This is a genomic window from Cognatilysobacter terrigena (genome assembly GCF_004361065.1).
GTDB lineage: Bacteria > Pseudomonadota > Gammaproteobacteria > Xanthomonadales > Xanthomonadaceae > Cognatilysobacter > Cognatilysobacter terrigena.
In genome coordinates, this window is the sequence record NZ_SELT01000001.1 from 54694 (window position 1) to 166947 (window position 112254).

Below are 112254 nucleotides of genomic sequence, written 5' to 3' on the forward strand. Positions count from 1 at the left end.
CAGCCTGCGCGACGAACCGACTGTGCTTGACCTCGAGCGTGGCGGACGCGGGGCCGGCCAGCGTCAGCATCGATGCGTCACGGCGACCACGGGTCGTCGTCGCGCAGCAGCGGGCGCAGGTCGGCGGGCACCGCCACGCGCGGGTGCGCGATGACGAAACGCGCGAGGCTGGCGCGCGCCCCGGCGACATCACCGGCATCGCGGCGTGCGCGGATGCGGACGAGCCAGTCGCGCGTGGGCAGGCGGGCATCGGCGGAGACGTCCGGCAGGGGCGCGCTGGCCGCGGCGACCGCCTCGCGACGCTGCACGCGGCTGGCGGCGGCATCCGCGACGGGCGCGGCATTACCCGCAGCCGCATCGGCAGCAACCTTGGCGGACTGCGCCGCGAACGCGCGCGGTTCGGGGGCCGCAGCGGGGGCTGGCGGCGGAGGCGGGGGAACGGCCTCATCGACGAAGTCGTGCGACGACGGGTGTGCCGCGGTCGCCACGGGCGCGCGGTGCTCGACGCGGGGCGCACCGCCGCCAACCGCCGGCGTCGCCTTGCGTGCGGCCGCAGGCGGAACCGGCTGGGCCACGACCTCGCTCGGCGCAGGCGCCATCGCGGGTGCCGATCGACGCGGCACCGTCTCGACCTGCACCACGGTGTCGGCCTCGGCGCCCGCACCCTTGCCCTGACCGGCGTGCTCGCTGGGAATCGGAGGCGGCGGCAGCTGGAACATCGGCCGCAATTGCCACGCGAGACCGACCGCCGCGACGAGCACCGCCGCCGCGCCCACGGCGCTCGGCCAGCGGCGCGTGCGACGCATCGTCGAGGTCGAGGTGGATGCCGGCGCCGCAGCCGAACGGGCGGCCGCGAGGATGCGCGCGTCCAGCGCCGACGACGGACCCGCCGACGCATCCAGCCGCGCCAGGCGCGCAGCCAGCTCCCGCTCTTCAGCGGACAGGGCGTCGTGCGACGGTTCGGTGGGTCGGGCGGTCATGTCGAAAGTCTCGCGCGCAGCTTGTCCATCGCGTATCGAAGGCGCGACTTCACGGTCTCGCGGCCGGCACCGGTGATGTCCCCGATCTGTTCGAGGGTGAGCTCCTGCTCGAGGCGCAGCAGGACCACTTCCCGCTGCTCGGGCGGCAACTCGTCCAGCGCCATGCGCAGGCGACGGCGCTGCTCGAAGTCACTTAACGTCCGTTCCGGGGATTCGGGGTCGGCCAGGGCCTCCAGGCGGGCCTCGGCGTCCGCCGGCGCGGCCGGGCGATGCTTGGCGGCGCGCCAGTGATCGCCGAGCCGATTGTGGGCGATGCGGTAGAGCCACGTGCTGAATGCGGCGTCCGGGCGCCACGTCTCGCGCGCCGCGATCACCCGCTGCCAGACGTCCTGGAAGATCTCGTCGGTCGTCGCCGGATCGCGCAGCTGTCGCAGCACGAAGCGGTACAGCGGGCCCTTGTGCCGGGCGTAGAGCTGCTCGAACGCGCGCACGTCACCGGCGCACCAGTCGCGCATCAGCTCGTCGTCGGTGGCAGCGGCCGGCCCGTTCACCGGCGGCAGGGTACGGGCCGGGGCGGTCGCGGTACAGCCCGCCCGGCCGGTTCGCTTGCCCGTCGGGGCTCTTTTATCCGCGGACCGATCACGTATTCTCGTCCGAACCCGCCCAGGCGGCGGGTCCAGAGTCGGACGCAGACCATCGCGCCGGCACGGACGCGGGCTCTCGCCTGCGGAAGCGACAGGGGGAGTCGGCGTTGCGGAAGCCCGAGCCAGTGGACAGTGCGATGCGGCGCGCCCGTCGGCGCGAGCTCGTCGCCGCCCTGGAAGCGGGATTGCCGGTCGAAGCCAATGTCGCGGCCGGTTGGCGCGAACGCGAAGGCGTCACCGTCTGCGCGACGGAAGATGCCGACGACACGCTCACGAACGCCGTCCGCAACGCGCTGCTCGGCGCGACGCCGATCGACGCCCACGACTGCCTGATCGAAACGTGGCCACGACCGGGCGGCCGCCACGGCGCCGTTGCCGCACGCCTGCAGGCCGCGCTCGATCCCGACGTGCGCCTGACCTGGTCGGAGATGGCGCGCGCGTTGCTGGCCACGCATCTCGACGCCGACCGCGTGCAGCGTCGCGCCGACTCGCTGGAGAAGTCCGAACGCCTGCAGCAGGCGTTGTACGAGATCGCCGACCTCGCGGGCTCCGGCCTCGAGCTGTCCGCGATGCTGCGGATGATCCATCACGTCATCGGCGGCCTGATGTACGCCGCCAACTTCTACATAGTGCTGTACGACGATGTGCGCGACACGCTGCGCTTCGTCTACTTCGCCGACGAGCGCGACGACTACGTCGCCGAGCCCGACCGAGACATCCCCACGGCCGAGTTGCCGAACAGCCTGACCGTCGCCCTGTTGCGCCACGGCGAACCGGTGCGCGGTCCGTCCGACGCGGTGCGCGGCCAGCTGAACGTCGTGCGCGATGCGGCGCACGGCCCGGACAGCGAGGACTGGCTCGGCGTGCCGATGCGCCGCGACGACCGCGTCTGCGGCGCGATCGTCGTGCAGAGCTACGACCGCGCCGGCGTCTACGGCGAGGAAGAACGCGCGCTGCTCGCGTTCGTCGCGCAGCACATCCTCACGGCACTGGAACGCCACCTCGCGCGCGAGGAGCTCGAGCATCGCGTGCGCGAACGCACGCATGCGCTCGAACGCCTCAACGCGGAGATGCAGACGGAGATCGAAGAGCGCCAGCGCGCCGAACAGCTGCAGAGCGCGCTGTTCCGCATCGCCGAGCTTTCTATGAGCGCGCCGTCGCTGGACGACTTCTATCGCGAAGTGCACGCGATCGTCGGCGAGCTGCTGTACGCGCGGAATTTCTACATCGCGATGATTTCCGAGGACGGCGAGCGCCTCGAATTCCCGTACTCCATCGACGAACGCGACGGCCGACGCAAGTCGCGTCCGCTCGGCTTCGGCCTGACCGAATACGTGCTCACGCGGCGCAAGCCGCTGCTCGTCGAACGGGCCGATATCGAGAAGCTCACGCAGGACGGCGAACTGATCAGCCGCGGCGCGCTCGCGTGTTGCTGGCTCGGCGTGCCGTTGTGGCGCGACGACCAGGTGGTCGGCGTGATCGCGGTGCAGAGCTATTCGCAGCAGATCACCTTCAGCCGGCGCGACCAGGAACTGCTGATGTTCGTCGCGCACCACATCGGCATCGGCCTGGAGCGCAAGCGCTCGCAGGAGGCGCTGATGCTGGCGCATGCGGAGCTGGAGGAACGCGTCGACGCACGCACCCGCGAACTCGCGCGTGCGAACCGCGAACTCGTGGCGCAGATCGGCGAACGCCTGCGCGCCGAGCAGCGGCTCACTCACCAGGCGCGCCACGATTCACTGACGGGCCTGCCCAATCGCACGCATCTCGTCGACTGCCTGACCGAGTCGATCGAGATGACGCAGACGCACCCGCACAAGCTGTTCGCGGTGCTCTATCTCGACCTCGACCGCTTCAAGCTGGTCAACGACAGCGCGGGCCATTCCGCGGGCGACGAGCTGTTGATGGAAGCTGCGCGTCGAATCGCAGCCTGTGTACGACCCGGCGACGTCGTCGCGCGACTCGGCGGCGACGAATTTGCCGTGCTCGTGCACGAACTCGACGGCGTCGCGAGCGTGGAACGTCTCGCGGGCCGAATTCTCGAAACGCTGGGCCAGCCGTGGTGGGTCGCGGGCCGCGAAGTGTTCCCGTCGGCCAGCGTCGGGATCGCGCTCTGGCATCCGCGCTATCGCAGCGGCAGCGAACTGCTGCGCGATGCGGACGCCGCCATGTATCGGGCCAAGGCCGCGGGTCGCGGCCGGTGGGCGACGTTCGACGAGGCCATGCGCGAGGAGGCGATGCGCATCCTCGACCTCGAAGCCGACCTGCGTCGTGCGATCAACGGCGATGGCTTCGTCGCGTTCTACCAGCCGATCGTGCGACTTGCCGATCGCAGCATCGTCGGCCACGAGGCACTGCTGCGCTGGAGCCATGCGAGCAGCGGCCTGCTGACGCCGGCGTCGTTCGTCAACGTCGGTGAGAACAGCTCGCTGATCGAGGAAGTCGACTGGCTGGTATACGCGCAGGTCGCCGATCGCATCGCGCACACCGAGGGCGGCTACATCTCCGTCAACGTGTCGCCGCGGCATTTCCGCGACAGCGCGTTCGCCGATCGCCTGCTGCGCATGCTCGACAAGGCGAAGGCCGATCCACGCCGCCTGCGCATCGAGATCACCGAGGTTGCGCTGCTCGAAGAAGCGCCGCGCGTGATGAACATGCTCAACCACCTGCGCGGCCACGGCGTCCTGGCGCAGCTGGACGACTTCGGCACGGGCTTCTCCGCGCTGTCGTACCTGCATCGCTTCCCGATCGAATGCCTGAAGATCGACCAGAGCTTCATCGCCGGCTTGGGCAGCGAAACGCGTGTGGAGAGCGAAGCCGTGGTGCGCGCGATCCAGGCGCTCGCCGGCTCGCTCGGCATCCACACCGTGGCGGAAGGCATCGAGAACCTGCACCAGCAGCGACTCGTGCGCGAGCTCGGCTGCACGTTGGGGCAGGGCTATCTCTACGGTCGACCGATGCCGGAGCTGGTCAGCGGCATCGATGCGGTGGCGAGCCTCGTCGGCTGAGCGCGCCTAGCGCTGCATCCGTCGACCTGCCGGGTTCTGTGATCGCTGCTCGCCCGATCGCGCATCAGCCCGCCGGCGGATCCTTGATCACTAGCAGCCGCACGTCGGTCATGTCCTCGATCGCCGCGCGCACGCCTTCGCGTCCGACGCCGGAATCCTTGACGCCGCCGTACGGCATGTTGTCGACGCGCACGCTGGGCACGTCGCCGACCACGACACCGCCGACTTCGAGCCGGTCCCACGCGCGCATCGCGTGATCGAGCCGCGCAGTGAACACACCGCACTGCAGGCCGAAGTGCGAGTCGTTCGCGCGCTCGATTGCGTCGTCGAAGGAATCGACACTCTCGATCAGGGCGACCGGCCCGAACGCTTCCTCGCGGTAAAGCTTGGCGTCGCGCGCCACGTCGGCGAGCAGCCACGGCGCGATCATCGTCCCGTCGCGACGACCTTCAACGAGAACGCGCGCGCCGGACTGGCGCGCGGCGTCGATCCACTCGGTGAGGCGATCCGCCGAAGCGGCGTCGATCACCGGGCCGATGTCGGTGGATTCGTCGTGCGGATCGCCGCACTTCAGCGCACGCACCGCATCGGCAAGCGCGCCTGAAAGCCGATCGGCAATCGCGCGATGCGCGATGATGCGCTGCACGCTGATGCAGCTCTGACCGCTCTGGTAGTACGCACCGAAAACAAGTCGTTTGACGAGGTGTTCGAGCGGAACGCCCGGATCTTCGTCGACGATGCACGCGGCATTGCCGCCCAGCTCCAGCGTCACCTTCTTGTGCCCGGCGCGTGCACGCAGATCCCAGCCGACCAGGCCGCCGGTGAAGCTCAGGAACGCGATGCGTGGATCTTCGACCAGCGGTGCGGAGGTCTTCGTGTCGCAGACCACCACCGACCACGCGCCGCGCGGCAGATCGGTCTCCACAAGGATCTGGCCGATCACCTGTGCGCCGAGCGGCGTGCGTTCCGACGGCTTCAGCACGAACGGGCAACCTGCCGCGATCGCCGGTGCCACCTTGTGCGCGACGAGGTTGAGCGGGAAGTTGAAGGGCGTGATGAAGCTGCACGCGCCGATCGGCACGCGTCGCGTCATCCCACGGAAGCCGTGCGCGCGTGGCGAGACCTGCAATTCCAGCACGTCGCCACCGATGCGCGTGGCTTCGCCGGCGGCGATGCGGAACGTGTCGATCAGTCGATCGACTTCGCCGCGGGAATCGCGGATCGGCTTGCCGGCCTCGGTGCACAGCAAGTCGGCGAGTTCATCGCGGCGCTCGCCGAAGCGGCGCACGCAATGCTCAAGCACGTCGCGACGCGCATCCGGTGGAAACGCCGCCGTCTCGGCCCGCGACGCATGCGCGGCGGCGATCGCCTCCTCGATGTGCGAGGCGTTCGCATGCGCCACCTGCGCGGCGACCTTGCCGCTGTACTTGTCGGTGACGTCGAGCCAGTCGCCGGTCGTAACGGGCTGGCCGGCAACGTAGATCGGAAGCTGCGGAGCGGACATGGCGACGGGCTCGGGGCGGAGAACGCGATGATGCCCGCCTCGCCGTCACGCGACGTCAAACCGCGGTTACCGGCGCGGGATGCGCCGTTCCACGCGCAGGCCGAGCTCGCCGTCGCGGACTCGGGCGGTCACGGCATCGCCGTCCGCCACGTCGTTGATCTGCCGGACGATCGCGCCGTCCGCGCGTCGCAGGATGCTGTAGCCGCGCGCCACGGTCGCCAGCGGGCTGACGGCTTCGAGCGAACGCGCCAACCCGCGCAGACGCAGCGCCTCGTGCGCGACGCGACGCACGATCGCCGCCTGCGGTCGGTTGGCGACCGCCGCAACGCGCTCCCGCAATCGCGCGAGCCGACGCTCGGGATGGCGCGCCCGCAGGATCGCGTCCGCATGCCGCAGCCGCGCACGTTCGCGTTCGAGCTTTCGCTGCCAGGCGGCATCGAGGCGGCGAAACGCATCGGCCTGTCGTCGACAGAGCATCTGCACGTACGCCTGCGGGCGCAGCGCGTTGAGCTTCAACGCCGCGCGGTCGGTGCGCTGCATGGCGTCGCGCAGGATGTGCATCTGCCGACTGTGGAGGCGACGACGCATCGCTTCGAGATGACGTGCGAGGTCGTCACGATTCGGAAGGAGCAGCTCCGCGGCCACCGACGGCGTCGGCGCGCGACGGTCGGACGCGAATTCGGCGAGGCAGAAGTCGGTTTCGTGGCCGACCGCGCAGATGACCGGCACCGGGCTCGCCGCGACGGCGCGTGCGACGATCTCCTCGTTGAACGACCACAGGTCTTCGAGAGAGCCGCCGCCGCGCGTGAGCATCAGCACGTCGTAGCGACCGCTCGCGCCGGCGCGCTGCAGCATGTCGACGATCTGCGGCGCCGAGCCCGTGCCCTGGACCTGCACAGGCAGCACGTCGACCTCGACCAGCGGAAAGCGCCGCCCGAGCACGCTCAGCACGTCGCGGATCGCCGCGCCGCTCGGCGACGTGATGACGCCGATGCGTGCCGGAAACGCGGGCAGGGGACGCTTGCGCTCGGCATCGAACAGGCCTTCCGCGGCGAGGCGCGCCTTGAGTTCGTCGAACGCGCGGCGCAGTGCGCCTTCGCCGGCTTCCTCCATGTGGTCGAGCACGAGCTGGTACTCGCCGCGCGCCTCGTACAGCGTCAACCGGCCACGGCCGAGCACGCGAAGGCCCTCGCGCGGCTGGAAGCGCAGCCAGCTGCTCTTGGGCTTGAACATGGCGCAGCGGATCTGCGCGCGCGCGTCCTTGATCGTGAAATACAGATGCCCGGACGCCGGCTTCGACACGCTGCCCAGCTCGCCCTCGATCCAGACCGACCCGAACGTCGTCTCCAGCATGTCGCGCGCCAGCGTGTTGAGCTGGCTGGGCGTGAAGACGTCGCGCGGGGACTCGGTCGACATGGGCGGCGGGGCGGGGCGGGCGCGTACGGTAGCGCAGTCGGTGCGAGGGTGGCGGCAGCGGGCCTCACGCCCTGCGACGACGCCGTCGATTCAGGGGCCGGGCGCCGGCGCTGGCCTACAATTCGCCTCATGAATGCCGCTCTCCAGCCGCCGTCGCCCGCCGACGAGGACCGCTTCGGACCCTTGCCCCGCCGCATGACCCGCGAGGTGGTGATCGGAGGCGTGCATGTCGGCGGCGGTGCGCCGGTCGTCGTGCAGTCGATGACGAATACCGACACGGCGGACGTCGCGTCGACCACCAAGCAGGTGGCCGAGCTGTGGCGCGCCGGCTCGGAGCTCGTACGCGTCACGGTCAACACGCCGGAAGCGGCCGCCGCGGTGCCGCGCATCCGCGAACGCCTCGACATGATGGGCGTCGGCGTTCCGCTGATCGGCGACTTCCACTACAACGGGCACCAGCTGCTCGCCGGCGAGCCGGCCTGCGCCGAGGCGCTGGCGAAGTACCGGATCAACCCGGGCAACGTCGGCTTCGGCAAGAAGAAGGACACGCAGTTCGCGCAGCTCATCGAGTTCGCGATCCGCTACGGCAAGCCGGTGCGCATCGGTGCGAACTGGGGCTCGCTGGACCAGTCCCTCGCGGCGACGCTGATGGACGAGAACGCGCAGCGTGCGAATCCGTGGGACGCCGGCCACGTACTGCGCGAGGCGCTAATCCGCAGCGCACTCGATTCGGCGGTACGCGCCGAAGAACTCGGCCTGCCGCGCGAGCGCATCGTGCTCAGCGCGAAGGTCAGCGGCGTGCAGGAACTCATCGCCGTGTATCGCGAACTCGCGACGCGTGGCGACTACGCGCTGCACCTCGGCCTCACCGAAGCCGGCATCGGCAGCAAGGGCATCGTCGCCTCGAGCGCGGCGCTCGGCGTGCTGCTGCAGGAAGGCATCGGCGACACCATCCGCATCTCGCTGACGCCCGAGCCCGGCCAGTCGCGCACGAACGAAGTGATCGTCGCGCAGGAGCTTCTGCAGACGATGGGTTTACGCGCGTTTACGCCGATGGTCACTGCGTGTCCCGGCTGCGGGCGCACGACGAGTACGTTCTTCCAAGAACTCGCGCAGAAGGTGCAGGCGCACGTGCGCGACAAGATGCCCGAGTGGAAGATCACGCATCCGGGCGCGGAGAACCTGACCCTTGCGGTGATGGGCTGCGTCGTCAATGGGCCGGGCGAATCGCGCCACGCCAACATCGGCATTTCGCTGCCGGGTACGGGCGAGGCGCCTTCCGCTCCGGTGTTCGAGGACGGCGAAAAGACCGTCACGCTTCGCGGAGATCGCATCGCCGACGATTTCGTCGAGTTGATCGATCGATACGTGGAGCGTCGTTATGGAGCCAACAGCACGGCCTGACGCGGGCACGCCGGCGGCCGTCGTCGCCGAGCAGGCGCAGGTCGGCAAGAGCGTCGTCCATCGCTACGGCGTGGCGCTCGCGCTGGTGTTCGTGTGCGTGGCGCTACCGCTGTGGGGCTTCGGCGAGCTGGCCGAGGACGTCGCCGCGGGCCAACCGTTCTTCTTCGACGCGCCGCTCCTCGAGAGCCTGCACGCGCACGCCAGCCCACTGCTCAACTCGGTATTCCTCGCGTTCTCCGCTGTGGGCTATTCCGGCGGCGTGATCCCGGTCGACATCGTGCTCGTGCTAGCGCTCGCCCTGCGCCGCCATTCGCGCAGCGCGACGTTCGCCGCGATCGCGCTCGGCGGGTCCGCGCTGCTCAACCTCGCAGCGAAGCATGTGTTCGCCCGTGCACGGCCTGCGGTGTGGATCTCGATCGCACCCGAGTCGACGTACAGCTTTCCCAGCGGTCACGCGATGGGATCGGCGACGCTCGCCTGCGTCGTCGCATGCCTCGCGTGGAATACGCGTTGGCGCTGGCCGGCGGTGATCGCAGGTGCGATGTTCGCGTTGGGCGTCGGCCTGTCGCGCGTCTATCTCGGCGTGCATTACCCGTCCGACGTGCTCGCGGGCTGGGCGGCGGCGCTCGCATGGACCTTGGGCGTGCGGCTGATCGCGTTCCGGCGCGGGTTGATGACGGGAAGCGCGCAGATCTGACTGAACGCCGCGCTGTTCAGGCCCGCCGCGCCTTGCTGTGTCTCGGTTGTTGCGACGCAGCAAGCAATTCCTTGGATGACGTCATATTTTCGGCGTGACCGGATCGCCACGCGAAATGCGTTGCCCGTTCGGTCTGGTCGGGGGACCGACGCCGCGAGGCGTACTCATCTTTCAGGGGAAAACCAATGTCTTTGAAGCAAAGGCGCATTGCCGTCTGGGTGGCGGCTGCGCTCGGCACAGCCGCGGCGGGTGCCACCGTCATGCACATGGCCGGCATCCAGCCGTCCCGGATCGTTTCCAGCGCGCAGCGTGCGATCGCGGTGTCGCAGCCCGTTACGCAAGCCGCAGGGTCGGTGAACGACTCGATGGAAACGCGGCGCGATCCCTACATCATCGTCTTCGGAGAGGCGCCGCTTGCGACCTATCGCGGCCAGACGCAGGGCTACGCCGCGCCGTCGACGCTCACGACCGGCCCCGCGCGTGGCCGTCTCGACGTCCACAGTGCCGCAGCAACGCGCTACGTGCGCTATCTGCAGGGTGTGCAGGGCGGGCATGAAGCCGACATCGCGCGCGCGATCGGTCGCCCCCTGCGCGTGCGCGACCGCATGCAGCACGCGCTGAACGCGATCATCGTCGAGCTCACGCCTGCGGAAGCCGAGAAGGTCAAGGCGCAGCGAGTTGCGCAGATCGTCGAGAAATACCAAGAGATGCAGATCGACACCGACGTCGGTCCGCGGTTGATCGGCGCCGAGACGCTGTGGCTGGGACAGGCGCCGGGCTTCCCGACGCAGTACCAGGGCGAAGGCACGGTGATCGCCGACATCGATACGGGCATCAACTTCGGCAGTCCGTCGTTCGCAGCGGTCGGCCCCGTCGACGGCTACCAGCACATCAATCCGCTCGGCGCAGGCCACTACCTCGGCACGTGCGCGCCCGGTGGTGTCGATGCAGGTCGATGCAACGACAAGCTGATCGGCGGCTACGACTTCGTCTGCGATGAGATGGCCAACGCCACGCAGACGTTCTGCCAGGCAACGGCCAGCTACCGCGAGGAACCGGGCTTCGGCGACACCAATAGCCATGGCAGCCACACCGCGTCGACTGCGGTCGGCAATCGCCGCGACGTCAATTACAAGGGCGCGACGCTGCGCATCTCCGGCGTGGCGCCGCATGCGAACATCATCGCGTACGACGTCTGCTACACGAACCTCTCGACCGGTGGTGGCTCCTGCCCGAACACCTCGTCGGTGAAGGCGGTGAACCAGGCGGTCGCGGATGGCGTCGTGAACGTCATCAACTTCTCGATCGGCGGCGGCATCGATCCGTGGACGGACGCGGTGTCGCAAGCGTTCCTCAATGCGAGCGACGCCGGCATCTACGTCGCGACGTCGGCCGGCAACAGTGGTCCCGGGCCGAACACGATGGGTCACCACGAGCCTTGGACGGCGTCGACTGCTGCCGCGCAGCACGGTCGCGGGGATTTCGCCTACCAGCTTTCGGCAACGAGCCCGACGCCGGTTCCCGCCAGCATGCAGGGCATCAACCTCACGGAAGGGTCGGGTGGCGTCTCAATGACGCAAACCTTCCCCGCGACGACGCCGTTGAAGATCAGCGCCGGCATCGACACCACGAGCGACGCGTGCAGCGCGCTGCCGGCGGGTTCGCTCAACGGTGCGATCGCCGTCGTCCGCCGCGGCACGTGCAGCTTCTCGATCAAGGTGAACAACGCCGCGGCCGCGGGCGCAGTTGCCGTCATCATCGCCAACAACCAGGCGGGCACGCTCGCGCCGTCTGTACCGGGCACCACCGTTCCGGCGTTCTCGGTAACGCAGGTGGTCGGCGACTCGATTCGTAATTTCGGCGTTGCCAATCCATCCGCGACGGCCACCATCCCGGTCGCGCCGGTTGCCTTGTCGAACACGCCGGATCAGCTTGCGGACTTCAGCTCGCGCGGCCCGGCCGGAACGTATGACCTCCTCAAGCCGGACCTCACGGCCCCGGGCGTCAACATCCTCGCGACCATCGCGGGTACGACGGTGACTGGATCCGAGAATGCGGTCGGCCTGCTGAGTGGCACGTCGATGGCGTCCCCGCACAACGCGGGCGCCGCGTTGCTGATCCACCAGGCGCAGCCGACTTGGAAACCCGCCGAGATCAGGTCGGCGTTGGCGATGACGGCCAAGCAGACCGTGCTCATGGAAGATGGCGTGACGCAGGCGAATCCATTCGCACGCGGTGCGGGCCGCATCCAGGTCGATCAGGCCATCCGCGCTGGCCTCGTGCTCAATGAGACCAAGGCCAACTACGTCGCGGCCAATCCGGCGACCGGTGGCAATCCGATGGCACTCAATCAGCCGAGCCTGATCAACGGTTCGTGCTTTGAGCGTTGCGTGTTCACCCGTACGTTCCGTAACACGCTCTCGTTCCGTCAGGCGTGGTCGGTGAAGGTCGAAGGCCTCAGCGCCACCGTGTCGCCGGCGTTGTTCACCGTCAATCCGGGTGAGAGCAAGGCGGTCACGTTCACCATCAACTCCTACCAGTTGCCGGCGAACTCGCAGTTCAACTTCGGTACGGTCGTTCTGACGCCACAGTCGGCGGGCAACCCGAACCAGCCGGTGCTGCGCATGCCGGTCGCCATCGCGGTAAAGCCGGCGATCGCTTCAGCACCGGCGTCGGTCAATGCGACTGTAGCGGCGGGTGCGACCGGAACGGCGACATTCTCCTTGGGTAACCTGGGCGGCTCTCGCATGACGTTCGCGGTCGACAACACCGGCACGGGCGTTGCGAACATCGTCAAGGCGTTGTCCACTGGCGTCACCAGCGGGTTCCGCAGCACACGCTTCACGGATCCGGCGACGGCGGGCAACAACGGTCAGTACTCGGCGGACGACTTCACGCTCGACTCGACCACGCGGATTACGTCGCTCACGGCGGACGGCTTCGTCGTCAGCGGTTCGGCGCTCACCAGCGTCGCGTCGCAGATCACGTGGACGATCTACTCCGATGCGTCGAACCTGCCGGCAGGCTATCCGAACACGAATCCGACCGGCGCCGTGTGGACGTATTCATCGTCGCCGTTGGGCGCCGGTGTCACGACCGCGAACGGAACGATCGGGTTGAACCTGTCGGCTGCAGGGCAGACCGTCAACCTGCCGCCGGGCAAGTACTGGTTCGTGGTCAACACCCAGTCGACCTTCGCCAACCGTTGGGCCTGGTACGGCTCGAACACCGGCAGCGGCTCGTTCGCGAGCATCACCGTTTCCGGCACGCCCGCATGGGCCGCGAACAGCGCGTTCGCGGGTCTGTCGTGGCAGGCCGATGGCGCTGTTGCCTGTGGTGCTCCGTGGATCGGTGCGGCAACGCCGCCGAACGGCACGCTGTCGCAAGGCACGTCGACCAACGTGCAGCTGCAGCTCAACGCTGCCGGCATGTCCGCAGGCAACTACATCGGCTACGCGTGCGTGAGCACGAGCGATCCGGCGCGACCGAAGTTGGCTGTGCGCGTTGCGCTGACCATCACGCCGTAAGCGGCAACCGGGGCGACCACGTCGTGGTCGCCCCGGCGTCTATTCAACTGCATCGACGGGCGGACTTGGGTCCGCCCCGCATCAATTCGGGGAATTTTCGTGAACACCATCCATCGCAATACCCTCGCCGCTGCGCTCCTTCTGTCGCTCGCGGCCATCTCTCCGGTCTACGCCGGCAACGCCTGCCTCTTCAGTGATGGCTTGGGCGGGACGACCACGGACGGCGGGACGGCGACCGGCGGCGACGCCACGGCTTGTGGTCGCAACGCTACAGCGTCCGGCAATGTCAGCGTCGCCGTGGGCGCGAACGCGCGCGCCACCACCGACGGCGCCACCGCCGTGGGTGAAAGCGCATCGGCCACCGGAGCACAAAGCACGGTCGTCGGGCAAGGTGCCACCGCGTCTAACGATTACACCGCTGCGTTCGGCAGCTCGGCGCTGGCATCCGGTCTATTTTCGTCATCGTTCGGCACGTCCAGCGAGGCGAGCGGCGATTCCTCCGCCGCGTTCGGAGCGTCGTCATACGCAGCCGGCGCAAACGCGAGTGCCTTCGGAACGTTCAGCGCGGCGACCGCGAACGAGGCGACCGCGATTGGTTTCAGCGCACAGGCTTTTGGCATCGGCTCACTCGCGACGGGCTCGCGGAGCGTCGCCAGTGCCGACGCAAGCACCGCCGTGGGCGGTTGGACGGACCTCAATGGCAACGGCATCACCGATACAAATGAGGCGACCACGGCGAGCGGCGTCGGCGCTTCCGCGTTCGGCAACGCCGCGCAGGCATCCGGCCTCAACGGTTTGGCGGTTGGATTCCAGAGCAATGCTGCGGCAAACAATGCCATTGCACTTGGTTTCCAGAGTGCCGCGTTGGCCAACGGCAGCGTTGCGCTCGGCGCGAATTCGCTCGCGAACCGTGCAAATACGGTCTCGATCGGCTCGACGGGCAACGAGCGGCAGCTCGTCAACGTCGCCAACGGCACGCAGGCAACCGACGCGGTGAACTTGCAGCAGCTGCAGGTCGTGGACACCAAAGCGGACACCGCGCTGACGAATGCGGCGACCGCTCAGACAACGGCTAACACGGCGTTGACCAACGCGGCAACTGCCCAGAGCACGGCCAACACGGCTTTGACTAACGCAGCGACTGCACAGACGACCGCAGACACGGCGCTTACCAACGCCGCCACGGCGCAAGCAACGGCGAACACGGCGCTTACCAACGCCGCGACGGCGCAAACGACGGCTGACAATGCCCTCAGCGCAGCGGGTGCGGCGCAGACGACCGCCAACTCGGCGCTGACTGCGGCCAACAATGCGCAGACGACCGCCGACACCGCGCTGACGACTGCCAATACCGCGCAAACTGCCGCGACCACGGCCCAGACGACCGCCAATAACGCATTGACCACGGCGAACACGGCGCAGACCACAGCAAACACCGCACTTTCTACCGCATCCAACGCTGTGGCTGCGGCCAACGCACATGCGGACAGCGGCGACGCCGCGACCTTGCAGTCGGCGAAGACGTACTCCGACACCAAGGCGACGGCGACGCTGGGTTCGGCCAACACGTACACCGATCAGAAGAGCACGCAGACTCTCGCGTCGGCGAACGCCTACACCGATGCGAAGCTCAACGGTCTCGTGCTCGACTTCGGCGGCCTGCGGACCGAGATGAATGACCGTTTCGAACAGCAGGATCGCCGCATCGACCGCAACGGCGCGATGTCCGCAGCGATGATGCAGATGGCTGCCAACGCCGCCTACGCAAAACCGGACCGCGGTCGTCTGTCGATGGGCGTCGGTACCCAGCACGGCGAAAGCGCGGTCTCCATCGGCTATGGACGTCGTTTCGGCAACAACATCTCCATGAGCATCGGCGCCGCGTTCTCGAGCGACGACAGCTCCGCAGGTGTAGGTTTCGGCGTCGATCTCTGAGTTCGACCGTCTGCAGTAGCGAGCGGCCCGGGCAACCGGGCCGTTTGTTATTCCGCCGGTTGCGCGGCCTCGATCGGCGCCGTCGTGGCCGCGCGCCTCGCCAGCTGCGCTTCGCGATGCGCGATGTAAGCGTTCGCCGCGAAGATGATCAGCGCGCCGGCGATGGTGTAGGCGTCGATCTTCTCGCCGAACAGGAAGTACGCCGCGACGCTCACCACCGGTAGCTGCATGAAGCTGATCGGCGTCAGCGCGGAGACGTCGCCGATCCGCAGGGCCCTCGCCCAAAGCAACTGGCCGCCGGTGCCGAACAGGCCGGTCAGCACGAGCCAGATCCACGTCGTCGGATCCGGCCACACCCAGACGAACAGTGCGGGCACCAGCGACAGCGGCACCCAGAACACGTACGTGTAGAACACAATCGTGTCCGGCGAATCCACGCGCGAAAGCTGCTTGATCTGGATCGCGACGACCGCACTGAGCACCGCCGCCGCGAGCGCGACGAGCGATCCATGCGTGAAACCGCTGGTGCCCGGCCGCACGATCACGAGCACGCCGATGAAGCCGAGCAGCACTGCCGTCCAGCGACGCCGGCGCACGATCTCGCCGAGCCAGATCACCGCCGCGATCGTCACGAACAGCGGCGTCGAGTAGGACAGCGAGATCGCCTGCGACAGCGGCAGATGCCCGATGGCCCAGAACGAACAGAGCATCGAGCCGATGCCGATCGCGCTGCGGACCAGGTATTTCGGCAACTGCTGCGTCCGCATCGACGCGCCGCTGCGTAGCAGCAGCGGCATCAGGAAGATCAGGCCGAAGGCGTTGCGCCAGAACGCGATCTCGAACGACGGCAGCGTGTGCGACGCATAGCGGATGGTGATGGCCATCAGGCCGAAGAACAGCGTGCTCACGAGCATGAGCAACGCGGCGCGCATCACCGTCGCGTGGGGAGCGGGGGAGGTCATCGCGGACAAGGATCGCCGATCGACGCGCTGTGATCGTGACGGTGCGTCACGCTGCGGACGATAGGGCTGCGTTGATGGGTGCGACGTGCGCAGCCCGCGGCGCACTGGCGACGCGGCGGGATGCGTGCGGGCATCACTGCGCCCAGGTCGCACCGATCAGGCGGGGCTCGGGTTCGAGCGCGACACCGAAGCGATTGAGCACCGTCGCCGCGACATGCCGCGCGACGCGCAGCAGGTCCGCGCCGCTTGCGCCGCCATGATTCACCAGCACCAGGGCGTGGCCCGGCGAAACGCCCGCATCGCCGTCGCGATAGCCGCGCAGGCTCGCGTTGTCGATTAGCCACGCCGCCGACAGCTTGCGCAGCCCGTCACCGGCCGCGAAGACCGGCAGGCGCGGGTTCGCCGCGAGCAGCGTGTCCGCGACGTCGGCGGGGACGATCGGATTCTTGAAGAAGCTGCCCGCGTTGCCGATCACCGCCGGGTCCGGCAGCTTGCGGCGGCGGATGGCGATGACAGCGTCGGCGACGTCGCGAACCGTTGGCGATTCGATTCCGCGCGCGGCGAGTTCATCCGCGATACCCGCGTAACCGAGATTGGGTGCGCCGCCACGGCGCAGACGGAATTCGACGGCGGTGACGATGTAGCGCGAGGGCGCGTGCTTGAACACGCTGTCGCGGTAGGCGAAGGCGCAGTCGGTGTTGGACATCCGCACGTGCCGGCCGGTGGCGGGCTCAAACGCGTGCACCGCGTCGATCAGCTCGCGCACCTCGACGCCGTACGCGCCGATGTTCTGGATCGGCGCGGCGCCCACGGTACCCGGGATCAGCGCGAGGTTCTCCAGGCCCGACAGCCCCTCCTCGATCGCGCGCATCACCAAGGTATGCCATTCGACGCCGGCGTCGACGCGCAGTTGCACGGTGTCGCCGTCGTCGGCGAGGACGTCGATCGCGGTGCCGGTCAGACGCAACACGGGGTCGCCCGGCGCGCCGACGAACAGCACGTTGCTGCCGCCGCCGAGAACAAGCGGAGTGCTGCCTGCGACGGGTTCGATGGCGAAGACGTCGGCCAGACGCGATGCGTCATCGACCTCCACCAGCCACGCGGCGCGTACATCGACGCCGAAGGTATTGAGGCCGCGCAGGTCGGCGTCGCGCGTGATGCGTACGCCGGGAATCGGATCGGTCATGTCGGGAAGATGTGCCCGCGGCTGGGCGCTTCCTTGCGTCGGCGGATGGCCGCGACGCATTCGCGCACGAGGATCGGGCCGCGATAGATGAAGCCGGTGTAGCACTGCACGAGGCTCGCGCCCGCCGCCATCTTGGCCACCGCGTCCGCGCCCGAAAGAATGCCGCCGACGCCCACCAGCGGAATCGATTCCGGCAGGCGCGTGCGCAGGCGACGGAGCACGTAGGTGGATTGCTGCATCACCGGTGCGCCGGACAGACCGCCCGGCTCGTCCGCGTAACGCGAGTCCTCGACGCCTTCGCGCGAGATCGTGGTGTTCGTGGCGACCACGCCGTCGACCTGCAGGTCGGCGAGCACGCGCGCGGCGGCTTCGATGTCGTCGTCCGACAGGTCCGGCGCCACCTTCACCAGCATCGGCACGCGCTTACCGTGCTTTGCGCCGAGCTGTTCCTGCGCGTCGCGCAGCGTGCCGATCAGGCGTCGCAACGCCTGTTCTTCCTGCAACTCGCGCAGGCCGGCGGTGTTAGGCGACGAGATGTTGACGGTGATGTAGTCGGCGAGCGGGTACACGCGCTCGAGGCAGTGCAGGTAGTCGTCCTGCGCCGACTCGTTGGGCGTGTCCTTGTTCTTGCCGATGTTGATGCCGAGGATGCCGCGACGATTGCGCACGGCTTCGACATTGCGCACCAGCGCATCGACACCGAGGTTGTTGAAGCCGAGTCGATTGATGATCGCGCGATGCTGCGGCAACCGGAACATGCGCGGCTTCGGATTGCCCGCCTGCGGACGCGGCGTCACCGTGCCGACTTCGACGAACCCGAAGCCAAGACCGAACAGCGCGTCGATGTGCTCGCCGTTCTTGTCGAGGCCCGCGGCCAGGCCGACCGGAGTGGGAAAGTCGAGCCCGAACACATTGATCGGGTGCGGCGACTGCGCAGGGTGACGCGCGACCAGGCCGAGCAGGCCCGCCTGTTCGAGCGTGTCGAGACCGCGCAGGCCGATGCCGTGCGCGGTCTCCGCGTCGAAGCGGAACAGCAGCGAGCGGAGCAGGCCGTACATCAGTGCGCGGCGTGCATCAGCACGGCCAGCAGGCCGCCGAAGAACAGCATCACGACGACGAGCGCGATCAACATCACCGCGAGGTGCGCGTAGCCGAGCAGCAGGCCGGCGAACGCCATGCCGTCGCCCCCGAGCGCGCCGTGCGACGCGCGGATCTCGCGTCGCGCCATGTGCCCGCAGATCACCGCGCCGATCGCGCCGATCACCGGCAGCATCACCCAGGAGAGGATGCCGAGCACGAGGCTCCCGACCGCGAGCGAACTGGAGGGCAGGTTGATCGGCTGGGAGCTCATGCCATCGCCTCAGAGGTCGAACTTGATGCCCTGCGCCAGCGGCAGCGCGTCGGAGTAGTTGATCGTATTGGTCTGGCGACGCATGTACGCCTTCCACGCATCCGAACCCGACTCGCGACCGCCGCCCGTTTCCTTCTCGCCGCCGAACGCGCCGCCGATTTCCGCACCGGACGTACCGATGTTGACGTTGGCGATGCCGCAGTCCGAACCCGCGGCCGACAGGAACTTCTCCGCGGCTTGCAGGTTGGTGGTGAAGATCGACGACGACAGGCCCTGCGGCACCGCGTTCTGCAGTTCGATCGCTTCGTCGAGCGTCGAGTACTTCATGACGTACAGGATCGGCGCGAACGTTTCGTGCTGCACGATCGCGGCGTCGTTCGTGAGGCCGGTGACGATCGCCGGCAGCACGAAGGTCCCGGGGCGATCGATTGCCGTGCCGCCCGTGGCGATCGTGCCGCCCGCCGCCTTCGCCGCCTCGATCGCGTCGAGATACGCCTGCACGCCGTCGCGGCTGTTGAGCGGGCCCATCAGGTTCGCCGGATCGGTCGGATCGCCGATCTTGCCTTCGACCTGCTTGTACGCCTTGACCAGGCGCGCGAGCACGTCGTCGTAGATCGATTCGTGCACGAACAGACGACGCGTCGTGGTGCAGCGCTGGCCCGCGGTGCCGACCGCGCCGAACACGATGGCCGGAATCGCGAGCTTCAGGTCCGCCGACGGGTCGACGATGATCGCGTTGTTGCCGCCGAGCTCGAGCAGCGAGCGGCCCATGCGGCGCGCGACGCGCTCGCCGACCATGCGGCCGACCTTGGTCGAACCCGTGAACGAGATCAGCGGGATGCGCGCGTCGTCGACGAACGACTGCGCGAGGTCCGAGCCGGCGTCGTTGAACAGGAAGAAGATGTCGGGGAAGCCGCCGGCGCGCAGCGCTTCGTTGCAGATCTTCATCGACGCGATCGCCGACAGCGGCGTCTTCGGCGACGGCTTCCAGATCGCGATGTCACCGCAGACCGCGGCGACGAACGAGTTCCACGCCCACACGGCGACCGGGAAGTTGAACGCCGAAATGATTCCGACCAGGCCGATCGGATGCCACTGCTCGTACATGCGGTGACCCGGACGCTCGGAATGCATCGTGAGGCCGTAAAGCTGGCGCGAGAGACCGACGGCGAAGTCGCCGATGTCGATCATCTCCTGCACCTCGCCGTCGCCTTCCGGCTTCGACTTGCCCATCTCCAGCGCGACCAGCGAACCGAGCGCGTCCTTGTGCTGGCGCAGTGCTTCGGCGCAGAGACGGATCGCTTCACCACGACGCGGCGCCGGCGTCGTGCGCCACACCTTGAACGCGGCCTGCGCGCGCTCGACGATGGTGTTGTAGTCCTCCTGCGATGACGCATGCACGCGCGCGAGCACCGTGCCGTCGGTGGGGCTGACGGACTCGAGCACGCCGGCGTCGCGCGTCTGCGACCACTGGCCGCTGCCGAGGTACGTGCCGGATTCCAGCTCGGTCAGGCCGAGGGCGGTGAGGACGGGGTGGGTCATCGTGGTGCTCCATGATCGACCGCGCCCGCGACGACGTCGCATGGCGGACACGGCAAGGCGGCGAGGGTTCCAATGGCGGCCCCGACACGATTCGAACGTGCGACCTTCCCCTGAGGAGGGGGACGCTCTATCCAGCTGAGCTACGGGGCCCCAAGCGGCGGATTTTCGCACGGACCCGGACTGTGCCGGTAATCACAACGCGACACGACGGCGACGGACGCTCGACCGCTTGGCAGGACCGCCGCTGCGCCGGTACACTGCGCGTCCTCGTGGGGCGGTAGCTCAGCTGGGAGAGCGTCGCGTTCGCATCGCGAAGGTCAGGGGTTCGATCCCCCTCCGCTCCACCACGAACAAGGAAACGGCGCCCTCGGGCGCCGTTTCTGTTTCTGAGCGGCAGTCACGCGGGGGTGGCGGCCGATGGCCCTCAGTGCTCCCGGTCCGACCGTGTTCTATCCGCCGCGCCGTCACATCGAACTATCGCTTTCTCCTGATCGTTGCGCCGTACGTGCCTGCTGAGCCGATAGGCGTGCCGACTATGATCAAGTCCCTACGTGCATATCACGTGCCGGGATCCGGGGCGATGGCGTTTCTCCAGGTCGTATCACCTTTCCGGTGCGCGAACGATGCGTACAAAATCGACCTGTGCTCGGAGGGTTCCAGAGCGCTGCTCGCCGCTGCCGTGACGGCATTCGACGGCAATCGAATCGTTCAGGCCGAGCTCGTCAAAGGGGGTGTGCTGGGTGGGGCATGCCTGTTCGGTCGATCTACGTCGTAAAGCAATAATCGCGCAAATCCATTGAAGTCTTACAGGGGGATCGATGAAGGTCGGATTGACACTTTTCACTACCACACTGCTGTTGCTGCTCGCAGTCCGGGACGCCGGCGCCGTGACGCTCGACAACGTCGAAGTTGTACAGATTGGCACCTACCAACATGCCGCCGCGCACTTCGTCTGATTTACGGCTGCGCCACCTGCTGCTCAGTGCACCACGCCGCTGTCGTTTGACGAGAATCAGCCTGGCGGAAAGAGTCTTATGGCGACACTCATTACCGCGCTGGTTAACAAGCGCAAGATCGATGTGCGCTACGAGGGATGTGACATCACGGAGATTTACCTTCGGTAGCAAGCGGCCCAGTAGGCGCGGACCTCTCGCGAGGCTCTCGAGCGATGCACTGCTTGCCGCGCGAGACGCATCCTGAGGGTGCAAGGATGTATGAGCCGGGACAGTACGGGCCGAGGGACGCGCCCGCGAAGGAAGGCTACTCGGCAACTTCAACGGTCATTACACTGCTGGCGCGCTTGCGCCAAGCCGATGCACTACGCCAACCCATTCGTGAAGAGGTGCTTTTGTGAGCCTTAAGACCATTCTGCACCGCTGGACAGCGGTGGCGCAGCTTCTGACGGTGGCCGTCGTCCTTGTCGGGCTGCCTGCGATAGCAACCGCCAATGTCCGATGCACGGGCACTGTGACCTATCTCGGAGTGGATCAGGCCGGGGGCGTCGTCGTCGCTAACGGCTCGGGTATGCACACGATATGCAACACCGTAACGCAGGGTAATTTCCAGGCTAATCCGCAGGCATGCAAGATCTTCTATGCCACGTTGCTTGCGGTTCGCCTTGCAGATCGCCCCGTGTCGATCTACTACAACGATCCGGCGCTGACCTCTTGCACTCAGATCGGTGCGTGGAGCGTGCAGCCGTCGGCATATTTCGTGGAGCAGTCGAACTAGCGGTACCTCGCTAGAGACTCTTGTTCCGCTGCGCCGCACGAACGCGAAGGTGGCACGGCCGGAACAAATGGCAGATCGCAGAGCGACTCTGCGACCCGGTTGCAGTCGTCAGGTGCCACCTAAGTCCGACGACCTAGTATTCGACGCTGTCGACGTCCTCGCCGTCTGGCCAGCGCGTGCATGCACCGGTCCCCAGAACGGTAACTGGCAAACCCGCTGCTCGCGCCGCCATCAGCATCGCGAGCTGGCGCTTACCCGTCTCAGACTTTTCGTCCTTGATCATCCAGTAGGTGTGACCGTTGGTACACGCTGGCTTCGCGCTTGGCGCGCCGTCTAGGTAGAAAAGTATTAGCCCGTCGGACGCGCGTACCTGGATCTTGATGACCTGCCCGCTTTGGCTCGATGCATGTGATGCGAGCGGTGTGGCCAACGCGAGGGCAAGCAGGAAAGCGCAAGCGGTCGGAAATGTGAATGAGCCGCGCTTGCGGCGGCCTTTCGGGTAATGCATCAACGTTCCTCGCAAAGTAGATGGGCGCGTTTCGCCTCGGGCTGGGCGCGATGTCTACTCGCGCGGCGAGTACTCGATACCGCTAATCAATGGATAGCCGAGATAGCAACCATTGACGCGCATGACGACTTCGCCATTTGCTGCCTTCGCCGCCAGTAGCGTCGAGAAGACATATGACTTGAAGTTGGTGTCATCCATCTTGCCGACCATGAACTGGCTTCGACAGCCACCGCCGTCAACGGTCGGATAGCCCTGTAGGTGGACATACACAAGTGACTGCACGAGTGTGGGCTGGATCATTTGGATCTTGCCCCGAACCGCCTCTTCGGCATCCGCGCTGCTAAACAGGTTGAGCGCTAGAACAATCAAAAATGCGCGCAGTCGCCGCTGACCCAGAAATGTCTTCGTCACCATAGTGGTGCTTTGCCTGGAGATGATCGGCGACGCTGGTCAGTCGTTCAGGACGTGGAGAAACGTCCCTTTGCACGTGGTGTCGCCTGCGGCGTAGTAGAAGTTCACCTTGTGCCCGGTCGCCTGTGCAGACAGCAGTGCCGCAAAGACGGCCTTGTTGTTTTCCACGTCCTTGGACCACGTCAGATAGCGACCGGTCGGGCAGGTCGTCGTGCCGGTGTCCAGCATGAAGGTGATCGTGCCGGGCATATACGTGGCTTCGACCAGCCTGACGTGACCGGTGATTGCCTCGACGTTCTGTGCGTGCGCGGTCGCAACAACTAGACCCAGCGCTAGCGAGACAAGTCGACGATAAGACATTGGATGCTCCCCGAGCATTGGCCGCTCTGCTGTTGTGTGTCGCAGCGCCTAGTTGGTGATGAACAAGTACACGGGCTCTTCGCGATCTGCCCATGCCCCACACGCGTCGCTGCCGTAGACCGTGACCGACTTACCCTGCGCCTGGGCGCTAAGAAGCAACGCGTACATCCCGCGCCCACCCGGATTCGCAAGGCTCAGTGCCCACTCGTCGGAGGAGCACGCTGGCTTGCCCGTGTGCGGTGCGTCGATTCGAAAGATGACGATGTCGTGGGAATGCGCCATCAGTATCGTGATCTTGCCCTGCGTGCTTCCGGCGTGCGAGATCGCTGGCGCTAAGAGCAAAGGCGCCAAGCTCGCCAGCAAAGGAAGAATACGCATAGTCATGTCTCCGGAGTGTCCCGCCGCGTGCGATGCAGTGCGGCTGTCAGAAGTAGGCGTCGATGATTGCGGGTCGATTTGACTCACAGCCGCTGACGCGGAGTGTCATCGACTTTGAGTTCACCTTGGCTGTCAGCAGCAAAGCATAGATCCGCATTTGCGCGTCGCGTGGCAGTGTCTGAAGAACCATATAACTATCAGGATCGGAGCAGCCATCAGCGTTAACTACGTTCACGTTCGGAGTTATGACGCGAATAACGTTGCTGCCAGTAGTCGCCCACACCGTCGGGTTCGTTACCGAAACCTCTTGCAATGCGGCGTAAGCGGGTGCTGTACCGAGGGCGAGGACAGCAAGTAGACCCGCGCGAATCTTCACCCCGTGATTCCCCCCTGATTTTCGTGTCTGCTCGCCGGCCTAAACGCCGGCAATACTTATTCTGTCGAGACACGATGCAGTCGATACGCGGGTACGCCACCGAATGTGTCGGCAACATCGGCGCAGTGGAAGTTCGCTGTCTTGCCAGACGCGTGAATCGTGTAGAGCAGGGCAATCAAGTTCTTCTCTTCCGGCGGCACGTAGCACCAGGTATCCGCAGTCACACGGATGAAGATCGGCCCGCCGTCCTGCCACGTCATAATGCTTTGAATGCGTGCGCTTCCGAAGAAGTTCCACGCGTATGCCGGTGAGGCGATGAGCAAGGCCAGTACGGCTGTTGCAAGGCGTCCCTTCATGATCCGTCGATCCCCAAGTCGTCAATGACGTCGCATCGCGGCACGCAGGTGTGTCCTGCGTCCTCGTCGATGCGGTTGCGCTTTCCCCGGTGGCGATCTTAGACTCCGCCTCGGGGAGCGTCTAGGACTGACGCATAGGGTCGCATTGCATGCGGCTTCAAAGGGGACTGAAGATGATCGGTGGTGCGGCGGCGCGACTACTAGTCGCGCGCATGCTTGTCTGCGTCGCTTTCGCGTTAGCTGCCACGGTTGCCTCCGCAACCGAGTTCCAAGGACTAACGATCTCGAAGATCCGCGCTGTCGGCGATTACAACGGCACTACGTTCGACGACACGCTCGAGCTCTGGTTCAGTGCGCCGCTAGCGATGCCGGCGGGAAGCCCTTGCACCACCACCTACCGTGTATATGCGAACGCTCAGAAGAGCCAATTGGTCGTGGCTTCCTACCTTGCGCTTACTAAGGGCAAGAAGGTCACGATCAATGTTGATGAGTCGCTGCCGATTCGCGCGGGTGCGTGCGAGATCTCTTACATCGACGTCGAAGCGGGGACACCGAGCCCCTAGCGCTTCCTGTCGCGCATGCGCTCCAGCTAGTAGCAATCAACAATTAGGAAAGTTCTGGCCGTGACCAATGCACTGCGGACAACCTTTATCTCGCTAGCCCTGCTCGCGGCGTCAAACATCGCGCAGGCGGCTGACTGGTCGCCGTATTTTGTTCCTGCGCGCGAGGAGATCGGTCCGAGCGGTGTGTATCTGATTACGCCACTTTCCGGCCTCTCGTTGCCTGGATGCAATCCCGCGACGACATACAACTACGTACAGTTCCCGTCGACGAATGAGAAGCTTGCGGACCGTGCGCTGGCGAGCGTGTATTTCGCGCAGTCCAACGGCAAGCGAGTGCGCGCATATCTCGAGAGTTGCTCCGGTGGCTACGCAGTAGCGTCGGCAATTTGGATCGAGTAGCTGACGTTCGCCCGTCTCAACGCATCGTCTCTAATCGCACCGGTCGTTTTCGACCAATCTGAGCAATCGCAGTCGAAAGTGGCCCCGGCCGCGGAAGAATCGTATGCCAAATACTAGAACCGGATATGTCCAAGCGCTCGCCCTCTCAGGCCGTGCATTGATCTGCACGCTGTGCGTAGCTGTTTGCGGTCCTGCTTGGGCCGATAGCACGTCGTGGGGTGAAGATTACGCGCGAATGATCCGAAGCAGAGAGCTGCTCGCGCCCCTGACCGACGCCAGTTTTGGTGACGAGGTAAGCCTGTTTGACGGCTCGACGCGCTTCGGCGTCACGGATGTGTCGATTCCAGGGAATAACGGCCTCCCGGTAGAGTTCCGCAGGACTTGGGATCCGCAGAACCAAGGCCTGTCGCAACAGGTGGTCGGAGACTGGACGATCGATGCTCCCAACATCAGCGGTCTATTTGTAGGAACGAATGGTTGGCCCGAGCAGCGTTGCACCCAAGCTGCAGCGCCTCCGACGATCACGCTCTCGAGTCCGCCCAATTACCTTGTCCTACCGCCGTCGAACTATTTCAACGGCTATCACGTCGAGGTAAATGGCGCGCGAGACAGCATGCTGCTTGTGCAGACGACGAATGCCAAGCTGCCTGTTCCTGCCGCCTCGCTGGGTGCAACTTCTCCATGGACGACGAAGGACAGCTGGCATTTCTCGTGCCTAAGTTCTTTGCAGCGCGGTGCCGGCGAGGGCTTCGTCGGCTTCGCGCCTGATGGAAAGCGCTACACGTTCGATTGGACCGTGACCGATAGCCAGCGCCCGATGTTCAAGAAGGGCGTGCAGGCTGACTTCGCGTGGATCATCCCGCGCACCATGATTCGCATCTACGCGACCAAGGTCGAGGATCGTTTCGGCAACTGGGTCCGCTACAGCTGGTCCGGCGATCGCCTCATGCGCATCTACTCGAGCGACAGCCGCGAAATCACCCTCAGCTACGGCGAAGATGGCCGGCTTGCGACTGTGTCTGCGAACGGGCGAACCTGGTACTACCGATATAAGCCGTATGCCATCCCGCAGGTTGACCAATTTTATCTGAGCGAAGTCGAACAGCCCGACGGCAACAAGTGGCTGTACGACACGTCGAACTTCGTGCGGCGGATTCTTTACCGCAAGGGTAGTACGAGCGACATGCGGGACGGAGACGGCTATCTCCTCCAGAACGGCGGTTATTGCAACTTCGATCGCGTCATCATCGGCGGCGGCGGCGTCTATACCGTTACCCAGCCATCTGGCGCGAAGGCGGCCTATACGTTCACGCCCATGCGACATGGTCGCCAGAACGTTAGGGAGCGCTGTATCGATGGGCGCGACTACTCGAAGGGGGGGACGAACCTGTTCCCTCTCCAGCACGACGCGCTGTCGATCACGGGCAAGGCGATCTCAGGTCCCGGAATTCAGGCCCGCAACTACACATACTCGTACGCCGGTTTGGATCCCGGCTACGAGATGACGTCGGATCCGACGTGGAACAGTTCGATCAACGCCACGCCGACGCCTCACTTCAAGACCGTGACGCTAACTGATCCGGATGGTGATCAACACGTCTCCGTGTTTGGACGTGATTCAAACCTCAATGAGGGTCTTCTGTTTCGCGAAGAAACGCGTCGTGGCGGCACGGTGACGCGAGCGGTCAGTTACGAGTACGTGTCCGATGCGGAAGTCGGTGCGTACCCGTTTGCCGGGACGGTGGGCCAAAGCATGGCACCGCATGACAATCGGTTCATGTCGACTGACAACCGCCCTGTGAAAAAGACGGTGGTCAGTCAGGACGGCACGGATTTCACATCCTTGGTGAACGCATTCGACTCGTTCGCTAGGCCGGTTTCCGTGGTCAAGTTTTCGTCCGCTCCCGGAGAGGCCCCTGCTGTGACCAGCGTGGTGGCCCCGCCGGCCCCGGTGTCACCCGGCGCATATGTTCTTACGTGGGCCGCGCAGACCGGCGTCGACCATTACGTTGTCGAACAGCAGTCCGCCGACGGTCAGTGGGTCGAGGTCTACCGCGGCACGGATACGCAGTGGGCCGCTTCCCTGAGCGCGGCAACGACCAATAACTTTCGCGTTAAGTCGTGCAGCTTCTACGGGGCCTGCTCGGTAAGTCAGACAGTAACGGTGATTGCCAAGGCGATCGACCTCACTCCGATATTGCAGTTGCTACTCGACTGACTGTTGTCGCGAGCCGGCCACGATACGGCCGGCGCGCTCGGTGCGGCGCAGCTGGAAAACGCTGTGCCAGCAATTCAAAGATCTACCTTCCGCGTGCGTTCATGACGCCTCGCGACCGGAGATGGGTAATGCGAAGCAGCAAGAAGTCGTTTTTCGGCGAAGTGTCGGCGCTGGCGGTGGCAATGGCGTTCGCGCAGTGGGCGCCTGGCGCCGCGGCACAGACAGCGCGTACCGACTCCACGCTTTACCGCGATGACCTGACGAACTGGGTCATTGGTCAGGTCCAAACGCAATCGTCGACCGGCGTATTGCGGGACAACGCGGGTGTCTCCGTCGAAACCGACCGCGTGGACTTCGATGCTCGCTCGTTGCCGTGGCGGACGTACAAGTTCGGAAAGCTTCAGAGCACCGTGACCTACAACGCAGACGGCACGATTGCGACGGTGACCGACGGCAACAACAATGTGATGTCGTTGTCCGGATGGAAGCGCGGCATACCACAGCTCGTGACGTTCGCCGATTCAACGACGAAAGCTGCGCAAGTCAACGACGACGGGGCGATCGATTGGATCGACGACGAGATCGGAGCCAGAACGTGCTACGGCTACGATCGGATGATGAGGGTCAACCTCATCACCTATCCGTCAGAGTCGGCTTTGCACACCTGTAATGCCGACAAATGGTCGCAGACGACGGTTACTTACGAGCCGATGGGAATTGTCGAGTACGGCATTCCCGCTGGCCATTGGCGTCGGTTGGAGCAGACAGGGAACTACCGCAAGCTGACCTACTACGATGCCTTCCTCCAGCCTATTGTCGAGGAAGATGTCGATACGTCGAACATGGCCGGCACCAATCGTTGGAGCGTCAAGCGATACGATGACGACGGGCATGTCGTTTTTTCCTCGTATCCTCGGAACCCGTTCCAGGACGGCTCGCTCGCCTGGAGTGCGGCGATGCCTGGGCTCTCCACAACGTATGATTCGCTAGGTCGCGCTACACGTGTCGATCAGAGCTCCGAACTCGGAACGCTGACGACAACGACGGAGTACCAAGCGAACAGCAAGACCCTCGTCACCAATCCGCGCCAGAAGACGACGGTCAACACCTACCAGGCGTTTGATCAGCCGGCGTACGAAGTCCTGTTGCGGAGCGAAATGCCCGAGGGCGCGGTCGTCGAGATCGCGCGCAACTCGCTGGGGATGCCTTTCGCGATCCGCAAAAGAAGCGCGGACAGTTCCGTCGTGGCGACCCGCCAGTACGTCTACGATGCGTCGTCGGTGGGTGGCATGACGCTTTGCAAGGCGATCGAGCCGGAGACGCGCGCCAGTACCTACGCATACGATGGCGCCGGTAACTTGACGTGGTCCGTGGCGGGTCTTGAGTACCTTTCGACAACGTCCTGCGATCGCGATGCGGCGCTGGCATCGGGTCGAGCCGTGCGCCGGACCTATGATTCCCGTAACCGCCTATCGACCCTGAGCTTTCCCGACAAAAACGGTGATCAGGGCTGGGCCTATTGGCCGGACGGCACACCGAAGCGTGTTACGACGCTTAATGATGGCGGCACGACCTCCATCATCAATGCGTATAGCTATAACACTCGTCGGCTTCTGTCGGGCGAAAGCGTTACCCATGCCAATGGCGCCATCTGGAGCCTGGGCTATGGCTACGACGCCAATGGCGGCCTGAGTACGCAAACGTACCCGACGGGCAGCGTGCTGGCGTATGCGCCTAACGCGATGGGTCAGGCGACGCAGGTGCGCGATGTAAACGGTTACACCTGGGCAAGCGGGGTCCAGTACTACCCGAATGGTGCGATCCGACAATTCACGTATGGCAATGGCATCGTGCATTCGATGGCGCAGAACGCGCGTCAGCTCCCCGCGCGATCGTCCGACATCGGTGGCTCCGGCACGCCGCTCGACTACACGTATGTCTACGACAAGAATGGCAACGTCTCCTCGATCGCCGACGCCGCCCAAGGGGTGAATTACAACCGGACCATGACGTACGACGACGCGGATCGACTGATCACCGCGTCCTCGCCCAGCTTCGGCGGCGATGGGGTGCATCGTTTCACGTACGACGCGCTCGACAACTTGAAGTCGTGGAAGCTGGCGGGCGTCAAGGACTACGCAAACTACTACTACGAACCGGCCACCCAGCGCCTTATGAACCTGCAGAACAGTGCAGGGGCAAGTGTCGTCGGGTTCGGGTACGACCCACAGGGCAACCTATCGAACAAGAACGGCCAAGCCTACGGATTCGATTACGGCAATCGGCTGCGATATACCGCGGACAAGGAAACGTATCGTTACGACGCCGCGGGCCGCCGGGTGTTCCAAGGCCGACCCGCAGGCATCTTTGGCGCGACGCCGTCCCAGACGGTGGAGCTGTACAGTAACAACGGACAGCTGATGTATGACGAAAAGAGTCGCGATACCGGCACCACGACTGAGCATTACGTCTATCTAGGCGGAAGCCTCATTGCGGTCAGCGAGTGGCTGAACACTACGAATGTCTGGACGCCCAAATACCAGCATACCGATGCGTTGGGTTCGCCTGTCGCTGTAACTAACTCGAACGCCCAAGTCATCGATCGAACGCAATACGAGCCCTACGGTGCAACCGTTGGCAAGTCGGTCGATGGGCCGGGTTTCACAGGGCACTCAATGGACGCGGCAACTGGCTTAGCGTACATGCAGCAACGATATTACGATCCGAGTATCGGCAGGTTCCTGAGTTCCGATCCTGTGGCGACTAGCGTCCGCACTGGAGCGAATTTCAACCGTTATGCGTACGCCAACAGCAACCCGTACCGTTTTAAGGATCCAGATGGCCGTCGCTGTGCGACGGCGGACGGGAAGTACAGCTGCACTGTTGACGAGTTCCGCGATAAGAACGGGAATGTCGTTACCAGAGAGCAAGCCACGTCGGGTGGCAGCAAACTTGCCAAGCTGCTCCACATGGACCGGGGCAGTCGCATAAGTCGCGCTGAGGCGGCCATGACTGCCAAGTACGCCGCCGCTAAGGCACTGGCAGCTCGTAATGGCGAGGTAACCATAAAAGGGAATCAAGAGCTCGGAATACCAGATACCCAGGTAAGCGGCTCATCAATCGTGAGCAGCATGGAAGCGATCCAAGTGATCAGCTACGAGGGCCCGTCAGCCGCTAGCAGACCGGGCTACACGGTTCTGGGCGGCGTGCCTGTAACCCCTGATGGCTCCCCGTCTAAGGGGCCGATGAATCTTTACAGCGACGGAAGTGGAATCGACGTCAGTCGCACGTTTGGGCACGAAATGCTTCACACCATCTACTCAGGTGTCGCCCTACCTAATCGTGGTTGGGCTAACGCAGATTTTCAGCTGCAACATCAGGCGTCCTTCGATGAAGCATCCGACGGAATCAGGTAGTAGGCACTGGTGGGGCGGTCTTCCACCGCTTAATTTCCTTTTCTTATGCGTTTGCGCCGCCGCGTCAACTCTAGGTTGCGCCTCCGCTAAGGAGGCGGCAATGCAGTTCGAATCTCGCGCCGTCGTCGCGCGCCTGGGTCTGACTGGCTGCACGGTGTCGGTACCATTAAGTCCATCTGAGGTAATCGAAAATTCGAAGAAGAGCGGGAACCCGGAACCAGAATCGAACAGCGAGTGGGTTGCAATGGTTTCCGTTATGACGCGGCGAGATGAGCTTCGACTAGTAAATTGTCTCGGATCGAAAAGCGCGGGAGGCGGGTACTATTATGGTCTTTTCCGAGACGGGGCTATCGTTGCAAGATTTCACCCTATGATCTTCAATTAGGGCGAATCTAAATCACCGTGGCTTGCCTCGTACTTGAAAGCGTCGACTGGCCCCCCCTTTCGGGCAGCTGTGTATTCGGTTTCGAGCCAGGTGCATGCCCCGGTATGTGGTGTCGTTCTCGCCTGACGCCGACCTTCCCGCCGGGACAGTGACGGTGCAGTGGGCGCCGTTTTTGTTTGCGTTGACCGATGGCTTAGCGCTTTGTTAGCAACGGCGTCAAGGCCGGTTCCAGCTGCTCGCGGCGCCAGCCCGCCAACGACTCCGGCCATTCACCCGTATCGAGCAGCGGCTCGAGCATGCGACGCGACGCCAGCACCGCGTCGGCCACGCCAAGTTCCGTCGCGCGCTCGGACACGGCGTCCTGCATCGCCTTGATGCGGTTCTTGTCGCGACGTTCGGCCTGCGCGGCGTCCGGCGCCTCGGCTTCGTCCGAAAGCGGCGTCACCAGTGCGTTCCAGATCGCGTCGACGAGCTTGCGCGGGCCCTTGGGATGCGCGCGGATCGCTTCGGCGATGACATCGCGATCGGTCGGCACGGAGCGGGCGAGCGTGGCGGCGAGTTCGTTGTCGAGCACCCAGCTGCGCGGCAGGTCCGCGGTACGCGCATGCGCGTCGCGCCAGCGCAGCAGGCGAAGCAGGCGCGCCTGCGCGTCGCGGTCGAAGAACTGTGCGCTGCGCATCGACAGGTGCGGCCAGCGGTCGACGGGGTCTTCGATGGCCAGGGCGACGGTGCGCGCCATGTCGGCGTCGAGCCAGTCGAGGCGGCCGAGCGTGTCGAGCTTCTCGACGAGCGCGTCGTGGATCTCGAACAGGTGCGCAACGTCTTCCGCCGCGTACTTCAATTGCGATGCGGAGAGCGGACGACGCATCCAGTCCGACCGCGTTTCGCCTTTTTCGAGCGCAACGCCCGTGATCTCGGCGACGAGCTTCTGGTAGCCGAGCCCCGCGCCGACGCCAGCGAGCGCGGCGGCGGCCTGCGTGTCGAACAGCGGGCGCGGCACTTCGCCGCAGGTCTCGCGCAGCGCGATCAGGTCCTCGCTCGGGCTGTGCATGATCTTCAGCACCGCCTCGTTCGCAAGCAGCGGCGCGAGCGCTTCGTTCATGCCGGGCACGAGCGGATCGACGAGCAGGATGTCGATGCCGCCATCGTCCGTCGGCAGTGCGATCTGCACGAGCGCGAGCTTGGGCCAGTAGGTGCGTTCGCGCACGAATTCGGTGTCGAGGCCGACGCGCGAAGGCGGCGATGAGAGGCGCGCGCGCAGCGCGTCGGGACGGTCGATCCAGTGGGCCAAAGCGGGTGCCGGGTTTGCGGTTGCGGGCGACAATAGCCTACTTTCCGTGGACCCGGCGGCAGCGGCCGCAGGCAGGAGGCGTCTTGCGCACGAAGGCCCGGACGAAGCCCGCAAACGCCATCGCGCTGAGTGTCGCGATGGGCGCCGCGCTGCTTCTCGGGGGCTGCCGTGGCGATCGCGACGATGCCGCCGCGAAGGCGCGCACCGCGCCGAAGGTGACGATCGGCCAGTCCGATGCGCAGGTCTCGACGTGGCGTGCACCGAAGATCGAGGTCGATGGTCGCAACGCGCAGGCACTCGCGAAGCAAGCCGACGAAGCGCTCGTGGCCGGTCGCTTCGCGGACGACGACACCTCGTCGCTGCCGTTGTTCATGGCATTGCGGACCTATCCGCCGATGCACGCGCGTGCCGAGGCCGGCGTCGAGCATTCGATCGCGGGACTGCTATTGCAGGCGCGTGAAGCGCTTGCGGATATCGACGTGGATCCCGATGCGCTGCGTCGCGTGCGGCATGCGGCGTCGGTGTTGCGCGTCGTGGCGCTGGATCGACCCGAGGTCGAGCGTTTCCTGCAGCAGGTCGATCGGGTCGAGGACGGGCAGCGCGACAGCGAACGCGGCGAAGCGGAGCTGGCGCGTGGGCGCGTAGGCGAAGACGGCGGCGACGGTGCGATCGCGTGGTTCCGCCGCGCGCTCGCGTTGCGGGCCACGGACGCGCGCGCCCGCCAGGGCCTCGGGGCGGCGGAGAGTGCGTTGATCCGTCGCGCCGAGGACGCGGCGGCGAAGGAGGATTACGCGGGCGCGGAGCACTGGCTGGCGCTTGCGCAGAAGGTGCGCCCGGAGGCCGGCGTCGTCGCCGAAGCGCGCGCCCGCATCGCGTTCGAACGCGCCGCGCGCATCGGTGAACTGCGCGATGCCGGCATCGCGGCGCTCCCACAACCGCGTGGCATCGACACGGCGCGCGGCTATCTGGCGCACATCCTGCGCATCGCGCCGACGGCTGATCCGACCGCCGCCGAGCTGCGTCGTCGCATCGACTTCGCCGTGCATTACGGCCTGTTCCAGCCCGGCCAGCGCTTCACCGATGCGCTGCAGGGTGGCGGGCGTACGCCGACGATGGTGGTCATCCCGTACGGCGATTTCCGCATGGGCGCGCCGGCGGGCGAGGGCGGGGCGACCGACGCCGAGCGCCCCATGCGCGTCATCCAGTTCCAGCGCGGCCTCGCGGTGTCGATGAACGAAGTGACCGTCGGGCAGTTCCGGCAGTTCGTGCAGGCGACCGGCTATCGCGCGCGCTCGACGCGTCGCGGATATTCGGTGGTCTACGACTTGCGCAGCGGCAACTTCGTGCGCCACGGCAACGTCGACTGGCAGCACGACTATCTCGGCAGGCCTGCGTCCGACGATCTGCCCGTGGTACACGTCAGCGCGAAGGACGCATCCGCCTACGCGCAGTGGCTCGCGGAGCAGACGGGGCATCGCTATCGCCTGCCCAGCGAGGCGGAGTTCGAGTACGCACTGCGCGCCGGCACGAAAACGCCGTATCCGTGGGGCGCGGGGACGCCGCCTGCGGGGACGGGCAACTTCACCGGCTCCGGCGATCGTTCGCCTGCGGGCCGCACCTGGCAGAACGCGTTCGCGGGCTATGCCGACGGCGCATGGGGACCATCACCGGTGGGGCGCTATACGGCCGATCGATTCGGTCTTCACGACATGGCCGGCAATGTCAGCGAGTGGGTGGCGGACTGCTGGCATAGCAGCTACCGGCGCGCGCCGCGCGACCAGCGCGCCTGGGTGAACCCGGGGTGCCGGCAGCGCGTGCTGCGCGGTGGCTCGTGGGCCAGCGCGCCGGCGGAGGCCCGTTCGGCCTGGCGCAGCGGCACGGATGCCGACACCACGAACGCGCGCATCGGCTTCCGGGTGGTGCGCGACCTCTAGCCGTCGCAACCGTGGAGTGCAATCGATGCGCATCGACCCGTTGGGCCAGTCCGTGGGCAGCCCGCGTCGCGGCTTCGGATTCGGCGGAATCCGCTGGATCATCCTGATCGGCTTCGCGATCTACGCTGCGGTGTCGTGGTTCGGCAGTGCGCAGAAAGATCCTTACACGGGCGAGACCGCGCACTACGGGGCGTCGACCGACGAGGAAGTCGACCTCGGGACGCAGGCGTTCCAGCAGGTGGTCGGCGATGCGCAGTCGCAGAACGCGCTCGTCCCTGCGGATGCGCAGGTCAGCCAGCAGATCCGTGGCATCGCCGAACGCCTGATCAAGCGCGTGCCGGACGTGACGCAGGATCTCGCGCAGGCCAATGGCACCGCCGCGCCGGAGAACTACAAGAATTTCCAGTGGGACGTCGCCGTCATCCAGTCGGACGAGGCGAACGCGTTCTGCCTGCCGGGCGGCAAGATGGCCGTCTACACCGGCCTGATTCCGATTGCGCAGAACCAGGACTCGATGGCGGTGGTGATGGGCCACGAGATCGCGCATGCGCTGTTGCGCCACGGCTCGCAGCGCATGGCGCAGCAGAAGCTGGTGCAGATGGGGCAGATGGCCGCAGGCGTCGCACTCGGCGGCATGGATCCGAACCAGCAACGCGCGGTGATGGGCGCGCTGGGCGCCGGTGCGCAATACGGCTTCATCCTGCCGTACAGCCGCAACCACGAGGCGCAGGCGGACCAGGTGGGTCTGATGCTTGCGGCGGCGGCCTGCTTCAACCCGCACGAGGCGATTCCGCTGTGGCAGCGCATGGAACAGCTCGGTGGCGGGCAGCGCCCGCCCGAGTTCGCCTCGACCCATCCGGACCCGGAGAACCGCATCGCACACCTGCAGGCGCTGATGCCGCAGGCGGAGGCGTTTTACAAGAAGTTCTGCGGTGGCGCGGCGCCGGCGGAGGTCGCGGCGACGCAGTAACGACGCGCCACCCGCGCAACGAAAAAGCCCGCGTCGACACCGGCGCGGGCTTTTTTCATTGACTCGTCGACTCGTCGCGGCCGCGCAGGCCGCGGGTATTACTTCTGCGTTTCGCTCTTCCGTCCCGTTGGCGCCCCCATGGTGCCGGACAGGTTCTGCTGGAAATCCTTCCACATCTGCAGGTTGCGCTCGGTGAGCTGGTTCATCAGCGTCCACGGCGTCTGGCCGAGCAGGCCTCCCATCTGCGTGCGGAACTGCTGTTGCTGGTCGAGGAAGAGCTGCATCGACTTCTCGAGGTAGCTGGCCATGAAGCCCTGCATCGAGTCGCCGTAGAAGCGGATGATCTGGCTAAGCAGCTGCGTGGAGAGCAGCGGCTCACCGTCGGATTCGTGCTCGGCGATGATCTGCAGCAGCACCTGCCGCGTGAGGTCTTCGCCGGAGCGTGCATCCCGCACTTCGAACTCTTCGCCGTCGATGATCAGCTGGCGGACGTCTTCGATGGTGATGTAGCTCGAGATTTCCGTGTCGTAGAGCCGTCGATTCGGATACTTCTTGATGACACGCGGAGAAGCCATCTGCGGAACACCGGAAAAAGCGGGATGTCCCGAGAATGACGCAGTGCGGCAGGCCACGCAACTGCGCCCCCGTCGCGGCCAGCCCGGGGGCTGACCGCTTCAGTGACGCGGATCACCAGCCCATGTACTGGCCGCCGTTCACCGCCAGGTTGGCGCCCGTGATCCAGCCCGCTTCGTCGGGGATGAAGAACGACACCGCATAGGCGATCTCGTCCGGGTTGCCCAGGCGCCCCGTCGGGATCTGCTGGATGATCTTGTTGCGCACCTCTTCCGGCACCGCCATCACCATGTCCGTGCCGATGTAGCCGGGCGACACCGTGTTGACGGTGATGCCGAACTTCGCGTTCTCCTGCGCCAGCGAAATCGTGAAGCCGTGCATGCCGGCCTTCGATGCCGCGTAGTTCGCCTGCCCGTACTGGCCCTTCTGGCCGTTGATCGAACTGATCTGGATGATGCGGCCCCACTTGCGACTGCGCATGCCATCGATGACCGGGCGCGTGACGTTGAACACCGAGCCGAGGTTGGTGGCGATGACCTCGTTCCATTGCTGCGGCGTCATCTTGTGGAACGTGGTGTCGCGGGTGATGCCCGCGTTGTTGACCAAGATGTCGACCGGGCCGAGCACGCTTTCGACGTCGCGCACCATCGCTTCGCACTGGTCGGGGTCGGCGACGTCCGCCTTCGACAGATGCACCTCAAGGCCCTTGTCGCGCAGCTTCTGCTGCCAGGCGCGCGCCTTGGCCTCGTCACGGTAGTTGGTCGCGACCTTGTGGCCCATCGAGGCCAGCCGTTCGATGATCGAGGTTCCGATGCCACCGGTGCCGCCGGTGACCAGTGCTACGCGACTCTGCATGAGCTGCTCCGTGCCGGCGCGACCTGCGCCCTCCGCCCGATTCTAGGCGCGAAGATTCACGGCCGTGTGGCAGCGCGCGGAATTTTCGCGGGATCGAACGCCGCAACTGCGCGAGCGAGCCATGCGGTCACGGTGTCGGCATCCGAATGCTGCAGTGCATCCTGTCCGAGCGCCCCCCATGCGCGATCGAGTGCAGGAAGCGGATCCGCGAAGTCGACCGGGTTCGACGCCAGCGACTTCGACAGCTTGCGGCCTTCGTCGTCGACCACGACGGGCAGGTGCGCATACCCCGGCGTCGGCAGCCCGAGCGCGCGCTGCAGCAGGATCTGCCGTGGCGTGGAATCGAGCAGGTCGGCGCCACGCACCACATGCGTGATGCCCTGTTCGGCGTCGTCGACGACCACGGCCAGCTGGTAGGCCCACAGGCCGTCAGCGCGATAGAGGACGAAATCACCGACCTCGGCATCGACGTCCTGCAGCTGCGGGCCGAGCAGGTCGTCGTCGAAGCGCACGCGCGTGCCAGCGGCGACGCGCAGGCGGATCGCGGGGCTGCGGTCGGGATCCGGCGCGCGGACGCAGGCGCGGTGCACGCCGCCAGTTGCTGCGAGGTCGGTCCGACTGCACCAGCACGGGAAGGCGAGGCCCCGATCGGCCAGGTCCTCAAGCGCGGCGCGATAGAGCGGGGAGCGATCGCTCTGCCGGACGACAGGCTCGTCCGCATGCAGGCCGAAGGCGCGCAGTGCGTGCAGCTGCCGCGTCGCGGCACCCGGGACCTCGCGCGGTGTGTCGACGTCCTCGATGCGGACCAGCCAGCGTCCGCCCGCGCGGCGCGCGAACAGCCAGCTGCCGAGCGCGGCGAGCAGGGATCCGGCGTGCAGGTCGCCAGTGGGCGAGGGCGCGAACCGGCCGCGATACCCGCTGCCGGTCATGCGGCTGAAGCGACGCTGGATGTCACGGCGGCGAGGGATTGAAAAGCGGCCGTACGTACGCCACGTTCAACGCCATATAACGACCTGCCGCGGAAGTTCCACGCCATGCTCAAGCGCATCACCCTGTTCCTTGCCACCAACCTCGCCGTGCTCGTGCTGTTGAGCATCGTCATGCGCGTGCTCGGCGTGAATCCGCAGACCAGCGGCGGCCTGCTGGTGGTGGCAACGCTGTTCGGCTTCGGCGGGTCGTTCATCTCGCTCATGATGTCCAAATGGATCGCCAAGCGCACCACCGGTGCGTACGTGATCGAACAGCCGCGCAACGAATCCGAACGCTGGCTGGTGGACACGGTGCGCCGCCAGGCAGAGGCCGCAGGAATCCGCATGCCGGAAGTCGCGATCTACGAAGGCCCGGAAATCAACGCGTTCGCGACCGGCCCGAGCCGCAACGACGCGCTCGTCGCCGTGTCGACCGGCCTGCTGCGCAACATGGATCGCGACGAGGCCGAAGCGGTGCTGGGCCACGAAGTCAGCCACGTCGCGAACGGCGACATGGTGACCATGATGCTGGTGCAGGGCGTGCTCAACACCTTCGTGATCGTGCTGGCGCGCGTCGTCGGCCGCATCGTCGACGGCTACCTCGGCGGCAACAACCGCAACGGCGGCTTCGGCTACTTCATGACGGTGATGGTGCTCGACATGGTGTTCGGCCTGCTCGCGAGCGTCATCGCGATGTGTTTTTCGCGCTACCGCGAGTTCCGCGCCGACGCGGGCGGCGCGCGCCTGGCCGGTCGCGACAAGATGATCTCCGCGCTCGAGAAGCTGTCGCGCACCTACGGCGAAACCACGCTTCCGAAGCAGGTGCAGGCGTTCGGCATCAGCGGCGGCGTCGCTCACGGCCTGCGTCGACTGTTCATGACGCATCCGCCGCTGCAGGAGCGCATCGAGGCGCTGCGTCGTCTGCCCGCGGCCGATCCGTCGGTGCGCGTGGTGACCTGACGCCCGCTCGCTGCAACGAAAAAGCCCGCCATCCGGCGGGCTTTTTTTGTGCGCGGGGTGACAGCGCAATCAACCGAATTCGTAATCCATCGTCGTGCTAACGCCGGCCAGGAAGAAGCCCTGCGCGTAGTCGACGCCGGCTCCGAACAGCACGGTCATGCTCTGCGCGTCGCGGACGTGCTCCGCGATCGTGCGCTTGCCGAGCGCGCGGGCCTTGTCGGTGATTTCGCGCAGGCGCTTCTGGTGCTCGGCGCTGGTGCCGAGGCTTTCCATGAAGGTGCGGTCGATCTTGAGGAAGTCGGCGTCGAAGTGCGCCAGCAGCTGGAACGAGTTGAGGCCGGCGCCGAAGTGCTCGAGACCCACGCGAACGCCCGATCGCGCGGCCCGTGCCTGGAACTCCTGTGCCGCACGCAGGTTCGTGAACACCTTCGATTCCGGCAGCTGCACGACGAGCAGGCTGCCATCCGAGCCGTGGCGCGTGATCTGCTCCTCGATGTGCTTGATCAGGCTGTCGTCCTGCAGCGAGCTCTCGGTGATCTTGACCAGCAGCGTCGTGCGCTTGCCGCCGCGCATGCGCTCGCCGATGACTTCTAGCGCGCGGCCGACGACCCAGCGGTCGATCTCCCACAGCAGCCCGTTTTCCTCGGCGATCTGCAGGAAGGCCAGCGGCGCGACGAGCTCGCCCTGGTCGCCCTTCATGCGGAGGTAGGCCTCGTAGATCTCGCCCGGGTCGCCGTGCAGGCTGACCAGTGGCTGGTAGGCCATGGTGAAGCGGTCGGAATCGAGCGCGTCGCGAATGCGGTCGACCCACGCCTGCACGCGCTCTTCCTCGGCGCGATCGGCCGCGCCGGGGTCGAACACTTCCGAGCGGTTGCCGCCCATGCCGATCGACGACTGGATGCCCTGCGTCGCACGCGCGAGCACCGCGGTGACGCTCGCGATCTTCTCGCCGATCTGCACGCCGCCGATGCTCACCGTCGCGTTGAGCGAGCGACTGCCGGCTTCGACGACGTGGTCGGCGAAACCATTGCGCACCTGCTCGGCGAGCATCTGCGTGACTTCGTGGTTGGCGCCGCGCGCCAGCGCCGCGAACTGGTGCTCGCCGAAACGGGCGAGGATCACGTCCTCCGGCACGCTTTCGCGCAGGCGGCGTGCGCAGGCCGCGACGAGATCGTCCGCGGCGTCGAGGCCGATGTCCTGCAGCAGCTTGGCGTAATAGTCCGGCTCGATCAGCAGGAAGCCGCTGTGCGTCGAGTTCTGCGCGGCGTCGGCGACCGCGTCTTCCAGTGCACGCAGGAACGTCGCGCGGTTGAGCAGGCCGGTGACCTGGTCGCGCTGGCGCAGCTCCTCGACTTCGCGTGCGAGGTCGGGGTCGAGCTCCTGTCGGCGCAGCACGAGCTGCAGGCAGTGCTCGCCTTCGTACATCGCCGGCGTGAATTCCATGACCGCCGGAAACTGGTTGCCGTCGAGCGTGCGCGCTTCCACTTCGACGCGCGGCGGCGGCTGCTCGCCCTTCGACAGCTTCTTCAGCAGCGCCTTGAACGCCTCGACATGCGACGGCGCGATCATGTCGAGCAGCGACATGCCCTCGACTTCCTCGAACGACTCGTAGCCGAACATCTCGAGGTACGCGCTGTTCGCGCGGATGTGCATGCCCTCGTGGATGTACGCGATCGGGTCGCGCGAGGACTCGATCAGCGAGTCGCAACGGCGCTCGGTCTCGCGGACCTGGAACTCGAGCTTGCGCAGCGCGCGGCGGGCTTCGAGGTCCTGCCACTCGGTCTGCACCACGTTGACGATGTGGTCGTTGCGATGGCGCAGCACGACGCCGCGCGCGCCCATCGTCATGGCTTCGAGCACGCCGGCTTCGTCGATCTGGTCGACGAGCAGGAGCACGGGGAGATCCTTGCCGCTGGTGGCGACGCGCTGGAGCACGTCGGTGGCGGAAACGAGCGTCGCCTTGCGGGCGAGGAGGACGAGGTCCGGGGACTGCTGGCCGACCTGGTGCGTCAGTTCGTCGGAGTTCTCCGGACGCGACGGACGCACCGCGATGCCGGCATTGCGAAGCGTGCTGACGACGGCCTCGGCCGCCTCCACGCTGTCGTCGACGATCACAAGTCGTAGGGCCGCGTCTTTCCCGAACTGCATTCCCATCTCCTGGCGGTCGCACCCAGTTATGACATGCCGGGCGTGTTCGCGTCATCCCCGAGCGGTCGTTCCCGGACGACGAATGGTATGGCCGGGACCCGGACTGTGACCGGGTCACCTACTTCGGCGTACGGATATCCATCGGCCGGCCCGGCCGAAACTTCAGAGCGGACGCTTGCCCGGATCGCCGGCGACCTCGCGGACCAGTCGCGGGACCAGATAGCCCGACAGCCGGGCTGCGAGCTGGCGGTGCAGCTCACGGGCGCGCGCGTCGTCGACCTCGAAATGCGCGGCGCCCTGCACGCGGTCGAGCTGGTGCAGGTAATAGGGCAGCACGCCGGCCTGGAAGCCGCGTTCGGCCAGGTCGGCCAGCGCGTCGACCGAATCGTTGACGCCGCGAAGCAGCACGGCCTGGTTGAGCAGCGTGGCCCCAGCGCCGCGCAGGCGGGCGAGGGCGGCATCGACGGTCGCGTCGAACTCGTTGGCGTGGTTCGCGTGGAGCACGACGGTCACCGGCCAGCGCAGGCCGCCCAGCCATGCGAGCAGCTCGTCGTCGACGCGCTCGGGCAGCACGACGGGCAGGCGGGTGTGCACGCGCAGGCGGCGCAGGTGCGGGATGTCGGCGAGTGCGGCCGTCAGCTCCGCGAGCTTCGGCGTCGACAGCGACCACGGGTCCCCGCCGGAGAGGATGACCTCGTCGATCGCGGGGTCCGCCGCGATCAGCGCGACCGCATCGCGCCAGCCCGCGGCGGCGGCGGTCTCGTCCCCGTACGGGAAATGGCGGCGGAAGCAGTACCGGCAATTGACCGCGCAACTGCCTGTCGCGACGAGGAGAGCGCGGCCCCGGTATTTGCGGATCACGCCCTGACCGGCGCGGGCGAGCGAGTCGCCGACCGCGTCGATCGCGAATCCCGGCGTCGGACGCAGTTCCTCGTCGAGCGGAAGCACCTGGCGGAGCAGCGGGTCGGTCGGGTGGCCGCGGCGCATCCGGGCAACGAACCCGCGCGGGACGCGCAGCGCGAACTGCTGGGCCGCGGCCTCCGACATGCCCGTCGCGACGTCCTCCAGCCCGACCAGCGCCAGAAGCTCGCGCGGATCGCGCACGGCCTCGCGCCAGAGCTGTTGCCAGCGCACGGCGCCCGGCGCGTGCGGCGGGGTGAGGGCAGCGGGTATCATTGCGGGCTGTTTCGATCCGGACATCCGGGCCAGTGTGGTCCGGGCCAACCATTCTAGCCGGCGCCTTCGATGCGTCGGCCCGTCACCTCGCAGGAGTTTCAGGCATGGCCACCCTCGGCATGAACGACGTCAAGACCGGGCAGAAGATCCTGGTCAACAACGACCCGTGCGTCATCACGGAGACCGAGTACGTCAAGCCGGGCAAGGGCCAGGCCTTCACCCGCGTGAAGTACCGCAGCATCAAGTCGGGCCGCGTCGTCGAAATGACGATGAAGGCGACCGACTCGGTGGAGCAGGCCGACGTCGTCGACACCGACATGCAGTACCTCTACTCCGACGGCGAGTACTGGCACTTCATGAACCCGGAGTCGTTCGAGCAGGTCCAGTCGGACAAGAACGGCATGGGCGGCGCCGAGAAGTGGCTGAAGGGCGAGGAAGAGTGCGTGGTCACGCTGTGGAACGGCACGCCGATCATGGTGCAGCCGCCGAACTTCGTGGAGCTCAAGATCACCGAGACCGATCCGGGCGTCCGCGGCGACACCTCGGGCGGCGGCGGCAAGCCGGCGACGCTTGAAACCGGCGCGGTCGTGCGCGTTCCGCTGTTCGTGAACCAGGACGAGATGATCAAGGTCGACACGCGCTCGGGCGAATACGTCAGCCGCGTGAAGTGAGTCATCAGACGGCCGGGAGACCGGTCGTCGACATGACGAAGCCCGCGGCCTTCCGCGGGCTTTGTCGTATCGGCGGGGCGCTTTCGCAGCGGTAACGCGCAAACGCCTAGCCTTTCGGCAATGCATGCGAGGTCGGGAATGGGCGAGGCGGGCAAGCAACACTGCGACGTACTGATCGAGGCCGGCTGGGTCGTGCCGGTCGAGCCGCATGCGGAAGTCTGGGACGACCACGCCGTCGCGATCGTCGGCGACCGCATCGTTGCCGTGGGCCCGCGGCGCGAACTGCGCGAGCGCTTCGAGCCGCGCGAGGTGGTGTCGCGACCGAACGCCGCGCTCATCCCGGGTCTCGTCAATTCGCACACCCACAACCCGATGACGCTGCTCCGCGGCATCGCGGACGACCTGCCGCTGATGGAGTGGCTGCAAGGCCACATCTGGCCGGTCGAGGGCGCGGTGATCGGGCCGGACTTCGTGCGCGACGGCGTGTCGCTCGCGATTGCGGAAATGCTCCGCGGCGGCACCACCTGCGCCAACGAGAACTACTTCTTCCCCGACGTGCAGGCCGAGACGTACAAGCGTTACGGCTTCCGCGCGCTGATCGGCCTGCCGGTGATCGACTTCCCGACCGCTTGGGCGAAGACGTCGGACGAATACTTCGCCAAGGCCGCCGACGTGCACGCCGCGTGGCGCGGCCACGCGCTGGTCGGCACGACGATCGCGCCGCATGCGCCGTATACGGTCAACGATGCGAACTTCCATCGCGTGCGCGACTTCGCGAACGAGTTCGACGTCCGCATCCACCTGCACACGCATGAGACCGCGCAGGAAGTGCGCGACTCGATCGCGCAGTTCGGTGTCCGCCCGCTCGCGCGGCTCGATGCGCTCGGCATCGTCACGGATCGCCTCATCGCCGTGCACATGACGCAGCTCACTGACGCCGAGATCGCGCTCTGCGCCGAACGCGGCGTCTGCGTCGCGCATTGCCCGGAGTCGAACCTCAAGCTCGCGTCGGGCTTCTGCCCGGTGTGCAAGCTGCAGCATGCAGGCGTGACGTTCGGCCTCGGCACCGACGGCTGCGCGAGCAACAACGATCTCGACATGATCGGCGAGACGCGCACCGCCGCGCTGCTCGCGAAAGCAGTGGCGGACGATGCGTCCGCGCTCGACGCTGCCAGCGCGCTGCGCGCGGCCACGCTCGGCGGCGCGATCACGCTCGGCCTCGGCTCGCAGATCGGTTCGATCCGCGTCGGCAAGCAGGCCGACCTCGTCTGCATCGATCTCGACGACCTCGAAAGCCAGCCGCTGTTCCACGTCATCTCGCAACTCGTCTACGCGACCGGCCGCCATCAGGTGACCGACGTGTGGATCGCCGGCCGCCGCAAGCTCAGCGACCGCCAGCTCGTCGACATGGACCGCGACGCCCTCCGCGCGAACGCCCGCCAGTGGCGCGACCGCATCCGCCAGATCCGGACCGCCTGATGACCACGTCCACCGCCGGCAACGTCCGCCAATCCGAACTCGACCGCTTCGGCGCGCTCGCGGCGCGCTGGTGGGACCCGCAGGGCCCGCAGAAGCCGCTGCACGCGCTCAACCCCGTACGGCTCAAGTACGTCGCCGATCGCGTGCCGCTCGCGAATGCGAACGTGCTCGACGTCGGCTGCGGCGCGGGCCTGCTCAGCGAGGCGATGGCGCTCGACGGTGCGAACGTGACCGCGATCGACCTGGCGCCGGAACTCGTGAAGGTCGCGCGCCTGCACGCGCTCGAAAGCGGCGCGAAGGTCGACTATCGCGTGCAACCCGTCGAAGAGGTTGCAGCGTCCGCACCTGCGACGTTCGACGCGGTGACGTGCAGGGAGATGATCGAGCACGTGCCTGATCCCGCCGCCGTGATTCGCGCCTGCGCCGAGGCGTTGAAACCGGGCGGTCGCCTGTTCGTGTCGACGATCAACCGCACGCCCGCTGCATTCGCGTTCGCGATCGTCGGCGCCGAGTACGTCGCGCGCCTGCTGCCCAAGGGCACGCACCAGTACCGCGATTTCGTGCGTCCGTCCGAGCTGGCGGCATGGTTGCGCGCCGCCGGTCTCGAACTCGAGGACGTCAGCGGCCTGATGTATCTGCCGATGCTGCATTCGGGGCGGCTGTCGAGCCGCACCGACATCAACTACATCGTCAGCGCGCGCAAGCCGGCATGAGCGATCCGCGTTTCCCGAAGGCCGTGCTGTTCGACCTCGACGGCACGCTGCTCGACAGCGCACCCGACATGCTCGCGGCGGTGAACGCGATGCGCGCCGCGCGCAACGAACCGCCGATGGCGCTGGAGGCGCTGCGGCCGCATGTGTCGAAGGGCGCGCGCGCGATGGTCGGCGCGGCGTTCCCGCACGTCGACGCCTCGACGCGCGAAACGTGGATCCCCGAGTTCCTCGACCACTACCGGCGCGAACTCGGCCTCCACGGCAAGCCGTTCGACGGCATCGAGGAGTTCCTCGCCGCGATCGAAGCTTCTGGCTCACGCTGGGGGATCGTCACCAACAAGCCCGAGTCGCTGGCCGTCGCGCTGATGCCGCTGCTCGGCTGGGACGCGCGCTGCGCCGTGCTCATCGGCGGCGATTCGCTGCCCGCGCGGAAACCGGATCCGTTGCCGCTGCGCGTCGCCGCCGAACGCATGGGTATCGATGTCGCCGACTGCGTCTACGTGGGTGACGACGAGCGTGACATCGTCGCCGCACGCGCGGCGCCGATGCGCTCGGTCGTCGCGCTGTGGGGCTATCGGCTGGACGACGACGATCCGGTGTCGTGGCAGGGCGACGTCATGCTCGAATCGCCGCGCGACATGCTGGACGTGTCGCGCTGGATGCCGCAGTGAGCGAGCACGACCCGCATCCCGCGGACGACGCGGCGGCGTTCGTCGCGAAGTGGCGCGGCGCGTGGCCGGAGTGGTCGCTGGTGGAGTGCTTCCTGCCGGCATCGCAGCGCGACATCGTCGATGCGTGGCAGGCGCTGCAGTTCGAATGGCAGGAAGCCGCATGGCGCGGCGATGACGCGCGCCCGGGCGAGGCCAAGCTGCGCTGGTGGATGGACGAGCTGATCGGATGGTCGAAGGGCATTCGCCGCCATCCGCTCGGCGCTGTGCTGCAGAAGCAGCCGGTGGAGTGGCAGACGATTGCGACTGCGCTGCCGGCGCTGGCAGCCGCGCGATTTCGCCCGCGCGATGCATCGGGAGCGCGCGAACAGCTGCTCCCGTTGGCGTCGGCGCTGGCGTCCGCCGAGGCCGTGCTGGTCGGCGCATCGAACGCCGAAGCCATCGTGGCGACGTGGCTGCACGCACGTCTCGCGCGACATCCGGGCGACGCGGTTCCGACCGAATTCGCCTCGCAGGATGCCGCCGATGCGCACTGGACGCGCGCGCTCCTGGCGCAGTGGCCTGTCGCCCGCGCACTGACGCCATCTCGAGGCATCGCGCTCTCGCTCGCACGCGCACGCCTCGCAAGCGGCCGACCCGGAGCGCCGCTGTCGCCGTGGTCCGCCTTGTGGGCGGGTTGGCGCGGCGCACGCGGCTGACGCGCCACGGATCGTTCCGCCAGCGGTCCGAGGCGTGAAACCCCGCGTCGGTAGAATGCGCAGCCTCACATCCGAAGCTCGTCCGTTGATGACCCAGCCCCGCGTCATGCCCGATGTCGCACTCGACCGTGCCGCGACCGCGCGCGCGCTCGATCGCGTCGGCATGGCCGGCATCGCGCTGCCGGTGCGCACGCGCTCGGCGACCGGCGAGGCCATGCAGGTGCCGGCGAAGGTCGATGTCTTCGTCGATCTGCGTGATCCGGACGCGCGCGGCATCCACATGTCGCGCCTGTATCTGCGGCTGCAGCATGCGTTCGCCGCCGAAGAGATGACGCCGGACGGCCTCGCGCGCGTGCTGCATGCGCTGGTCGAGACCCAGGGCGAGCTGTCGCGTTCGGCGCACCTGGTGATCCGCTTCGACCATCTGCTTCTGCGGTCGGCACTCGCCAGCGCAAATGCGGGCTGGAAGGCATATCCGGTCGAAGTGATCGCGGACATCGTCGATGGCGAGGTATCGATCGATCTCGCCGTCGCGGTCGATTACTCGTCGACGTGCCCCGCATCCGCCGCGCTGTCGCGGCAGATGAGTGCCGAGGCCTTCGCGCGCGAATTCGGCGCGGACGGGTCGGTCGATGCGGCTGCGGTGCGCGACTGGCTGCGCTCCGAAGCCGGCATGGTCGCGACCCCGCATGCGCAGCGCAGTCGTGCGGACGTACGGGTGCGACTGGCTCCGGGCCTGTCGTCGCTGCCGATCGTCGAGCTGATCGATCGCATCGAGAGCGCACTCGGCACGCCGGTGCAGACCGCAGTGAAGCGCGAGGACGAGCAAGCGTTCGCGGCGCTCAACGCGAAGAACCTGATGTTCTGCGAGGACGCGGCCCGCCGCGTCGCGCATGCACTCGCGCATGATCCGCACGTGGTTCGTTTCGATGCGCGCGTCGAACACATCGAAAGCCTGCACGCGCACGATGCGGTGGCGTCGGTGAGCGGCGAGGGCGGGGCACGCTGAGACGTCAGCGGTGCTGAGCGGCGGGCTTTGGAACGGCCTCGCTTCGCTTGATCTTGGATGTCGAGAGCGTCGCAACCCGCCGTCGTCGACGATCTCACCCGCAATTCGAACCCCAGCAGCGATCAACCCTTATGTCGAACCGCGCCGCGATCGACGGTGGGTGCACCGTCGCTTCAACGCGCGATAGTGGCGCCGGATCGCTGCGGCTCGAGCACCAGCAGCGGATCGATCCGCACGTCGAACCAGTTCATTCCCCAGTGCAGGTGCGGGCCGGTTGCACGACCGGTCGCACCCACCGCGCCGATGACTTGGCCCTGCTCGACGCGATCGCCGACGCGCACGTCGATGCGTGAAAGATGCAGGAAATTCGAGCTGACGCCGTGGCCGTGGTCGAGCACCAGTGTGCCGCCGGTGAGATACAGGTTGGGGTCGGCGAAGGTGATCGTGCCTGCGGCGGGGGCGTGCACCGGCGTGCCCTTCGCGGCCGCGATGTCCATGCCGGAGTGCGGCGTGCCCGCGCTGCCGTTGTAGACGCGCTGGTTTCCGAAGCGACCGCTGATCCTTCCCTGCACGGGCCACTGGAACTGCTGCAGGAAATCGAGGCGCTCGTCGTCGCGCGTACGTACCGCCGCCACGCGCGCCTGTTCGGCCTGGATGCGTGCGGCGATCTCCGGCGGCGGATTGACGGTCGCGGGCGGCACGCCGTCGATGCGTTCGATCGGCCAATCGCGTGGCGCGACGGTGAGTACGACTTTCGTCGGCGCCATGCCCGGCGCATCGACCGTCACCGGCGCCATGCCGCTCGCGTCGCGCGCGATGCCGAAGACGAAATGTCCGTCGCTGCCGACGCGCACGTCGCGGCCGCCGAAACGTGCGTGGGCACCCCGCACCGTCTGGCCGATCACGAGTGCGCCTTGCGATGCCGTGGCGGCAATTGTCAGCGGCGTCGGTGCCGTGCGTGCGGGCTTCGGCGTGGCCGCGCGCGGCGCGATCGAACAGGCTGCGAGGAGCACGAGGGCCGGGCCGAGCAATGCGTGACGCGCCATCGAATACCTCCGCAGGTGTCGGAGGCATCGTCGCGCGCGATCACCCAATCGCGGCTGAGTCACCGTGGCGGCACGGGATCGTGCCCGCCCGGATGAAACGGATGGCAACGCAATACGCGCCGCGCCGCCAGCCACGAGCCGCGCAACGCGCCGAACCGCGCGATCGCCTGCATCGCGTAGACCGAACACGTGGGATGGAAACGGCAGCGCGGGCCGAGAAGCGGGCTGATCCATCGCTTGTAGCCGCGGAGCAATGCGATAAGGGCGCGGTCGATCACGGAATCTTGATGCTCCGGCTCACCATGATGGCGGCCACATCGTCGCGATGGTTCGCTGCTCCGGAGCGATCGCGGAACTCCATGCAATAGCGTCGAAGCACGCTTGAAGGCCCTGTCGGAACGCGTATTCCGTGCGGTTGCCGCAGCAGTTGCGGGCAGGGTATAACAGCGCGCTTTCCCGCCTCAAGGGAAGAAGGACAGGCGCTCGTGGCGACAAAGAAAACCGCGAAGAAGGCCGCCTCGCCGGCCAAGAAGTCCGCAGCAAAGCCCGCGGCGAAGAAGGTTGCGAAACCCGCGGCCAAGCCGGCGGCGAAAAAGGCCGTAGCGAAAAAGGCGCCGGCGAAGCCCGCGCCGAAGGCGAAGCCTGCGCCCGCGAAGAAGGCGGCGCCGGTCAAGAAGGCCACACCGGCGAAGAAGGCGGCTCCCGTCGCCAAGGCGCCGGTCAAGAAGACCGTTGCCAAGACGCCGTCGCGCGTCGTCGAGGCGGCGACCAAGAAGTCAGCGCCGGTGAGCAAGGCCGCGCCCGTAACCAAGCAGGCCGCGGCCAAGCAGCCTGCAGCGAAGCAGCCCGCAGTCAAGCAGCCCACGCCGGCCGCGAAGCCCGCCGCAGCAGCGCCGGCGGCGCGTGCCAGTACGAATGAACGTCCGACGCAGTCCGGTTCCACCGGCGCTGCGGCGGGCGCGTTGAAGAACGGGACGACGTCGACCGCGGGCACCGCGGCGCGCCCGTCCCCGCAGGTGGAGTCGATGAGCAAGAGCACGAACAAGAAGAGCGCCGCGGCCCCCGCCGCAGCCGTCGGTGGCACCGCCGCCGTGGTCGAGCGCCCATCCCCTGGCAAGGTGGCCGTCGCCGTGGCCACCAATCGCGGCAGCGCCGCGTCCAACACGGGCAAGCGTCGCATGCCCGAATACCGCACCGACGAGGCGACAGGTCGCCCGATCGTCCCCGATGGCTACAAGCCGAAGGCGGACGAGGAGTACATGAATCCGCTGCAGCTGGAGTACTTCCGCCAGCGCCTGCTGTCGTGGCGGGGTGACCTGGTGGAGGAGTCGAAACAGACGATCGAGAACCTCCGCGAGGAAGTGCGCGACGTCGGCGACGAGGCCGAGCGCGCCACGCGCGAGACCGAGAACTCGCTTGAGCTGCGCACGCGCGATCGCTACCGCAAGCTGATCAGCAAGATCGACAGCACGCTCAAGCGCATCGATTCGGGCGACTACGGCTACTGCGCCGACACGGGCGAGGAAATCGGCCTGGATCGTCTCGAGGCTCGCCTCACCGCCGAGCGCACGATCGACGCGCAGGAGCGCTGGGAGCACCTGCAGAAGCAAATGGGCGACTGATCCATCGTCGACCTCGGCAACGAAGCCCCGCTGCGTGCGGGGCTTCGCGTTTCTGGCGCCGGCTCAGTCGTCGGCGACGTGCGCCGCGTACCGGCGTGCGATGAGGGCCAGTGCGATCGCGATGACGAGCACGAGCCCCTGCAGCGCAACGGCGGTCGCCTCGGGCAGGCCGCCGGATGCGATTACCAGGCCGACATCCTGCACGACGACGCCGATGAGCGACGCCAGCAGCAAGCGCCACGCGATGCGATGCGGAACGCCGAGTGCGACGGAGCCGAGCAATCCGGCGCCGACTGCCACCGCAGTCCCGATGACTGACCAACCCGGCCGCGCGGCGTAGAGATGTTGCTGCTCGATCGGCATGCGCGCGATGTCGCTCGCGGTGAGTCGGGCATCGGCCGCGAATGCGAGACAACCCAGCAGGTTCCACAGCGTGGCGGCGATCGCCACGGGACGAAGCCACTTCGGTCGAACGGCCATGCGCGTCTCCCCGTCGTGTGCCGCCGGGTGGCGGCCGCGGGGCTAGCGTAGCTCGCGAAGGTCCAGCCGGCGCAGCTTGGGCGCGCGCCAGCCTGTGGTGGCGACGACCGCGATCGTCATGAAGCCGCCGAAGACCACCGACGGCACCAGCCCCATGAGGCGGGCCATCGCACCCGACCAGAACGCGCCGAGTTCGTTCGACGACCCGATGAAGATGCCATTGATCGACGACACGCGGCCGCGCATTTCATCCGGCGTGGCGAGCTGCAGGATGGTCGAGCGCAACACGACGGATACGCCGTCGCACATGCCCGACAGCATGAGGATCGCCGCCGACAGCCAGAACGACTTCGACAGGCCGAAGCCGATCATGCACAGGCCGAAGCCGGCGACGGCGCACAGCAGGATGCGGCCGGCATGGCGCTCGAGCGGGCGCCGCGCAAGGTAGACGCCGACCAATACCGCGCCGAGCGCCGGCGCCCCGCGCAGGATGCCGAGTGCTTCGGGGCCGCGATGCAGGACGTCGTGAATGAATGCGGGTGCGAGCGAGATCGCGCCGCCCAGCAGCACCGCGAACATGTCGAGCGCGAGTGCGCCGAGCAGGATCTGGTGGCTGAAGACGAAGCGGATGCCTTCGCCGATGCTCCGGAAGATCGGGCCGCGCTGCATCTGCGGCGCAGGCTCGGTGACGCGCAACGAAATCACCGACAGCGCGGCGCCGACTGCCAGCGCCATCGCCACGGAATACGCGACCACCACGCTGCCTGCGCCGACCAGCGCACCACCGACGGCGGGCCCGACGACCAGCCCGGACTGGAACACGATGCTGCCGATACTCGCGCCGCGCGTGTACTGCTCGCGCACGAGCACGCGCCCAAACAGCGCGTTGTAGACGGGGCCGAGAAACGAGCGCACGGTGCCGGTCAGACCAACGGCGATGTACATCAGCGCGAGACGCGCGCCGGGCACCGCGTGTGTCGACACGAGCATCAGAACCAGCGGCGTCGCAGCGAGACCGAAGCATGCCGCCATGCCGAGCTTGCGGCGCGGCAGGTGGTCGACGAGGTAGCCCGCGAACGGCGCGACGCAGAAATACGGAATCACTTCCGCCAGGCCGATCAGGCCGAGCTTCAGCGGATCGCGCGTCAGCTGGTAGATCTGCCAGCCCACTGCGACCGAGACGATCTGGTACGACAGGATCGTCAGGATTCGATAGCCCATCAGCGCCACGAACGCAGGAACGCGCAGGGGGGCCGGTGCGGCGGTCTCCGTCATGCGGCGTCCTGCGCCGCCTGGGCGGTCTCGCGGATGCGGGCGAGCAGGGCGGAGAGACCGTTGCTGCGCGTCGGCGAGAGATGCTTCGAGAGGCCGATGTCGGCAACGAACGTCGGTTCGGTGGCGAGGATCTCCGCGGCGCTGCGCCCTGCGTAGACGCGAAGGGCGAGAAAGATCAGGCCGGAGACGATCGCCGAATCGCTGGTCGCGATGAAGTCGAGCTTCGACGCGTCACCCGAACTGACGATCCACACCTTCGACTGGCAACCGAGCAGGCGGTTGTCTTCGGTGCGCAGCGCCTCGTCCATCGGCGGCAGCTTGCGGCCGAGGTCGATGAGGTACTGGTAGCGCTCGGCCCAATCGCCGAAGAAGGCGAATTCGTCGCGGATGGCCTGCTGGGCCTCGGCGGCGGTGGGTTCGATGGGAAACGTCGTGGTCATTGGATCAGTCGACAGCAAGCAGGTGCGGACGTGGATGCCGATGCATCACGCGCGACGCCACCGTACGCCCGCCGCCGTGTCCTCGAGGAGAACGCCTTCGGCCGCGAGCTGGTCGCGGATCGCGTCGGCGCGTGCGAAATCGCGCGACTTCTTGGCGGCGGTGCGTTCTTCCACGAGCGCGGCGATGCGAGCGTCGTCGCTCGAATCGGCCCCGCGCGCGAACCATTCAGCGGGCGACTGTTGGAGCAGGCCCAGTGCCAGCCCCGCGCCAAGCAGGTCAGCCTTCAAGTTCGCCAACTCGTCGATCGTTTTTTGGTCGTCTGCCGCTGCTCGCGACAAGACCCCGCGCGCATTGCTGGCGAGCGCGTTGACGATCATCAGCGCTTGCGGCGTGTTCAGATCGTCGTCCAGCGCCTCTTCAAGCCGGAAAGGAATCCGCGGCTCGACCGCGATGTGCGCAAGATCGCGCAGCGTCCCGTACAGCCGATCGAGCGTGCGCACGCATTGCTCGATCACCGCATCCGACCACTCCAGCGGCTGCCGGTAATGCGCCGACAGCAGCGCATAGCGCAGCGCTTCCGGCGGATGCTGCGCGACGAGGTCGTGGATCTTCTCGATGTTGCCCAGCGACTTGCTCATCTTCGCGCCGCCGAAGTTCAGCATGCCGTTGTGCAGCCAGTAGCGCGCGAACACCTTGCCGCCGTGCGCGCATTCGCTCTGCGCGATCTCGTTCTCGTGGTGCGGGAACTGCAGGTCGACGCCACCGGCATGGATGTCGATGGTCTCGCCGAGATGCGCTTCCGCCATCGCGGAGCATTCGATATGCCAGCCCGGACGGCCGCGGCCCCAGGGCGAATCCCAGCCGGGCAGGTCGTCGGTCGACGGCTTCCACAGCACGAAATCGCCGGAATCGCGCTTGTACGGCGCGACGTCGATGCGCGCGCCGGCGATCATCTCGTCGACATCGCGACGCGAGAGCTTGCCGTAGCCATCGAACGAGTTGACCGAGAACAGGACGTGGTTCTCGGCCGCGTACGCATGGCCCGATTCGATCAGGCGCTCGATCATCGTGATGATCTGCGGGATGTGCGCCGTGACTGCGGGCTCCGCATCGGGCGCGACGGCGCCGAGCGCGGCCATGTCGTCGCGGAAGGCGGCGGCGAAGCGGTCGGTGATGGCGGAGATCGGTACGCCCTGTTCGCGCGCCGCGTTGTTGATCTTGTCGTCGACGTCGGTGATGTTGCGGACGTAGCGCACCGCGCCGTAGCGGCGACGCAGCAGCGAAGCCAGCACGCCGAACACCACGTACGGGCGCGCGTTGCCGATGTGCACGTAGTTGTAGACCGTCGGGCCGCAGACATACATCGTCGGGCACGCGGCATCGAGCGGCTCGAAGGCTTCCAGCCGGCGGGTGAGGCTGTTGTAGAGATGCAGGCTCATGGCGGCTCGCGCACGCATACGGTCGAGCCGGCCATTGTAGCGGCGACGGCCGCTCGACCTGCCCGCAGCCCGTCCACGACAGGGGGCATTCATCGCCACGGCCGCTCCGCCGCATACACTCTCGGGTCCGATCCCCGCGGAGTCCCGCCCTTGCGACGTCGAACGCTGCCGTTGGCCGCGCTGCTGCTGTGGTCGCTCGTCACGGGCGTGTCGGCCGAAACGGTGGTCCAGCGCGAGAACGTCAGCTACGAGTACGCGCGCGTCCTGCGGGTCACTCCGGTCTACCAGACGCTGACGGCCACGAGCGTCGAGACGCGCTGCGACGACGAATCCCGCCTGTCGAAGATCGTGGGCAGCGTGCGCAACGTCCTCAAGCGCGACCAGTCGACGGGCAGCACGAGCTGCCGTCCGGTGCCGGTCGAACGCCAGTTCAAGCGCCCGATCGCGTACGACGTCGACTACACCTACCGCGGCGCGAAGTACCGCTCGCGGCTCTCCGACGATCCCGGCCATCTGCTGCGCATCCGCGTTTCCGTGATGCCGGTCCCCTGAGCCGGCTTGCGCCATCCCGCCCCAGGCCGCAGAATCGCCGCCCTCATGCGTACCAACTACGCCGACGCCGACATCCTGACCTCTGCCTACATGGCGGCGGGGATGACCTCGCGCGCTCGCCGACGCACCCACCACACGGCTGGGTAACGCGGCACTACGCCTTTTCGGCGCAGACTCGACCCAGCCCCCGCGCTGGGTCTTTTCGTTTCTGGGGCCCGGCGATCCTTCCCGGAGACCCCATGAAGCACTTCCTCAACACCCAGGACTGGTCCCGCGCCGAACTCGACGCGGTGCTCGCCGATGCGGCTGCGTTCAAGCGCTCCAAGCTCGGTGACCAGCTCAAGGGCAGGTCCATCGCGCTGGTCTTCTTCAACCCGTCGATGCGCACGCGCACCAGCTTCGAGCTGGGCGCGTTCCAGCTCGGCGGCCACGCCGTGGTGCTGCAGCCGGGCAAGGATGCGTGGCCGATCGAGTTCGACCTCGGCACCGTCATGGACGGCGACACCGAGGAGCACATCGCCGAAGTCGCGCGCGTGCTGGCGCGCTACGTCGACCTGATCGGCGTGCGCGCGTTCCCGAAGTTCGTCGATTGGTCCGTGGACCGCGACGACCGTGTGCTCAAGGCGTTCGCGCAGTACTCCACGGTGCCGGTGATCAACATGGAGACGATCACCCACCCGTGCCAGGAACTCGCGCACGCGCTCGCGCTGCAGGAGCACTTCGGCACCACCGACCTGCGCGGCAGGAAGTACGTGCTGACGTGGACCTACCACCCCAAGCCGCTCAACACCGCCGTCGCCAACTCCGCGCTGACGATCGCGACGCGCCTCGGCATGGACGTGACGTTGCTGTGCCCGACGCCGGACTACCTGCTCGACCAGCGTTATATGGGCTGGGCCCAGCAGAACGTCGCCGAGAGCGGCGGCTCGCTGACCGTCAGCCACGACATCGACAGCGCCTACGCGGGCGCCGACGTCGTCTACGCCAAGAGCTGGGGCGCGATCCCGTTCTTCGGGCGCTGGCAGGACGAGAAGCCCATCCGCGACCAGTACAAGCACTTCATCGTCGACGAACGGAAGATGGCGCTGACCAACAACGGCGTCTTCAGCCACTGCCTGCCGCTGCGCCGCAACGTGAAGGCGACCGATGCCGTCATGGATTCGCCCGCGTGCATTGCGATCGACGAAGCCGAAAACCGCCTGCATGTGCAGAAGGCCGTGATGGCCTCGCTCATCAAGCAACGCGCCTGATTTCCGCATTTCCTTTCCGAGCCTCTCCATGACCACCGAATCGACTGCGCCGTCGGCCTCCCGCGACATCGTCCTCGCCTTCTCCGGCGGGCTGGACACCAGCTTCTGCGTTCCGTACCTCAAGGAGCGCGGCTGGAACGTGCACACCGTGTTCGCCGACACCGGCGGCGTCGACGCCGAGGAGCGAGCGTTCATCGAGGCACGCGCGAAGGAGCTCGGCGTCGCGAGTCACGTCACCGTCGACGGCGGCCCCGCGATCTGGAACGGCTTCGTCAAGCCGTTCGTGCAGGCGGGCGAGGGCTATCAGGGCCAGTACCCGTTGCTGGTGTCGGACCGCTACCTGATCGTCGACGCCGCGCTGCAGCGCTGCAAGGAACTTGGCACCGACGCGATCGCCCACGGCTGCACGGGCATGGGCAACGACCAGGTGCGTTTCGACCTCGCGGTGAAGGCGCAGGGCACGTACCGCATCGTGGCGCCGATCCGCGAGATCCAGAAGGAACACACGCAGACGCGCGCTTACGAGCAGAAGTACCTCGAGGAACGCGGCTTCGGCGTGCGCGCCAAGCAGCAGAGCTACACGATCAACGAGAACCTGCTCGGCGTGACGCTGTCGGGCGGCGAGATCGACAAGTGGGAGGCGCCGGGCGAGGGCGCGCGGGGCTGGTGCGCGCCGCGCGAGGCCTGGCCGGAGCAGCCGCTGCGCGTTGCGATCGGCTTCCGCAATGGTGAGGCGGTGACGCTCGACGGCGTGTCGATGCCGGGGCACGCCATGCTGGCCAAGCTCAACACGATGTTCGCGGCCTACGGTGTCGGTCGCGGCATGTACACCGGCGATACGACGATCGGGCTCAAGGGCCGCATCGTGTTCGAGGCGCCCGGCATCACCGCGCTGCTCACCGCGCACCGCGCGCTCGAGGAAGCGGTGCTGACCAAGCAGCAGAACCGCTTCAAGCCCGAGGTGGCGCGCAAGTGGGTGGAACTGGTCTACGAAGGCTTCTTCCACGATCCGCTCAAGACCGACCTCGAAGCGTTCCTCGCGAGTTCGCAGCGCACCGTCAACGGCGACGTCGTGCTGGAAACGCATGGCGCGCGCGTCGACGCCGTCGCCGTGAAGTCGCCGCACCTGCTCAACGCCAAGGGCGCGACCTATGCGCAGTCGGCCGACTGGGGCGTCGAGGAAGCGGAAGGCTTCATCAAGCTGTTCGGCATGAGCAGCACGTTGTGGGCAGAAGTGAACGGAGCGACGACCGATGCGTGAGGCGGTGCTCCGCCACCTGGAGGCGCTGGTCGCGTTCGACACGCGCAATCCGCCGCGCGCGATCGGCACCGGCGGCGTCTTCGACTACCTGCGCGCGCAGCTGCCGGGGTTCGAGGTCCAGGTGAACGATCACGGCGCGGGTGCGGTGTCGATGCTCGTCGTGCGCGGTCGCCCGGCGCGGCTGTTCAACGTGCACCTCGATACCGTGCCATCGTCGGCCGCGTGGTCGGGCGATCCGCTGCGCCTGCGCGTCGAGGGTGACCGCGCGATCGGGCTCGGCGCATGCGACATCAAGGGTGCGGCTGCGTGTCTGGTCGCTGCGGCCGCGGTGACGACGGGCGATGCCGCGTTCCTGTTCTCGACGGACGAAGAAGCGAACGACCCGCGGTGCATCGCCGCCTTCCTTGCGAGCGACCATGGCTTCAGCGAAGCGCTGATCGCGGAACCGACGAACTGCGAAGCCGTGCTCGCGCATCGCGGGCTGAGCTCCGCACGCATCGTCTTCCGCGGCGAGGCAGGCCACGCGTCCTCGCCGAACGCCATGCAGCTCAGCGCCGTGCATCGCGCGATGCGCTGGGGCGTTCGCGCGCTCGACCACGCGCAGTCGCTCGCGCACGAGCGCTTCGGCGGGCTGACGGGGCTGCGCTTCAACATCGGCACCATGGCGGGTGGCATCAAGGGCAACGTGATCGCGCCCAGTGGTGAGCTGCGCTTCAACTTCCGCCCACTGCCCTCGATGGACATCGACGCGATGCACGCGACGTTGCAGGGCTTGGCCGGCGAGGGCGAACTCGACGCCTACGAGGAAACCTTCCGCGGTCCGCCGCTGCCTGCAGGCGTGCTGCACGAAGCCGAACGCCAGCGTCTCGCCGCGCGCGACCTCGCCGACGAGCTCGGCCTGCCGATCGGCAACGCCGTCGACTTCTGGACCGAAGCCTCGCTGTTCTCACAGGCCGGCCTGACCGCTTTCGTGTTCGGCCCCGGCGACATCGCGCAGGCGCACACCGCCGACGAATGGGTCGCCCTCGACCAGCTCGACACCTATGCCGCGCACGCGGCCCGCATCATCGGAAACACGCCGGCATGACGCCGATCGAAGACATCCAGACCCGCCAGACCATCGTGCGCCTGCTCTCGAGCATGGGCAGCGCGAAGGAGATCGACCAGTACCTGCGCCGCTTCGCGCAGCTCGACGCCGAACGCTTCGCGGTCGTGAAAGTCGGTGGTGCGGTGTTGCGCGACGACCTCGATGCGCTGTCGTCCTCGCTCGCCTTCCTGCAGGACGTCGGCCTGACGCCGATCGTCGTGCACGGTGCGGGTCCGCAACTCGACGAGGAAATGGCGGCAGCCGGCATCACCAAGCAGACGGTCGATGGCCTGCGCGTCACGACGCCGGAAGGCCTCGCCATCGTGCGCCGGGTCATGCAGGCGCAAAACCTGCGTCTGGCGGAAGCGCTGCAGGAAGCCGGTGCGCGGTCGACGTCGATCGTGTCCGGCGTGTTTGAGTCCGAGTTCATCGATCGCGAGCGCCTCGGACTCGTCGGCCGAGTGCAGCGCGTCGAACTCGCGCCGATCAAGGCGGCGCTGCGCGTCGGCTCGATCCCGGTCATCGCGAGCCTCGGCGAAACCGTCGACGGCCAGATCGTCAACGTGAACGCCGACTACGCCGCCAACGAACTCGTGCGCGAGCTGCAGCCGTACAAGATCGTGTTCCTGACCGGTACTGGCGGTCTGCTTGACGGCGATGGCAACGTGATCGATTCGATCAACCTGTCCACGGAGTACGAACATCTTCTCGCGCAGCCGTGGCTGACTGGTGGCATGCGCCTCAAGATCGAGCAGATCCGCGAACTGCTCGAAGTGCTGCCGTTGGCGTCGTCGGTATCGATCACGCGGCCAGCCGAGCTGGCCAAAGAGCTCTTCACGCACCGCGGCTCGGGCACGCTGGTGCGCCGCGGCGAGCGCGTACTCCGTGCGGAGTCATGGAGCGACCTCGACCTCGACCGCCTGCGCGGCCTCATCGAATCCGCGTTCGGCCGTCGTCTGCTGCCCGACTACTTCGAGAGGAAGACGCTGCACCGCGCCTACGTCAGCGAGAACTATCGCGCCGCGGTGATCCTGACGTTCGAGAACGGCATGCCGTACCTCGACAAGTTCGCGGTGCTCGACGAGGCGCAGGGCGAAGGCCTGGGCCGCGCCGTATGGCAGGTGATGCGCGACGAGACGCCGACGCTGTTCTGGCGTTCGCGTCGCGACAACCCGGTCAATGCGTTCTACATGGCCGAGGCCGACGGCTCGGTGCGTCGCGGCCCGTGGCAGGTGTTCTGGTACGGCGTTGAGGATTTCGCCACCATCGCGCATTGCATCGAATATTGCGGCTCGCACCCGCCATCGCTGGAGGACCCGCGGTGAACGACGTGAACTGGAGTGCACCGACGCTCACTGGCCGCCATGTGCAGCTGGTGCCCCTGCAGTACTCCCATGCCGGCGGCCTGGTACGCGCAGCGGCAGACGGCGAGCTGTGGACGCTGACGTACACGAGCGTTCCGTCGCCCGGCACCGAGGTCGACTACATCGAGGCCGCGTTCGCCGCGCGTGACAGCGGCGACTCGATGCCGTTCGCGGTGCTGGATGCGCGTGGCGACGTCGTCGGCACGACGCGCTACTACATGATCGATCGCAGCGTGCCGCGGTTGCACATCGGCTACACGTGGTACGCGAAACGCGTGCAGCGCACGGCGCTGAATACCGAAGCCAAGCGTCTGCTGCTCGGCCACGCTTTCGATGCGCTCGGCTGCGAAGCGGTCGTGTTCGAGACGAGCCACCTCAACCTGCGCTCGCAGGCCGCGATCCAGCGCCTCGGCGCAAAGCCCGAAGGCATGCTGCGCGCCCACATGCGGCATCGGGATGGCAGCCTGCGCGATACGCACAGTTACTCGATCATTCGCGACGAATGGCCCGATGTGCGCGCGCGCCTGGATGCGCGGCTGGAGCAGCCGGCATGAGCCGGATTCCGGTCAGCCTGATCGGCGCACGTGGCCACGTCGGCGCGGAACTCATGCGCCTCATCGTCGACCATCCCTGCTTCGATCTCGTGCATGCGGCGTCGCGCGAGCGTGCAGGGCAGCCGGTTGCAGAGCAGGTCGCCGGTGCATCGCCCGGGCTGCGCTACAGCGCGCCGTTACCTGACGAGCTGCCCGTGCTCACTGACGGCGCCTACGTTCTCGCGCTGCCCAACGGGATGGCGGGGCCGTACGTCGAGGCCATCCAGCGCATCGCACCGACCGCCGTGATCATCGACCTGTCGGCGGACTACCGCTTCGATCCGGCATGGCACTACGGCCTGCCCGAACTTGCCGACAGCGCCCCGCGTCGCCTGATCTCCAATCCCGGTTGCTACGCGACGGCGATGCAGCTGGCGATCGCGCCGATGGGGAACATGCTGGACGGACCGGTGCAATGCTTCGGCGTGTCCGGCTATTCCGGTGCGGGCACGACGCCATCGCCGCGCAACGACCCCGACGCGCTGCGCGACAACCTGATGCCGTACACGCTCACCGGCCATGTGCACGAGCGCGAGGTGTCACGTCATCTTGGTCATCCGGTGGAGTTCATGCCGCATGTCGCGCCGCATTTTCGTGGGCTCACGGTGACGTGCAATCTGCATCTCGCTGCGCCCGCTACGCTCGACGACGTGCGCAGCCGCTATCGCGCGTTCTACGCGGATGCGCCGCTGGTCGACGTCATCGACGAGCCACCGCATGTGCGCGACATCGCTGGTTGCGCCGGCGCGACGGTCGGCGGCTTCGCGTTGTCGGACGACGGTCGCCGCCTCGTCGTCGTTGCGATCCTCGACAACCTGCTCAAGGGCGCAGCCACGCAGGCCGTGCAGAACCTCAACCTCGCGTTCGGCCTCGACGGCCTGGCCGGCCTCGACGCCTGCAAGGAAATCTCCGCATGAGTCTGCTCTGGCAGAAGGGTGGCGTCGAAGTCGACGCGCGCATCCAGGCATTCCTCGCCGGCGACGACGTGCTGCTCGACCGCGAGTTCTTCCTGCACGACATCGAAGCGTCGCGTGCGCATGCGCGAGGCCTCGCCGCGATTGGAATTCTCCCGCAGGACGAGTTCGACGGTATCGATCGCGAGCTCACCGCGCTAGCGAATGCTTACGGCGACGGAACGTTCGTCCTCGACGCGCGCTATGAGGACGGTCACTCCGCGATCGAGGACGTGCTCACGGAACGACTTGGCGATGCGGGACGTCGCATCCACACGGGTCGTAGTCGCAACGACCAGGTGCTGGTCGCGACGCGCCTGTGGCTGCGTTCGAAGATGGACGAGCTGGCGGCCCGCTGCGTCGAGATCGCCAGCGTCGCGCTTGCTCGCGCCGACGCCGAGCGCGACATCGCGATGCCCGGTTACACCCATCTCCAGCGCGCCGTCGTGTCGTCGACCGCGCACTGGTGGGCGGGGTTCGCCGAAGCCTTCATCGACAACGCGCAACGTGCCACGCAAACGCGCGACTGGCTCGACGCGAATCCGCTGGGCACGGCGGCCGGCTATGGCGTCAACCTTCCGCTCGCGCGCGACGCCACGACATCCGACCTCGGCTTTGCCCGCCTGCAGGTCAACCCGGCTTACGCACAGCTCTCGCGCGGCAAGTTCGAGATCGCCGCGTTGGAGGCGATTGGCTCCGCGACGATGGACCTGCGCCGCATGGCATGGGACCTCAGCCTGTTCACGACGGCCGAGTTCGGCTTCGTCGCACTGCCCGCGCGCTATACGACCGGCAGCTCGATCATGCCGAACAAGCGCAACCCGGACGTGGTCGAGCTGCTGCGCGCCAGCCATGCCGTGGTGAGCGCGGCCCGCGCCGAGATCGACCAGGTGGTCGCGCTCCCGTCGGGCTACCACCGCGACCTGCAATTCACCAAGGGCCCGCTGGTTCGCGGGGTGGGGCATGGCCTCCGCGCGCTGGCGCTCCTGCCGGACCTGATGGCCAGCCTCGAGTGGAAGCGCGAGGCGCTGGCGGCGGCGCTCGACCCGTCCATGTACGCCACGGACCTCGCCATCGAACTCGCCCGCGACGGCATGCCGTTCCGGCAGGCCTACCGCGAGGCCGCGGACCCGGCCCGCTGGGCCGCCCGAGACCCGGCCACCAGCCTCGCCGCCCGGATTTCGCCCGGCGGGGCGGGGGATCTGCGGCTCGAAACCCTACGAGCCCGGCTCGATGCGTTTCCGGCAAGGCGTTAAAGGAGTGTGACGGACCGCCGATAATGGAGGGGATGAAGCCGAATCCCCTCCGACTGATGCTGGTCTTCGGGACCCGCCCCGAAGCGATCAAGATGGCGCCGCTCGTGCAGGCGCTGCGGGCGGATCCGGACGTCGAGACGACCGTCGTCGTCACCGGCCAGCACCGCGAAATGCTGCACCAGGTCCTCGACGTGTTCGGCATCGTGCCGGATGCCGACCTCGACATCATGCGACCGCGCCAGCGCGTCACCGACGTGCTGACGCGCTCGCTCAATGCGCTGCGCCCGGAGTTCGCGCGCTTCCGGCCCGACATGGTGCTGGTGCACGGCGACACCACCACGACGCTCGCTGCATCGCTCGCCGCGTTCTATGCGCACGTGCCGGTGGGGCACGTGGAGGCGGGCCTTCGCACGTTCGACATGCAGGCGCCGTGGCCGGAAGAGATGAACCGTCGGCTCACGGGACCGCTGGCGACGCTGCATTTCGCACCGACGCCCCGCGCGGCGGCGAATCTCGCACGCGAAGGCATCGTCGGCGGCGTGCACGTCACCGGCAACACCGTGATCGATGCACTGCTGGGTGCCGTGCGTCGCATCGAGAATGACGTACCGCTCGCGACGCGACTGGCATGCGCGTTTCCGTTTCTCGATCCCGCGCGCAAGCTCATCCTCGTCACGGCACACCGTCGCGAGAATTTCGACGGCGGCGTCGAGGCGATCACCGACGCGCTCGACCGCATCGCGCAACGCGACGACGTGGAGATCGTCTTCCCCGTGCATCCCAACCCGCGCGTGCACGACGTCGTCGAGCAGCGCCTTGCAGGCCACGCACATATCCACCTCGTCGAACCGCAGGACTACCTGCCGTTCGTGTGGCTGATGGAGCGCTGCACGCTGGTGCTGACCGACTCGGGCGGCATCCAGGAAGAGGCGCCGTCGCTCGGCAAGCCCGTGCTCGTGCTGCGCGACGTGACGGAGCGGCCCGAAGCGGTCACCGCCGGCACCGTCGAACTCGTTGGCACCGATGCCGATCGCATCGTCTCGCGTGTGTCACGCCTGCTCGACGATCCGGCAGCCTACGCGCGCATGGCGCACGCGACCAACCCTTACGGCGACGGCGCGGCGTCCGGCCGCATCATCCAGGCGATCAAGGCGTGGTGGGCGGCGCGACATGCGTCAGGCGCAGCCGAAGCGCACGTCCCGGCGCTGACCTGACGAGCCACGTTGCGCGATCGTCGACGACGGTCGCGTTTCCTGAAGTGACCACCGGCCGCGCGTAGCGCGACTTCGGCAGCGTCCATGTCATCTGCGCGAGATCCCCGTTGGCGTCGAGCACCTCGGTATCGCGCTCTCCGGCGGTCAACGACCAACGCACCGCCTCACGCCGATTGAGGAAGCGCGCGAGCTCGCTCATCGTGTACCAGCGGAAGCGTTCCGGACCGAGCGAACGCGCGTAGTCGACCATCTCCTGCATCGGCTCGAGATAGAGCAGCACGCCGGGCGGATGGAAATACATGAGGCGCACGCTGCGATGCGCGGCGGTGAAATCGGCGACGCCGTGCAGCCACGTGCGGATCGTCGGCAGCGGAATGCCGGCTTCCATCGCTTCTTCGAACGAGCCCGCGGCGCCGTACGTCGTGATGGGGAATGCCCACGTGCGTCGATCGGAACGATGGCCATCGCGATACGTATGCGTCGGCGCCATCCCGGTATCGCCGGTGAAGTAGTAGCCGAGCACGCCGTGGCGATCGAGCCAGTCCGTCACCCACTGCGGCTGGTTACCGTTGGGCGCCGAATACTCGACGATCGGACGGCCCGTCGCGCGTTGCAGCGACGCGAAATTGAGATCGAGGTACTTCGAGAACTCGGCTTCGTTATGGTCGTTGACGCCCGTGCCGAACAGGTTGTGGATCCAGCCGCCGTGGCTGCCGATCGCGTGGCCTTCGCGCATGAAGCGTGCGATCCATGCCGCTGCGCGCGGATCGGTGTCGACGCCGACGCCGGTGTGGTCGCCGGGCTTGTACGTGTCCGGACCGGCAGTGATGTGGACGGAGAACGGCCCGCCCTGGAGCAGGCGCGTGTGCTGCTCGATGACGGCGAGCGCGGCGTACGACGCGTTCGAATCCATGTGCCAGTTCAGCACCATGCCGCCGACGCCGTTCGGCGTGGGCAGCAGGCGCGGAAGCCGCGCGACCTCGTCGTTGAAGTAGGTCAGCACGCCGTGCAGCAGTGCGCCGTCGCTGCGCGTGCGCAGATAGCCGACTGGCAGGTTCACGAACATCACGCGCCCGGCGCCGGCGTCATGCACGCCAGCGATGACGCTTCCATCGGCTTCGGCCCGGAGGAGCACGGTGCCGTCGTAGCGGCCGCGCGTGACGTAATGCGGATAGTTGACCCGCCCGTACGAATACGTGCTGAGTTCCGCGCCGCGCGGGCCCTCGACATATTTTCCGGGCGGAATGCCGAGCGCCTGCATCGCCGCCGGCGTGCCGGAGATCGCGCCGCGCGCGGTCGATCGCGTGCCTAGACGGTCGTACATCGCGAACTCGACGCCGACCAACGCGGACAGCGGTGCGTTCTGCGTGTCGTACGTGCCGCGCGGCGACAACGCGGCGGCGTCGAACGTCAGAAGAAGGGAGCCGCCCGAACGCACGTAGTCCTGGAGTCCGCTGACGAGCGCGGGCGATGCGCGTCGATGCACGGAGTCGGGCATCACCACTGCGACCGGTCGGCGTTGCGTGCGCAGGGGCTGCAGGAAATCCGACGCGCGCTGGACGCGCAGCTGCGTGCCGGTTTCGGCGGCAGCATCGCGCCAGACCTGCACCAGCGGATCGCTGGGATCCGCATCCGCCGGCAGCAGCAACACCATGTCGGGCGTGGGCATACGACTCGTGCGTTCGCGTTGCCGGAGGACGAAGCCCGCGTACAGCGCCAGCACGGCCAGCAGGCCGATCGCGAAACGCCGCCACCGCAGACGCGTCGGACGCATCACTCGACCACCTTGCCCAGGCGCGACGCCCATGCGGCGCCATGTACGCAGCTGCCGTCACCGACGCGGATCACTGGCGCGAGCAACGATGCGGGCCGATCCGGACGCCCGACGCGCAGCCCGCGCCCGCAGTCGATGGTCGCCTCGGCCGACAGCATGCCGTGCACGGTCACGTGCTCGCCGAGCACCGCATGCGGCCCCGCGAACACGCTCCCGTCGACATGGACGCGATCGCCGAAGCGCGCGCCGCGGTGCGCTTTGACGCTGCCGAGAATCTCGCAGTCGTCCTCGATGTGCAGCGCGCCTTCGACGACGAGATGGCCCAGCACACGCGTGCCACGCGGAACGCGCAGCGCGCCGCGGCAGACCCAGCGGCCCTGTTCGTCGGGACGCTCGATGAAGTCGCCGTCGGTGACTTCGTCCAGACGGGCGTCGCGTACGTCGACGGGCGAGACGCGCACGAGTTCGCGTCCGAAAACAATGGTCGGCGCAGCAATACGATGGAACTCCGCCCCGACGCTCAGGCGAACATGCTCGCGCGCGGTCGTGCGGCCAAGCAGGCGCGCATCGCGGCCGGCGTCGATCGCGTCGGCATCGATCCAGCGAAGAACCGTCGCGCGTTCGGCGACGTCCGCATCGCCGGATTCCACCAGCACCGCGCGGACGACCGCGTCGCGGCCGAGATGCGCGTGTTCCCGTGCAACGACGTCGCCGAGATAGCGACAGCCGGCGGCAAGTGCGACCCGCCGCCCGATGAGCGTTGGAGCGGGAACGTCCGCACGGCCGCGCGCGCCTTCGACCGGCGCGTCGTCGGCGGCGATCCATCCCGAAGGCAGGGGACTCTTCGCGAGCGGATCGCCGTCGCCGAACTCCTCGCGCAGGCGCTCGCGCATGCGGGCCGCGAAGAAGCCCGCGCCCGCTTCGTCGTCGCCGGGGATATGCAGCGGACGTCCGGTGCCGCGTCGCAGTTCGCGCAGTGCCGGCAATAGCGGCGCGAATCCGAGCAGCGCGACACTCGCACCGAGCAACACCGTAGAGAGCAGGGGCGACGTCATGACGCGCGATACCGGACGGTCTTGTGCCAGACGAACTCGCGGCGGAACAGGCGGTCGAACAGCAACTGCTCCAGCGTCGCGCGCGTCACGGCGACCACACTGGTGACGAAGCCGAGCAGGTTGAGCGGCAGCAGGCGCGCGCTCGCGCGCTTATCGTCGAGGTAGCAACCTGCCGCGAGTTCGAAGAACGCGGCGAAGTTGCCGAGGCTGCCGTAGAGGAATACGCCGAGGCCGAGCAGCAGGCCGTCGAAGGGCAGCGGGCGGCCGAGATAGAACAGCAGGATGATGAGCGTCAGCGCGGACAACGTCAGCGCCGGCATCAGGTAGACGCAGAGCAGGAGCACGGCGTCGATCTTCTCGATGCCGCGCAGTCGGCGGCTGCCGATCACGCCCCAGAAGTGACGCGCGAGCGACTGGTTATGGCCCTTGGCCCAGCGCGCGATCTGCCGCGAGCGCACCTGCCAGTTCTCCGGCACTTCCTCGTAACACTCGGCGCGGTTCTGGTACGCCGTCTTCCAGCCGCGCAGCAGCAGGCGGTAGGTGAGCTCGGTGTCCTCGGCGAGTACGTCGTCGCTCCAGCCGCCGATCGCGTTCAATGCCGCAAGGCGCACGCCACCGGTAGTGCCGCCGTACTGCGGCACGAGCTGCAGCGTCATGCGCGCCTGCTGGTCGACCTGGTAACCGCCCGAACGCTCGATGTCGAGCAGACGCGTGAGCAGTCCGCGATCGGCATTCAGTGGTACGACGCGACCCATCACGGCGCCGACTTCAGGGTCGAAGAAGGGTGCGACGAGTTGGCGGATCAGGCCGCGCGACGGCACGTAGTCCGCGTCGAACACGATGAGGATGTCGGAATCGACGAACGCCGCAGCGTCTTTCAGCGCCGCCGCCTTGCCGGGTTTTCCGCCGGTGCGATGGAACGGACGAATCAGGCCGGGATAGCGTTCGACGTAGGCGTCGATGATCTCGCGCGTCGCGTCGACCGAGCGGTCGTTGACCGGCATGATCACCAGGCGGTCGAGCGGATAATCGACCGTCAGCAACGCATCGAGGCAATAGCGGATCACGCGCTCTTCGTTGTGCGCGGCGATCTGCACCGTGACGGTCGGCCAGTCCGCGGCGTCGATGTCGCGGTACGGATCGCGCGGCGGGCGGAACAGGCGGATCCACGTGAACACGTAATGGCGGAACGCGTACACCGACACGAGGCCGATGATCGCGTACAGCAGCATTTCGATCGCGAGGATCACTTGCGCGCACCCGGGCGCGCGTCACGCCAGCTCATGCCCCAGCCGTAGAGGCAGACGAACCAGAACACGAACAGCGGCGGGCCGAGCAGCAGGTAGATGAGCGGGTGCACGAGCAGCGAGCCGTGCTGGATGAGCACCGCTTCGAACGCCGCGAGCAGCGGCGTCACGACGAAGAAATACAGTTCGCCGACGAGCGTCAGCGCGATGCGCCGCCACCAGCCGAAGTCGAGCGGGTAGTAGCAGAACGCGAGGATCCACGGCAGCAGCAGCATGCTGGCCCAGCCGCAATGCAGCATCGTCGTGGCGTGCGCACCGCCCGCATACGGATACGAGGCCGGTGCGATGACGAAATACGCGCAGGCGCTGAGCTGCACTAGTGCGGCGAAGCGCAGCAGGTAGATCGCGGGAAGCAGGCGCCGCGGCAACAGCGCGGTGGCGAGCAGCACCGCGACGGTAATCGCGGTGATGTTGAGCCACTGCGTCGGCGACGGTGCGCCCGCATCGAGGCGGGGCTCGGGGACCCGCGCGAACAGGACGCCTGCGGCCGTCGACACGAAGCGCATGTCCGGCAGGCATTGAACGAGGACGGACTTGAGCGTGGCGCCCCAGAGCGCCGCGATGGGCTGCATCGCCGCGACCAGCGCCAGCCAGACGGCGGCGGCGAGCGCGAAGGCGTTGAGGGTGCGGATGCCGACACGGTCGAGCCAGCGCACCGCGCGGTGGCGGGGAATGGTGGTGCCGCGATAACCGAGTTGCGCGAGACGTCCGAGATCGTCGGCAGGCACGACGGCGCCCGCCGCGGGTGCGGCGTCGAGCGCAGTCAGGCGCTCAGTGGTCGCAGAAGACGGCGAGCTGGACACCGTTCCGCTCGTAGTTCGGATTGCCGTAGTGCTCGACCTGCATGTGCGTGCCGCAGCGCTTCGTCCACCAGCGACGCCACGCCAGCGACGTCGAGTTGCTCGGGAAATCGACGAGCGCGGTCGCGTCGCCGATCAGCTGGTAAGCCTCGCGGCCGACGTCGTGACGCGCGATCCAGTACTGCTGGCCTTCGTGTCCCCAGGTCGCGGCGAGATAGCTCGCATGCGAGTTCACGTCGCCCGGATTGCTGTGGTTCGGGCGCCAGCCCGCCTCCAGCACCCAGGAATGCGGCGCGTACCAGGCTGCAGAGACGAGCGCGCGCGTGTCCTGATGGCCGTCGGTTGCGCGATTGCCGCCGACGCCGAGCGTGGTGACGAGCTGGCCGTTCGCGAGCCACTTTCGGCTGATCGCGGCGTCGGCCGTCCACTCGGGGAAGATGAAGTCGCTGGCGCCGAAGCCGACCGTCGCGGTCGCGTACCACTTCGGCGAGAAGGTCTGCTGGATGCCGAACGATGCGAACTGGCCCCGATCGCCGAAGCGTTCGGCGGTCACCAGTTCGTAGCTGTAGACGCGCGCCGGGTCGCGCCACTCGCTGCCGCGGACGTAAAGGCCTTTCCACTCGCCGAACCCGTCCGTGAGGCGGTGGTAGTCGGCGCCGACCTGCACGTTGCCATTGGCCAACGCGGCCGGTGCGACGAGTGCGCACAGCAGGGCGAGTGCGCCGCGGCACGCGCGCACGGCGAAAGAGACGGATCGTTCGGGCATGGGATGGCTTGGCGTCGACGGAAGCGCGGCGGTCCCCCCGGATCGCGCGCGTGCGGGCAGGATACCGGTCCCGCGGGGCGCTGCCCACCGCGACTAGGCCGGCGATCGCCTGTCGACGGGGAGGACCGGGATCACGGCCATCGGCTCGGCATCCTCGTTCATGTCCAGGATCGCGACGCGGACCTCGGCCAGCGCATGCGGCACGCCGGGAGAAGCGCCGAGCGCCGCGGCGATCTCGTCGATGGGCACGTCGCGGAACGGTGCGCGACGCTCGTTGCCTCGGAATCGCAGCCGGTTGTACTCCGCCCAGCCGATCAGCGCGAAGCCCGTGATCGCCGCCGCGGCGGGCAGGGCGAAGACGACGAACCGGTCGACCTGCTCGCTGCGTTGATACAGCTCGCCATAGATGTCGGCCAGCCCGAACCACCAGACCACCGCCGTGGCCAGTGGCAGCCAGAGGTAGGCGTAGAACAGCCACGCGAGCAACGTGACGAGGCTCCACGTCGCGCGATGAAGCGGAGGTTGCGCGCGGGGCCGCACGATCAGCCGCGAGTCGAGCTTCTTCGGTGTGCGGCGACGTCGCTTCATCGCAGCCCCCGATCCGGACTGGCCCACGTCGCGCGTCGCAGGCCGCGTCGGCGCGCGAGCAACGTAGCGGGTACGGCGGCGACGGTCGTTGCGAAGCTGAGCATCCAGTAGGCGACCGGATACCAGATCACCCAGTAGTAGCTGCGGCCGACGTGCGTCTCGTAGCGGCGATCGATGATCAGGCTGGTCGCGAACTGCAGCAGGCAGACCAGCCCGAGCACGACGCCGTGCCACGACGGAATGAGGGTGTCGACGCGCCAGGCCGGTGGCAGCGCGACGAACTTGCCGATCGCCCACAGCGCGAACATCAGCGCCATCGAATAGGCCCACAGCACGCTGAGCACGTATTCGAGCACGACGCCCCACATCCGTCGCTTCCGCCAGGAGAAGAAGTCGCCGATGTGACGGACCAGAACTTCGACGCCGCCGCGCGCCCAGCGCAGGCGCTGCTGCCACAGTCCCTTGAGCGTCTCCGGCATGAGGATGAAACACATCGCATTCGGCTCGTAGCGGATGTCCCAGTGATCGAGCTGGAGACGCCAGCTGATGTCGATGTCCTCGGTGACGATCGTGTCCGACCAGTAGCCGATGCGATGCAGCGCGCTGCGGCGGAATGCCGCGATCACGCCGGAGATCGTGAACACCCGGCCGTAGACACGCTGCGCCCGCTTGATCATCCCGATGATCGCGGAGAACTCGCCGACCTGCAGCCGGCCCAGCAGCGTCGAACGGTTGCGGATACGCGGGTTACCCGTCACCGCGCCGACGCGCGGACCGTCGGTGAGATGCCACACCATCCAGTGCACGGCGTACTCGTCGAGCACGGCGTCGCCGTCGATGCAGACGAGGTATTCCGAGCGCGCGGCCAACGCCCCCATGCGCAGCGCATTGGCCTTGCCGAGGTTACGGCTGAGGTGCAGCACGCGAAGCCGCGGATTCGCGCGGGCCAGCGTGTTCAGCTGCTCGGCGGTGTCGTCGGTGCTGCCGTCGTCGATCGCGACGACTTCATAGTCCGGAGACCGTTGCGCCAACGCGGCGCCGATCGTATCCCGGACGTTCGGGCCTTCGTTGTGGCACGGCACCAGGATGGTGGCGAGCGGGTAGTGCAGCAGCGCCGGCGGTTCGTCGCGGTGCAGTGCGTGGCGCTCGCGCCGGAAGAAGTAATACAGCGCGCCCGTTATCCAGACGAACGACATCAGCATCGGGTAGAAGAACGTGCATTCGAACAGGACGCCGATCATCAGGCGCCCTCGACATCACGTGCGTCACGTGTCTCGTTTTGGTGATCCCCGCGTCCGTGCAAGGCGCATCGATACGACGCAACAGAACCCAGCCGCACGGAACCTCCCGGCATCGACCGGGCGCCAGTGTTGCCTCGACCGTGTGAGCCCGCGGTGGCCGCCGCGGCTCACACGGTGTTGACCGTTACAGCGCGAACGGTGTCGAGCGGTGGATGCCCGATAGACGCGCATCTTCGCCCATCGCCAGGGTCATCGACTTCGCACCGGCGAGGCGGTCGGACAGTTCCATCGGCGCGCCCAGCGACTCCGCCACTTCCGGCAGCTGCACGTTGCCCGGATTCGAGCGACGGTCCGGCCCGCTGAAGCGGTGCCGGTTCCACTCCGCCCAGGCGACGAGCACGACCGTGGCGATCACGCCGATGATCGCGATGGTCAGCAGCATCATCTCGTCGATGCGGTTGTTGCGGACGTACAGCTCCACATAGCTGGTGCGGACGCCCAGCAGCCAGGCGATCACCGTGATGAGCGGCAGCCAGAGGTAGGCGTACAGCACCCAGGCGGCGAGGGTGAGCACGCTGTGCATCGTGCGCATCGCCTGCGGGGCGGGTTCCTTCGGAGCGTAGATGAAGGGGTCTTGGGTCGGTTGGGTGGTGCTCATCGATAACCTCGGTCTGGACTGGTCCAGGTGGCAACGCCGCGTGGCTTGGCGAAGAGAACGCTCGGTACCGCGACGATGGTGGTGAGCATGCTCAGCAACCAGTACGCCAGCGGGTACCAGATGATCCAGAAGTAGTTCCAGCCGATGCCTTTTTCGTAGCGTCGGTCGATGAAGAGGCTGATCGCGAACTGCAACAGGCAGGTGACGCCCAACACCACGCCATGCCAGTGCGGGATGAGGCCACCCGTCTGCAGGCCCGGCGGAATGTCGAAGAAGTAGCTGAGCAGCCAGAGGACGATCGACAGCAGCATCGAGAACGACCAGACGACGCTCAGCATGTACTCGAGCACCACGCCCCACATGCGGCGCTTGCGCCAGGCATTGAGCGACTTGGCATGGCGGGTGATCACTTCGACGCCACCGCGCGCCCAGCGCAGGCGCTGTTTCCAGAGGCCGCGGAACGTCTCCGGCATCAGGATGTAGGCGAGCGCGTTCGGCTCGTAGCGGATGTCCCAATGGTCGATCTGCAGGCGCCAGCTGACGTCGATGTCCTCCGTCACCATGTCGTCGGCCCAGTAGCCGATGCGATGCAGCGCCGTCTTGCGGAATGCGGACACCACGCCCGACACGGTGAAGATGCGGCCGTAGCTGCGCTGCGCGCGCTTGATCATGCCGATGATCGAGCTGAACTCGCCGACCTGCATCTTGCCGAGCAGCGTCGACCGGTTGCGGATGCGCGGGTTGCCCGTCACCGCGCCGACGCGGGGACCGCTGGTGAGATGGAACACCAGCCATTGCGTGGCGTTGGGATGCAGCAGGGCGTCGCCGTCGATGCAGACGAGGTACTCGCTGCGCGAGGCCAGCGTGCCCATGCGCAGTGCGTTCGCCTTGCCGAGGTTCCGGTCCAGATGGATCACGCGCATGTTCGCGTGCTGCTCGGCGAGGGCGTCGAGGCGCGGGCCGGTGTCGTCCGTGCTGCCGTCGTTGATCGCGATGATTTCGTATTCGGGATAGTTCTGCGCGGCGAGCCACGCGATGGTGTCTTCGACGTGCGCGCCCTCGTTGTGGCACGGCACGAGGATGGACGTCATCGGATGCGCTTTCAGCGGCGGCAGGTCGTCCGGCGTCCACTTCTTCCGCTCGCGGCGGAAGTAGTAGTACAGGCCACCGGCCATCCAGATCAGCGACATCACGATCGGGTAGAAGAAGGCGAAGCCGAACAGGACGCCGAGCACGTCGAAGCTCATGTCAGCGCTCCTGGTAGGGGAACGCGCGGGCGCTGATCGCTGCGCGCGCCGGGTCGAGTGGCGGTACGTCCTTCAGGGGCACGTCACGGCTGTAACCGACGTGCCGGCCTCCGCTGGCGACGACACGTCGTGCCTGGGCTTCCAGTTCGTCCGGCGGCAGGGGATTCGTCGCGTCGCCGGCGTCGATCACGAACACCGTGCGATCCAGTGCATCCGGCGATGCCGCAACCGCGCGGACGGTCCGATCGACCGCACCGCGCGATGCGCGCGTGTCCGGCGGCAGCATCACCGCGAGGAAGTCGTAATTCGACGTCATCGCCGGCAGCTGGCCCGCCGTTGCCGACGGATCGCTCGTCGAGATCGGGATCGAACGCACCTTGACGAAATCCGGCCGCACGGCGTCCACCGCGGCCACCGCCGCATCGCCGCCGTCAGCGACCACGACGCCATCCACCGCCGTCGCCGCGACGTCGGCATATGCATTCGACGACGCGTTCGCCGGCATCCATGCGAGGACCTGTGCGCCCGAGCGTGCCTTGATGCGTGCGGCGACGTGCGACAGCACATCCGAACGCGTGCTCACGCTCGAGCCCGCAAACCACGCGCCGCCGTCGCTCGTCATGGCATCGACGATCACGTGGCTGGGATGGATCGCACGGATGCGTTCGGCGAGCGCGTCGACGCCCGACGGGCCGGCGGCCGCGATGTCGTCCAGCGACACGCGCACCGCACGGATACCGTCGAGGCGCGGGTCGCGGCGCAGCTCGTAGGCGACGTCGCTGGCGCCGGCGTTTTCGGACATCACGAGGCGCGCACCGGGGAAGGCGGGATCGCCCACCCGTGCACCGCCCGCATAGCGCAACTCGCTGGTGTTCGTGCGACCGTCGGGGCCGACGATCGTCGCCAGGCCGAGCGAGTCGGCGGCTGCGCGTGCCGCACCACTCGCGCCGCCGCTCGGCCACACGACGAGTTGCGGGCGACGGCCGGTCGCACGTTCGATGCGTTCGACGCTGGTGGCGAGGTCCGCACGGATGCGTTCGCGCTGCGCGGCCTCGGTCTCGTAGCCGCCGTTCCAGCGGCGCACGAGGGCGGCCGGAAGCAGGTCGCCCTGTGGGTCGCCGGCGATCGGCGTCGCGAGGTCATGGCCCTGTGTCGCGAAGTCGATCAACCCGCTGGCCTGCAACGCCTTGACCTCGCTCCAGCCGAGGAACGCGCTGCGCGGAACGTCACGCGTGCCGACACGTACGTCGGCCGATGCATCGAGGCGCGAGGTCGGCAACGCGACCAGCGCCGGATAGTTGAACGCGCGCAGCACCGGCAGCGCCTGCGTGTAGACGCTGCGGTAGCCGCCGTCGAACGTGAGCAGCACGGCGTTGGCCGGCAACGTGCCGCGACCGGCGCGTGCGTCGCGAACCGCTTGCGCAGTGACCGGCACGTAGCCGTGTGCGCGCAGCCAGTCGAGCTGCATCGCGAAGTTGCGCGTGGTGACCGCTTCCGTATCGGGTTCGCCGTCGGGAATCGTGGTGGGGCGGATGTCGTGCCAGCCGAGAACGACCAGCGCGTGCGCGGGACGCGGCATCGCCGCGGTGAGCAGGAGCGCGAAGAAGAGAGCGACCGATCGCATCAGAACCCCCAGCGGTAGGCCGCTTCAAATCCGACGCGGCGCTCGCGGCCCCCGTCGTACACCGGGCGTGCCCAGAACACGCCATACGTGAACGTGTGCCCCATCGCGGGGCGCCACTCCTGGTAGTAGGAAATCGATGGCACCCACTTCGTGCCGAACCCTTCCTGCCAGTACGGCCCAGCTTCGAGCGTGAGGCGCTGGCGGAGGTAGGCGTCGTAGTGACGCCAGATCAGAGGGTTGAAGCGCACGCCCACCGTCGCCATCGCGTCCTGCGACGGGTTGAAATACGGCGAATCGTCGCGCGAGCCGCGGCTCGTCCACAGCGACCCGAGTCCGTCGATCATCAGGCGCGGATTCGTGTAGAGGCGCAGGCGACCGTAGGCGTAGAGCTGGTCGCGGTTGTTGCCGTCGCTGTAGTCGAGGTGCTTGTAGTTGAAGTCGACCGCGGCGTAATCGTTCGGATGCCAGTTCGCGGTGATGCGCCAGGAGTCGGCATCGAAGCCCGCGCGACGCGCCTGCAGCGAGGTATCGACGTCGTTCTTCGCGACCTGTCCGCGCAGCGTCCAGTCGTCGTTGATGTACCAGGCGCCGTCGAGCGTCCACGCGTTGTCTTTTTTCGGCTGCTCGACCGTGTAGCCCGAAACGCGGAATCCGAAGTCGCGATAGCGATAGTCGACCGCCGCGCCGATACGGCGATAGGTGACGGTGTCCGGCACGAATTCGGCGTCCATCGTGTCGCCGACGATGCCGACGCGCCAGCGATAGCCGAGCAGCGGCGTCCACGTTTCGTAGTTCAGGCGGTGGTCGCGGATACCGAGCGGGCCGGTGACATTCGTTTCCGGCGTATTGCGGCCGCTGACGTACGCGATGCGGCCGATCGGCCCGTTGCGCAGCCAGACTTCCTCCTGCAGGCGCTCGGCATGCAGGTTCTTCGGATAGCGCTTCTGCACCTGGTCGTTCGCGGCCATCGCTTCGTCGACGCGGCCGAGTTCGTACAGCGCCGACACCCGCGCGATCTCCGCGTCGCGGTTGTGCGGATCCATCGTCAGCGCCATGTCGTAGTGCTCGAGCGCGGACGTCGGATGGCCGCGTCGATACATCAATGCGCCCCACGCGGCCTGCGTATTGGAGCGGTTCGGCCCCATGCGCACGAGCGGCTCCATGATCTCCTGCGCCCGCGCGTTTTCGTCGCCGAACGAGACCATCTGCGCGTAGGCCATTTCGGCGCGGTAGCGCTTCCAGTTCGCCTGGTCGAAGTCCGCGCCCGGGCGTTCGATCCATGCCGGCTGCGAATCGACGAGCTGCTTCATCATCGGCAGCGCAAGGTCGAAACGCTCCTGCTCGATGTACGCGTACGCGAGCAGGATGCGGTTGTCGATGTCGTTCGGATCCTTCGCCAGCGCCTTTTCGAGCGCGGCCTGCGCTTCTTGCGGACGATGCAGCGCGAGGTAGGAATCGGCGGCGGGGCCGTGTGCGTAGGCGGGGAGGTCGACGCCTTCGCGCGTCAGCGCTTCGTATTCGTCGATCGTCTTCTGGTACATGCCGAGCGCGTTCGTCGCGCTCAGCGCATCCATGCGCAGGCGGGTCTTCTCCCAATTCGTGCGGTCGGGGTGCGACTGCAGCTCCTGCACGGCGTCGTATGCGCTGCGCATCTCGGCGTTGGGGTCGTCGAGGTCTTCCGGATACGCCATGCCCCAGCCGATCTGGCGGGCGACGCGGTCGCCCTGGATGCGGTCGCGGTCGTAGTCGGCGAAGTCCGAGGCCCAGCGGGCGCGGAGTTCGTCGGCCCGGTACGACGCGCCGAGGTCGGTCAGCGTGAGCGCCTGCATCCGGTAGGCGACGTCGTCTTGGGGGTTCGCGGCCAACAGGTGCTGGTAGATCGCGAGCGCCTCGGCCCACTGCTCGGCCTTGCGTGCGGCCTCGGCCTGCGCGAGCAGGTTGTCGCGGACGCTGCGGCTCGTGACCGGGGGCAGCGCCACGGTCGCGTCCGGCGTCGACGCCGCGCTGGGAGGCATTTGACGGTCCTGAGCCACGGCGGTCGTCCAGACCAAGGGCAGCAGGAGCGCCAGTGCAGTTTTTCGGATGGGTCGCACGAGTCGGTCCGGTGGAGTCGAAATCGGGGCTGAACGACGACGAGTCTTCCGCCCCGAATGTGAAGGCAACGTAGGCTAAATCGAGAAGCCGATCACAATTTATTGGCCCGACTGGACACATGGACGGCCGTTCGGCCGACGAACCGACCTCGGCCGACGAGCGGCCGTTCGCGACGTTTGGGGTGCGAAAGTCAGGACCCGCGCGGGTCCGCGAGCTCGTTCAGGTGGTCGACCCGCTGCTTGGCGGTGTCGGCAATCTCCGAATCCCACGGCGACGGGCCGCGGACGACCACGTTCGGAATTACCGCGGCGGAGGACTGGCGCCAGACGGCATTGAGCGCCTCGCGGTCCGGGTGGGACAGGATCAGCGCGGAAAGCATGCAGTCGTTGACCTGCGCCCGGCCGATCATGATCGCCAGGTACTGCGCCAGCAGGGACATCTGTTCCTTGAGGAACGCGACGTCCGCCTCGAGCGCTTCGATCCGGTCCTGGGTGTCGTCTTCAGCCATGGGGCCAGCGTGGCAGGCCGCGATTCGCGGTGCGGTGAAGTTGTCGGCGGTCGAGCCCGGCCCCGCGTCGAGTTCGTATGGCGCGGCGGGCGAGGCGACGCCGGACCACGCGGCGACCGCGGGAAGGCCAGCGCGTCCGCAAGGGCGGATACTTCGGATGTCCCGACTGCGGAGACCGGCATGACCGCTCACGACTGGTCCCGGGTACTCGAGTGGTGCGCCGGCATGGGTTACGCGACGCTGTTCGCATGGGCATTCGCCTGGCTCGGCATGCGCGACGCGATCTACCGCTTGCACCGTCGCTGGTTTGCGATCGAACGCCCCGCCTACGAAACGCTGATGTTCGTCCTGATCGGCGCGTTCAAGCTGGCGTTGATGGTGTTCTTCCTCTTTCCGTTGATCGCGCTGCACGTCAGTGGCGTGCTGGACGCTGCGCCGTGAGCCCCGTAGTCGACGATCGCAACCGCATGTACTGATCCGCGAGCCAACCGGGCGACGGCCCGAGGAGGTAGCCATGCACGACGTACTCGTTCGCGCCCGGACGATCGACCACTGGGATGCCGGTGTGCGTGCGGCCGCGCAGGTCGGCGCGATGCTGCACGGATCGGTGACCGCGGTGCACGTGGTGCCGGTGGGCCTTCCGCCGCTGTCGCCGTACGACCCCGGCATGCTCGTCGCCGCCGCGGCCCTTGAAGTCGCGCGCGAGCGCCACGCCTGCGACGGTCGCGCGCCGGCCTTCGATGCGTGGGCGACGTCGCTTGGCGTGCACGGGCCTGCATGGCTGTCCTGCGCAGGCGATGCCGCGCGTGCGCTGCGTTATCTCGCCGGCTCGCACGACCTGCTCGTCGCCGTGCCCGATCGCAACTCCGACGATCCCTGGGACGCGCCGTCCGGTGTCGGCCGGCTCGCGTCGCTGACCGGCCTGCCGACGCTCGTGCTTCCCGCGAACGTGCCCGATGAACTCCGGTTCGACACGGTCGTCGTCGCCTGGAACGGTTCGCCCGGCGCGGCGGCTGCGCTGCATGCGGGCCGCCCGTTCGTGCAGCGCGCGACGCAGGTCATCGTGCTCGACGGCGCGGGTGACGTCGTGGAGCCGACCTTGCCCACCATCGACCTGCACCGGTGGCTCGCGCGCCACCGTGCCGACGCCGAAATTCGACCGATCGCAGCGGGCGACGGAGGCGAGGGCACCGGCGCAGCACTCCTGCACGCGACGCGCACGTTGAAGGCCGACCTGCTCGTGATGGGCGCCTACGGCCACGCGAGGCTGACCGAGTGGGCGCTCGGCGGCGTGACCCGGCACGTGCTCAACCACGCCGACATGCCGCTGCTGTTGCGACACGAGCGCTAGACGGGTCGCGGAAAAAGAAAAAGCCGGCGCAAGGCCGGCTTTTTCGAAATTCGATTGGTCGGGGAGACAGGATTCGAACCTGCGACCTCTACGTCCCGAACGTAGCGCTCTACCAGACTGAGCTACACCCCGACACCGAGCCGCAAAGTCTAGCGGGCGGTCATGGCCGCGACAAGGGGGCGTGAAGCGCGGAGTGGGGCGGCAGGCGTCCGCCGTTAAACTGTGACGACCGATCCGCCCGTTCCGGGGAACCCCTTGATCAAGCCACGCACGCCGGCCGGAGTCCTCGAGCTCCTGCCGCCCGACCAGATCGCCTTCCAGCGGATGCTCGACGTCATCCGCCGCAATTTCGAGCGCTTCGGCTTCCTGCCGGTCGAAACGCCGGTGATGGAACTGTCGGAGGTGCTGCTGACCAAGTCGGGCGGCGAAACCGAGCGCCAGGTCTACTTCGTGCAGTCGACCGGCGCGCTCGAAAAGGCGGGCGACGGCGTGCCCGAGATGGCGCTTCGCTTCGACCTCACCGTGCCGCTCGCACGCTACGTCGCCGAGCACGAACACGATCTCGCGTTCCCGTTCCGTCGCTACCAGATGCAGCGCGTCTACCGCGGCGAGCGTCAGCAACGCGGCCGGTTCCGCGAGTTCTACCAGTGCGACATCGACGTCATCGGCAAAGACAGCTTGAGCGTTCGTTTCGACGCCGAATTGCCGGCGGCAATCCACGCAGTGTTCTCCGAACTCGATATCGGCGCATTCACCATCCAGCTCAACAACCGCAAGCTGATGCGCGGCTTCTTCGAGCAGCAGGGCGTCGCGGATCCGTCGCTGCAGGCGCTGGTGCTGCGCGAGGTCGACAAGCTGGACAAGCGAGGTGCCGACTACGTGCGCGAGACGTTGACCGGCGAAGGTTTCGGTCTCGCCGCGGACGCGGTCGACCGCATCCTGCGTTTCGTCGAAATCCGTTCGACGTCGCATGCCGATGCGATCGCCACGCTCGATCGCCTCGCGTCCGAGGGCGACGTGAACGAGTCGCTGGCGGCGGGCGTCGCCGAATTGCGCGAAGTCTTCGAACTCGTGCGTGCGATGGGCGTGCCCGAATCCGCGTACGCGCTGAACCTCTCGATCGCGCGCGGTCTCGACTACTACACCGGCACGGTCTACGAGACCACGCTCAACGACTATCCGCAGATCGGCTCGATCTGCTCGGGCGGCCGCTACGAGAACCTCGCGAGCCACTATACGAAGTCCAAGCTCCCCGGCGTCGGCATTTCGATCGGCCTGACGCGCCTGTTCTGGCAGCTGCGCGAGGCAGGGCTTCTCGGTGCAGCGGAAAGCACGGTGCAGGTGCTCGTCACGCAGATGGATGCGACGCATCTTCCGCATTGCCTGGCGGTCGCGAACGATCTGCGTCAGGCCGGCTTCAACACGGAAGTCGTCATGGAAGCCTCGAAGATCGCCAAGCAGTTCCGGTATGCCGACCGTGCGGGCATTCGCTTCGTCGTCGTGCTCGGCGACGACGAGATCGCAGCGAACAAGGTGACGGTGAAGGATCTGCGTCGCGAGGATCAGTTCCAGGTCGCGCGATCGGAACTCGCATCGACGCTGCGTGTGGAACTCGCGCAGCCGGTGGTGCGCGCATGAAGCCGGTGCATCTCGACGGCCGTTCGCTGACGCGCGCGCAGGTGCTGGCCGTCGCCTACGGCGCGCCGGTGGAGCTCGACGAAGGCCAGCTGCCGGCGGTCACACGCGCCGCGGATTTTCTCGCGGAGCAGGTGAGCCGCGAGGAGCCGATCTACGGCGTTTCGACCGGATTCGGCAGCAACGCCGACCGCCTCCTTGGTTCGTACCGGCTGCGCAACGGCGCCGGCAGCGATGCGAACAATCCGCACGAATCGCTGCATGCGGAACTGCAGCGCAACCTGATCGTCACCCATGCGGTCTGCGTGGGCGAGCCGTTCGCACCCGAAGTCGTGCGCGCGATGCTGTGCATCCGCATCAACACGCTGATGCGTGGGCACTCGGGCATTCGCGTCGAGACGCTTCGTGCGCTCGCGGCGATGCTCAATGCGGGTATCGTGCCGGTCGTGCCGCAGCTCGGTTCCGTGGGTGCGAGTGGCGACCTCGCACCGCTGTCGCACCTTGCGATCGTGCTGCTGGGCGGTGGCGAAGCGTTCCTCGGCGGTGAACGTTTGCCGGGCAGCGAAGCGCTCAAGCGCGCGGGCCTGCAGCCGGTCACGCTGTCGTACAAGGAAGGCCTCGCGCTCAACAACGGCACCGCGCAGATGCTTGCCACGGGCGTTCTAGCGCTCGCGAAACTCGAGGATCTCGTCGATACCGCCGACGTCGCCGCAGCGATGACGATCGACGCATTTGCCGGCCGACTCGGCGCGTTCAAGCCCGAGGTGCACGAACTTCGCCCGCATCCGGGCCAGGTCGCGGTCGCGGCGCATCTGCGCCAGTTGCTCGACGGCTCGACGCTCGCGGACATTCCGTACCATCTCGTGCCGCGCTTTCGCCCGTGGCTGCCCGAAAGCTGGGCGACCGAAGAAGCACGCGAACTGCGCTTCGACATCGGCTGGGACTGGGTGCCGCTGTCGCAGCGCCATGGGCGCGAGAAGTTCTACACGCGCTTCCGTCCCTTCCGAGGCGGCAAGAAGCACCAGCCGCAGGACAGCTATTCGCTGCGCTGCATTCCGCAGGTGCACGGCGCGGTGCGCGACGCGCTCGCGCAGGCCGGGCGCGTGCTCGACGTCGAACTCAATTCGCTGACCGACAACCCGATTGTCTTCCCGGATGCCGATGCGGCGCACGTCGAGGACCAGGTCGTCTCCGCCGGGCACTTCCACGGCATGCCGCTCGCGCTCGCGATGAGCTACGTGAAAGCGGCGATTCCGGTGCTGGCGAGCATCTCCGAGCGTCGCCTCAACAAGCTCGTCGACCCTGCAACCAACGACGGTCTGCCGGGCTTCCTGATCGGCAACGAGGACGCCACCGAGTCGGGCTTCATGATCGTGCAGTACACCGCGGCGGCGATCGTGAACGACCTCGCGAGCCGCGCGATGCCGGCGTCGGTGTATTCGATTCCCACCAGCGCAAATGCTGAAGACCACGTGTCGATGGGCGCGAACGAAGCGCGCCACGTGCTCGCGATGGCCGACGACCTCGGCAAGGTTCTAGGCCTCGAGCTATACACGGCGGCGCAGGCGCTGGATCTGCGTCGCGACATGATCAACGCCGCGCGTGCGCTGGCGCGACAGGGCAGTGCGGATGAACTGGCGGCGAAGGTCGCCTGCGGTTTGCTGGCGACGGGCGACCGCGACACGTTCATGACCGAGGTCGAAGGCCTGCGTGCCGAGCTGGCCGATGCGGGTGAATTCGGTCCGGGCCGCGCCGTCCGCGCCGCCCACGAGGCGATCCGCGACGCCATTCCCTTCATGGGCTTCGACCGCGCGATGGACGCCGAAGTGCAGGTCGCCGTGCGGCTGGTGAAGGAGGGGCGCGTACTCGCAGCCGCGCGTCAGGCGGTGCTGGGCGACGTCGCGGCCTGACGCCTCGATCCAACTGGGCTTTCCCTGAACGGGCCGGACGACCTCCGGCCCGTTCGCGTTTTCGCCGGTTGACCCGGGCCGACCGTCGCTTTAATGTATTAACACGCTAACACATTAAAGCGACCGATGAAGCGACGCCCGCCGCTCGATGACGCCGAAAAGCAGCTGTCCCTGGAACTCCTTGCCGAAGCCTTCGCCACGCTGCGGACCGGCGATGAGGTGCTCGCGTTCCTCGAAGACCTCTGCACGCCCGCCGAACTCGAGGCGATGAGCGACCGCTGGCGCGTCGTGCCCTACTTGCAGGACCGCGTGCCGTATCGCGAGATCCACGACGAGACGAAGGTCAGCGTCACCACGATCGGACGCGTCGCCCGAACCCTCGAACACGGCACCGGCGGCTATCGCATCGCCACCAAACGCCTCGCCCGCAAGCCCCGCAAAGAGAACGCATGAGCGCTTCCACCGAATCCCGCGATCGCCTGCGCATCGCTATCCAGAAGTCCGGGCGGCTCGCCGATCCCGCGCGTGCACTGCTCGGCGCATGCGGCCTGAGCTGGCGCGAGAGTCGAGATCGCCTGTTCTGCTACGGCGAAGCACTGCCGATCGACCTGCTGCTCGTGCGCGACGACGACATTCCGGGCCTCATCGCCGACGGTGTGTGCGATCTCGGCATCGTCGGGCGCAACGTGCTCGCCGAGCAGGATCTCGACCGCCGCCAGAACGGCGTCGCGCCCGCGTTCCGCGAACTCGTGCCGCTCGGCTTCGGCGGCTGCCGCCTCGCGCTCGCGGTGCCGGACGATTGGGAGTGGCGCGGCGCCGGGCAGCTCGCGAATCGACGCATCGCGACGAGCTATCCCGCGCTGTTGCGCAACTGGCTTGCGGAGCAGGGCATCGACGCCGATGTCGTCACGCTGTCCGGTTCGGTCGAAATCGCGCCGCGCCTCGGCCAGGCCGATCTCATCTGCGACCTCGTATCCAGCGGCGCGACGCTCGCGGCCAACCAGCTCAAGCCCGTCACGACACTGCTCGACAGCGAAGCCGTCCTGGCGGGCCCGGTCGCCGAATTCGAGGGTGAGCGCGCGCTGCTGGCCGAACTTCTGCTGCGCCGCCTCGACGGCGCGCTGCGCACGCGTCACAGCCGGCTGCTTATGTTCCAGGCCGAACGCGCTGCGATTCCGCGTCTGCTTCCGCTGCTGCCGGACGCCGAATCGCCGACGGTGCTGCAGGTCGACGGCGCCGATCGCCTCGCGTTGCAGGCGCTCTGCCACGGACGCCTGACGTGGCAGCGGCTCGAAGATCTCAAGCGCGCCGGCGCGCAGGGCCTGATGGTCCTGCCGGTTGAGAGCATGCTGGCATGAAGCGCGTGCGTTGGTCCGACCTCGACGCCGCGGCGCGCGGGGAACTCCTGCGTCGTCCCGCACAGATCGTCGCGGACGACGTCACGGCGTCGGTCGCCGCATTGATCGCGCAGGTTCGACGGGATGGCGACGTCGCGTTGCGTGCGCTGACATCGCGCTTCGACGGCATCGAGCTCGATCGGTTCGAAGTCGATGCTGCTGCCTTCGACGAAGCGGAGGCAGCGTTGCCCGTCGAGCTCAAGCGCGCCATCGACGAAGCCGCGAAACGCATCCGCGCCTTCCACGAAGCCTCGATGGCGCAGCCGGTCGCGCTCGACACCGCGCCCGGCGTGCGATGCGAACGCATCCTGCGGCCGATCCGCCGCGTCGGCCTGTACGTGCCCGCGGGCTCCGCGCCGCTGCCGTCGACGGCGCTGATGCTCGGCGTACCCGCGCAGCTCGCGGGATGCGCCGAGGTCGTGCTGTGTTCGCCGCCGCGTCGCGACGGAAGCGTCGATCCGGCCGTCCTGTACGCGGCGCGACGCTGCGGCGTCCGCCGCGTATTCGCCGTCGGCGGCGTGCAGGCCATCGCTGCAATGGCCTTCGGCACGGCTTCGGTTCCGAAGTGCGACAAGTTATTCGGTCCCGGCAACGGCTGGGTGACCGAAGCCAAGCGACAGGTCTCGATGACCGAAGGCGGCGCGGCGATCGACATGCCAGCGGGCCCGTCGGAAGTGCTGGTCATTGCTGATCGCGGCTGCAATGCATCGTTCGTCGCCGCCGATATGCTGTCGCAGGCCGAGCATGGCCGTGACTCGCAGGTCATCCTCGTCAGCGACGACGCCACCGTTCTCGCCGACGTCGCCATCGAGATCGAACGTCAGCTGGCCGATCTTCCGCGTGCCGACATCGCACGCGGCGCGCTCGCTGCATCGCGCCTGATCGAAGTCGACTCGCTCGACGATGCGTTCGACGTCAGCAACGCGTACGCACCCGAGCACCTCATCCTCGCTTTGCGCGAGTCGCGTCGTTGGCTCGATCGCGTCGAAGCTGCAGGTTCGGTGTTCCTTGGCGACTGGGCGCCCGAAGCGCTGGGCGACTACTGCAGCGGCACCAACCACGTGCTGCCAACCGGCGGCGCCGCGCGCTACACCGGCGGGCTGAGCGTGGCGAGCTTCCAGGTCGCGATGACCGTGCAGGAAGTCGCGCGGAATGGTTTGGCCGCCATCGGGCCGTGCGCCGTTGAGCTCGCGCGCGCCGAAGGACTGGACGCGCACCGCAATGCCGTCGCGCTGCGGTTGGATGCACTCGCATGAGCGCGCCCGTCGACCTAATTCGCGCCGACCTGCGCGATTTCGCGGGCTATCGCTCCGCGCGCAGCGATCGCCTCGTCGGCGACGTCTGGCTCAACGCCAATGAAGCCGCATGGCCGAACGCGGCCGATGACGGCGGCGTTCGGCGCTACCCGGATCCGCAGCCGGAAACACTGCGCACGCGCCTCGCCGCGCTCTACGACTGTCGCCCGGAGCAGCTGCTCGCAGGGCGGGGTAGCGACGAAGCGATCGACCTCCTGGTCCGCGCGTTCTGCACACCGGGACAGGGCGCGATCGTCATCACGTCGCCGACCTTCGGCATGTACGCCGTCAGCGCGAAGCTGCACGGCGCACGCGTGGTCGACGTGCCTCTGGTGGACGACGGCCGCGCTTTCCGGTGCGATATCGACGCCGTCGCGGACGCCGCGCTCGCGAGCAACGCGACGCTCGTATTCCTGTGCTCGCCCGGCAACCCCACGGGCGACATCGTGCCGCTCGACGCCGTCCGCACGCTGGCCGAACGCCTCGACGGCCGCGCGATCGTGGTCGTCGACGAGGCCTACCAGGAGTTCGCCTCCGCGCCGTCCGCGATCACGCTCCAGGCTGAGCGGTCAAACATCGTCGTCCTGCGCACGCTGTCGAAAGCGCATGCGCTCGCGGGCGTTCGGCTCGGCGTGGCGATCGGCGATGCGGACCTCATCGCCGTGCTGCGACGCTGCCAGGCGCCGTATCCATTGCCCGCGCCCTGCGTGACGCTGGTCGAGCGTGCGCTGGCCGATGAACCTTTGGCCACGACCCGCGCACGCGTCACCGCAAGCGTGCGGGAACGTGAACGCCTCGCCGAAGCCCTTCGTGAAGCGCCCGGCATGCGATGCGTCTACCCGTCGTCGTCCAACTTCGTACTGGCGCGCTTCGATGACGCGCAGTCCGCTTTCGATGCACTGCTCGCCGCCGGCGTCGTGGTGCGTGACGTCCGCGCACAGCCGGGCCTCGGCGATGCCCTGCGCATCACGGTCGGCCGCCCGGACGAGAACGATCGCGTGATTGCCGCCCTCGTGGGAGCGGTCGCATGAGCACGCCGATCCTGTTCGTCGACCGTGACGGCACGCTCATCGAAGAGCCTTCGGACTTCCAGATCGACCGCTTCGACAAACTGCGCTTCGTGCGCGATGTCGTGCCGGCGATGCTGCGCTTGCGCGATGCCGGGTACGAGTTCGTCATCGTCTCCAACCAGGACGGCCTGGGCACGGACGCATACCCGCGCGAGACGTTCGACGGCCCGCACGACCTGATGATGCAGCTGTTCGAAAGCCAAGGCATCCGATTCCGCGACGTGCTGATCGACACGAGCTTCCCCGCGGAGAACTCGCCCACGCGCAAGCCGCAGATCGGTCTGGTGACGTCGTACCTGAAGGACCGCTCGATCGACTGGTCGCGCTCGGCGATGGTGGGCGACCGGCCGACGGACGTGCAGTTCGCCGACAACCTCGGCATCCGCGCGTTCCAGCTGCGCACGCCACAGTTCGGCGGCGAGTGGGATTGGACGGGCATCGCGCACGAACTCGTCGATGTGCCGCGACGCGCGCGGGTCGAACGCACCACCAAGGAGACACGCATCGTCGTCGAGGTCGATCTCGACCGCGCTGCGGAGCCTAAGGTGCGCACGGGCCTCGGCTTCTACGACCATATGCTCGAGCAGCTCGGCAAGCACGGCGGTTTCGCGCTGTCGCTCACGTGCGAGGGCGACCTGCATATCGACGAGCATCACACGGTCGAGGACTCGGCACTGGCGCTCGGACAGGCCCTGCGCGAGGCGCTGGGCGATAAGCGCGGCATCGGTCGCTACGGCGCTGCGGGCGTCGACGTGGACGCGACCGACAGCACGCGCTACACGTTCACGCTGCCGATGGACGAATCGCTCGCGACCGCCGCGCTCGACTTCTCCGGCCGTCCGTACTTCGTATTCGACGGCGACTTCCGCCGCGAGCGCGTCGGCGACCTGCCGACCGAGCTCGTGCCGCACGTCTTCCGTTCGCTGTGCGAGACGGCGGGGCTCAACCTGCACCTGCGCGTTCGCGGCGACAACGATCACCACAAGGTCGAGGCCTGCTTCAAGGCGGTCGCGCGTGCGTTGCGTCCCGCGCTGGCGCGCAGCGGCCGCGAGCTGCCGTCGACCAAGGGCGCTCTCTGATGGACGTCGTGCTGATCGATGCCGGCGGCGCGAACATCGGCTCCGTGCGTTATGCGTTCGAGCGCCTCGGCGTGACCGCGCGATTCAGTGCCGATGCGAGTGAGATCGCGTCCGCGGAGCGCGTCGTGTTGCCGGGCGTCGGCGCTGCCGCAGCGGGCATGGCGCGGCTGCGTGAACTTGGCCTCGTCGAGTGCGTCCGTTCGCTGCGACAGCCGTTGCTCGGCGTGTGCCTGGGTATGCAATTGCTCTTCGAATCGTCGGAAGAGGGCGATGTCGAATGCCTCGGGCTGCTCGGCGGCCGCGTTCGTCGACTCGCGGGTGGCGACGGCGTTCGCGTGCCGCACATGGGCTGGAACACGCTGGAGCGTCTTCGTGACGATGCGCTGCTCAACGGCGTTGACGACACCGACAGCGCGTACTTCGTGCACAGCTACGCCGCGCCGGTCACCAGCGACACGCTCGCCGCCTGCACGCACGGCGAGCGATTCGCCGCGGTCGTGCGATCGGGCAATCGCATGGGTGCGCAGTTCCATCCCGAGCGCTCGGCGACGACAGGCGCGCGGATTCTCGAGAACTTCCTGAAGGTGTCGGCATGAGCGATTTCACCGTCTACCCGGCGATCGACGTGCGCGACGGGCGCGTCGTCCGGTTGCGCCAGGGCGACTACGCCCAGGAGACGCGCTACGCGGACGATCCGATCGTCGTTGCCCAGCGCTATGCGACCGCGGGTGCGGCGTGGCTGCACCTGGTCGACCTGGATGCCGCACGCGATGGCGGCTACTCGATCCGCGACCTGCTGGGCCGCATCAAGCGCGACACCTCGCTGCGCGTGCAGACCGGTGGCGGCGTGCGCAGCGAAGATGATCTGCTGCGTCTGTTCGACGCCGGTGCCGATCGCGTGGTGGTCGGCTCGCTCGCCGTGCGCGAGCCGTCGACCGTCGCAAGCTGGATCGAGCGGCACGGCAGCGATCGCATCACGGTGGCGCTCGACACGCGCGAGGTCGAAGGCGAGTGGCGCCTGCCAACCGCGGGCTGGACGCACAACGACGGCACATCGCTGCCGTTCCTTTTGTCGCTCTACCTCGGCACCGGCCTGCGCCACCTGCTGTGCACCGACATCGGTCGCGACGGCATGCTCGCTGGCCCGAACATCGCGCTGTACGGCGAGATCCTGACGCACGCCCCGCGTGTCGCGCTGCAGGCCTCGGGCGGCATCCGTGACGTCGCGGACATCCGCGCCGCACGCGCCGCCGGTTGCGCGGGTGCAGTGCTCGGCAAGGCGCTGCTGGACGGCCGCTTCGAACTCGCGGATGCGCTCGGCCCGGTCGAGGCCGACGCATGCTGAGCCGCCGCATCATCCCGTGCCTCGACGTGCGCGACGGACGCGTCGTCAAGGGCGTGCGCTTCCGCGACCACGTCGACATGGGCGACATCGTCGAGCTCGCGCTGCGCTATCGCGACGACGGTGCGGACGAGCTCGTGTTCTACGACATCACGGCAAGCCCGGAAGGTCGCAGCGTCGACCGCGGTTGGGTCGAGCGTGTCGCGCCGCTGATCGATATTCCGTTCTGCGTCGCCGGCGGCATTCGCTCGGTCGACGATGCGCGTGCGGTGTTGCACGCCGGCGCCGACAAGGTGTCGGTCAACACGCCGGCACTCGATCGACCGGCACTCATCGATGAACTCGCGGCAGCCTTCGGCGTGCAATGCGTCGTGGTCGGCGTCGACAGCCTGCGTGACGAGGACGGCGAATGGCGAGTCCGGCAGTACACCGGCGATCCGTCGCGAACGCGCGCGTTGCCTCGCCGAACGCTGGACTGGATCGCCGAGGCGCAGGACCGCGGCGCAGGCGAGGTGGTGCTGAACTGCATGGGCAGCGATGGCGTGCGTCGTGGCTACGACATCGAGCAACTGCAGGCGGCGCGCGCGTCGTGTCGCGTGCCTCTGGTAGCGTCCGGCGGCGCGGGCGAGGCGTCGCACTTTGCGGGTGTGTTCCGCGACGCCGACGTCGACGGTGCGCTCGCCGCCAGCGTGTTCCACTCCGGCGCGGTGCGCATTCCTGAACTGAAGCGCGAACTCGCCGACGCCGGCATCGAGGTGCGGCGTGTCTGAGCCCGTCACCTTCGACATCGAGGCCGTCGACTGGTCCAAGCAGGACGGGCTGGTGCCGGCGGTCGTGCAGGATGCGCGCACCCTGCGCGTGCTCATGGTCGGCTGGATGGACCGCGATGCACTCGCGCACACGTTGGCGACGCGCCAAGCGACCTTCTTCAGCCGCACGCGCGGCCGCCGCTGGACGAAGGGCGAGACCTCGGGACACGTGCTCGATGTCGTCGACATACGCCTGGACTGCGACGCCGACACGTTGCTCGTGCTCGCGCACCCGCACGGCCCAACCTGCCATCTCGAACGCACGAGCTGCTTCCCGGACGCGCCCGGCGACTTCCTCGCGCAGCTCGATGCGCTGATCGAACAGCGCGAGGCACAACGCCCCGAAGGCAGCTACACGACGAAGCTGTTCGATGCCGGCGTGCGACGCATCGCGCAGAAGGTGGGCGAGGAGGGCGTGGAAACCGCACTCGCAGGCGTTGTGCAGGACGACGAAGCGCTGCTCGGCGAGTCCGCGGACCTGCTGTACCACCTCACCGTGCTACTGCGCGCGCGGGGTCTGTCGCTGGCGGATGCCGTCGACGTGCTGCGGGCCCGCCACGCGCCCGCCGCGTAAACGGCGAAGCGACGGCAACTGCTAGGCTTCCGGCTGCTCCCGGAGGCCACCATGACCCGTACGATCCTCGCGCTCGCATTGCTCGTGTCCGCGGCGAGCGCGCACGCGCAGACGCCTGCGACCTGCGACAGCGCCGTCTACGAGGACCGCAACGGCAACGGACGTCGCGATGGGAACGAGCCCGGAATCGCCGGCGTGCGCGTGTCGGATGGCGTGCGCATCGTCACCAGCGCAGACGACGGCCGATTCGCGTTGCCCGCCGAGACCGGCCGCACGCTGTTCGTCATCAAGCCAGCCGGTTACGACGCACCGCGTCGCGCGGACGGCCTGCCGCTGTTCTGGGCACACGCGCCTCACCCAGAGTCGCCCGCATTGCGCTACGGGGGACTGCGGGATGCGGGGACGCGCTGTCCGTCGTTCGGCCTGCGCCGCACGCCGCGTCGCGATGCGGACCTCGACGTGCTGGTGTTCGCCGACACGCAGACGAAGTCGCAGGTCGACGTCGGCTATTACGCGCGTGACATCGTCGAGCCGCTGCGTCGTCGCGACGGCAAGCCGGCCGCGGATCTCGGCGTGACGCTGGGCGACGTCACCAGCGACGATCTCTCGCTCTATCCCGCGATCACTGAAGTGACGACGCGCCTCGGCGCGCCGTGGCTGCACGTCGCCGGCAATCACGATGTCGACACCGATGCGACGCGCGACGAAGACGCGCTGCTCACGTTCCGCCAGCAGTTCGGACCCGACACGTACGCGTGGGAGGAGCCGCGCGCGGATTTCGTGGTGCTCGACGACGTGATCTCGCGGCCCGGCCAGAAGCCGGCGTACGTCGGGGGCCTGCGCGACGACCAGTTCGCCTTCCTGCAGCAGTACATCCCCACCCACGATCCGAAGCGGTTGCTCGTGATCGCGGTGCACATCCCGCTGTTTCCCGACGGCGGCGAGACGTTCCGCACCGCAGACCGCGAACGTCTCTTCGCGCTGCTGAAGGACGTGCCGCACGTGCTCGTGCTCAGCGGCCACGGACACGTGCAACGCCAGTTCTTCCACGACGCGGCGACCGGCTGGCACGGCGCGTCTCCGCTGCACGAATACAACGCCGGCGCGGCCTGCGGCGCGTACTGGTCGGGCGTCAAGAACGCGGAGGGGGTGCCGGATTCGACGATGCCGGACGGTACGCCGAACGGTACCGCGCGACTCGCCGTTGGACGCGATGGCGCCTACAAGCTCGCGTGGCAGCGGGCGGGCGTCACCGCCCAGTCCGGCGAACTCACGCGCGCGATGCACCTGCACGCCCCGCGAGTGCTTCGCCACGGCGCGTATCCCGCCTGGGGCGTCTACGCGAACGTCTGGATGGGAACGCCGCAGCAGCGCACCGAATTCCGTGTCGACGGCGGCGACTGGATGCCGATGAAGCGCGTCGAACAGCCGGATCCCTGGCTGCTGGCCGAGAACGTACGCGACGACGAAGCGACCGCACTGCGCGGCTACGACCGCTCGCCCGAAGCGCAACCGTCGACGCATCTCTGGCGCGGGGCGTTGCCCACCAGCCTCGCCGTGGGCGAGCACCGCGTCGAAGTGCGCACGTTCGATCGGTGGCAGGGCGAACAGCACGCCAACACGACGTACCGTCTCGACGACGCGGCGCCGTGATTTCGGACGACCTTCCGATCCTCGCGTTCGAAGACGCCGCGACGTTCGAGCGGTGGATCGAGTCGTCACCGGACGCCCGTGGCCTCTGGCTGCGCATCGCGAAGGCCGGTCGCGGCATCGCGTCGGTGACGTACGACGAAGCACTGGACGTCGCGTTGTGCCACGGCTGGATCGACGGGCAGAAGCGCGCGTTCGATGCCGACTGGTTCCTGCAGCGCTTCACGCCGAGGCGCCCGCGCAGCCTCTGGTCGCGGCGGAACGTCGAGAAAACGGCGGCGCTGATCGCAGCAGGCCGAATGCGTCCCGCGGGGCAGCGCGAAATCGACGCGGCGAAGGCGGATGGTCGCTGGGAACGCGCCTATGCCGGTCCGTCAGCGGGCAATGTGCCCGAGGAACTTGCGACCTTGCTGGCGAAGAACGCAAAGGCGCGCCGCGCGTTCGAAGCGCTCTCCAGCGCGAATCGCTATGCGTTCTGCTGGCGCGTGCAGACCGCCAAGCGACCGGAGACGCGGGTCGCGCGCGCGAAGCAGTTCGTCGAGATGCTGCTGCGCGGCGAAACGCTGCACTGAGCGGCGTTTACAGCCCGACGTCGGCGAACGTTTCGACGCGGCGATGCCCATGCGTCGCCTCGCCATCGCGCGGCTGCGGATAGTCCTGGCGACGATCGAGCAGCACCGTCTGCAGGCCGGCGTCACGCGCGGCGTCGAGTTCTTCGACGACGTCCGACAGGAACACGAGGTCGCCCGGTGCGATGCCGATGGATTCGGCGATGCGGCGGTAGCTGTCCGCCTCGCGCTTGCCGCCGATCTCGGTGTCGTACCAATTCGAGACGAGCGACGTGAGGTCGCCGGCATCGCTGTGGCCGAAGAACAGCTTCTGCGCCGGAACGCTTCCCGACGAGTAGACGTACAGCGGATACCCCGCGTCATGCCATTCCCGCAATGCGACCGCCGCATCGGGATACATGTGCGCGGTGAAGTCCGCATTGCGATAGCCGGCGTCCCACACCATGCCCTGCAGCGCCTTGAGTGCGGTGTGCTTGCGATCCTGGTCGATCCAGCCCTGCAGCACTTCCACGATCGTGTCGTCGCCGCAGACGCCGCCCTGTTCGGTCGCGACGGCATCGAGCCACCGACGCACCTCGGGTTCCTGCCCGTGTTCGCGCACGAAGCCCGGCAGGGCGCGGCGCGCGTAGGGGAACAGCACGTCCTTGACGAACGAGATGCTGCTCGTGGTGCCTTCGATGTCGGTGAGGATCGCGCGGACGGGCATGGCGGAACTCCGTGGTGAAACGCGAAGGCCCGGCGCAGGGCCGGGCCTGTCGGCGACGCGGCGGCGATTATCCGGCCTGGCCGGGCTCGTAGCGCGGGAACTTCTGCGCGATGTCGGTGCCGGTGAAATGGCCGATCCAACCGTCCGGCTCGGTGAAGAAGCGGATCGCGACGAAGCTCGGCTCCGGGCCCATGTCGAACCAGTGCAGCGTGGAATCCGGCACCGAGATCAGGTCGCCGGATTCGCACTTCATCTCGTAGACCTTGTCGTCTACGTGCAGCGTGAACAGGCCCGAGCCCGCGACGAAGAAGCGCACCTCGTCTTCCTTGTGGAAGTGCTCGTCGAGGAACTTCTTGCGCATGTCCTCGCGGCTCGGGTGGTCCGGCGAGATGCTCACGACGTCGACGGTCTTGAAGCCGCGCTCGGCGACGATGCGGTCGATGTCGCTGCGGTAGGCGTCGAGGATGATGTCGTGCGCGTCACCGGGCTTGATCGGCTTGCTCGCTTCCCAGCGTTCGAAACCGACGCCGATCGGCGCGAGCTTCTCAGCGATCGCCTCGAGTTCCGTCGCGACGAATTCGGGCTGGTCGGGCGTGGCTTCGTTGAAGATGCGCAGGCGGCTCATGGTGCGCTCCGGGACAGTTGTGCGGACGAGGTGCCGAGGCGGCGCAGCTCGAGCTCGCAGGTGATCAGGAATTCGAAGGCTTCGAGGTGGCGGCGCGCCTCGGCCATGTCGCGGCCCCACGCATACAGCCCGTGGCCGTCGATGAGATAGCCCCACATCGGGCCTTCGTCGAGCAGGCGCTCGACCTGCGCCGCGAGCTCGGGCATGTCCTGCGAATTGGGCAGGACGGGCAGGTCGAGCGACGTTTCGTGCGTGGTGTTGCCGGCAAAGGCCTTGAGCAGCTCGTAGCCCTCGAGGCGGATCGCGCCGTCGGCGGCGTACAGGCGCGACGCGACCGTCTGGTTCAGCGAATGCGTGTGCAGCACGCAGCCGATGTCGGGGAAGCGCTTGTACAGCTGCGTGTGCAGCAGGGTCTCGGCGGACGACTTCTGCGTCGTGGCCACCGGCTGGCCGTCGAGGTCGACGACCATGATGTCGGCTTCGACCAGCCGGCCCTTGTCGCGGCCGGAGACGGTGATGGCGACGTTCTCGGCGTCCATGCGACGCGAGAAGTTGCTGCTGGTCGCAGGGGTCCAACCGCGGGCCGCGAGTTCACGCACGTTGACGATGATCTCGTCCGCACATTGCGCGAGGCGGGTGGCGTCGTAGGGAAGGGTGCTCGTCATTCGCGCAGTTTAGGGCAGCTCGCGTCGATGGCGCCCAACGAGAGCGCAACGCTGCCGCGCCCCGCTGTCGACAAAAAGAAAACGGCGCGGTCGCCCGCGCCGTTTCGGTAGTGCCGGTTCCGCGTGGCCTCAGGGCCCCGGTTCCGGACCCTCGTGCACGAGCGGCGTCGGCTCGAGCTTCGGGCCGCCGTGAAGCGGTGCATTGCCCGGCGCGAGGTGGCTGCGCGAGCGCGCGAACAGGAAGTAGACGATCAGGCCCAGTACTGCCCAGAAGCAGAAGAACTTGATGGTCGGATTCCAGCCCAGGCTGAAGAACAGCAGGACGCAACCGGCGAGGGCAAGCGGGCCGACGATCCAGACGATCGGCGTACGGAACGGACGCGGACGGTCCGGCTCCGTGCGGCGCAGGATCATCACGCCCGTGCACACCATGAAGAACGCGAAGAGCGTGCCCGCGTTGGAGATGTCGGCCAGCGCACTTACCGGGAACAGCGCGGCGAAGAACGCCACGAAAATGCCGGTGGTCCACGTCACCACATGTGGGGTGTGGAAGCGGGGATGCACCTTCGCGAACATCGACGGCATCAGGCCGTCGCGCGCCATGGTGAACAGGATGCGCGTCTGGCCGAACATCATCATCAGCACGACGGACGGCAACGCGATGATCGCGGCCGCCGCCACGAGGTCACCCACGCGGGGCCAACCGATCGTGCGGAGAACGAACGCGAGCGGCTCCTTGCTCATCGACAGCGCGCCGCCGGGCTGTGCGCCCATCGAACCTACCGCGGCGTAGGCAACCAGCAGGTAGAACACGGTGCAGACGCCGAGCGACCCGATGAGGCCGATCGGGATGTTGCGGTTCGGGTTCTTGGTTTCTTCGGCGGCGGTCGAGACGGCGTCGAACCCGACATACGCGAAGAAGATCGATGCCGCCGCACCCAGTACGCCCACGCCCGACAGCGGGGTACCCCAGCCATTCGGCAGCATCGGCGCGAAGTTCGTCGACTTCACGGCCGGGAACGCCAGAAGCACGAATGCGGTGAGCGCTGCGATCTTGATCAGCACCAGTACCGCCGTCACCTTCGCCGACTTGCTCGTGCCGATCACGAGAAGCCAGGTGACGAGCAGGGAAAGCAGGAACGCGATCAGGTTGAAGCTACCGGTGACGGTCGTGCCGTCGGGCAGCTTCACCGGGTCGAACGGACCCGACAGCAAGGCGGCGGGTAATCCCATGCCGTGCGCATGCAGGAAGCCGTTCGCGTAACCCGACCACCCGACGGCCACGGCGCCCGCGGCAACGGCGTATTCGAGGATCAGTGCCCAACCGACCATCCACGCGATCAGCTCGCCGAGCACGGCGTACGAGTACGTGTACGCAGACCCCGAGACAGGCACCATGGCCGCGATCTCCGAGTACATGAGCGCCGTCAGCGCACAGACGACGCCGGCGATGACGAACGAATACAGCATGCCCGGGCCGGCCTTGTTTGCCGCCACGGCGGTCAACACGAAGATGCCGGTGCCGATGACGGCGCCGATGCCCAGCATGGTGAGGTCGAACGCGCCGAGCTGGCGCTTGAGCGACCGCTTTTCAGCGGTCTCGAGGATCAGGTCTAGCGGCTTTCTACGCTCGAACAGCATTAGAGATGCACTCCCCGGAAAAGGCCCGGACGTCGCAGCCCGGGAACCCGCCGACCTTAGCCGCTGCCGCAGTCCGGACACAAGTCACGTTTCGCCGGGCGAGACAATGAACGGGGATAATGCTGCACTGCACAGCTGAAGACGGTCACGTATGGACGATGCCCTCGAGCACCACGCCGCCACCGCTCGCCTGCGGAGCGATCTGCACGCGTACGCGCAGCGCTGGCCGGAGGAGGGCGATGTCGTCGCGCACTTCGTCGACCTGCTCGACGACCTTGACAGCGCACCGTTCACGCGCGAGCGCCTCGCGGGGCATTTCACCGGCTCCGCATGGCTCGTCGACCGCGCCGGTACGCGGGTGCTGCTCACGCATCACCGCAAGCTCGGACGCTGGCTGCAGCTCGGGGGGCACGCGGACGGCGACAGCGACCTCGGCCGCGTCGCGCTGAAGGAAGCGGAAGAGGAATCGGGCCTGGGCGGGCTGACGCTCGAGCCTGGCCTGTTCGACCTCGACCGCCACTGGATTCCGGAACGCGGCGATGTCCCCGCGCACTGGCACTACGACGTGCGCTACGTCGTGCGCGCGGGCGATGACGAGAATTTCGTCGTCAGCGAAGAGTCGTTGGATCTCGCCTGGCGCGATGTCGCTACGCTGGAAAGCGATCCGGCGTCCGACGAATCGGTGCAGCGCATGTCGATGAAGTGGCGCGTGCGGCAGTCCGAGCGCGACGCGGCTAGCTGATCGACGCATCCGTCGATCGATCACTCGAACGAAATGGGCCGGCATCTGCCGGCCCTTCGCATTGCAGCGACGTCGCGATCAGTCCGCGCGGCCGGCGAACTCGCCCGTCGTCGTATTGACCAGCACCCGCTCGCCGTTGCCGATGTATTCCGGAACCATGATCTCGAGGCCGGTCGACAGCTTCGCCGGCTTCGGACGCTTCGTCGCCGTGCCGCCCTTGAGCTCCGGCGGGGTGTCGACGACCTCCATCGTCACCGTCTGCGGGAGTTGCAGACCGACCGGTGCATCGTCGATCACCTGCACGTAGCAGCCCGAAAGGTCCGGCACGATGTAGCCGGCCATGTCGCCGACGACGTCCGCGTCGAGCGTGTACGGCGTGTAGTCCTCGTCGTCGAGGAACACGAACGCATCGCCGTCCTTGTACGAAAAGGTCGCCTGACGACGCGCGAGGTCGACTTCGCGCAGGTCGTCATCGCCGTCGAACGAGGCATCGAGCTTGTTGCCGCCCGGCACGCTGTACATGGTGAAGCGGAAGCGCACATTGCCGCCGCGACCCTGCGGGCTGCTGCGCTCGATGTCGCGGATCTGGTACACGCCGCCGTTGTGTTCGACGACGTTGCCCTTCTTGATGTCGTAAGCCTTCATTGCGTGGTTCGCTCGTTGTTCTGACGGAGTCGTGGCGCGACGTCGCCGACGTGCCACATGAAGAGGCCGAATGCGACAACACCGAGTGCCCAGATGGCTGCGCTGGCAACAAGCTCGCGCATCGTGATTTCGCCAAGGTGGCCCGCGAGCCAGGCAGGCAGCAGTCTCGAGCAGACGAAAACCGGCAACGCCCAGCCGGCCACGCCGACGAGCAGCACGTAGCGTGTCCGGCCCAGGGCGCGCAGCCGATGCGCGCGCTTCGGAGTGTCGGTTGCGGGCGACATGCCTTACTTCGGCGCGAGGCGCGTCGCGCCGTCGAGGCGGATGGTTTCGCCGTTGAGGTACGTGTTGCCGAGGATGTAGGCCGCGAGGTCGGCGAATTCCTCGGGCTTGCCCAGGCGCGACGGGAACGGGATCGACGCCGCGAGCGACTGCTGCACGGACTCCGGCATCCCGTCGACCATCGGCGTCCAGAACACACCCGGCGCGATGGTCAGCACGCGGATGCCGAAACGCGCGAGTTCGCGCGCCATCGGCAGCGTCATGCCGACCACGCCGCCCTTCGACGCCGAATACGCGGCCTGGCCGATCTGGCCTTCGTAGGCCGCGACCGACGCGGTGTTGATGATCACGCCGCGCTCGCCGTCGGCGCCGGCCTCGTTGGCCTGCATTACCTGTGCGGCGGCCTTGGCGACGTTGAACGAACCGACGAGGTTCACCATCACCGTGGTCTGGAACTGCGAGAGCGGCATCGGGCCGTCCTTGCCGAGCACGCGGCCCGAGCCGAGGATGCCCGCGCAGTTCACCGCGACGTTGAGGCCGCCGAGGAACTGGTTCGCAGCGTTGACGTTCGCGACCACGCCGGCTTCGTCGGTGACGTCGGTGCGGAAGAACTTCGCCTTGTCCGCGCCGAGTTCGGCGACCGCGGCGGCGCCCTTGTCCTCGTTGACGTCGAACAGCGCGACACGGCCGCCGTCGCGGACGATGCGCTGCGCCACGGCGAAGCCGAGGCCGGAAACGCCGCCGGTGATGACGGCGCGGGCGTTGGAGATCTGCATGGCGGTTCCTCGGAGAGCCGGAAAGCCGGCAATTCTACCGGCTGGGCCGGAGGCGACGCCCGCCGCCGGACGTCAGGGCGAGGCGGACTCGCGGTAGGGCACGCCGTCCTTCGCCACGAACACCGGCTTGCGCAGGTTCTCGATGTTCGCCGTCGGATCGCCCTCGAACGCCGCGAGATCCGCGCGCAGGCCGACCGCGATGCGGCCGATGCGGTCCTGTTGCTTGAGGATCGCGGCGGCGGTCGACGTACAGGCGCGCATCGCATCGAGCGGCGCCATCCCGGCCTTCACCATCAACGCCGGCTCGCGCCAGTTGTCGCCGTGACGGAAGACGCCGACGTCGCTGCCGCAGCCTATCGTCACGCCCTGCGCCATCGCGGTGCGGAACGCCTTGAGCGATTCCTCGATTTTCGGTGTCGGCGCGGATTGGCCGCGTACGTAGTGGTTGAAGTAGGTCTCGGTCGCCTCGACCGCGGTGAGCGTCGGCAGGTAGGCGACGTGGCGCTCGCGCATCAGCTTGAACGTCTGCGCGGTGCCGCCGTAGCCGTGCTCGATGGTGTCCACGCCCGCTTCGACGGCCATGCGCATGCCGGCGTCGGTGGCCGCGTGCGCGGCGACGGGACGACCGCCCGTGTGCGCGGCTTCGACGATCGCCTTCATTTCGTTTGACGTGAATGCCGGCTCCGCCGTGCCGCCCGGGCCGACTCGGTAATCGGCGTAGAACTTGATCCAGTCGGCGCCGCGACCCGCCTGTTCGCGCACCGCGCGCATCGCTTCGTCAGCCCCGCTGATTTCCTGCGCACCGCCGGGGAGTTCGGCGTCGGGGCGGAACCCACGCGGGCCGGGGCCGTAGCTCGACGTTGCGACGATCGCGCGTGTCGACACGAACAGCCGCGGACCCACGACCACGCCCTCGTCGATCGCACGCTTCAACGACACATCGGCGAACGCCGCACCTTCGGTGCCGAGGTCGCGCAGCGTGGTGAAGCCCGCGCGCAACGTATCGCCGGCGAACTTCGCGGCCTGCAGCGTGCGGTAGGCCTCCGGCTCCTTCAGCACCTGGTCGTTCCAGCTTTCCTCGTTGTACGGATGCAGGAACAGATGCGAGTGGAGTTCGATGAGACCGGGCGTGAGCGTCGCGCCGGGCAGGTCGATGCGACGCGCATCGACGGGCGCAGTGACCGATGCGGCTGGGCCGACCGCAGCGATCGCGCCGTCGCGCACGAGCACCACCCAATTCGGATGCGGTACGCCTTCGCCGATCCAGACGCGCGCCGGCGTGAGCAGCAGCGTCTCCGCGGACAGCGGCATCGTCGCGAGCGACGCCATCGACAGCACCGCACCCAGCAGACGCTTCATGTCACAGATCCTTGAGGTACCAGATGTCGCAGCCGCCGTGGCCCGTGGCGCCCATCGGCGCGTCGATGCGGCGGAAGCCGCTGCGCTCGTACAGACGCATCGCCGCGTCCATGCCGGTCAGCGTTTCGAGGTAGCACGTGGTGAAACCGAACTCGCGCGCTTTGTCGAGGCACTTGTTCATCACCGCAGCACCCGCGCCAAGGCCGCGTGCCGTCGGCAGGAAATACATCTTGCGCAATTCGCAAACGGACGCGTCCCCGCCTTCCAGCGGCGCGACGCCACCACCGCCGACGACTTCGCCATTCACCTCGACGACGAAATACGCACTGCGCGACGCACCGTAGGCGCGATGCATCCAGTCGACTTCCGGATCGTTGATCGCGAAGCCGGAACCGCAGGCGCCGAACTCGGGCATGACGGTGCGGATGATGCGTGCGATGGCCGCGTCGTCGCGCGGCTCGATGGGGCGGATCGTGTACTCGGCGGGCTTCACTCGTTCGCTCCCTTCGCGCGGGTCACCTTGCTCGACGTCTCGCGGCCGAGCAGCGCGGCCAGCCAGCGGCCGGTATCGACGAGCGCGTCGAGGTCCACGCCCGTCGTCATGCCCATGCCGTGCAGCATGTAGACGACGTCCTCCGTCGCGACGTTGCCGCTCGCGCCCTTCGCGTACGGGCATCCACCGGTGCCGGAGACCGCCGAATCCACGACGCGTACGCCTTCTTCGAGGCAAGCGAGGATGTTCGCGAGCGCCTGGCCGTAGGTGTCATGGAAGTGCACGGCGAGGGCCGACATCGGTACTTCGCCCGCCACCGCGCGCAGCATGTCTCGCGCTTTCGCGGGCGTGCCGACGCCGATGGTGTCGCCCAGCGAGACTTCCTCGCAGCCCATCGCATGCAGCGCCTTCGCGACGCGTACGACGTCGGCGACCGGCACCTCGCCCTGGTACGGGCAACCCAGCACCGTCGACACGTAGCCGCGAACGCGCACGCCGTCGGCCTTCGCGCGTTCCATCACCGGCGCGAAGCGCTCGAGCGATTCCTCGATCGAGGCATTGATGTTCTTGCGGTTGAACGCTTCCGACGCCGCGGTGAACACCGCGATATGCGTGACGCCGACTTCGCGCGCGCGCTCGTAGCCCTGAAGGTTCGGCACGAGAACGGGGTAGTCGATATTGGCGCGGCGCGTGATGCCGCGATAGACGTCCGCGGCGTCGGCGAGCTGCGGCACCCACTTCGGGCTGACGAAGCTGGTCGCCTCGACCACGGGCAGGCCGGTGGCGGACAGGCGATCGATCAACGCGATCTTGTCGGCGGTCTCAATGATCGCCTTCTCGTTCTGCAGCCCGTCGCGCGGGCCGACCTCGACAATGCGGACGACGTCGCTCATTCGACATGCTCCAGCACGACGAGCGCGGCGTCGGCCTCGACGAAGTCACCGGTTGCGCCGCGCACTTCGGCGACCACGCCATCGCGCGGCGCCATGAGGCTCAGCTCCATCTTCATGGCTTCGATCACCATGACTTCCTGGCCGGCCGTGACGGTGTCGCCCGGCTGCACGCGCGCGACCACGACGCGACCCGGCATCGGTGCGACCAGGCGATCCGCGCTGCCTTCCGCCGCGCCACGGTGTTCGTCGTGCAACGGCGCGGCGGTGAGTGCGAGCCGGTGCGTGCCGTCGTGCACCGTCCAATGCCCGCGTTCGCCGCCGACGGTGACCCGCATCGCCTCACCATCGACGCGCAGGCTCAGCGCACCGTTCTCGATGCGCGCGCATTCGACGGCATACGTGCGCCCGTCATGCTCGATGCCGTAATGCCCGCCGTAACCGCCGGCGCGCAGCACCACGCGCTCGCCGCGATGCGTCACCGCGATGCGCGACAACGCGGGACCGCCAATTCGCCAACCGTCGGGCATCGCCCACGGCGACGTCGGATCGCTCGATGCCGCGTTGCAGCCGCGTGCGCCGCGCTCGTGCGAGATCAGCCGCGCGACGACGGCAGCAACGAACAGTCGAGCGTCGTCGGTCGTCGACGTCGACAGGAACTCGTCGAGATGACGGTCCAGATACCCGGTGTCGATCGTGCCGTTCACCACCGCCGGATGACGCGCGAGGCGTTCGAGGAACTCGATGTTCGACTTCGGCCCGGCGATCTCGCATTGCGCGAGCGCGGCGCGCAACCGCGCCAGCGCCTGCGCGCGATCGGCGCCGTGCACGATGAGCTTGGCGATCATCGGGTCGTAGAAGATCGTGACCGTGTCGCCCTCGACGACGCCGGAGTCGACGCGCACGCCCTCTGCTGCGATCGGCAAGCGCAGGCGCTCCAGTCGACCCGAGCCCGGCAGGAAGCCCGCATTCGGATCTTCCGCGTAGAGGCGCACTTCGATGGCATGGCCGTTCTGACGCAACGCCTCCTGTGCGACCGGCAGCGGCTCGCCCGATGCGACACGGAGCTGCCATTCGACGAGATCGAGCCCCGTCACCATCTCGGTGACCGGATGCTCGACCTGCAGGCGCGTGTTGATCTCCATGAAATAGAAACCGCCGTCCTGTCCGACGATGAACTCGACGGTGCCGGCGTTGACGTAGTCGATCGCACGTGCGGCCTGCACCGCGGCGTCGCCCATCGCGCGGCGCAGTTCGGGCGTGAGGAACGGGGACGGCGATTCCTCCAGCACCTTCTGGTAGCGACGCTGCGCCGAACATTCGCGCTCGAACAGGTGCTGCGTGCTGCCGTGCGTGTCGGCGAACACCTGGATCTCGATGTGACGCGGCCTCTCGATGTAGCGCTCGAGCAGCACGCGATCGCGCCCGAACGCATTGCGCGCCTCGCGCTGGCAGCTTTCGAGGTTCGAGAGAAACTCGTGGCTGCTGCGCACGATGCGCATGCCCTTGCCGCCGCCGCCGTGCGCGGCCTTGATCATCAGCGGATAACCGATGCGGTCGGCCTCGCGCTGCAGCGTCTCGTTCGACTGGTCGTCGCCCGTGTAGCCGGGCACGACCGGCACGCCCGCCGCCTGCATCAGATCCTTTGCGCCGGCCTTGCTGCCCATCTTGCGCATCGATGCCGCGGGCGGGCCGATGAAGACGAGGCCCGCGGCTTCGACCGCGTCGGCGAAGTCCGCGTTCTCGCTGAGGAAGCCGTAGCCGGGGTGGATCGCCTGCGCGCCGGACTTCTTCGCGACCCCGAGGATCGCGTCGCCACGCAGGTAGGACTCCTGCGGGCGCGGACCGCCGATGCGGTAGGCCTCGTCGGCTTGGCGCACGTGCTGCGCGTCGGCGTCGGCGTCGGAATACACGGCGACGGTGCGGATGCCCAGCGCGCGACAGGTGCGGATGACGCGGCAGGCGATCTCGCCGCGATTGGCGATCAGGATCTTTTCGAACATCGGCGCAGAAAGTCTCGGATGGGTGCAGTACGGCGTTAGACGCCGCGATGGCAAACGGCTTCGATGTTGTGTCCGTCCGGATCGAGAACGAACGCGGCGTAGTAATTCGGACCGTAGTGCTCGCGCGGGCCCGGCGCGCCGTTGTCGCGACCGCCTGCAGCGAGCGCCGCGGCATGGAACGCCTGCACCGCAGCGTGCGAATCGGCCTGGAACGCCACGTGCGACGACGCGATGCCGCCTTCCTCCTCGCCGATCCAGAAGCCCGGCGTCTGCGGTGGCCCGAAGCCTGCCGCCGGCTTGCCGCTCTCGGTCTGCTCCGCGGTGGCTTCCATCACCAGACTAAAGCCGAGCGGCGCGAGCGCCTGCTCGTAGAAGCGCTTGCTTCGCGCGTAATCGCTGACGGGAATACCCAGATGGTCGAACACGTGCGGCTCCTTAGCTGGACCACGAAGGGCGGCGCTTTTCGAGGAACGCGCCGAGGCCTTCCTGGCCTTCGGGCGAGACGCGCAGTCGCGCGATGAGGTCGGCGTTGTCGGCGTCGTGACGATCGCGGTCGGTGTGCGATGCGACGCGACGCACCAGCGACTTCGCTTCCGCCGCGGCGACCGGACCGGCCTTCAGCAGCAGGTCGATCTGGCGCTGCACGGCGGCGTCGAGCGACGTCTCGTCGTCGACCACCTCGTGCAGCAGGCCGATGCGATGCGCCGTCGTGGCGTCGAACAGCTCGGCGGTGGCAAACCAGCGGCGCGACTCGCGCGCACCGATCGCCTCGACGACGTACGGCGAAATCACCGCCGGAAGCAGGCCGAGCTTGCTTTCCGTGAGGCCGAACTTCGCGTTGGAGGTGGCGATCGCGATGTCGCAGCAGGCCACCAGCCCGACGCCGCCACCGAATGCCGCGCCCTGGATGCGCGCGATCGTCGGTTTCGGCAGCTCGTCGAGCGTGCGCATGAGGCGGGCGAGGGCGAGCGCGTCGGCGCGATTTTCGGCCTCGCTGGCGGCCGCCATGCCGCGCATCCAGTTGAGGTCCGCGCCTGCCGAGAACGAGGCGCCTTCCGCCTCGATGACCACCACGCGTACGTCCGTATCGCGGCCGACGGCATCGAGCGCGCCCGTGAGCGCCGCGATCACCGTCGCGTCGAACGCGTTGTGCAGCTGCGGCCGGTTCAGCCTCAGGCGCGCGACGGCGCCTTCGCGCAGATGGAGCAGGGGATGGCTCATGGGCGGCGATCGACGGAGAGCATTCGATGATAGCCGGTCGCTTGCGCGTCCCTTCAGCATCGGGGCGGCCGTGCCGGTGCTAGAATGAGAACAATTCCCATTTGGGTCGGCGCCCCGTCGTGAAACTCTCCGAGCTGCCTTTCCGCACCGCGGCGACGGTGCTCGCCGTCGAGGACGCGATGCCGAACGATGCGGTGGCGCGCCGCCTGCGCGAGCTCGGATTCGTCGGCGGGGAAGCCGTGGAAGTGATGGCGGCGGGCCCGATCGGTGCCGAGCCGCTGCTGGTCCAGATCGGTTTCACCCGCTTCGCCCTGCGTCGTCGCGAGGCGGACCGCGTGACCGTTCGCCTGCCGACGGCGATCGCAGGCGGCACGCGTCACCACCACGAGGCCGAACCCGAGGCCGTGCAGGCATGAACGCCGAGGCCGGCACCCTGCGGCTCGCGCTGGTCGGCAATCCGAACTGCGGCAAGACCGCCTTGTTCAATCGGCTCACCGGCAGCCGCCAGAAGGTGGCGAACTATGCGGGCGTGACGGTCGAGCGCAAGGAAGGCCGGTTCTCCGCGCCGTCCGGCCGCGAATACGTGGTGCTCGACCTCCCGGGTGCATACAGCCTCCAAGCCGCGAGCCTCGACGAAGCCGTTGCCCGCGACGTCTGCCGCGGCTTCTATCCGGGCGAACCCGCGCCCGACGTCATCGTCTGCGTGGTCGACGCCACCAACCTGCGTTTGCACCTGCGATTCGCGCTGGAAGTGCGCGAGCTCGGCCGACCGATGATCGTCGCAGTCAACATGATGGACGTTGCACGGCGACGCGGCATCGAAGTCGATCTTGCCGTGCTCGAACGCGAACTCGGCGTGCCGGTCGTGCCGACGATCGCGGTGCGCGGTGGTGGCGCGAAAGATCTTGTCGACGTCATCGATCGCAACGGCGCGGCGATGCCGCCGATCGACATCCACAACGCCGGCCCGACCGCGACCGACGTCGACGCGTTGCACGCGAAAACACGCGCGATCCTCACCGCCGCCGTGCGCATGCCGCGTCGTACCGCCGAGATCGACGACGCACTCGATCGCTGGCTGCTGCATCCGGTGGTCGGGCTGCTCGCGTTCGTCGCGGTGATGTTCCTGATCTTCCAGGCGGTGTACGTCTGGGCGACGCCGGTAGCCGACCTCATCGACGCCGGTACGACCTGGCTCGCGACGCAAGTGACCACGACGTTCCCGCCGGGTCCCGCCACCAGCCTGCTGGCCGACGGCGTGATCAAGGGTGCGGGCAGCGTCGTCGTGTTCCTGCCGCAGATCCTCATCCTGTTCCTTTTCATCCTCGCGCTTGAGGAGTCGGGCTACCTGCCGCGTGCGGCGTTCCTGCTCGATCGCATCATGTCCGCCGCGGGACTATCGGGCCGCTCGTTCATTCCGCTGCTCTCGAGCTTCGCCTGCGCGATCCCCGGCATCATGGCGACGCGTTCGATCCAGGATCCGCGCGACCGGCTCGCGACGATCCTCGTCGCGCCGTTGATGACGTGCTCGGCGCGTCTGCCGGTATACGCGCTGCTGATCGGCGCGTTCATTCCGCGCCGCCAGGTGTTCGGCATGTTGAACCTGCAGGGCCTGGTGCTGTTCGCGCTGTACGTCGCGGGCATCCTGAGCGCGCTGACCGTCGCCTGGGTGATGAAGAAGTGGCGTCGCGACAAGGGCGAGCATCCGTTGATGCTCGAGCTGCCGTCGTACCGCGTGCCGCATCCGCGCGATCTCGCGATCGGCCTGTGGGAGCGTGCATCGATCTTCCTCAAGCGCGTCGGCGGCATCATCCTCGCGCTGACGATCCTGCTGTGGGTGCTGCTGACGTTCCCGTCGCCGCCGGCCGGCTTTACGGGTTCTGCGATCGATTACAGCTTCGCGGGCCGCATCGGCCATGCGATGACGTCGGTGTTCGCGCCGCTCGGCTTCAACTGGCAGATCTGCATCGCGCTGGTGCCGGGTCTTGCCGCACGCGAGGTCGCCGTGGCGTCGCTCGCGACGGTGTATGCGCTAGCCAACGCGAACGATCCCAATGCAGCGGATTCGCTGTCGCCGATCATCGCGCACGGCTGGTCGCTGGCGACCGCGCTGTCGTTGCTCGTCTGGTACATCTACGCGCCGCAGTGCATCTCGACGCTCGCCACGATCCGTCGCGAAACGAACTCGTGGAAGCAGGTCGGCATCGCCGCGGGATATCTGTTCGCGCTGGCGTACGTCGCGTCGTTGCTGACGTACCAGATCGCCGTGCGTCTCGGAGGCTGAGCGTGGACGCCGGCCGCGCGTTGCAGGACGTCGTCGTCGCACTCGCGGTGATCGCGAGCGCGGTCTACGTGTTCCGTACGCGCTTTCCGGGGACGGCGCGTCGCCTGCGCGGTTGGATCGCGATCCGCCTCGTCGACAGCGGCTCGCCGATGTTCGGAAAGATCGGTCGTCGACTGGCGCCCGCGCCGCGTGCACAGGACGCCTGCGGCAGCTGCGACGGCTGCGAACCGAAGCGCTGAGTTACCCGCGCGAAATCAGCGCCGCCGGCCTTTGCCGGCCGGCACCACGTTCGTTTCGACAGTCACGCTGAAGGTGCGAGTTTGCGTGCCCTCGAGCGCGCCGACGCCCACGACCTTGCGATCGACTTCATCGCCGCGTTCGTTTCGGATCACGAGCACCATCGTGTACTCGACGGCCTCGCCGGGTCGATCCGACCGCAGCGAGCCTTCGACGGACAACGACGTCGTGCGTTCCTGCTCCTTCGGCGCGTCGAAGCGCAGATGGTGCTTGCACCCCGGGCAGACGCTCGCGGTTTCGAGAATCGTCGTCCTGCAGTGCGGACAGGTCCGTGTCGCACCCGGCGTGCCGGGCCGGACAGCGCTCATGCGGCGCTGTCGGTATCCGTCTTGTCGGACTTGGGCTTGCGACCATTCGCCGCGTCGTCCCAACCGAACTCCACCATGCCGCGCATGCGCGCGCCCGGCGCCACGGTGACGGTGCCGGCCTTGACGTCGCCGACCATCGAACCGCTCTCGACGACTTCGACGCGCTGCGCCGATTCGATGTTGCCTTCGAGCTCACCCGCGACGACCACACGACGCGCCTTGACGCCGCCGTTGACGCGCGCGCCGACTTCGATCGTAAGGTCACCTTCGACCGCGATGTCGCCGGTGAAGCGACCCGCGACGCGCACGCTGCCCGCACCGTTGATCTTGCCTTCGATGGACAGGTCGGACGCGATCAGCGATTCCTGCACCTGGCGCGCCGGAGCGCGCGACGGCGTCGGCGTCGGAGCAGGCGCGGCGACCGGCGTGTTCGCCGGGCTGGTGGCAAAGGAAAATTCGTTCGGCGACGGATCCTTGCCCAGCGCCGTTTCGGGCTGAGGGGTGTCGCGCTTGGGAGTGGTGTTCGGGAAGATCGCCATTGGAGTGTCCCTCGGGGGCGGGATGGGAAGGCCGAGCCTATCACGCGGTCTTGACCTCAAAACCGTGACCCACGGCCGCGATCTGACGCTGCGCGTCACCTGCCGTCACGCGATCGGACTTGCGTTTCCGAGGGTTCAGGCTTGGCACGTGTCGCTTGGAACGATCGCGTGCCCACCGACCCGAAGCACTACATCCGGAACACGCCGAAACGCGTCCGATCCTCGATCGGCGCATTGAGCGACGCGGACAGCCCGAGCCCGAGCACGCGTCGCGTGTCGGCCGGATCGATGATGCCGTCGTCCCACAGGCGCGCGGTTGCGTAGTACGGGTTGCCCTGCGATTCGTACTGGTCGCGGATCGGTGCCTTGAACGCTTCCTCGTCGTCGACGCTCCACGTCTTGCCGGCGCCTTCGAGTGCGTCGCGACGCACCGTCGCCAGCACGCTCGCCGCCTGTTCGCCGCCCATCACGCTGATGCGCGCGTTCGGCCACATCCACGGGAAGCGTGCGCCGTAGGCGCGGCCGCACATCGCGTAGTTGCCGGCGCCGAAGCTGCCGCCGATGACGACGGTGAACTTCGGTACGTGCGAGCACGCCACGGCGGTCACCATCTTCGCGCCGTCCTTCGCGATGCCCGCATTCTCGTACTTGCGGCCGACCATGAAGCCGGTGATGTTCTGCAGGAACACCAGCGGGATGCCGCGCTGGTTGCAGAGCTCGATGAAGTGCGCGCCCTTGAGCGCGCTCTCGGCGAACAGAATGCCGTTGTTCGCGACGATGCCGACCGGATAACCATGCAGATGCGCGAAGCCGGTGACGAGCGTCTTCGCGTAGCGTGCCTTGAATTCCTGGAATTCGCTGCCGTCGACGATGCGCGCGATGACTTCGCGGATGTCGAACGGACGGCGCGCATCCTTCGGCACGATGCCGTAGAGCTCGTCGGCGGCGTAGAGCGGTTCGCGCGATGGCATCGACGCGACCGGCAGCACCTTGCGACGGTTGAAGTTCTTGACGATGTCGCGCGCGATCTGCAGCGCGTGGTCGTCGTCCTGCGCGAAATGATCGGCCACGCCGGACACGCTGGTGTGCACGTCCGCACCGCCGAGCGCTTCGGCATCGACCACCTCGCCCGTCGCCGCCTTCACCAGCGGCGGACCGCCGAGGAAGATCGTGCCCTGTTCCTTGACGATGACGCTTTCGTCGCACATCGCCGGCACGTAGGCGCCTCCCGCCGTGCAACTGCCCATCACCACCGCAACTTGCGGAATGTTGAGCGCTGACATGCGCGCCTGGTTGTAAAAGATGCGACCGAAGTGCTCCTTGTCCGGAAACACCTCGTCCTGCAGCGGAAGGAATGCGCCACCGGAGTCCACGAGGTAGACGCAGGGCAAGTTGTTCTCGAGCGCGACTTCCTGCGCACGAAGATGCTTCTTCACCGTCATCGGGAAGTAGGTGCCGCCCTTGACCGTCGCGTCGTTGGCGACGATGACGACTTCCTGCCCCATCACGCGTCCGATGCCGCAGACCATGCCCGCCGCGGGCGCCGCGTCGTCGTACATGCCTTCGGCGGCGAGCGGCGCGATCTCGAGGAAGGGCGAACCCTCATCCAGCAGCGTGGTGATGCGATCGCGCGCAAGCAGCTTGTCGCGCGAGGTGTGCTTCGCACGCGCCTTCTCGCCGCCGCCCTCGGCCGCGCGCGCGAGCCGCTGCCGCAGCTCCTCGACGAGCGCGCGATGGTGCTCGGCGTTCTCCAGGAAATCGGCGGAACGCGGGTCGAGATGGCTTTCGATGACGGGCATGGGGCAGGTGGGCGAAACGGGACGCGCGATCAAACCACACGGCGGCACGGGCCACCAGTCATCGGGGCGTCGGATGCTCGGGTCGCGCGTTGCAGAGTGCGCAAAAAGAAGAAGGCCCGCTTTCGCGGGCCTTCCGTGGAGCGTCGAGCAGAAGCGATTACTTCTTCGCTTCGGTCTTGGCTTCGTCCGCAGCAGCGTCGGCCTTGTTGGCGACGTTCTGCGCGGCATTGGCGGCGTCCTGCGCGGCGTTCGCCGTCGCGTTCGCGGCCGTGGCCGCAGCGTCGTTCGCAGCGGCGGCGGCGGTGTTGGCGGCGTTGTCGACGGCCTGGCCGGCCTGAGCGGCGGCTTCGCCGGTGGCGGCAGCGGCGGCGTCGGCGCCTTCAGCGGCGGCGTTGCCGGCGGCGGCGGCGGCGTCAGCAGCCTTGTCGCCCGCGTTCGCGGCGGCAGCGGCGGCCTGGTCGGCTTCGTTCTGCGCGGTCGGGGTGTCGTTCTTGCAGGCCGACAGCGACAGAGCAGCGGCGACGAGGAGGACGTAGAGCTTGGTGTTCATGGAAGTCTCCTAGGAGTTGTCTGAAACGAGATATCACTACAGTCAGGCAACGCCAGTGCGCGCATCACTCCGGCTGAGCCGGCTTATCGTTCACTGACAATGGAAAAAGCCGCCGGAGAACCGACGGCTTTTCCAAATCTACTACAGCAGCCGTCGAAGAATTACTTCTTCTCGGGAGCAGCCGGGGTCGCAGCCGGGGCGGTGTCCGGCTTGGCAGCCTGGGCAGCGTCCTTGGCGGCGTCAGCAGCGTCGGCAGCCTTGTCGGCGGCGTCGGCGGCGGCGTCAGCCTGGCCAGCGGTCGGAGCAGCGGCAGCGGCGTCGGCCGAGGTGGCGGCGGCGTCAGCGGCCGAAGCAGCCGTGTCGGCAGCGGCCTGAGCGGCGCCGGCGGCGTTCGGATCCGTAGCGGCGGTCGCGTCAGCAGCGGCCTGGGCCGTCGCGGCGTCCTGCTGCGCCTGGGCGGCGGAGTCGGCAGCCTGGTCCTTGTTCGAGCAAGCGGTCAGAGCCAGGCCCAGGGCCAGGGCGATCAGCGCCTTGTTGATGTTCATCGGGTCAATTCCTCGTCGTAGGTTTGGCAACGCGCTATTGCGCGCCCTAAACATGATGACAAGCGGCTGCGCCATGTCAAGCGATCGCTTGACGAGCGGCTTATCACGATTCTTTAACTTCAAATGATTTCGATTGCAATCGCGGTGGCTTCGCCACCACCGATGCAGAGCGATGCTACACCTCGCGTGCCACCGCGCGCGATCAATGCGTGCACGAGCGTTACCACGAGGCGGGCACCGCTCGCGCCGATCGGATGGCCCAGCGCAAGCGCGCCGCCGTTGACGTTGAGCTTCTCGTGCGGAATGCCGAGGTCCTTCATCGGCGCCATCGCGACGCACGCGAACGCTTCGTTGACTTCGAACAGGTCGACGTCATCGACCGTCCAGCCGGCCTTTTCCAGCACGCGACGCGTGGCTTCGATCGGCGCGGTGGTGAACCACTCCGGCGCCTGCGCGTGGCCGGCGTGCGCGACGATGCGCGCGATCGGCTTCGCGCCGAGGCGCTGCGCCGTGTCGGACGACATCAGCACCGCGGCCGCGGCGCCGTCGGAGATCTTGGAGGAGGTCGCCGCGGTGAGCAGGCCTTCCTTGCCGAACGCCGCGCGCAGCGAAGGAATCTTCGACGCATCGATCTTGCCCGGCTCTTCGTCGGTGTCGACGACGACATCGCCCTTGCGGCCCTTGACCGTGACCGGAACGATCTCCGCCTTGAACGTGCCCGACTGCACGGCGTTCTGCGCGCGCTTGACGCTCTCGGCGGCGTAGGCGTCGAGCGTTTCGCGCGTGTACTCGTACGTCGAGCAGGTCGCGTCGCCGAAAACGCCCATGGCCTTGCCGTCGTACGGGTTGGTGAGTCCGTCGTGCGCCATGTGGTCGAGGAACTCGGCCGAGCCGTAGCGGATGCCGGTGCGCGAGTTGTTGAGCAGGTGCGGCGCGTTGGTCATCGACTCCATGCCGCCGGCGACGATCACTTCGGCCGAGCCGGCGCGGATCATGTCGGTCGCCAGCATCATGGCCTTCATGCCCGAGCCGCAGACCTTGTTGATGGTGATGCAGGCGGCGGACGTCGGAACGCCCGCGCCGATCGCCGCCTGACGGGCGGGGGCCTGGCCGAGGCCGGCCGGCAGTACGCAGCCCATGATCACTTCCTGCACGGCGTCGCTGGCGATGCCGGCCTGCTCGATCGCGCCCTGGATGGCGGCGGCGCCGAGCGTCGGCGTCGGGACACCGGTGAACTGGCCGAGGAAGGAACCGATGGCGGTGCGCTTGGCACCGACGATGACGACGTCGCTCATGGCGAACTCCAGAAAGGCAGCCGGCGCGGGGCCGGAACCGTCCGATTATGCGGCGGCGTGTTGCGGTGCGGCAAACGCCCGGGGACCAGACTGTTGCAGGCGTATTGCGGATGCGGAGCGGGCCAGTCGGGCTGCCGGCGCGTCGGCCTGAAACGCGAACGGGCGGCCGAAGCCGCCCGCTGCGAGGTGCTGCCTCGGACGGGTCAGCTGTTGCCGGCGAAGAGCTCGCGGCCGATCAACATGCGACGGATCTCGTTGGTGCCGGCGCCGATCGCATAGAGCTTGGCGTCGCGCAGAAGTCGGCCCGTCGGGTACTCGTTGATGTAGCCGTTGCCGCCGAGCGCCTGGATCGCTTCGAGCGTCACCTGCACGGCGGCTTCCGATGCGTGCAGCAGGCACGACGCCGCATCGACCCGCGACTTGTGTCCCGCGTCGTAGTCGCGCGCCACCTGGTAGGCGAATGCGCGCGACGACTGCAGCGACGTGTACATGTCGGCGACCTTACCCTGCATCAAACCGAACGTGCCGATCGCGGCGTCGAACTGCTTGCGCTCGCGCACGTAGGGCAGGGTGATATCGAGCGCGGCCTGCATGAGGCCGAGCGGGCCGCCGGTGAGCACGAGGCGTTCGGTGTTGAGGCCCGACATCAACACCTTGACGCCGTTGTTCACCTCGCCGAGCACGTTCTCCTGCGGGATTTCGCAGTTCTCAAACACGAGCTCGCAGGTGTTGCTGCCGCGCATGCCGAGCTTGTCGAGCTTCTGCGCGGTGCTGAAGCCCTTCATGCCCTTCTCGACGATGAAGGCGGTCATGCACTTGCTGCCCGCGTCCTTGCCCGCGGTGCGCATGTAGACGACGAGCACGTCGGCCTCGGGGCCGTTCGTGATCCACATCTTGTTGCCGTTTGCGGCCCACACGCCGTCGCGCAGTTCCGCGCGGCAGCTCATCGAGCCGACAACGTCGGAACCCGCGCCCGGCTCGCTCATCGCGAGCGCGCCCTTCCATTCGCCGGTGCAGAGCTTGGGGAGGTACTTCTGGCGCTG

Annotated in this window: 109 protein-coding genes and 3 tRNA genes (2 of these 112 cut by a window edge); 50 read left to right on the plus strand and 62 right to left on the minus strand. The window is 67.4% G+C overall.

Annotated elements, in window-relative coordinates:
• The 3 genes in view from EVS83_RS00305 to EVS83_RS00315 are tightly spaced (at most 7 nt apart) and all read right to left on the minus strand, a layout consistent with a single transcriptional unit that may run on beyond the window.
• On the minus strand, positions 1–70 hold the start of the coding sequence (locus EVS83_RS00305; protein ID WP_133498396.1) for an IMPACT family protein. It extends 524 nt beyond the left edge of the window; 70 of the gene's 594 nt are visible here — the first part of the coding sequence; its start codon is at positions 68–70; its stop codon lies off the left edge, out of view.
• Positions 71–77: 7 nt separating this feature from the next.
• Complete coding sequence (locus tag EVS83_RS00310) at positions 78–980, minus strand: hypothetical protein (RefSeq protein ID WP_133498398.1); 903 nt, start codon at positions 978–980, stop codon at positions 78–80.
• A complete protein-coding gene (locus EVS83_RS00315) occupies positions 977–1531 on the minus strand; it encodes an RNA polymerase sigma factor (RefSeq protein WP_133498400.1) in 555 nt (184 codons plus the stop codon). The genes EVS83_RS00310 and EVS83_RS00315 overlap by 4 nt, the downstream gene beginning before the upstream one ends.
• A gap of 230 nt (positions 1532–1761) precedes the next feature.
• Here EVS83_RS00315 and EVS83_RS00320 point away from each other — a divergent pair, with 230 nt between their 5' ends.
• Positions 1762–4632, plus strand: a complete 2871-nt coding sequence (locus EVS83_RS00320) for a bifunctional diguanylate cyclase/phosphodiesterase (RefSeq protein ID WP_133498402.1) — start codon at positions 1762–1764, stop codon at positions 4630–4632.
• A 64-nt stretch (positions 4633–4696) separates the two neighbouring features.
• Here EVS83_RS00320 and EVS83_RS00325 read toward each other — a convergent pair whose 3' ends face one another.
• The gene (locus tag EVS83_RS00325; RefSeq protein ID WP_133498404.1) at positions 4697–6136 is read right to left on the minus strand and encodes an aldehyde dehydrogenase family protein; all 1440 of its coding nucleotides are present in this window, start codon (positions 6134–6136) and stop codon (positions 4697–4699) included.
• Between the two features lie 66 nt (positions 6137–6202).
• Positions 6203–7552, minus strand: coding sequence for an exodeoxyribonuclease VII large subunit (gene xseA, locus EVS83_RS00330; protein ID WP_133498406.1), 1350 nt, complete (start codon positions 7550–7552; stop codon positions 6203–6205).
• Between the two features lie 129 nt (positions 7553–7681).
• Between xseA and ispG the strand changes: the two genes are divergently transcribed.
• From ispG to EVS83_RS00350, 4 genes are all read left to right on the plus strand, one after another.
• Positions 7682–8956, plus strand: a complete 1275-nt coding sequence (gene ispG, locus EVS83_RS00335; RefSeq protein ID WP_133498408.1) for a flavodoxin-dependent (E)-4-hydroxy-3-methylbut-2-enyl-diphosphate synthase — start codon at positions 7682–7684, stop codon at positions 8954–8956.
• The gene (locus EVS83_RS00340; protein ID WP_133498410.1) at positions 8934–9653 is read left to right on the plus strand and encodes a phosphatase PAP2 family protein; all 720 of its coding nucleotides are present in this window, start codon (positions 8934–8936) and stop codon (positions 9651–9653) included. The genes ispG and EVS83_RS00340 overlap by 23 nt, the downstream gene beginning before the upstream one ends.
• A gap of 185 nt (positions 9654–9838) precedes the next feature.
• Complete coding sequence (locus tag EVS83_RS16120) at positions 9839–13180, plus strand: S8 family serine peptidase (protein ID WP_133498412.1); 3342 nt, start codon at positions 9839–9841, stop codon at positions 13178–13180.
• A 99-nt stretch (positions 13181–13279) separates the two neighbouring features.
• On the plus strand, positions 13280–15115 hold the full coding sequence (locus EVS83_RS00350; RefSeq protein ID WP_133498414.1) for a YadA-like family protein: 1836 nt from the start codon (positions 13280–13282) through the stop codon (positions 15113–15115).
• A 47-nt stretch (positions 15116–15162) separates the two neighbouring features.
• On the opposite strand, the gene EVS83_RS00355 is transcribed toward EVS83_RS00350, so the two are convergent.
• The 6 genes from EVS83_RS00355 to EVS83_RS00380 form a co-directional block, all read right to left on the minus strand.
• Complete coding sequence (locus EVS83_RS00355; protein ID WP_166636753.1) at positions 15163–16047, minus strand: DMT family transporter; 885 nt, start codon at positions 16045–16047, stop codon at positions 15163–15165.
• A 163-nt stretch (positions 16048–16210) separates the two neighbouring features.
• Complete coding sequence (gene murB / locus EVS83_RS00360) at positions 16211–17263, minus strand: UDP-N-acetylmuramate dehydrogenase (RefSeq protein ID WP_246022721.1); 1053 nt, start codon at positions 17261–17263, stop codon at positions 16211–16213.
• Complete coding sequence (locus tag EVS83_RS00365) at positions 17260–18321, minus strand: quinone-dependent dihydroorotate dehydrogenase (RefSeq protein ID WP_133498420.1); 1062 nt, start codon at positions 18319–18321, stop codon at positions 17260–17262. The genes murB and EVS83_RS00365 overlap by 4 nt, the downstream gene beginning before the upstream one ends.
• Complete coding sequence (locus EVS83_RS00370) at positions 18321–18614, minus strand: DUF4190 domain-containing protein (protein WP_133498422.1); 294 nt, start codon at positions 18612–18614, stop codon at positions 18321–18323. The genes EVS83_RS00365 and EVS83_RS00370 overlap by 1 nt, the downstream gene beginning before the upstream one ends.
• 9 nt (positions 18615–18623) lie before the next feature.
• Positions 18624–20156 (minus strand): L-piperidine-6-carboxylate dehydrogenase, encoded by a 1533-nt coding sequence (gene amaB / locus EVS83_RS00375; RefSeq protein WP_166636730.1) that lies wholly within the window; start codon positions 20154–20156, stop codon positions 18624–18626.
• A gap of 73 nt (positions 20157–20229) precedes the next feature.
• Positions 20230–20306: transfer RNA gene (locus EVS83_RS00380), tRNA-Arg, on the minus strand.
• A gap of 121 nt (positions 20307–20427) precedes the next feature.
• On the opposite strand from EVS83_RS00380, the gene EVS83_RS00385 reads away from it, so the two are divergent.
• The 3 genes from EVS83_RS00385 to EVS83_RS00390 all read left to right on the plus strand — a co-directional run bounded on the left by EVS83_RS00385 (position 20428) and on the right by EVS83_RS00390 (position 21887).
• A tRNA-Ala gene (locus tag EVS83_RS00385) sits at positions 20428–20503 on the plus strand.
• 471 nt (positions 20504–20974) lie between these two features.
• On the plus strand, positions 20975–21112 hold the full coding sequence (locus tag EVS83_RS15515; RefSeq protein ID WP_166636731.1) for a hypothetical protein: 138 nt from the start codon (positions 20975–20977) through the stop codon (positions 21110–21112).
• Positions 21113–21506: 394 nt separating this feature from the next.
• A complete protein-coding gene (locus EVS83_RS00390; RefSeq protein WP_133498426.1) occupies positions 21507–21887 on the plus strand; it encodes a hypothetical protein in 381 nt (126 codons plus the stop codon).
• 133 nt (positions 21888–22020) lie between these two features.
• On the opposite strand, the gene EVS83_RS00395 is transcribed toward EVS83_RS00390, so the two are convergent.
• From EVS83_RS00395 to EVS83_RS00415, 6 genes are read right to left on the minus strand one after another with little or no spacing between them, the layout of a single operon-like run.
• A complete protein-coding gene (locus tag EVS83_RS00395) occupies positions 22021–22395 on the minus strand; it encodes a hypothetical protein (RefSeq protein ID WP_246022722.1) in 375 nt (124 codons plus the stop codon).
• 54 nt (positions 22396–22449) lie between these two features.
• Positions 22450–22809, minus strand: a complete 360-nt coding sequence (locus tag EVS83_RS00400; protein ID WP_133498428.1) for a hypothetical protein — start codon at positions 22807–22809, stop codon at positions 22450–22452.
• A gap of 36 nt (positions 22810–22845) precedes the next feature.
• The gene (locus EVS83_RS00405; RefSeq protein WP_208108642.1) at positions 22846–23166 is read right to left on the minus strand and encodes a hypothetical protein; all 321 of its coding nucleotides are present in this window, start codon (positions 23164–23166) and stop codon (positions 22846–22848) included.
• 48 nt (positions 23167–23214) lie between these two features.
• Positions 23215–23544, minus strand: a complete 330-nt coding sequence (locus EVS83_RS00410; protein ID WP_133498430.1) for a hypothetical protein — start codon at positions 23542–23544, stop codon at positions 23215–23217.
• A gap of 46 nt (positions 23545–23590) precedes the next feature.
• Entirely contained in the window at positions 23591–23920 is a 330-nt protein-coding gene (locus EVS83_RS15520) for a hypothetical protein (RefSeq protein ID WP_166636732.1), read from the minus strand.
• Between the two features lie 56 nt (positions 23921–23976).
• Positions 23977–24276, minus strand: coding sequence for a hypothetical protein (locus EVS83_RS00415; RefSeq protein ID WP_133498432.1), 300 nt, complete (start codon positions 24274–24276; stop codon positions 23977–23979).
• A gap of 173 nt (positions 24277–24449) precedes the next feature.
• Here EVS83_RS00415 and EVS83_RS00420 point away from each other — a divergent pair, with 173 nt between their 5' ends.
• From EVS83_RS00420 to EVS83_RS00435, 4 genes are all read left to right on the plus strand, one after another.
• Positions 24450–24839 (plus strand): hypothetical protein, encoded by a 390-nt coding sequence (locus tag EVS83_RS00420; protein WP_133498434.1) that lies wholly within the window; start codon positions 24450–24452, stop codon positions 24837–24839.
• Between the two features lie 60 nt (positions 24840–24899).
• Positions 24900–25238: a hypothetical protein gene (locus tag EVS83_RS00425; RefSeq protein ID WP_133498436.1), complete on the plus strand. Its 339-nt coding sequence runs from the start codon at positions 24900–24902 to the stop codon at positions 25236–25238.
• Positions 25239–25473: 235 nt separating this feature from the next.
• Entirely contained in the window at positions 25474–27456 is a 1983-nt protein-coding gene (locus tag EVS83_RS00430; RefSeq protein WP_133498438.1) for a hypothetical protein, read from the plus strand.
• A 128-nt stretch (positions 27457–27584) separates the two neighbouring features.
• Positions 27585–30872 carry an RHS repeat domain-containing protein gene (locus EVS83_RS00435; RefSeq protein WP_246022723.1) on the plus strand — a complete coding sequence of 1096 codons (3288 nt, stop codon included), beginning with the start codon at positions 27585–27587 and terminating at the stop codon, positions 30870–30872.
• Between the two features lie 578 nt (positions 30873–31450).
• Here EVS83_RS00435 and rnd read toward each other — a convergent pair.
• Complete coding sequence (gene rnd, locus EVS83_RS00440; RefSeq protein ID WP_133498442.1) at positions 31451–32548, minus strand: ribonuclease D; 1098 nt, start codon at positions 32546–32548, stop codon at positions 31451–31453.
• Between the two features lie 83 nt (positions 32549–32631).
• Here rnd and EVS83_RS00445 point away from each other — a divergent pair, with 83 nt between their 5' ends.
• Both EVS83_RS00445 and EVS83_RS00450 read left to right on the plus strand, forming a co-directional pair.
• Entirely contained in the window at positions 32632–34482 is a 1851-nt protein-coding gene (locus tag EVS83_RS00445) for a formylglycine-generating enzyme family protein (RefSeq protein WP_246022724.1), read from the plus strand.
• Positions 34483–34507: 25 nt separating this feature from the next.
• Positions 34508–35452, plus strand: coding sequence for a M48 family metallopeptidase (locus EVS83_RS00450; RefSeq protein WP_133498444.1), 945 nt, complete (start codon positions 34508–34510; stop codon positions 35450–35452).
• Between the two features lie 98 nt (positions 35453–35550).
• Here the strand turns inward: EVS83_RS00450 and phaR are convergent, their stop codons facing one another.
• The 3 genes from phaR to gluQRS all read right to left on the minus strand — a co-directional run bounded on the left by phaR (position 35551) and on the right by gluQRS (position 37809).
• Positions 35551–36027 (minus strand): polyhydroxyalkanoate synthesis repressor PhaR, encoded by a 477-nt coding sequence (gene phaR, locus EVS83_RS00455; RefSeq protein WP_133498446.1) that lies wholly within the window; start codon positions 36025–36027, stop codon positions 35551–35553.
• A gap of 112 nt (positions 36028–36139) precedes the next feature.
• Positions 36140–36880, minus strand: coding sequence for an acetoacetyl-CoA reductase (gene phbB / locus EVS83_RS00460; RefSeq protein ID WP_133498448.1), 741 nt, complete (start codon positions 36878–36880; stop codon positions 36140–36142).
• A 56-nt stretch (positions 36881–36936) separates the two neighbouring features.
• Positions 36937–37809, minus strand: coding sequence for a tRNA glutamyl-Q(34) synthetase GluQRS (gluQRS, locus tag EVS83_RS00465; RefSeq protein ID WP_133498450.1), 873 nt, complete (start codon positions 37807–37809; stop codon positions 36937–36939).
• A 105-nt stretch (positions 37810–37914) separates the two neighbouring features.
• Between gluQRS and htpX the strand changes: the two genes are divergently transcribed.
• A complete protein-coding gene (htpX, locus tag EVS83_RS00470) occupies positions 37915–38808 on the plus strand; it encodes a protease HtpX (protein ID WP_133498452.1) in 894 nt (297 codons plus the stop codon).
• 69 nt (positions 38809–38877) lie between these two features.
• On the opposite strand, the gene EVS83_RS00475 is transcribed toward htpX, so the two are convergent.
• Both EVS83_RS00475 and epmB read right to left on the minus strand, forming a co-directional pair.
• Entirely contained in the window at positions 38878–40956 is a 2079-nt protein-coding gene (locus tag EVS83_RS00475; protein WP_133498454.1) for an EAL domain-containing response regulator, read from the minus strand.
• A 162-nt stretch (positions 40957–41118) separates the two neighbouring features.
• Positions 41119–42132 carry an EF-P beta-lysylation protein EpmB gene (gene epmB / locus EVS83_RS00480; protein ID WP_133498456.1) on the minus strand — a complete coding sequence of 338 codons (1014 nt, stop codon included), beginning with the start codon at positions 42130–42132 and terminating at the stop codon, positions 41119–41121.
• A gap of 104 nt (positions 42133–42236) precedes the next feature.
• On the opposite strand from epmB, the gene efp reads away from it, so the two are divergent.
• From efp to folE2, 6 genes are all read left to right on the plus strand, one after another.
• Positions 42237–42803, plus strand: a complete 567-nt coding sequence (gene efp, locus EVS83_RS00485; protein ID WP_133498458.1) for an elongation factor P — start codon at positions 42237–42239, stop codon at positions 42801–42803.
• A 138-nt stretch (positions 42804–42941) separates the two neighbouring features.
• The gene (locus EVS83_RS00490) at positions 42942–44282 is read left to right on the plus strand and encodes a TRZ/ATZ family hydrolase (protein ID WP_133498460.1); all 1341 of its coding nucleotides are present in this window, start codon (positions 42942–42944) and stop codon (positions 44280–44282) included.
• The gene (ubiG, locus tag EVS83_RS00495) at positions 44282–44995 is read left to right on the plus strand and encodes a bifunctional 2-polyprenyl-6-hydroxyphenol methylase/3-demethylubiquinol 3-O-methyltransferase UbiG (RefSeq protein WP_133498462.1); all 714 of its coding nucleotides are present in this window, start codon (positions 44282–44284) and stop codon (positions 44993–44995) included. The genes EVS83_RS00490 and ubiG overlap by 1 nt, the downstream gene beginning before the upstream one ends.
• Entirely contained in the window at positions 44992–45666 is a 675-nt protein-coding gene (gene gph / locus EVS83_RS00500; protein WP_133498464.1) for a phosphoglycolate phosphatase, read from the plus strand. The genes ubiG and gph overlap by 4 nt, the downstream gene beginning before the upstream one ends.
• Entirely contained in the window at positions 45663–46361 is a 699-nt protein-coding gene (locus EVS83_RS00505) for a phytoene/squalene synthase family protein (protein ID WP_133498466.1), read from the plus strand. The genes gph and EVS83_RS00505 overlap by 4 nt, the downstream gene beginning before the upstream one ends.
• A gap of 88 nt (positions 46362–46449) precedes the next feature.
• The gene (gene folE2 / locus EVS83_RS00510) at positions 46450–47370 is read left to right on the plus strand and encodes a GTP cyclohydrolase FolE2 (protein ID WP_208108643.1); all 921 of its coding nucleotides are present in this window, start codon (positions 46450–46452) and stop codon (positions 47368–47370) included.
• Positions 47371–47543: 173 nt separating this feature from the next.
• Here folE2 and EVS83_RS00515 read toward each other — a convergent pair whose 3' ends face one another.
• Positions 47544–48416 (minus strand): M23 family metallopeptidase, encoded by an 873-nt coding sequence (locus EVS83_RS00515; RefSeq protein ID WP_133498468.1) that lies wholly within the window; start codon positions 48414–48416, stop codon positions 47544–47546.
• Between the two features lie 59 nt (positions 48417–48475).
• Complete coding sequence (gene yidD, locus EVS83_RS00520) at positions 48476–48694, minus strand: membrane protein insertion efficiency factor YidD (RefSeq protein WP_133498470.1); 219 nt, start codon at positions 48692–48694, stop codon at positions 48476–48478.
• A 207-nt stretch (positions 48695–48901) separates the two neighbouring features.
• Between yidD and dksA the strand changes: the two genes are divergently transcribed.
• Positions 48902–50038: an RNA polymerase-binding protein DksA gene (gene dksA, locus EVS83_RS00525; RefSeq protein ID WP_133498473.1), complete on the plus strand. Its 1137-nt coding sequence runs from the start codon at positions 48902–48904 to the stop codon at positions 50036–50038.
• A 63-nt stretch (positions 50039–50101) separates the two neighbouring features.
• On the opposite strand, the gene EVS83_RS00530 is transcribed toward dksA, so the two are convergent.
• From EVS83_RS00530 to cysS, 4 genes are read right to left on the minus strand one after another with little or no spacing between them, the layout of a single operon-like run.
• Positions 50102–50518, minus strand: coding sequence for a hypothetical protein (locus EVS83_RS00530; RefSeq protein WP_133498475.1), 417 nt, complete (start codon positions 50516–50518; stop codon positions 50102–50104).
• A gap of 42 nt (positions 50519–50560) precedes the next feature.
• Positions 50561–51793 carry an MFS transporter gene (locus EVS83_RS00535; RefSeq protein WP_133498477.1) on the minus strand — a complete coding sequence of 411 codons (1233 nt, stop codon included), beginning with the start codon at positions 51791–51793 and terminating at the stop codon, positions 50561–50563.
• Positions 51790–52233: a SufE family protein gene (locus EVS83_RS00540; protein WP_133498479.1), complete on the minus strand. Its 444-nt coding sequence runs from the start codon at positions 52231–52233 to the stop codon at positions 51790–51792. Before EVS83_RS00540 ends, EVS83_RS00535 begins: the two co-directional genes overlap by 4 nt.
• A gap of 45 nt (positions 52234–52278) precedes the next feature.
• On the minus strand, positions 52279–53673 hold the full coding sequence (gene cysS / locus EVS83_RS00545) for a cysteine--tRNA ligase (protein ID WP_133498481.1): 1395 nt from the start codon (positions 53671–53673) through the stop codon (positions 52279–52281).
• Between the two features lie 150 nt (positions 53674–53823).
• Here cysS and EVS83_RS00550 point away from each other — a divergent pair, with 150 nt between their 5' ends.
• The 9 genes from EVS83_RS00550 to wecB all read left to right on the plus strand — a co-directional run bounded on the left by EVS83_RS00550 (position 53824) and on the right by wecB (position 63203).
• Positions 53824–54225: a hypothetical protein gene (locus EVS83_RS00550; protein ID WP_246022725.1), complete on the plus strand. Its 402-nt coding sequence runs from the start codon at positions 53824–53826 to the stop codon at positions 54223–54225.
• A gap of 239 nt (positions 54226–54464) precedes the next feature.
• Complete coding sequence (locus EVS83_RS00555) at positions 54465–55475, plus strand: N-acetylornithine carbamoyltransferase (RefSeq protein WP_133498483.1); 1011 nt, start codon at positions 54465–54467, stop codon at positions 55473–55475.
• Positions 55476–55503: 28 nt separating this feature from the next.
• Positions 55504–56736 (plus strand): argininosuccinate synthase, encoded by a 1233-nt coding sequence (locus tag EVS83_RS00560; RefSeq protein WP_133498485.1) that lies wholly within the window; start codon positions 55504–55506, stop codon positions 56734–56736.
• Positions 56729–57823, plus strand: a complete 1095-nt coding sequence (locus EVS83_RS00565) for an acetylornithine deacetylase (RefSeq protein ID WP_133498487.1) — start codon at positions 56729–56731, stop codon at positions 57821–57823. The genes EVS83_RS00560 and EVS83_RS00565 overlap by 8 nt, the downstream gene beginning before the upstream one ends.
• A complete protein-coding gene (locus EVS83_RS00570; RefSeq protein WP_133498489.1) occupies positions 57820–59148 on the plus strand; it encodes an acetylglutamate kinase in 1329 nt (442 codons plus the stop codon). Before EVS83_RS00565 ends, EVS83_RS00570 begins: the two co-directional genes overlap by 4 nt.
• The gene (locus EVS83_RS00575) at positions 59145–59741 is read left to right on the plus strand and encodes a GNAT family N-acetyltransferase (RefSeq protein WP_166636733.1); all 597 of its coding nucleotides are present in this window, start codon (positions 59145–59147) and stop codon (positions 59739–59741) included. Before EVS83_RS00570 ends, EVS83_RS00575 begins: the two co-directional genes overlap by 4 nt.
• Positions 59738–60697 carry an N-acetyl-gamma-glutamyl-phosphate reductase gene (gene argC / locus EVS83_RS00580; RefSeq protein WP_133498491.1) on the plus strand — a complete coding sequence of 320 codons (960 nt, stop codon included), beginning with the start codon at positions 59738–59740 and terminating at the stop codon, positions 60695–60697. Before EVS83_RS00575 ends, argC begins: the two co-directional genes overlap by 4 nt.
• Positions 60694–61989 (plus strand): argininosuccinate lyase, encoded by a 1296-nt coding sequence (argH, locus tag EVS83_RS00585; protein ID WP_133498493.1) that lies wholly within the window; start codon positions 60694–60696, stop codon positions 61987–61989. The genes argC and argH overlap by 4 nt, the downstream gene beginning before the upstream one ends.
• 32 nt (positions 61990–62021) lie before the next feature.
• On the plus strand, positions 62022–63203 hold the full coding sequence (gene wecB, locus EVS83_RS00590) for a non-hydrolyzing UDP-N-acetylglucosamine 2-epimerase (RefSeq protein WP_133498495.1): 1182 nt from the start codon (positions 62022–62024) through the stop codon (positions 63201–63203).
• Here the strand turns inward: wecB and EVS83_RS00595 are convergent.
• The 12 genes from EVS83_RS00595 to EVS83_RS00650 form a co-directional block, all read right to left on the minus strand.
• Positions 63136–64977, minus strand: coding sequence for a polysaccharide deacetylase family protein (locus EVS83_RS00595; RefSeq protein WP_133498497.1), 1842 nt, complete (start codon positions 64975–64977; stop codon positions 63136–63138). The two genes, wecB and EVS83_RS00595, sit on opposite strands and share 68 nt — an antisense overlap.
• Positions 64977–66032 carry a hypothetical protein gene (locus EVS83_RS00600; protein ID WP_133498499.1) on the minus strand — a complete coding sequence of 352 codons (1056 nt, stop codon included), beginning with the start codon at positions 66030–66032 and terminating at the stop codon, positions 64977–64979. Before EVS83_RS00600 ends, EVS83_RS00595 begins: the two co-directional genes overlap by 1 nt.
• Positions 66029–67282, minus strand: a complete 1254-nt coding sequence (locus EVS83_RS00605) for a glycosyltransferase family 2 protein (protein WP_208108644.1) — start codon at positions 67280–67282, stop codon at positions 66029–66031. The genes EVS83_RS00600 and EVS83_RS00605 overlap by 4 nt, the downstream gene beginning before the upstream one ends.
• Positions 67279–68142, minus strand: coding sequence for a hypothetical protein (locus EVS83_RS00610; RefSeq protein ID WP_133498501.1), 864 nt, complete (start codon positions 68140–68142; stop codon positions 67279–67281). Before EVS83_RS00610 ends, EVS83_RS00605 begins: the two co-directional genes overlap by 4 nt.
• The gene (locus EVS83_RS00615) at positions 68111–68905 is read right to left on the minus strand and encodes a YaiO family outer membrane beta-barrel protein (RefSeq protein ID WP_133498503.1); all 795 of its coding nucleotides are present in this window, start codon (positions 68903–68905) and stop codon (positions 68111–68113) included. Before EVS83_RS00615 ends, EVS83_RS00610 begins: the two co-directional genes overlap by 32 nt.
• Positions 68906–68998: 93 nt before the next feature.
• Entirely contained in the window at positions 68999–69520 is a 522-nt protein-coding gene (gene pgaD / locus EVS83_RS00620) for a poly-beta-1,6-N-acetyl-D-glucosamine biosynthesis protein PgaD (RefSeq protein WP_133498505.1), read from the minus strand.
• Positions 69490–70734, minus strand: coding sequence for a poly-beta-1,6-N-acetyl-D-glucosamine synthase (gene pgaC, locus EVS83_RS00625; RefSeq protein WP_133498507.1), 1245 nt, complete (start codon positions 70732–70734; stop codon positions 69490–69492). The genes pgaD (EVS83_RS00620) and pgaC (EVS83_RS00625) overlap by 31 nt, the downstream gene beginning before the upstream one ends.
• A gap of 184 nt (positions 70735–70918) precedes the next feature.
• On the minus strand, positions 70919–71392 hold the full coding sequence (pgaD, locus tag EVS83_RS00630; RefSeq protein WP_133498509.1) for a poly-beta-1,6-N-acetyl-D-glucosamine biosynthesis protein PgaD: 474 nt from the start codon (positions 71390–71392) through the stop codon (positions 70919–70921).
• The gene (pgaC, locus tag EVS83_RS00635; RefSeq protein ID WP_133498512.1) at positions 71389–72639 is read right to left on the minus strand and encodes a poly-beta-1,6-N-acetyl-D-glucosamine synthase; all 1251 of its coding nucleotides are present in this window, start codon (positions 72637–72639) and stop codon (positions 71389–71391) included. Before pgaC (EVS83_RS00635) ends, pgaD (EVS83_RS00630) begins: the two co-directional genes overlap by 4 nt.
• 1 nt (position 72640) lies before the next feature.
• Positions 72641–74263: a polysaccharide deacetylase family protein gene (locus tag EVS83_RS00640; RefSeq protein ID WP_133498514.1), complete on the minus strand. Its 1623-nt coding sequence runs from the start codon at positions 74261–74263 to the stop codon at positions 72641–72643.
• A complete protein-coding gene (locus EVS83_RS00645) occupies positions 74263–76278 on the minus strand; it encodes a tetratricopeptide repeat protein (protein WP_133498516.1) in 2016 nt (671 codons plus the stop codon). Before EVS83_RS00645 ends, EVS83_RS00640 begins: the two co-directional genes overlap by 1 nt.
• A 269-nt stretch (positions 76279–76547) precedes the next feature.
• Positions 76548–76865: a hypothetical protein gene (locus EVS83_RS00650; protein WP_133498518.1), complete on the minus strand. Its 318-nt coding sequence runs from the start codon at positions 76863–76865 to the stop codon at positions 76548–76550.
• Between the two features lie 180 nt (positions 76866–77045).
• On the opposite strand from EVS83_RS00650, the gene EVS83_RS00655 reads away from it, so the two are divergent.
• A complete protein-coding gene (locus tag EVS83_RS00655) occupies positions 77046–77306 on the plus strand; it encodes a DUF6868 family protein (RefSeq protein WP_133498520.1) in 261 nt (86 codons plus the stop codon).
• Positions 77307–77379: 73 nt separating this feature from the next.
• Positions 77380–78216, plus strand: a complete 837-nt coding sequence (locus EVS83_RS00660) for a universal stress protein (RefSeq protein WP_133498522.1) — start codon at positions 77380–77382, stop codon at positions 78214–78216.
• A gap of 55 nt (positions 78217–78271) precedes the next feature.
• On the opposite strand, the gene EVS83_RS00665 is transcribed toward EVS83_RS00660, so the two are convergent.
• Positions 78272–78348: transfer RNA gene (locus EVS83_RS00665), tRNA-Pro, on the minus strand.
• 123 nt (positions 78349–78471) lie between these two features.
• On the opposite strand from EVS83_RS00665, the gene hisS reads away from it, so the two are divergent.
• From hisS to EVS83_RS00730, 13 genes are all read left to right on the plus strand, one after another.
• Positions 78472–79854, plus strand: a complete 1383-nt coding sequence (gene hisS / locus EVS83_RS00670; protein ID WP_133498524.1) for a histidine--tRNA ligase — start codon at positions 78472–78474, stop codon at positions 79852–79854.
• A complete protein-coding gene (locus tag EVS83_RS00675) occupies positions 79851–81761 on the plus strand; it encodes an HAL/PAL/TAL family ammonia-lyase (RefSeq protein ID WP_133498527.1) in 1911 nt (636 codons plus the stop codon). Before hisS ends, EVS83_RS00675 begins: the two co-directional genes overlap by 4 nt.
• Before the next feature lie 126 nt (positions 81762–81887).
• A complete protein-coding gene (locus tag EVS83_RS00680; RefSeq protein WP_115646722.1) occupies positions 81888–82214 on the plus strand; it encodes a YerC/YecD family TrpR-related protein in 327 nt (108 codons plus the stop codon).
• Positions 82211–83119 carry an ATP phosphoribosyltransferase gene (hisG, locus tag EVS83_RS00685; RefSeq protein ID WP_133498534.1) on the plus strand — a complete coding sequence of 303 codons (909 nt, stop codon included), beginning with the start codon at positions 82211–82213 and terminating at the stop codon, positions 83117–83119. The genes EVS83_RS00680 and hisG overlap by 4 nt, the downstream gene beginning before the upstream one ends.
• On the plus strand, positions 83116–84414 hold the full coding sequence (gene hisD, locus EVS83_RS00690; protein ID WP_133498536.1) for a histidinol dehydrogenase: 1299 nt from the start codon (positions 83116–83118) through the stop codon (positions 84412–84414). The genes hisG and hisD overlap by 4 nt, the downstream gene beginning before the upstream one ends.
• Positions 84411–85484: a histidinol-phosphate transaminase gene (gene hisC / locus EVS83_RS00695; RefSeq protein ID WP_133498538.1), complete on the plus strand. Its 1074-nt coding sequence runs from the start codon at positions 84411–84413 to the stop codon at positions 85482–85484. The genes hisD and hisC overlap by 4 nt, the downstream gene beginning before the upstream one ends.
• The gene (hisB, locus tag EVS83_RS00700) at positions 85481–86602 is read left to right on the plus strand and encodes a bifunctional histidinol-phosphatase/imidazoleglycerol-phosphate dehydratase HisB (protein ID WP_133498540.1); all 1122 of its coding nucleotides are present in this window, start codon (positions 85481–85483) and stop codon (positions 86600–86602) included. The genes hisC and hisB overlap by 4 nt, the downstream gene beginning before the upstream one ends.
• Positions 86599–87198, plus strand: a complete 600-nt coding sequence (hisH, locus tag EVS83_RS00705; RefSeq protein WP_133498945.1) for an imidazole glycerol phosphate synthase subunit HisH — start codon at positions 86599–86601, stop codon at positions 87196–87198. Before hisB ends, hisH begins: the two co-directional genes overlap by 4 nt.
• Complete coding sequence (locus EVS83_RS00710; protein ID WP_133498542.1) at positions 87195–87947, plus strand: 1-(5-phosphoribosyl)-5-[(5-phosphoribosylamino)methylideneamino]imidazole-4-carboxamide isomerase; 753 nt, start codon at positions 87195–87197, stop codon at positions 87945–87947. Before hisH ends, EVS83_RS00710 begins: the two co-directional genes overlap by 4 nt.
• Positions 87941–88714, plus strand: coding sequence for an imidazole glycerol phosphate synthase subunit HisF (hisF, locus tag EVS83_RS00715; RefSeq protein WP_133498543.1), 774 nt, complete (start codon positions 87941–87943; stop codon positions 88712–88714). Before EVS83_RS00710 ends, hisF begins: the two co-directional genes overlap by 7 nt.
• Positions 88707–89327, plus strand: a complete 621-nt coding sequence (gene hisIE, locus EVS83_RS00720) for a bifunctional phosphoribosyl-AMP cyclohydrolase/phosphoribosyl-ATP diphosphatase HisIE (protein ID WP_133498545.1) — start codon at positions 88707–88709, stop codon at positions 89325–89327. Before hisF ends, hisIE begins: the two co-directional genes overlap by 8 nt.
• Positions 89328–89378: 51 nt before the next feature.
• The gene (locus EVS83_RS00725; RefSeq protein WP_133498547.1) at positions 89379–90980 is read left to right on the plus strand and encodes a calcineurin-like phosphoesterase C-terminal domain-containing protein; all 1602 of its coding nucleotides are present in this window, start codon (positions 89379–89381) and stop codon (positions 90978–90980) included.
• Positions 90977–91549, plus strand: coding sequence for a YdeI/OmpD-associated family protein (locus EVS83_RS00730; RefSeq protein WP_246022726.1), 573 nt, complete (start codon positions 90977–90979; stop codon positions 91547–91549). Before EVS83_RS00725 ends, EVS83_RS00730 begins: the two co-directional genes overlap by 4 nt.
• A gap of 7 nt (positions 91550–91556) precedes the next feature.
• Here the strand turns inward: EVS83_RS00730 and mtnC are convergent, their stop codons facing one another.
• From mtnC to EVS83_RS00750, 4 genes are all read right to left on the minus strand, one after another.
• The gene (gene mtnC, locus EVS83_RS00735; protein ID WP_133498551.1) at positions 91557–92252 is read right to left on the minus strand and encodes an acireductone synthase; all 696 of its coding nucleotides are present in this window, start codon (positions 92250–92252) and stop codon (positions 91557–91559) included.
• Positions 92253–92319: 67 nt separating this feature from the next.
• The gene (locus EVS83_RS00740) at positions 92320–92877 is read right to left on the minus strand and encodes a 1,2-dihydroxy-3-keto-5-methylthiopentene dioxygenase (protein WP_133498553.1); all 558 of its coding nucleotides are present in this window, start codon (positions 92875–92877) and stop codon (positions 92320–92322) included.
• The gene (locus EVS83_RS00745; protein WP_133498556.1) at positions 92874–93542 is read right to left on the minus strand and encodes a methylthioribulose 1-phosphate dehydratase; all 669 of its coding nucleotides are present in this window, start codon (positions 93540–93542) and stop codon (positions 92874–92876) included. The genes EVS83_RS00740 and EVS83_RS00745 overlap by 4 nt, the downstream gene beginning before the upstream one ends.
• Positions 93543–93671: 129 nt before the next feature.
• The gene (locus tag EVS83_RS00750) at positions 93672–95183 is read right to left on the minus strand and encodes an amino acid permease (protein ID WP_133498557.1); all 1512 of its coding nucleotides are present in this window, start codon (positions 95181–95183) and stop codon (positions 93672–93674) included.
• A gap of 151 nt (positions 95184–95334) precedes the next feature.
• Here EVS83_RS00750 and EVS83_RS00755 point away from each other — a divergent pair, with 151 nt between their 5' ends.
• The gene (locus tag EVS83_RS00755; RefSeq protein ID WP_133498559.1) at positions 95335–95925 is read left to right on the plus strand and encodes an NUDIX hydrolase; all 591 of its coding nucleotides are present in this window, start codon (positions 95335–95337) and stop codon (positions 95923–95925) included.
• A 78-nt stretch (positions 95926–96003) separates the two neighbouring features.
• Here the strand turns inward: EVS83_RS00755 and yeiP are convergent, their stop codons facing one another.
• The 9 genes from yeiP to EVS83_RS00800 form a co-directional block, all read right to left on the minus strand.
• Positions 96004–96570, minus strand: a complete 567-nt coding sequence (gene yeiP / locus EVS83_RS00760) for an elongation factor P-like protein YeiP (protein ID WP_133498561.1) — start codon at positions 96568–96570, stop codon at positions 96004–96006.
• Positions 96567–96854, minus strand: a complete 288-nt coding sequence (locus tag EVS83_RS00765) for a hypothetical protein (RefSeq protein ID WP_133498563.1) — start codon at positions 96852–96854, stop codon at positions 96567–96569. Before EVS83_RS00765 ends, yeiP begins: the two co-directional genes overlap by 4 nt.
• A gap of 3 nt (positions 96855–96857) precedes the next feature.
• Positions 96858–97628: an SDR family NAD(P)-dependent oxidoreductase gene (locus EVS83_RS00770; RefSeq protein ID WP_133498566.1), complete on the minus strand. Its 771-nt coding sequence runs from the start codon at positions 97626–97628 to the stop codon at positions 96858–96860.
• 72 nt (positions 97629–97700) lie between these two features.
• The gene (locus tag EVS83_RS00775; protein ID WP_133498568.1) at positions 97701–98987 is read right to left on the minus strand and encodes a metal-dependent hydrolase family protein; all 1287 of its coding nucleotides are present in this window, start codon (positions 98985–98987) and stop codon (positions 97701–97703) included.
• Position 98988: 1 nt separating this feature from the next.
• Complete coding sequence (locus EVS83_RS00780) at positions 98989–99480, minus strand: GNAT family N-acetyltransferase (protein ID WP_246022727.1); 492 nt, start codon at positions 99478–99480, stop codon at positions 98989–98991.
• Complete coding sequence (locus EVS83_RS00785; protein WP_133498570.1) at positions 99477–100373, minus strand: hydroxymethylglutaryl-CoA lyase; 897 nt, start codon at positions 100371–100373, stop codon at positions 99477–99479. The genes EVS83_RS00780 and EVS83_RS00785 overlap by 4 nt, the downstream gene beginning before the upstream one ends.
• Positions 100370–102373, minus strand: a complete 2004-nt coding sequence (locus EVS83_RS00790) for an acetyl/propionyl/methylcrotonyl-CoA carboxylase subunit alpha (RefSeq protein WP_133498572.1) — start codon at positions 102371–102373, stop codon at positions 100370–100372. The genes EVS83_RS00785 and EVS83_RS00790 overlap by 4 nt, the downstream gene beginning before the upstream one ends.
• 35 nt (positions 102374–102408) lie before the next feature.
• Positions 102409–102798: a VOC family protein gene (locus EVS83_RS00795; protein ID WP_133498574.1), complete on the minus strand. Its 390-nt coding sequence runs from the start codon at positions 102796–102798 to the stop codon at positions 102409–102411.
• Between the two features lie 10 nt (positions 102799–102808).
• Positions 102809–103594 (minus strand): enoyl-CoA hydratase-related protein, encoded by a 786-nt coding sequence (locus EVS83_RS00800; RefSeq protein WP_133498576.1) that lies wholly within the window; start codon positions 103592–103594, stop codon positions 102809–102811.
• Positions 103595–103713: 119 nt separating this feature from the next.
• Here EVS83_RS00800 and EVS83_RS00805 point away from each other — a divergent pair, with 119 nt between their 5' ends.
• From EVS83_RS00805 to EVS83_RS00815, 3 genes are read left to right on the plus strand one after another with little or no spacing between them, the layout of a single operon-like run.
• Positions 103714–104010, plus strand: coding sequence for a FeoA family protein (locus EVS83_RS00805; protein WP_133498578.1), 297 nt, complete (start codon positions 103714–103716; stop codon positions 104008–104010).
• Positions 104007–105878, plus strand: coding sequence for a ferrous iron transport protein B (gene feoB / locus EVS83_RS00810; protein WP_133498581.1), 1872 nt, complete (start codon positions 104007–104009; stop codon positions 105876–105878). Before EVS83_RS00805 ends, feoB begins: the two co-directional genes overlap by 4 nt.
• Before the next feature lie 2 nt (positions 105879–105880).
• Positions 105881–106117, plus strand: coding sequence for a DUF6587 family protein (locus EVS83_RS00815; RefSeq protein WP_133498583.1), 237 nt, complete (start codon positions 105881–105883; stop codon positions 106115–106117).
• 15 nt (positions 106118–106132) lie between these two features.
• On the opposite strand, the gene EVS83_RS00820 is transcribed toward EVS83_RS00815, so the two are convergent.
• From EVS83_RS00820 to EVS83_RS00850, 7 genes are all read right to left on the minus strand, one after another.
• Positions 106133–106483 (minus strand): hypothetical protein, encoded by a 351-nt coding sequence (locus EVS83_RS00820; protein WP_133498585.1) that lies wholly within the window; start codon positions 106481–106483, stop codon positions 106133–106135.
• A complete protein-coding gene (locus tag EVS83_RS00825; RefSeq protein ID WP_133498587.1) occupies positions 106480–107022 on the minus strand; it encodes a polymer-forming cytoskeletal protein in 543 nt (180 codons plus the stop codon). Before EVS83_RS00825 ends, EVS83_RS00820 begins: the two co-directional genes overlap by 4 nt.
• A 188-nt stretch (positions 107023–107210) precedes the next feature.
• A complete protein-coding gene (locus EVS83_RS00830; RefSeq protein ID WP_133498589.1) occupies positions 107211–108821 on the minus strand; it encodes a carboxyl transferase domain-containing protein in 1611 nt (536 codons plus the stop codon).
• Between the two features lie 157 nt (positions 108822–108978).
• On the minus strand, positions 108979–109371 hold the full coding sequence (locus EVS83_RS00835) for a hypothetical protein (RefSeq protein ID WP_133498591.1): 393 nt from the start codon (positions 109369–109371) through the stop codon (positions 108979–108981).
• A gap of 161 nt (positions 109372–109532) precedes the next feature.
• Positions 109533–109916 carry a hypothetical protein gene (locus EVS83_RS00840; RefSeq protein ID WP_133498593.1) on the minus strand — a complete coding sequence of 128 codons (384 nt, stop codon included), beginning with the start codon at positions 109914–109916 and terminating at the stop codon, positions 109533–109535.
• Between the two features lie 119 nt (positions 109917–110035).
• Positions 110036–111211, minus strand: coding sequence for a thiolase family protein (locus EVS83_RS00845; protein WP_133498595.1), 1176 nt, complete (start codon positions 111209–111211; stop codon positions 110036–110038).
• A 203-nt stretch (positions 111212–111414) separates the two neighbouring features.
• Positions 111415–112254, minus strand: the 3' portion of a protein-coding gene (locus EVS83_RS00850) for an isovaleryl-CoA dehydrogenase (protein ID WP_133498597.1). It continues 318 nt past the right edge of the window; the window shows 840 of its 1158 coding nt (coding positions 319–1158); its start codon lies off the right edge, out of view; its stop codon occupies positions 111415–111417.

Excerpts from the sequence above, each read along its gene's own strand:
- EVS83_RS00310 (WP_133498398.1), bottom strand. The coding sequence starts at position 980 with ATGACCGCCCGACCCACCGAACCGTCGCACGACGCCCTGTCCGCTGAA.
- EVS83_RS00320 (WP_133498402.1), top strand. The coding sequence starts at position 1,762 with ATGCGGCGCGCCCGTCGGCGCGAGCTCGTCGCCGCCCTGGAAGCGGGA.
- EVS83_RS00325 (WP_133498404.1), bottom strand. The coding sequence starts at position 6,136 with ATGTCCGCTCCGCAGCTTCCGATCTACGTTGCCGGCCAGCCCGTTACG.
- xseA (WP_133498406.1), bottom strand. The coding sequence starts at position 7,552 with ATGTCGACCGAGTCCCCGCGCGACGTCTTCACGCCCAGCCAGCTCAAC.
- ispG (WP_133498408.1), top strand. The coding sequence starts at position 7,682 with ATGAATGCCGCTCTCCAGCCGCCGTCGCCCGCCGACGAGGACCGCTTC.
- EVS83_RS00340 (WP_133498410.1), top strand. The coding sequence starts at position 8,934 with ATGGAGCCAACAGCACGGCCTGACGCGGGCACGCCGGCGGCCGTCGTC.
- EVS83_RS16120 (WP_133498412.1), top strand. The coding sequence starts at position 9,839 with ATGTCTTTGAAGCAAAGGCGCATTGCCGTCTGGGTGGCGGCTGCGCTC.
- EVS83_RS00355 (WP_166636753.1), bottom strand. The coding sequence starts at position 16,047 with ATGCGCGCCGCGTTGCTCATGCTCGTGAGCACGCTGTTCTTCGGCCTG.
- murB (WP_246022721.1), bottom strand. The coding sequence starts at position 17,263 with ATGACCGATCCGATTCCCGGCGTACGCATCACGCGCGACGCCGACCTG.
- EVS83_RS00365 (WP_133498420.1), bottom strand. The coding sequence starts at position 18,321 with ATGTACGGCCTGCTCCGCTCGCTGCTGTTCCGCTTCGACGCGGAGACC.
- EVS83_RS00370 (WP_133498422.1), bottom strand. The coding sequence starts at position 18,614 with ATGAGCTCCCAGCCGATCAACCTGCCCTCCAGTTCGCTCGCGGTCGGG.
- amaB (WP_166636730.1), bottom strand. The coding sequence starts at position 20,156 with ATGACCCACCCCGTCCTCACCGCCCTCGGCCTGACCGAGCTGGAATCC.
- EVS83_RS15515 (WP_166636731.1), top strand. The coding sequence starts at position 20,975 with ATGAAGGTCGGATTGACACTTTTCACTACCACACTGCTGTTGCTGCTC.
- EVS83_RS00395 (WP_246022722.1), bottom strand. The coding sequence starts at position 22,395 with ATGCATTACCCGAAAGGCCGCCGCAAGCGCGGCTCATTCACATTTCCG.
- EVS83_RS00400 (WP_133498428.1), bottom strand. The coding sequence starts at position 22,809 with ATGGTGACGAAGACATTTCTGGGTCAGCGGCGACTGCGCGCATTTTTG.
- EVS83_RS00405 (WP_208108642.1), bottom strand. The coding sequence starts at position 23,166 with ATGTCTTATCGTCGACTTGTCTCGCTAGCGCTGGGTCTAGTTGTTGCG.
- EVS83_RS00410 (WP_133498430.1), bottom strand. The coding sequence starts at position 23,544 with ATGCGTATTCTTCCTTTGCTGGCGAGCTTGGCGCCTTTGCTCTTAGCG.
- EVS83_RS00415 (WP_133498432.1), bottom strand. The coding sequence starts at position 24,276 with ATGAAGGGACGCCTTGCAACAGCCGTACTGGCCTTGCTCATCGCCTCA.
- EVS83_RS00420 (WP_133498434.1), top strand. The coding sequence starts at position 24,450 with ATGATCGGTGGTGCGGCGGCGCGACTACTAGTCGCGCGCATGCTTGTC.
- EVS83_RS00430 (WP_133498438.1), top strand. The coding sequence starts at position 25,474 with ATGATCCGAAGCAGAGAGCTGCTCGCGCCCCTGACCGACGCCAGTTTT.
- EVS83_RS00435 (WP_246022723.1), top strand. The coding sequence starts at position 27,585 with ATGCGAAGCAGCAAGAAGTCGTTTTTCGGCGAAGTGTCGGCGCTGGCG.
- EVS83_RS00450 (WP_133498444.1), top strand. The coding sequence starts at position 34,508 with ATGCGCATCGACCCGTTGGGCCAGTCCGTGGGCAGCCCGCGTCGCGGC.
- phaR (WP_133498446.1), bottom strand. The coding sequence starts at position 36,027 with ATGGCTTCTCCGCGTGTCATCAAGAAGTATCCGAATCGACGGCTCTAC.
- phbB (WP_133498448.1), bottom strand. The coding sequence starts at position 36,880 with ATGCAGAGTCGCGTAGCACTGGTCACCGGCGGCACCGGTGGCATCGGA.
- gluQRS (WP_133498450.1), bottom strand. The coding sequence starts at position 37,809 with ATGACCGGCAGCGGGTATCGCGGCCGGTTCGCGCCCTCGCCCACTGGC.
- htpX (WP_133498452.1), top strand. The coding sequence starts at position 37,915 with ATGCTCAAGCGCATCACCCTGTTCCTTGCCACCAACCTCGCCGTGCTC.
- EVS83_RS00475 (WP_133498454.1), bottom strand. The coding sequence starts at position 40,956 with ATGCAGTTCGGGAAAGACGCGGCCCTACGACTTGTGATCGTCGACGAC.
- epmB (WP_133498456.1), bottom strand. The coding sequence starts at position 42,132 with ATGATACCCGCTGCCCTCACCCCGCCGCACGCGCCGGGCGCCGTGCGC.
- efp (WP_133498458.1), top strand. The coding sequence starts at position 42,237 with ATGGCCACCCTCGGCATGAACGACGTCAAGACCGGGCAGAAGATCCTG.
- EVS83_RS00490 (WP_133498460.1), top strand. The coding sequence starts at position 42,942 with ATGGGCGAGGCGGGCAAGCAACACTGCGACGTACTGATCGAGGCCGGC.
- ubiG (WP_133498462.1), top strand. The coding sequence starts at position 44,282 with ATGACCACGTCCACCGCCGGCAACGTCCGCCAATCCGAACTCGACCGC.
- gph (WP_133498464.1), top strand. The coding sequence starts at position 44,992 with ATGAGCGATCCGCGTTTCCCGAAGGCCGTGCTGTTCGACCTCGACGGC.
- folE2 (WP_208108643.1), top strand. The coding sequence starts at position 46,450 with ATGACCCAGCCCCGCGTCATGCCCGATGTCGCACTCGACCGTGCCGCG.
- EVS83_RS00515 (WP_133498468.1), bottom strand. The coding sequence starts at position 48,416 with ATGGCGCGTCACGCATTGCTCGGCCCGGCCCTCGTGCTCCTCGCAGCC.
- EVS83_RS00530 (WP_133498475.1), bottom strand. The coding sequence starts at position 50,518 with ATGGCCGTTCGACCGAAGTGGCTTCGTCCCGTGGCGATCGCCGCCACG.
- EVS83_RS00535 (WP_133498477.1), bottom strand. The coding sequence starts at position 51,793 with ATGACGGAGACCGCCGCACCGGCCCCCCTGCGCGTTCCTGCGTTCGTG.
- EVS83_RS00540 (WP_133498479.1), bottom strand. The coding sequence starts at position 52,233 with ATGACCACGACGTTTCCCATCGAACCCACCGCCGCCGAGGCCCAGCAG.
- cysS (WP_133498481.1), bottom strand. The coding sequence starts at position 53,673 with ATGAGCCTGCATCTCTACAACAGCCTCACCCGCCGGCTGGAAGCCTTC.
- EVS83_RS00555 (WP_133498483.1), top strand. The coding sequence starts at position 54,465 with ATGAAGCACTTCCTCAACACCCAGGACTGGTCCCGCGCCGAACTCGAC.
- EVS83_RS00560 (WP_133498485.1), top strand. The coding sequence starts at position 55,504 with ATGACCACCGAATCGACTGCGCCGTCGGCCTCCCGCGACATCGTCCTC.
- EVS83_RS00565 (WP_133498487.1), top strand. The coding sequence starts at position 56,729 with ATGCGTGAGGCGGTGCTCCGCCACCTGGAGGCGCTGGTCGCGTTCGAC.
- EVS83_RS00570 (WP_133498489.1), top strand. The coding sequence starts at position 57,820 with ATGACGCCGATCGAAGACATCCAGACCCGCCAGACCATCGTGCGCCTG.
- argC (WP_133498491.1), top strand. The coding sequence starts at position 59,738 with ATGAGCCGGATTCCGGTCAGCCTGATCGGCGCACGTGGCCACGTCGGC.
- argH (WP_133498493.1), top strand. The coding sequence starts at position 60,694 with ATGAGTCTGCTCTGGCAGAAGGGTGGCGTCGAAGTCGACGCGCGCATC.
- wecB (WP_133498495.1), top strand. The coding sequence starts at position 62,022 with ATGAAGCCGAATCCCCTCCGACTGATGCTGGTCTTCGGGACCCGCCCC.
- EVS83_RS00595 (WP_133498497.1), bottom strand. The coding sequence starts at position 64,977 with ATGCGTCCGACGCGTCTGCGGTGGCGGCGTTTCGCGATCGGCCTGCTG.
- EVS83_RS00600 (WP_133498499.1), bottom strand. The coding sequence starts at position 66,032 with ATGACGTCGCCCCTGCTCTCTACGGTGTTGCTCGGTGCGAGTGTCGCG.
- EVS83_RS00615 (WP_133498503.1), bottom strand. The coding sequence starts at position 68,905 with ATGCCCGAACGATCCGTCTCTTTCGCCGTGCGCGCGTGCCGCGGCGCA.
- pgaC (WP_133498507.1), bottom strand. The coding sequence starts at position 70,734 with ATGATCGGCGTCCTGTTCGAATGCACGTTCTTCTACCCGATGCTGATG.
- pgaD (WP_133498509.1), bottom strand. The coding sequence starts at position 71,392 with ATGAGCACCACCCAACCGACCCAAGACCCCTTCATCTACGCTCCGAAG.
- pgaC (WP_133498512.1), bottom strand. The coding sequence starts at position 72,639 with ATGAGCTTCGACGTGCTCGGCGTCCTGTTCGGCTTCGCCTTCTTCTAC.
- EVS83_RS00640 (WP_133498514.1), bottom strand. The coding sequence starts at position 74,263 with ATGCGATCGGTCGCTCTCTTCTTCGCGCTCCTGCTCACCGCGGCGATG.
- EVS83_RS00645 (WP_133498516.1), bottom strand. The coding sequence starts at position 76,278 with ATGCCTCCCAGCGCGGCGTCGACGCCGGACGCGACCGTGGCGCTGCCC.
- EVS83_RS00650 (WP_133498518.1), bottom strand. The coding sequence starts at position 76,865 with ATGGCTGAAGACGACACCCAGGACCGGATCGAAGCGCTCGAGGCGGAC.
- EVS83_RS00655 (WP_133498520.1), top strand. The coding sequence starts at position 77,046 with ATGACCGCTCACGACTGGTCCCGGGTACTCGAGTGGTGCGCCGGCATG.
- EVS83_RS00660 (WP_133498522.1), top strand. The coding sequence starts at position 77,380 with ATGCACGACGTACTCGTTCGCGCCCGGACGATCGACCACTGGGATGCC.
- EVS83_RS00675 (WP_133498527.1), top strand. The coding sequence starts at position 79,851 with ATGAAGCCGGTGCATCTCGACGGCCGTTCGCTGACGCGCGCGCAGGTG.
- EVS83_RS00680 (WP_115646722.1), top strand. The coding sequence starts at position 81,888 with ATGAAGCGACGCCCGCCGCTCGATGACGCCGAAAAGCAGCTGTCCCTG.
- hisG (WP_133498534.1), top strand. The coding sequence starts at position 82,211 with ATGAGCGCTTCCACCGAATCCCGCGATCGCCTGCGCATCGCTATCCAG.
- hisD (WP_133498536.1), top strand. The coding sequence starts at position 83,116 with ATGAAGCGCGTGCGTTGGTCCGACCTCGACGCCGCGGCGCGCGGGGAA.
- hisC (WP_133498538.1), top strand. The coding sequence starts at position 84,411 with ATGAGCGCGCCCGTCGACCTAATTCGCGCCGACCTGCGCGATTTCGCG.
- hisB (WP_133498540.1), top strand. The coding sequence starts at position 85,481 with ATGAGCACGCCGATCCTGTTCGTCGACCGTGACGGCACGCTCATCGAA.
- EVS83_RS00710 (WP_133498542.1), top strand. The coding sequence starts at position 87,195 with ATGAGCGATTTCACCGTCTACCCGGCGATCGACGTGCGCGACGGGCGC.
- hisF (WP_133498543.1), top strand. The coding sequence starts at position 87,941 with ATGCTGAGCCGCCGCATCATCCCGTGCCTCGACGTGCGCGACGGACGC.
- EVS83_RS00725 (WP_133498547.1), top strand. The coding sequence starts at position 89,379 with ATGACCCGTACGATCCTCGCGCTCGCATTGCTCGTGTCCGCGGCGAGC.
- mtnC (WP_133498551.1), bottom strand. The coding sequence starts at position 92,252 with ATGCCCGTCCGCGCGATCCTCACCGACATCGAAGGCACCACGAGCAGC.
- EVS83_RS00740 (WP_133498553.1), bottom strand. The coding sequence starts at position 92,877 with ATGAGCCGCCTGCGCATCTTCAACGAAGCCACGCCCGACCAGCCCGAA.
- EVS83_RS00745 (WP_133498556.1), bottom strand. The coding sequence starts at position 93,542 with ATGACGAGCACCCTTCCCTACGACGCCACCCGCCTCGCGCAATGTGCG.
- EVS83_RS00750 (WP_133498557.1), bottom strand. The coding sequence starts at position 95,183 with ATGCTGTTCGAGCGTAGAAAGCCGCTAGACCTGATCCTCGAGACCGCT.
- EVS83_RS00755 (WP_133498559.1), top strand. The coding sequence starts at position 95,335 with ATGGACGATGCCCTCGAGCACCACGCCGCCACCGCTCGCCTGCGGAGC.
- yeiP (WP_133498561.1), bottom strand. The coding sequence starts at position 96,570 with ATGAAGGCTTACGACATCAAGAAGGGCAACGTCGTCGAACACAACGGC.
- EVS83_RS00765 (WP_133498563.1), bottom strand. The coding sequence starts at position 96,854 with ATGTCGCCCGCAACCGACACTCCGAAGCGCGCGCATCGGCTGCGCGCC.
- EVS83_RS00770 (WP_133498566.1), bottom strand. The coding sequence starts at position 97,628 with ATGCAGATCTCCAACGCCCGCGCCGTCATCACCGGCGGCGTTTCCGGC.
- EVS83_RS00775 (WP_133498568.1), bottom strand. The coding sequence starts at position 98,987 with ATGAAGCGTCTGCTGGGTGCGGTGCTGTCGATGGCGTCGCTCGCGACG.
- EVS83_RS00785 (WP_133498570.1), bottom strand. The coding sequence starts at position 100,373 with ATGAGCGACGTCGTCCGCATTGTCGAGGTCGGCCCGCGCGACGGGCTG.
- EVS83_RS00790 (WP_133498572.1), bottom strand. The coding sequence starts at position 102,373 with ATGTTCGAAAAGATCCTGATCGCCAATCGCGGCGAGATCGCCTGCCGC.
- EVS83_RS00800 (WP_133498576.1), bottom strand. The coding sequence starts at position 103,594 with ATGAGCCATCCCCTGCTCCATCTGCGCGAAGGCGCCGTCGCGCGCCTG.
- feoB (WP_133498581.1), top strand. The coding sequence starts at position 104,007 with ATGAACGCCGAGGCCGGCACCCTGCGGCTCGCGCTGGTCGGCAATCCG.
- EVS83_RS00820 (WP_133498585.1), bottom strand. The coding sequence starts at position 106,483 with ATGAGCGCTGTCCGGCCCGGCACGCCGGGTGCGACACGGACCTGTCCG.
- EVS83_RS00825 (WP_133498587.1), bottom strand. The coding sequence starts at position 107,022 with ATGGCGATCTTCCCGAACACCACTCCCAAGCGCGACACCCCTCAGCCC.
- EVS83_RS00830 (WP_133498589.1), bottom strand. The coding sequence starts at position 108,821 with ATGCCCGTCATCGAAAGCCATCTCGACCCGCGTTCCGCCGATTTCCTG.
- EVS83_RS00835 (WP_133498591.1), bottom strand. The coding sequence starts at position 109,371 with ATGAACACCAAGCTCTACGTCCTCCTCGTCGCCGCTGCTCTGTCGCTG.
- EVS83_RS00840 (WP_133498593.1), bottom strand. The coding sequence starts at position 109,916 with ATGAACATCAACAAGGCGCTGATCGCCCTGGCCCTGGGCCTGGCTCTG.
- EVS83_RS00845 (WP_133498595.1), bottom strand. The coding sequence starts at position 111,211 with ATGAGCGACGTCGTCATCGTCGGTGCCAAGCGCACCGCCATCGGTTCC.